Below are 110,384 nucleotides of genomic sequence, written 5' to 3'. Positions count from 1 at the left end.
GTCGAGCCAGACCTGGCCGCGGGAATCGGCTCGCTTGCCGGGGACCTTGGCGGTCACGTCCGCGCACGGGGCGCCGCCGCTGTGGCCGTCGCTCGCCACGCAGTCCAGCCCCGTCGTGCCGGTGTAGGCCGCCTTGTCCGGCACCTTGCCCGACGCCGTGAGCACCAGCTTCTGCCCCGCGGCCAGCGTTCCTTCGCGCCGCTGTGCGCTGAACGCACCCCCTGGTCGTCCGTGATCGGCAGCTCCGAGCCGAAGCCGCCCGCGTCGCAGCCGAGGAAGAGACCGGTGAGCGGCCGGGTGCCGGCAGCGGGCGGACAGCCCGGACCTCGAGCGCCGTGTACGCGCCCCGGCCGTCCAGCCGCAGCGCGCCGACGGGCTGGTCGCCCCAGCCGCCGGGCACCTTCCGGAACGACACGTGGGCGATCCGGCTCCCCCCTTCGTGTTCCTGCCGCGAATCTAGGACCGGCCAGAACGCCCGGGGAGACCGGAACGTTCCGCGAGCGCGGTACGGCAACCTTTCGCCCGGCCGGGGCGTTTCGGCCGCTCAGGGACCGCCGGGCCGGCGGCGCGCAGCGAGGCGGCCCCAAGCGGCCGCGGCGAGGATCGAGAGAACCAGCAGGATGACGCTGCCCACGACGTCGAGGACGTAGTGGTTCCCGGTGGCGAGCACGTCCGCCGCCATGAGCGTCGGGAACAGCCACGGCACGAGCGCCAGGCGCGGATGCGTGCCGCGGAGCACCGTCCACACGGCATACGCGCACCACAGGGACCAGCCCACGTGCATGCTGGGCATCGCCGTGTAGTGGCTGGGATGCGTCCAGCTCTCCTGGTGGAAGAGGTCGTACCGGGCCACGACGTCGACGGCACCGGGCAGCGCGGACCGCGGCGGCGCCATCGGCACCGCCCAGTAGACCGGCAGGACGAGGACCGTCATCGCCACCATCGTCCGGCGGACCTCGCGATAAAACCCGGCGTGCCGGGCGAACACCCACAGCAGGACGCCGGCCACCACCACGTAGTACAGCCGGTACAGGCCCACCGCGAGCACGCTCGGCACCGGATTCCCGGCCAGCCAGGCGTTGACGCTCAGCTCGATGTCGAGGTGCACCGCGTGTTCCGCGGCCTGGAGGGCCCCGGCGTGGGCATTCGCGGCCGCGAGGTCCTTGCCGGCAGCGGCGTCGAGCAACGCGAAGAGCGAGAACCAGAGCAGCAGGAGGACCAGCTCGACGAGCGCTCGCGGCCGCTCGTCCGCCGGCGGATGCACGCGGCCACCCTAGCCGACCACGGCGCCGCGCTTGCGGTGATCGGCGTCAGGGGACGAGAGCCGAGGCGGCGCACAGCGCGGCCCAGGTCGCGGCGAACGCGGCCACCTTCTTGCGCGCCGACCGATCGGGCAGCCCGGTGCCGAAGACGACGGCGTCCGCGGCGTCGGAGGCCACCCGCGCACCGAGCGCGATCCGGAGCGCCTTCCCCTCGGGCGCGAACAGCATCGCCAGGCCGATGGCGGCGTCGCGGGCACCGATGCCCGCGATCAAGGTCCGCACGTCCGCGCTCACACTGCCGGTGGAGGTGGTCAGCCCGCACGGTCCGGCCAGCACACGCGGCGCGGCGACGATGGTCACGCTGTAGGCGGCGGTCACCGCACCGAGAACACGGGTCAACACGGGCATCGGCGGCTTCTTCCGTCGGCGGATCTGGTGGCTTCCGCGTACCCGGGGCGGTGCGCGTCAAACCCCGGCGCTGGTGCACCCCGCCGACCTCGCCCGTGCCGGGTGACGACCCGTTGTCCCCCGGCCGCCATCGTGGGCTTCGCCGCCGCCCGTTCCCGGAGGAGTCAGCATGGTGCGAGCTTCGCTCACCGATTTCCCGGCCCACCGGTTCCGCAAGCCCCGGCGGCACCGGGGCGCGGCCGGGGATCGGCCTGTGCGACGCCCCTTCCGGGGACTCGCCGACCGGTTCGGCGCCGGCGCGCACCCGCCGCCGGTCCCGTGGCCGCCCGAGGGCGAGCCCGGGGCCGGTGGCACCCCGCTCCCGCGGGCGCTCGTGGTGCTGCTCGGCGCCGCCGCCGCGGTGGTCGTGCTGGCCGGGGTGCAGGCCGTCGCCTGGTTCGCCGGTCCGGTCTTCCTCGCCCTCGTCGTCGTCATCACCCTCGATCCCGTGCGGACGTGGTTGCTGCGCAAGGGATGGCCGCGCTGGCTGACCGTGACCGTCCTGGTCGTCACCGTCTACCTGGTCCTGCTCGCCTTCTTCCTCGTCATGGTCGTGTCCGTCGCGCAGCTGTCGACGCTGCTGCCCGGCTACACCGGGCGGGTCGACGAACTGCTGCACGACGGACTGGCCGTGCTCGGCCGGTTCGGCGTCGGCGAACCCGAACTGCGGGCCGTGTTGTCGTCACTGGACGCGGGGAAACTGGTGGGGCTGGCCGGTTCCCTGCTCGCCGGCGTCGGCGGGCTGGTCACCAACCTCGCGTTCCTGTTCGCCCTGCTCCTCTTCCTGAGCGCCGAGACGGCCTGGGCGGGACAGCGGCTCGGCCGGATCGCGCGGGACCGGCCGTGGATTTCCGCGGCACTGCGCGGCTTCGCCACCGGCACGCGGCGGTACCTGCTCGTGACGACCGTGTTCGGCGGGCTGGTGGCGGCGCTCGACACCGCCGCGCTCGCGCTGCTCGGCGTGCCCGGCGCGGTCCTGTGGGGCCTGCTCGCCTTCGTCACCAACTACATCCCCAACGTGGGCTTCGTGATCGGGGTGGCGCCACCCGCGGTGATCGCGCTCCTCGACGGCGGCTGGCGCAGCCTGCTCGTCGTGCTCGTCGTCTACGCCGCGCTGAACTTCGTGGTGCAGTCGCTGATCCAGCCCCGGTTCGTCGCCGGCTCGGTCGGTCTGTCCACTTTGGTCACGGTGCTGGCGCTGGTGTTCTGGACCTGGCTGCTGGGCCCGCTCGGCGCGGTCCTCGCCGTCCCCGCGACGCTGCTGGCCAAGGCCCTGCTGGTCGACGTCGACCCGCGGGCCCGCTGGGCCGACGCGCTGCTGTCCGCGCCCCGCCGCGACGAAGGCTGACCGGCTCAGGTCAGGCCGTGCTGCCGCGCGACCACCACCGCCGAACGCCGGTTGTTCACCCCGAGCTTGCCGTAGATCGCCCGCACGTGCGTCTTCACCGTGTTGACCGACACGGTCAGGTCGGACGCGATCTCGTCCAGCGAACGCTGGGACGGCAGCCGCTGCAGCACCACCTGCTCGCGGTCGGTCAGGCCGCTGGGCGGCGCGTGCGGGACGAGCCGGCCGCGGACCGCCTGGGCGAACCGGTCCAGCGAGCCGAACCCGCCGGAGTGGTCGATCAGCAGGTCACCGACCCGGGGCTCGGCGAGGGCGAACGGCCGCACCAGGCCGTTGGGGCGGGCGAGGGCGAGCGCCCGGTCGAGGGCGTGCAGCGCCTTGGTCCGCCGGTGGGAGCGCAGCGCGAGCGCGGTCTCGGCGAGGCACCGGTCGACCGGGGTGGCGGGCAACAGCGCGGCCGACGGCGCGGTGTCCCGCAACACCGCTTCCGCCGTGTCCGTTTCCCCGGCGGCGAGGTGGGCGCGGACGCGCAGGACCGCCAGTTCGCCGCTGCCGGGCAGCCGTTCGTGGCCCCAGGCGAGCACTTCCGCCGCGTGCAGCGCCTCGCCGAGGGCGAGCGCCGCGTGGTACTCCGCGACCGCGCACACGGCGACGACCTCACGGGGCAGGTCGAGCGCGGCCAGCCGGCGCCGGGCCGCGCGCATGACCTGCGAACCCGACGGCCGGTCGCCGCTGTCGAACCGCACCATGCCCTCGAAGAACTCGCGCAGCGGCACCAGCAGCGGCACGGTGCCGGGCACCTCCGCCGCCGTCGCCTGGGCCAGTTCCCGGGCCGCGGCCACCGGTTCGGCGCGCATCAGGTCGTCGTAGGCGAGCAGCAGGTGGCACTCGGCCACGCCGGGGGTCCGGCGCCTGCCCCGCCGCCGGGCGACGGCGAGGGCGCCCGTGCAGGCCCGCCGCATCGCCGGGTGATCGCCCCCGAACGCGGTGGCGGCGGCCAGCGCGAGCCTGCTGTGCAGCACGAGGTGGTCGAGCCGCTCGGTGTGGGCCAGGCGCAGGGCCTCCTGCGCTTGGGTGACGGCGTGCCGGCGGGCGCCGCGGTGCAGTGACCGCCACGCGCGGTCGAGCTTCACCCACGCGTCGAGCTCCCGGTCCGCCCGGCCGTCCGCCGACGGCACGGGCCGGCCCGTCAGGACGGCCAGGTGCCGGACGGCGAGCGGCCAGCGGCCGTCGTCGGGCGCCGCCGTGGCGAGGTCGGCGGCCGCGTCGGCGAGCTGCCCGCGCTGGATGTTCTCCAGCGCCGAGGCCAGCCGCAGCGACGGGCTCGCGGCGACCGTGGCGGCCCCCAGGTAGGTGAGCGCGACCCGCACCGGTTCCCCGTCCCCGGCGAGCACCTGCCGCACGGCGTGATCCCTCGCCAGTGCGAGGACCCGCCGCCGGTCCCGGCCGGCCACGGCGTGCCGGAGCGCTTCCCCGAACCGGCCCCGCCCGGCGTACCAGCGGGCCGCGGCGCCGTGCAGCCGCAGCATCCGGTCCGGATCCCGCCGCGCCAGTTCGGCGCGCAGGAAACCCCGCAGCAACGGCGGAAGCCGGTAGGTTTCGGCCGGCGTGCGCACGACGAGGGCCATCCTCCGCTCGACCTCGTCCAGGATCGCCCCGGCGGCCGGGCGGCCCGAGAGGCGGACCGCCAGCGCCGCGCCGACCGTGTCGCACACGCTGATGCACAGCAGCAGATCCGAGGTCTCCGCGGGCAGCCGCGAGAGCACTTCGTCGGCGAAGAACTTCGCCACCGCGCGCTCGTCGCCGGAGACGGAGGCGACGAGCGCGTCGGCGTCTTCCGCTTCGCGCACCGACACCGCGGCCCAGCCGAGGGCGGCGGCCCAGCCCGCCGTGCGCTCGGTGAGCTCGCGGACGCGGTCGTCGCCGACGGCGGCGCCGGTGGCGCGCAGCAGGCCGGCCGTTTCCCGCGTGGTGAACCGGAGTTCGGTCCCCTCCACGCGGGACAGCGCGCCTTCGACGTGCAGCCGGGCCAGCCGCAGCCGCGGCTCGACCCGCGTGGCGAGCACCAGCCGCAACCCGGGTGGCAGGTGCCGCGCGAGGGCCGCCAGCGCGTCCAGCGCCTCCGGGCGCGAGATCTCCTGGAAGTCGTCCAGGACCAGGCGGACCGGCTGGTCCAGACCGCTCAGTGCGTCGTCCAGATCGGCCAGGAAAGCCCGCCGCCGCCCGGGTGGCGGCGGGCCGAGGCGGTGCACCCGGTGCGCACCCGGCACCGCCGGGCAGCGGCGCAGCGCGGCGAGGATCGCCGCCCACAACCGGGTTTCGTCGTTGTCATCTTCGTCGAGGGACACCCAGGCGACGTCGCGGCCGTCGCCGGCCCAGGCGGCCAGCGCCGTGGTCTTGCCGGCGCCGGCCGGGGCGCGCACCACCGTGACGGGCCGGGTGGCCGCGCGGTCGAGCAGGGCGTCGAGCCGGGGACGGGGCACGAAGGTACCCGGCAGGCGCGGCACCGCCGCCTTGACGCCGGGAACGGGCCGGAACGGGGTCGTCGTTCGAACAACGGGCACGTCAACCTCTCGGCTGTCGGGAGAATTCGCCCCGGTTCCGCGGTCGACGCCGGACGGAGGCCACGACTGTACTGATCACCGGCGCGCGACCGCGGCGCCGGGGTCACCAGATCTCGTAGGTGGCTTCGTCGCCGTGCACGATGACGGCCCAGATCACCAGGACGTCGAGGGCGATCACGATGGCGCCCCAGAACGGGTACGCGGACAGGAAAGCCAGCTGCGCCAGTGCGTTGAACCCGGCCAGCGCGACCGTGACGACCCGCGCCCACTGCGCGCCGGTGAACAGCGCGATCCCGGTCAGCACGACCAGGATGCCGACGATCAGGTGCAGCCAGCCCCAGCCGGCCAGTGAGAAGACGAGCAGGCCGGACGGGCCGATGACGTAGTAGTCGCGGTCGAACAGCGCGACCACGCCCTCGACCACGTTGAACAGTCCGGCCAGGACGGTGATCGCCCCGGCGAACCAGATCCAGCCGACCCGCCGCGACCGGGCGACCGCCCGCTCCGGCGGGACGGGTGCCCGGGCGCCGGTGGTTCCGGACCGGGGGTGCATGGGTTCGGTCATGATGACCCTTCCTCGTTCGTGGACGGGCTGCGGACCCGGGCGATCATGGTCGGTCGCGCGTCCGCCGGGCCTCGCCCGCCCCAGGTGAGATCAGGTGGCCCGGTCCGCGGCTCACACGGCGTGGGCGATGACCCGCGGCGGCCCCGGCGCGAGGGTGCGGCAGACCACTGTTCCCGGACCGAGGAGGAAGTCGTGTCCACCTTGACCGTGTGGCGGTTCCCGACCGTCGAAGGCGCCGAAAACGCCCTGGATCTGCTCCGGCAGCTGCAGAAGCAGCAGCTGATCTCGATCGCCGACGCCGCGTACGTGACCTGGCCCGAAGGCCGGAAGAAGCCGAAGACGAAGGACCTCGGCGCGCTGACCGGCGCCGGCACGCTGGGCGGGGCCTTCTGGGGCCTGCTGTTCGGCCTCATCTTCCTGGTCCCGTTGCTGGGCATGGCCGTCGGCGCGGCGATCGGGGCGCTGACCGGGTCGCTGAGCCACGTCGGGATCGACGAAAGCTTCATCGAGACCGTCCGCGCGCAGGTCACGCCCGGGACGTCCGCGCTGTTCGTGATGTCCGACGGCACCGTGCTGGACCGGGTCGTCGAGCCGTTCAAGGAAACCGGGGCCGCGCTGCTGAGCACCAACCTGTCCGATGAGGAGGAGGCCCGGCTCCGGGGTGCGTTCGCCGAAACCCCGCACCTGCAACCGCGGTGACTCAGGCGGGCCGGACCGCGGCGACGCCCCCGAGCGCCGCCGCGGCCACCCGCGGGAGGTCCGGCCGGCCGCGGCGCACTCCCCCGAGAGCGCCCCGCGGCCGGCTCGACGGGATGGCGGAACGCGGCGCCGGGGACGCGGCGGCCGCCACCGGGGAGATCCCCGTGACACACCCGCCGGGGCGCCACCGTCCGCTCGTCGTCCGTTCCGCCATCACCGCACCTCCACGGCCCCCACCCTGGTGCGCACCCCCGGCGCGGGTCGTCACCCGTGGTGGATGACTCCCCGCTTCACCCCCGGCGGGCGACGCCCCGGGGAGTCCCGCGGCCGACGATCCGTCCCATGACTCTCACCGACAAGGAGATCGCGGCACCCGACGTGCGGATCGCCCGGGCCCGCGCGGCCCGCGGCACCGTGCCCGCGGCGAGCCACGCGCAGTTCCCCGGCCTGCTCCGGCGCGCCGATCCGCTCACCCTGCTGGCCCGCCAGGACGCCGATCGGGTGCCGGAACTGCTCCCGTTGCGCTACAGCCGGATGGCCGCGTCGCCGCTGGCGTACTTTCGCGGCGCCGTGCTGCCGGCGGCGGCCGACCTGGCCACCACCCCGCGGACCGGGTTCACCGTGCAGGCCTGCGGAGACGCCCAGCTGGCCAACTTCGGCCTGTTCGCCGTGCAGGGCAGGCGGTTGGTCTTCGACTTCGCCGACTTCGACGAAACCCTGCCCGCGCCATGGGAATGGGACGTCAAACGGCTCGCCGCGAGCTTCGAGGTCACCGGCCGGGAGAACGAGCACCCGGCGGGCCAGTGCCGTCGCACGGTGCTCGCCGCGGTCGAGTCCTACCGCCTGGCGATGCACGGCTTCGCGCGCCGCACGCCGCTCGACATCTTCTTCGCCCCGGCCGACGCCCGGACGCTGCGGGTGGTCGCGGCCCACCGGCTGGGCCCGGCCCGGCGCCGGGCCCCCGGGGCGCGCCGGTTCACCGAAATCCGCGACGGGCACCTGCGGCTGGCCGCGTGCCCGCCGTCGGTCGTGCCGGCCGGTCACCTCGCCGGCGACGGCGACCCGGCGACGCTGACCGACCGGCTCGGTGCCGTGCTCGCGCGGTACCGGCGCACGCTCGGCCCCGCGCGGCGGGCGCTGCTGGACCGCTACCGGCTCGCCGACGCGGCGCGCGCGGTGACCGGGCCGGGCGGGGCAGGCACGCGGTGCTGGGTGGCGATGCTCGTCCGGACCGGCACCGGTGACCCGCTTTTCCTGCAGCTGAAGGAGGCCCGGCCGTCCGTGCTGGAGGAGTACGCCGGCGGCGCCGCACCGGGCGGCCCCGGACGGCGGGTGGTGACCGGGCAGCGGCTGATCCAGGCCACCGGCGACGTCTTCCTCGGCTGGGCGCGCGCCGCGGAGTTCGACGGCCGCACCGGCGACTTCCACGTCCGCCGGCTGCGCGACGACCACGACGCCGGTGACGTCACCACGATGACCCCGGACGTCCTGCGCGCCCACGCCCGGCTGTGCGGGTGGACGCTGGCCCGCGCGCACGCCCGGACCGGTGACCCGCTCGCGATCGCCGCCTACCTCGGCTCCGGGCCCGCGTTCGCCGAGGCCGTCCGGGAGTTCGCGGTGGCCTGCGCCGACCAGAACGAACGCGACCACGCCGCGCTGCGCCAGGCGATCCGGTCGGGGCACGTCACGGCGGCGGCCGGGTCGTGAGGACGCCGGCCGCGCCGTCACGGGGACGCGCGCTGCACCACCAGAGGCAGTTCGCGGACCCGGTGGACGGACACCACGTGCATCCCGAGCGCCTCGAGCCGCCGCAGGATTTCCGGGAGGCGCCGGGGATCGGCCACCGTGCCGAACACGATCGTTTCCGGCGGGACCGGCACGACGACCACGTCCCGGAAATCGGTGGCCCCGGTGGCCGCCCGGTCCGGAATGGCACCGCTGCCCCGGAAGACGTACTGCGTGCCCGCCGTCAGGTCGAGGACGCCACCCCGGGTCACCGGGCCCGCCGCCCTCGCCGGGACCGGCCGGCCGCGTACCAGGAGTGCGCGACCATCGCCGCGTCGAGCAGCATCATCGCCGCCGACCAGCCCCGCGCCGGCAGGAACACCAGCCGCGCGACCAGGTCCGCCCCGGCGCGGACGCCGGTGCGCAGCTCGGCGGCCGGGCTCAGCGCGGCGAGCGCGACGACCAGCCACAGCAGCACCGAACCGACGCTGATCCGGCCGGTCCGCAGCACGTCGAGCACCACGGCCTCCCCCGGCCCGAGCCAGCAGAACTGCGCGCCCGCGAATCGCCGCCGGCCGCTTTCCGATGAATTCCCGCGTATTTTCACCCGCCACACGATTCTGCTCCCGGCCGTTGTTCTCCTCGCCCGCAGGGGGTGAGCCGGGGCTTTTGCGTGGCAGGATCCGCGGGCTCGCCCGAAACCGATCACGAAGGAGAATTACCGATGCGCCAGTGCCGCGACGTCCCGGCCCGAAGACGAATTCCGAGAACGAAGATCACCGTTCCCGGCCCGCCGGCGGATCTCGTGTCTCGGCCGCGCCTGCTCACCGTCCTCGACGGCGCGAGCGAAGCGGCCCTGGTGTTCGTCGGTGCTCCCGCCGGGTTCGGCAAGACCGTGCTCCTCGCCGAATGGGCGCGGCAGCGGGGCCGGGGCGCGGTCGCCTGGCTGTCCGCGGACGCCGAGGACAACGACGACCACCTCTTCTGGTCCGCCGTCCTGGAAACCCTCGGCGGGCTCCCCGGCGGCACTCCGCTGCGGCTGCTGGCGGTCCCCGGGGCCCCGAGCACCGACCTCGGCTTCCTGAGCACGGTCGCCGACGCCCTCGACGCCCTGCCCGAGCCCGTGGTGCTCGTCGTCGACAGCGCGCAGGAGATCACCGCGCCCGAACCGTGGCACGGGCTGCAGGCGCTGGTCCGCCACCAGCCGGCCGGGCTGTGCCTGGCCGTTTCGAGCCGGCGGGAACCACCCCTGCCGCTGGGCCGGGCGCGGCTCGCGGACCGGCTCGTCGAAGTCGGCGCCGCCCGGCTGCGGTTCACCGCGGAGGAGGCGGAGGCGCTGCTCGCCACGGCCGACCGGGCGATTCCGCGGGATCAGGTCACCCGGCTGGTGGCCGGCACCGGGGGCTGGCCGGCCGGGCTGCGGCTCGCCGCGGCGTCCGCCGCCCGGCACGGGAGCCTGCGTGACTTCGAGACCGGGCGCGACGACGCCGTGCTCGCCTACCTGACCGACGAAGCCCTCGCCCCGCTCACCCCGGCACAGCGGGAACTGCTGCGCACGATCAGCATCTGCGACGAGGTTCCGGCCGGGCTGGCGACGGCGCTCGGCGGCCGGCCGGACGCGGAGGCGATGCTGCGCGAACTCGGCGAGCCCGCCACCGGGCTGGTCGACACCGCCGGCACGCCACCGCACCACCGCGTGACGCCGCTGCTGCGCACCTACCTGCGCGCCGAGCAGGAGCGGCGGGCCCCGGACCGGGCCCGGGCGCTGCACGCGACCGCGGCCCGCTGGTTCGCCGGGCACCACCGGCCCGCGCCGGCGTTGCTGCACAGCGTCCGGTCCGGGAACCCCGCCCGGGTCGGCGAGCTCCTGCGCGAGCACGCCGTGACCCTGTTCGTCGCGGGCGAGCACGACGTCCTGCGGCAGGCCCTCGCGCTGCTCGAGGACCGGCGGATCGCGGCAGGCGCCCCGGCCGCGCTGATCTCGGCCGCGCTGTGCCTGGAGGCGGCCGAAACCTCGGCGGCCCGGCTGTACCTGGCCCGCGCCGAGGCGTCGTGGCCGGACCGGGCGGCGCCGGAGCTGACCGTGCTGCGCCGGTTGACCCACGCCCGGCTCGCGCAGCTCGACCGCACCCCGGCCCAGGCGCTCCGCGTCGCCGAGCAGGCCGACGAGGAGCCGTTCGCCGGGAGCGAGCTCCGCGGGCTCGCGGCCGTGCACCGGGCCGGCGTCCTCATCGCCCGCGACCAGCGCGAGCCGGCCCGGGAGGCGCTGGTGGCGGTCCTCGGCACCGCCGAGCAGGTGCACCAGGACTTCACCGTCGCCCGGTGCCTCACCGTGCTGGCCGAGCTGGCCTGCCACGACGGCGACTACCGGGCGATGGACACCCTGGCCCGCCGGGCCGGCAGCCGCCTGCCGCACCAGGAGTCCCCGCGGTCGCTGCAGGGCGCCCAAGCCCACGCCCTGATGGCGTACGGGGCCCTGTTGCGCGGTGAACCCGCCGACTGCGTCGAACACGCGAAGCGGATCGGGCAGCTGCTCGGCGACGCCCCGGCGCGGGCGGCCCGCGACCTGCGGATGTTCGCCGAAACCCTGCGCGGGGCCGCCGAGTTCGAGCTCGGCAGCTGGCACGCGGGCCTGCGGCGGATGCGCCGGGCCCGCACCCGTCCCGGGACCGGGCGCGGCTGCCCCGCCGGGTACGCCGCCCTGTGCGCCGTGCTGGAGCAGCGCGCGGCCCTGCGGCTGGGTGCGGCGGGCCAGGCCCGGGAGACCGTCCGCTGGGCCCTGCCGCTCCTCACCGGTTCGGGCGAGCTGCTCCTGATGCGCGCCCGGACGCAGCTGCGGCTCGGCCGCCACCACGCGGCGAGCACCGTGCTGCGGTCACTGGCCGACGACCCGCCCCCGCTGGAACTGGCCTGGGCCCCGATCGAGGCGTCGCTGCTCGGCGTGCAGGCCGCGCTGGCGGCCGGGGCGCGCGACCGGGCCGCCCGGCTGCTCGACGACGCGGTCCGCGCCGCCGAACCCGCCGGCGTCCGGTTCCCGTTCGTCTTCGCCCCGCCCGAACTGGTCGGCTTCCTCACCAGCCGGCTGGGCCGCCTCGGCGCCGGGGAACGGTTCGCCGGCGAGGTCCTCGCCCTGCGGCGCCGGCTGCGCACCCCGCCGATGCCGGCCCCGCTGACCGAACGCGAACGCAGCGTCCTGCGCCTGCTGCCGACGCAGCGGTCGATCGACGAGATCGCCCAGGACCTGACCGTCTCCCCCAACACCGTCAAGACCCACGTCCGCGGGATCTACGCGAAGCTCGACGTCCGCAGCCGGCGCGAAGCGGTCACGATCGCGCAGGAACGGGGACTGCTCGACGCCGAAGTCGCCGACTTCACGGTCTGAACCCCTCGCCCCACCCGGAGCGGGTGAGGCGGGCGCACCCGGGATCGGTGTCGAGTGGGCCGGGCACGCGCGAGCGTGCCTGGCCCCGATCCCGGAGACGAGGAGATGTCATGGCCCTGGCGAGCGCGGAGTACCCGTTCCTGAGCCTGATGTGGACGATGCTGGTGTTCTTCTGCTGGATCGCCTGGTTCTGGCTGCTGTTCGTGATCCTGGGCGACCTGTACCGCCGGGCCGACGTCTCCGGCTGGGGCAAGGCGGGCTGGACGGTACTGGTGATCGTGCTGCCGTTCGTCGGCGTGCTGCTCTACCTCTGCACGCAGGGCCGGAACATCCTCGACCGGCAGCGCGCCCGCGAAGTGGCCACCCAGCGGCGGTTCGACGACTACGTGCGTTCGGTGTCCACATCGGACAACACCGGTGCGGCGCAGATCGCCGAAGCCCGGCGGCTGCTGGACCAAGGCGTCATCGACGACGCGGAGTTCCAGGCCCTCAAGCGGAAGGCCCTCGCGCGTTGACCGCGGCCCGGCGGTGGCGGTTCGTCCACCTGGCCGTGCTGCGGCCCCTGCTCACGGTCATCGCGCTGGTCTGCCTCTACTACCTGCTCCCGGTCGACCAGGTCCTGCGGCCGTGGACGGCGGTCACCTTCACCGCCGGTCTCGCCGTGCTGGTGCTGCTGGTGGTCGGCGAGGTGCGGATGATCCTGCGCTCGCCGTTCCCGGCGTGGCAGGGCGTCCAGGCGCTCGCCCTCATCGTGCCGCTGTTCCTGCTGCTGTTCGCCGACGCCTACTACGTGCTCGCCCAGGACCGGCCGGGGTCCTTCGGTGCGGTGCTGACCCGCACCGACGCCCTGTACTTCACGGTCACGGTGTTCGCCACGGTCGGCTTCGGCGACATCACCCCGGTGTCCACCGCCGCCCGGGTGCTGGTGACCGTGCAGATGGCCGCGGACCTGGTGGTGCTGGGCGTGGTGCTGCGGGTGATCCTGACCGCGGTGCGGCACCGGCGCGCGTCCACAGTGGACGAATCAGTCGGACGGCAGCCGCACCGCCGCGGCCAGCCCGGCCAGCGCCACGACGCCCAGGGTGGTGAGGGCGAGGGCGAAGGACCGCCCGCCGAGGTGCGGCGTCCCGGCCAGGACCGAGCCGGCCAGCGCCGTCCCCACCGACGAGCCGAGGTTCGACACACTGCGGGACACACCCGAAATGTCGCCCTGGGCGGAGTCCGGGAAGCGCGACTGCACGAGGTTCACCGACGCCGTCAGCATGACCCCGACCCCGGCGCCGAGCAGGAACAGGCCCGGCACCGCGCCCGCCACCCCGGAATCCGCCCGGACCAGCAGCAGCACGAGGGCCAGCCCCGCGACGGTGACGGCGAACCCGGCGCGGACGAGACCGCGCTGGGAGTGCCGCCGCGCGAGCCGGCCCGCCGCCGCCGAGGCACCCAGGATGCCGGCGGTGGCCGGGGTGAGCATCAGCCCGGTCTCGATCGCGTCGTACCCGCGGACCTCCTGCAGGAAGACCGCGACGACGAAGAACGCCCCCTGCAGGACCAGCCACTGCACGTGCTGGGTGGTCAGCCCGAGCCAGGTGACGCGGTCGCGGAAGAGCCCCGACGGCACCAGCGCCGCCCGGCCGGCCCGTTCCCGCGAGCGGACGTGCGCGAAGAACACCACGAGGAAGGCGGCGCCGATGCCGGCGAACAGCCAGAGCGGTGAAATCCCGCCGGCCGGCAGCAGGACCACGGCACCGACGGCGAAGTCCGCGCGGGAGACGAGCCAGCCGTAGGTGCCCGTCTGCAGCACGCCGAAGACGACGAAGAACAGGCCGGCCGCCGAGAGGACCGCGCCGGCGACGTCGAACTCCTCCTCGCGCGGCGGTGCGGGCGGCTCGGTGACCCGCACCGTCAGCAGGACGATCAGGGCGACCAGGAGGACCTGCAGCAGGAAGGACGCCCGCCAGCCCAGCCACGTGGTGACCAGGCCGCCGACGAGCGGGCCGGCCGCGGCGCCGAGCGCGCCGGCCCCGCTGACCACGCCGAAGGCCCGCGCCCGCGCTTCGAGGCCGGGGCTGGCGACGGTGATCAGGATGTAGATCGGCGGGATCATGAGCGCCGAGCCGACGCCCTCCAGCACCGAGTAGCCGAGGAGCAGCAGCGCCGGGCCGTGCGCGGCCGAAGCCAGCAGGGCACCGGAGCCGTACACGGCGAGCCCGGCGAGGAAGCAGCGCTTGCGGCCCAGCAGGTCGCTCAGTTTGCTGCCGGGCACCATGAGCGACGCCATGGTGAGGGTGAACACCGTGATCGCCGTCTGCACGCCGAGCACGGTCGTCCCGAGGTCCGCGGCGATGGCGCTGACGGCGACGGTCATGGTCGTCGCGGCGTAGCTCGCGACGAACTGGGCGAGGGCCAGGGGCAGCACGAGCATCGGCGGGCCTTCCTCGTCGGGTGCCGCACACGGTGGCGCGGCCGGGGCCGGGCTGCCTCACCCCGCGGGGGTGAGGCACCGGCCCGGCCGGGCGCCCGCTTGCTCGGCGAGCAGGGGCTCGCTTCCGCGGCTTTCGCGGTGCTCCGGCGGCCAGCGGCCCGACCGCTGGCCACTCCCGCGACCCCGGCGCCCGCAGCGGGGCCACGGCTGCCGCCCACTCGGCGAGCAGGGGGCCGCCTCCGCGACTTCCGCGGCCTGACGGTCAGCAGCCCGCCCGCCAACCACCTCCGCGACCCCGGCACTCCCGACCCGGCCACCTCACCCCGCCGGGATGAGGCAGCGGCCGTCCCGGCCCGGGACGGTGCCCGGTGAGGGGATCCGGTGCCGATGGAGGAGCCATGACCGAAACCACGATCGCCGAGCACGGGCTGATCGGAGATCTGCAGACCGCCGCGCTGGTGACGACCGACGGGTCGATCGACTGGTTCTGCTGCCCCCGCTTCGATTCGCCGTCGGTCTTCGGCGCTCTGCTCGACGACGAGCGCGGTGGCCGGTTCCGGATCCGCCCGGCCGGTGCCTGCGCCAGTGCCCAGATGTACCACCCGGACACCGCGGTGCTGATCACCCGGTTCTCCGGCCCCGACGGCATCGGCGAGGTGGTCGACTTCATGCCGCCGTGCGACGGCCCGGCCACCACCCGGCACCGGATCGCCCGGCTCGTGCGCTGCGTCCGCGGCCGGATGACGTTCGACGTCGTGGTCGCGCCCCGCTTCGACTACGGCCGCCGTCCGCACCAGGCGATGCTCGTCGCGAACGGGGCCGTGTTCATCGCGCGTGACACCTCCCTCGTGCTGCACGCGGTCCGTGAGCCCGGCGACGAGCACCTCGCCGAAACCCGCATCGAAGGCGGTGACGTGCACCTGCGGCTCACCCTGGACGCCGGCCAGGTGCGCGGGGTCGTGCTCGAAACCGACTCCGCGGAGCCGCCGCGCGAGATCCGCGTCGCCGACTTCGAAGCCCTCTTCCAGTCCACTGTGGACTGGTGGCGCGGGTGGCTGGCCCGCTCCACCTACCGCGGCCGCTGGCGGGAGATCGTGCTCCGGTCGGCGATCACGCTCAAGCTGCTCACCTACGAGCCGACCGGCGGGCTGGTCGCCGCGCCCACCCTCGGGCTGCCCGAGGAACTCGGCGGCGAGCGGAACTGGGACTACCGCTACACCTGGGTCCGGGACGCGTCCTTCTCGGTGTCGGCGTTGCTGGCCCTCGGGTTCGCGGAGGAGGCCGCCCGGTTCGGGAACTGGCTCGGCGACCGCATCCGCGAAGGCCGGGGCGGGACCAGCGGGCCGCTCGCCGTGCTGTACCGCGTGGACGGCACGACGGACCTGCGGGAAGAAAGCCTCGCGCACTGGTCCGGGTACCGCGGGTCGGCGCCGGTCCGGATCGGCAACGACGCGGCCGGGCAGCTGCAGCTCGACATCTACGGCGAAGCCCTCGACAGCGTCTTCGCCGCCGACCGCGCCGGGTTCGAACTTCCCCACCAGGGCTGGGAAGCCCTGCGCGCGGCCCTCGAATGGCTCGGCGAACACTGGGACCAGCCCGAGGAAGGCATCTGGGAGACCCGCGGCGGCCGCAAGCGCTTCACCTACGGCCGGCTGATGAGCTGGGTCGCCTTCGACCGCGGCATCCGGTTGGCCGGCACCCACGGCAGGCCGGCCCCGGTCGAGGACTGGACCTGGCAGCGCGACAGCATCCACGGCCAGATCATCGACCGCGGCTGGCACCGCACGCGAAACGCGTTCGTCCAGCACGACACCGGAGACGAGCTCGACGCGGCCCTGCTTCGCATGCCGCGCACCGGATTCCTCCCGGCCACGGACCCGCTGTGGCTCTCGACGCTCGACGCGATCAAGACCGGCCTGGTGACCGACAGCCTGGTCTACCGGTACGACCCGGCCGCGTCCCCGGACGGCCTCGCCGGCGCCGAAGGCACGTTTTCGCTGTGCAGCTTCGCCTACGTCGACGCTCTGGCCCGGGCGGGCCGCCTGGAGGAGGCGCGCACGGCGTTCGAGAAGATGCTGACCTACGCCAACCACGTCGGGCTGTACGCGGAGGAGATCGCCCCGACCGGCGAGCAGCTCGGCAACTTCCCGCAGGCGTTCACGCACCTGGCCCTGATCGACGCCGCCGTCACCCTCGACGCCGTCCTCGGCTGAGGCGGCCGGGTCTCCCCCGCCACGGGTGACCCGGCCGCGCGCCGCGCGGAACACGATGAGGCACCCGTCGAGGCGAGCCCCGGGAGGCCGAAGCCATGACCACCACCAACCGACCACGCCGGTCCACGGAACCAGCCGGGCCGCCACCCCCGGAGGGGGCCGGCCGCGCGAAACCACCGGCCGCGGCGTGGATTTCCTGGGTCGCGCTCGCGCTCATGACGACCGGATCCGTCGCGAGCCTGCGTCCCTCGCCGACGATGGCGGTCTACGGGCTCGCGGCCGTCTTCCTCTACGTCGTCCCGGCGATCGTCTTCCTCCTGCCGACGTCGCTGGTCTCCGCCGAACTGGCTTCCGGCTGGCCGGGCGGTGTCTACAACTGGGTCGCGCTCGGCATCTCGAAGCCGCTGGGGTTCCTGGCGGTCTGGTGCCAGTTCGCGATGACGATCTTCTACTACCCCAGCCTGCTCGGGTACGTCGCCAGCACGCTCGCGTACGTCTTCGACCCGGACCTGGCGAACAACGGGTGGTGGACGGCCGCGGTGATCGTCGTGGCGTACTGGTCCGGCGTCTGGATCTCCTCCCGCGGCACGAAAGGCGTGGCCGGGCTGGCCGGCGGCGGGCTCGTCATCGGGACGCTGCTGCCCGGCGCGCTCCTCGTAATCCTCGGCATCGTGTTCCTCGGCCAGGGGCACCCGTCCGCGGCCCCGATGTCGGCGAGCCACCTGCTGCCGGCGTGGGCCGGGCTGGCGAGCCTGGTCCTGATCGTGAACAACTTCCTGTCCTACTCGGGGATGGAGATGAACGCGGTGCACGTGTCGTCGCTGCGCAAGCCGGGCAAGGAGTTCCCGCGGGCGATGTTCCTGGCGATGGGGCTGGTGCTGCTCATCTTCATCCTGCCCGCGCTCGCCATCAGCTGGGTGATCCCGGCCGACCAGCTCTCGCTGACGGCCGGGGTGATGCAGGCCTTCGACGCCGTGTTCGCCGGCTTCGGCATCCAGTGGCTGACCCCGCTGATCGGGATCATGCTCGTCCTGGCTTCCCTCGGCGGGATGCTAACCTGGCTGGCCGGCCCGTCGAAGGGCCTGCTGCTCATCGCCCGCCAGGAGGGGTACCTGCCGCCGTTCCTGCAGCGGCTCAACGGCCGGGGCGTGCAGCAGAACATCCTGGTCGCCCAGGGCGCCGTCACCACGCTGATCGCGCTGCTCTACGCGTTCATCCCGGACGTGTCGAGCGCGTACTGGATCTTCTCGGTGATCACCACGCAGGTGTACCTGATCATGTACCTGCTGATGTTCGTCGCGGCGGTCCGCCTGCGGCGGAAGTACCCCGATCACCCGCGCGGGTTCCGCGCGCCGCTGCTGCTCGGCCTGTGCGGCATCGGGTTCTGCGCGTCGCTGGCCGCGCTGCTGGTCGGGTTCGTCCCGCCGTCGCAGTTCGGTTCCGGCAGCCCGTGGGTGTACCTGGGGATCGTCGCCGGCGGCGCGCTCGGCCTCGGCCTGCTGGTGCCGTTCCTGTTCTACCGCCTGCGGAAACCGTCGTGGCGGCAACCGGAGGTGAGCTCGTCATGACCACTGTGGACGAACGATCGACCCGGTCGCAGCGGACGGCCGTCTACGTCCTGGTGGCGGTGGTGCTGGGCGGGTTGCTGGTGGCGGGCTACCTGGCCCACCGGTCCGCGGTCTGCACCGACCTGAACGCCGCGCTCACCCGCGCGGCGAGCGACACCGCCGGTGGCCCGGGAGCGCGGCCGCTCCTGCGGCCGGTGCTGCGGTACGCCGGTCCCTGCCCGGTGGGCGGGTGAGCGCGGTGGACCTGCGGACCCGGATCGACGCCCTGATGCCACGGGCGCGGGAGGAACTCGCGGAGCTCGTCGCGCTGCGGTCGGTGGCGGACCCGCGGCAGTTCCCGCCCGACGAGTGCCACCGCGCGGCCGTCTGGGTCGCCGACGCGTTCGCCGAGGCCGGCTTCCGCACGAGCCTCGCCGACACGCCGGACGGCAGCCAGGCCGTGGTCGGCACCCGGCGCTGCGGCCGGGCGGACGCGCCGGCCGTGCTGCTCTACGCGCACTACGACGTCCAGCCACCGCTGGCCGACGCCGAGTGGCGGACGCCGCCGTTCCGGCTGACCGAAGTGGACGGACGCTGGTACGGGCGCGGCGCGGCCGACTGCAAGGGCAACATCCTCATGCACCTCACAGCGTTGCGCGCCCTCGGCGACGACGTGCCGGTCGACCTCAAGCTGGTCGTCGAAGGCGCGGAGGAGCAGGGCACCGGCGGGCTGGAGGCGTTCGTCCCGGACCACGCGGACCTCCTGCGGGCCGACGCGATCCTGGTGGCCGACACCGGGAACGCGGCGGTCGGCCACCCGGCCGTCACGGTCAGCCTGCGCGGCCTGGTCAACGTCGTCGTCTCGGTCGAGGCGCTGCCGTCCGAACTGCACTCGGGCATGTTCGGCGGTCCCGCCCCGGACGCGCTGGCGGTGCTGGTGCGGGTGCTGGCCTCCCTCCGCGACGACGAGGGCGGCACGACGGTCCACGGCCTGCCCGGCGACGGCCGCTGGTCCGGTGCCCGGTACCCGGCCGACCGGTTCCGGGCGGACGCGGGCCTGCCGCCCGGCGCCGTCCTGCTGGGCGGCGGCGAAGTCGCGGACGCGCTGTGGGCCCGCCCGGCGCTGACGGTGCTGGGCATCGACTGCCCGCCGGTGGTCGGCTCGACGGCGGCACTGGTCCCGCGCGCCCGGGCCCGGCTGAACCTGCGCATCCCGCCGGGCGTCGACCCGCACCACGCGGCCTGCGCCCTCACCGAGCACCTGCAGGCGGCCGCTCCGTGGGGCGTGGAGGTCTCGGTCGAGGTCGAGGCGATCGGCCACCCGTTCCTCGCCACCACCGACGGCCCGGCGTACGCGACGATGACCCGCGCGATGGAGACCGTGTACGGCCGCCCGGTGAGCCGGCTCGGCCAAGGCGGCTCGATCCCGCTGTGCACCGTCCTCGCCGAGACCTACCCCGACGCCGAAATCCTCCTCATCGGCGTCGAGGAACCCCAGGCCCTCATCCACGCACCGAACGAATCCGTGGCACCGCGGGAAATCGCGGCCATGGCCCTGGCGGAAGCCCTGTTCCTCCAGGACTTCGGCCGGGCGTCCCGCGGTGCCTGATCAAGAGGCGGACACGGAATAGCTGTTCGACGTGAAGTTCAGCCCGCCCGAGGAGGAGGTGATTTCGAACCCGAACTGGACCTCGCCCAGTGTCACGTCCCCGAACCAGCCGCGGGTCCGGATCCAGTTCAGCACCGCGAGGACGTCGACCGTGCCCGCGTTCGTGTCCGACGTCCGCAGGAAGGAGAAGACCTCGTTCGACCCGTTCGACCCCCGGTAGACGTCCCAGGTGTGGCCGCCGGCGCTCACCGTCGTCTGCTTGGTGCCGATCGGCCCGACCGCGCCCTGCTTGTTCATCCACAGCATGATTTCGTAGGCGTTGTTGTTCGCCCAGATGTCATAGGCGGTCTCGTACGCGCCGCTGCCGGGCCGGCTGACGTTGAAACTGCTGGAAACCTGGCGCAGGGAACCGATCGTCCGCCCGACGTTCTTCGCCGAGTGCGGGTACGATTTGACACCGCCGGTGTTCGGGTGGTTCGCCCACACCCCCCAATTGCTGGAGGAGTTGGCCCAGATCGTCTGGGGACCGGCGCCACCGCCCCAGACGTCGTTGCGGACCGTGTAACCGCCGTTGGACCACGTCGCCCACTTGTCCGAAGACGACCAGGTGGCGGCTTCGGCCACGCCGGCGGTGCCGGCCACCACGGCGGCCGCGGTGAGCGAAACGAGCAGGGAACGCACGACTTTGTGCATCGGTTCATCCTTTCCCGGAAATCGAACGGGAGGCAGGACGACTATTGCAGCCGCGTTGCGCGCCGGTCAAGATCCGGTGCGCCGATCACCCGCATTCGATCGATTCGGACAATGGCATCGATGATTTCAACGGCCCGGATCGTCGATGTGGTCGAACCAATCGGATTATTACTTTTCGGAAAGCGTTTCCCGCGCTTCGGCGTCCCCGGCGAGCAGCAGGTAGGCCGCGGCCGTCCAGGTGTAGGCGCGGTCCCGCAGGCCGTCGCCGGTCAGCGCGTCGAAGTTCTCGGCGAACCCGGATTTCTCGCACACCGCGCGGAACCGCGCGCTGACCCGGTCGGCGAGGTCCACCGCCCCGGCGCGGCGCAGGCCGTCCTCGACCAGCACCGTGACCGGCGCCCACACCGGCCCGCGCCAGTAGCCGTCCGCCTCGTAGCACGGCGACCCGGGGCGCTCGGTGGCCAGCCCGATGTCGGTGAGGTGCTCCTCGATCCCCGCCACGACCACGTCCCGAACCGCCGGCGGCAGGTGCTCGCCGAGCACGATCGGCATGAGTTCGAGCAGGCTCTCCCCGCCCTGGGCCGCGCCGGTCGCCACCGAGCGGCTGACGAACTTCGTGCCGTCCCAGAGCTCGTCCAGCAGCGCTGCCAGCATGCCATCGGCTTCGGCGCGCCACCGCCCGGCCGCTTCGGCGTCGCCGAGCCCGGCGGCCAGCACGGCCAGCTCCCGCAGCTGCAGCACCAGGAACGCCGCCAGATCGGGGGTCTGCACCAGCCGTTCCCCGGCGAACGGGGTCGCGTTGTCCCAGCCGCTGTCGTTGCCGTGTTCGTAGTGGGCGACCGGCCGGCCGGGCACGCGGCGGTGGTCGAGCCAGAACGTCGTCCACGCCGCCAGCCGTCGGTAGGCGCGCCCGGCCTCCGGCAGGCCGCCGGGCAGGCGGCCGCGCAGGCGGCTCAGGGCCCAGCCGTGGATGGGCGGCTTGACGAAGTTGCGCAGCACCTCGGCGTGGGTGACCGAGTCGGGCAGCGCGCCCCGGTCGTCCTGGTGGTCGAAGACGACCTGGAACTGGTGCCAGGCCAGCTCGGGGCGGCCGCCGGCGAGGGCGAGCGCGTTGAAGCAGTGGTCCCAGCTCCACACCTTGTCCATCCAGTGCTTCGACATCAGCACGGCCGGACGGCCGACGAACCCCGACGGCGCCACGATGGCCGACCACAGCACGTAGCAGGCGAGCTCGGCCGCCGGCGTCCGCTCGCCACGCCAGGGCGCCACCGAATCGGCGAACCCGGCGAACGCGGCCCCGGCGGCGGCGACCACGCCGTCGAACGCCGTCGACGGCACGTACGGTTCCCGGGCCCCGGGGAGTTCCTCGATCACCACCTCCCAGCTGCCGTCCCCCAGCACGACGGCCCGCTCGGCCGAGCCGAGCGCTTCGGCGCCGACGTGCCGGAGGTGTCCGGAAAGGACGGTGACGCGGTAGCGGTGGCCCGTTTCGTAGGAGGTGAAGACGGCGGAACCGTCGACCGGGTCGGCGAAGAAGTACGTGCCGGCGAACGGGGTCAGCGTGGGCTCGGCCGCGCGGATCCGCAGCCCGAGGCCGCGTCCGGCGATCCGGAGCGCGTCCGGTCCCGCGTACGCGGCGGTGATCCGCCGGTCCCCGGCCCCCCAGGTGAGCGCGGACGGCGTGGCGGCGGCCGGGACCGCCGCCCGCTCCCCGCCGCTTTCCGGAACCAGCGCCAGGACGGCGTGCATGCCGTGGCGGTGGGACACCAGGTGCAGGTCGTCCGCGTAGGTGGCTTCGGCCACCACCGGGGACACGTCGAACCACGATCCCGGGTGGCTGAAGGGGATTTCCCGCAGCGAAAACTCGCCCGTGGGCACAGAAGCGTCCTTTCCGAGGGGGTCAGTCCTTGACGGCGCCCGCGGTGACGCCGGCGGCGACGAACCGCTGCGCGAGCACGAGGAGCACCGCGGCGGGCACGGAGGCCACCACCGCCGTCGCCATGATGGAGTTCCACTCCTGGTTGTTGTTGCCGATGTAGCGGTAGATGCCCAGGGTCAGCGGCCGCAGCGGGCCACCGCCGTCGAGCGTCGCCGCGAAGACGAAGTCCGACCAGGCCCACAGGAACGAGAACAGCCCCGCCGTGACGACCCCGTTGCGGCTCGCGGGCAGGACCACCGACCAGAACGTGCGCAGCGCGCCGGCGCCGTCGACGGTGGCCGCCTGGACGAGCTCGTCCGGCACCGAAGCCATGAACGACGTCAGGATGAGCACGGCGAACGGCACCGCGATCGTCGAGTCGGCGAGCACCAGCCCCCACGCGGTGTTGGTGATGCCCAGCGACACGTAGATGCCGTAGAAGCCCAGCGCCATGATGATGCCGGGGATCATCTGGGCGACCAGGAGCACGAAACCCAGCGCCCGGCGGCCGCGCGGGCGGAGCTTGGCCAGCGCGTACGCCGACGGCGCCGCCAGCGCCAGCGTCAGCACGACGGTCCCCAGCGCGACCAGCAGGCTGGTGGCGAAGTACGGGAGCTGCTCGTGCAGGACCCGTTCGTACCCCTCGAACGTCGGCGCGGCGGGGAACCAGTCGGGCGGCGACTTGCGCATCCGCCCGGCCGGTGTCAGCGACACGTTGACCATCCAGTAGACGGGGAACAGCATCACGGCGGTGAGGACCAGGCCCACCGCGGTGCGCCAGTGCCGGATCACGCCGCCTCCTGCCGGTGCTGCGCGCGGATGTAGAGCAGGCCGGCGACCAGGGCCAGCAGGATGAGGACGTTGCCGACGGCCGCGCTGGGCCCGAACCGCGGCAGCAGGCTGCCGAACCCGAGCTGGTAGGACCAGGTGGCCAGGGTGGTCGACGAGCCGCCGGGCCCGCCCCTGGTCATGATCCAGATGACGTCGAACACCTTCAGCGTGTAGACCAGCCCCAGCAGCAGCGTGATCGCCGAAACCGGGCGCAGGAGCGGGAACGTGACGTGCCGGAACCGCTGCCACGCCCCGGCGCCGTCGAGCGACGCCGCTTCGTACACCTCGGCGGGGATGTTCTGCAGGCCGCTGTGCAGCACGACGAGGTTGAACGGCACGCCGATCCAGATGTTGGCGATGATCACCGAGACCAGCGACCACGACGGCGAGGTCAGCCAGTCGATCCGGCCGGCGCCGAACCAGGCCAGCACGGCGTTGACCACCCCGGACTCGCTGTTGAGCAGCCACGCCCACGTCGACCCGGAGACGATCAGGGGCAGCAGCCAGGGCACCAGGAACAGCGCCCGCAGCGTCGGGCCCAGGCGGAAGTGACGGGCGAAGAACACCGCCAGCGCCAGGCCGATGCCGTACTGGAACAGCAGGGACGCGGCCGTGAAGACGAGCGTGTCGAGCAGGGCCGTGCGGAAGGTCGGGTCGGCGAACACGCCGGCGTAGTTGTCGAACCACACCAGCGGCGCCCCGCCGTGGACGAAGGTGCGGACGGTGTAGCTGCGCAGGCTGAGGTCGATGTTCGTGACCAGCGGATAGCCGTAGCAGAGCACGAGGTAGGCGACGAGCGGCGCGAGGAACGCCCACGCGAGCAGCTGCGGCCGCCGCCGTCGCACCCGGCCGGGCGCTCGCGCGGCCGCGCGGACGGTGACCGGTTCGCGGATGTCCTGCACGAGCGGGCCTACTTCGCCGACGCGGCGGTCGCCTGCGCGGCCGCGAGCGCGGCGTCCGGGGCCTTCGCGCCGGTGAGCGCGGCCTGCACGGCACCCCAGAGCGGTTCCGAGATCCGCGGGTACCGGGTGCCGAGGTTGTCGCCGGTGCGGCCCTTCGCGACCTTCACGGCGTCGACCCACACCTTCAACTCGGGCTGGGCGGCGACCTGCTTGTCCTGCACCGAAGGCACGGCGGACACGTAGGTCAGCGCGGTGTCGGAGTCGAGGACGTTGGCCGGGCTGGTCAGGCAGGAGGCGATCTTGCCCGCGGTCTTTTCGGTGTCCGGGCTGCTCTGCGCGGGCACGGTGACGAACTCGCCGCCGGTCGGCGCCGGGGCCGCGCCCCCGGCACGGGCCGGGATCGCGAGGACACCGTAGCCGAACCCGGCCTTCTTCGCGTTCTGCAGCTGCCAGGTGCCGTTCTCGGCGAAGGCGTAGTCGCCGGTCGCGAACTCCTGCCAGCTGGTCGTCTGCGTGTTCCCGACCACGGAGTTCGGCGCGTACCCCTTGTCCAGCCAGGACTTCCACTGGGCGAGGGCCGCGGTGGCGGCGGGCGAGGCCAGGTCGGTCAGGTTCGCTCCCGCACCCCAGAACCACGGCAGGAACTGGAAACTGCCCTCCTCGGTGCCGATGGCGGAGAACGTGATGCCCTTCTTGCCGGCGGCGTGCACCTTGGCCAGGGCGGCGTCGAGCGACGCCCAGTCCCGCACGGACGCGGGGTCGACACCGGCCGCGGTCAGCACGTCCTTGTTGTAGTAGAGGGCGAGGGTGTTCGCCCCGATCGGGACGCCGTACGCCTGGCCCTTGACGTCGCCGGCGGCGAGCAGGTTGGGGGCGACCTGCGCGGTGTCGAGGCCGCTGTCCGCATTGGACTTGAGCACGCCCCCCTCGGCCAGTGTCGAGACCACGGGGTTGTCGACGACGAGGACGTTCGGCGCGGTGCCCTGCTGGGCGGCGAGCAGCACCTTGTTGGTCAGGTCGGTCGTGTCGAACGCCTGCCGCGCGATCTTGACCCCGGCGTCGGCACCGCACTTGTCGACGACCTTCGCCCAGGCGGAGCTCGCGTCGAACTGCGGGTACGGGTCCCAGACCGTGAAGGGTCCGGCGGCGGCGGGGGCCGTCCCGGAGGAGCACGCCGCCAGTGTCGTCGCGGCGACGGCCGCCGACAGCAGCCGGATGATCGGGTGACGCTGCATGGGAGGACCTTCCCGTTCGTCGTCGAACCGGTTCGATGACCGAGGCCGCGTCACCGTAAACCCCGCGGCGGCTCCTGCGCAATACTGCGTGTACTACGATCGAACCGGTTCTGGACGATGGTCGGGAGTGGCATGAACATCGGGGAGATCGCGCGGCGCGCGGGGGTGTCGCGCAGCACCGTGTCGTACGCGCTCAGCGGCAAACGCCCGGTGTCGGCGGCCACCGTGCAGCGCATCAACGACGTCATCGCCGAGCTCGGCTACCGGCCCAACGCGAGCGCGAGGGCGCTGGCCGAGGGCCGGACGCGCACGCTGGGCCTGGTCGTGCCGCCGGCCAGCCGCCGGCTGACCGACGTCCAGCTGGGGTTCGTGGGTAGCGTCGTCGACGCGGCCGCGGCCCACGACCTCGACGTCCTGCTCTCCCCCAGCGGCGGCGACCACGACCGGTCGTTCGAGCGCATCGTGACCGGCCGGCGCGTCGACGGCGTGATCCTGATGGAGATCCTCCTCGAGGACCCGCGGGTCGAGCGGCTGAGCCAGGCGAGCCTGCCGTTCGTGACGATCGGCCACGTCGAGCACCCCGGGGCGTCCTGGTGGGTCGACGTCGACTACGGCGGGCTGATCACGCGCTGCGTCCACCACCTCGCCGACCTCGGCCACGAGGAGGTCGTGCTGATCAACCGGTCGGCGGAGCTGGTCGCGGCGGGCTACGGCCCGGCCCTCCGGTCGGCAACGGGGTTCCTGGCGGCGACGGCGGCGCGCGGCCTGCGGGCGCGCACGGTGTGCTGCGCGGACGAGGCGGCGGCGGGACTGGCCTGTTTCGAGCAGATCCGGACCCAGTGGCCGGCGGTGACGGCGGCGGTGACGATCAACGAAGCGGCCCTGCCGGGAGTGCAGCGCGCGTTGCACCGGGCGGGGTTGGAGGTGCCCCGCGACTTTTCGTTGACGGGCGTGATCGCAGAGCGCCTGGCGGAGGACTTCCACCCCCCGCTCACGGCGGCCGACGTCCCGGCAACGGACTTGGGCAGGCTCGCGGTGGACCTGCTGCTGGCGCAGATCGCGGACCGGGACGCGGCGCCGCGGCACGCGCTGCTGGAGCCGCCGATCTCCCTGCGGTCCAGCACCGGGGCGCGACCGCGGCGCTAGCGGACGGGCCGGCCAGGACCCGGCGCCCCGGCACGACCGGCCCGGAACCGGCACACAACCCGGCGTCGATTCCCACCACCGGCCGAACCGCTTCCGCTGTTCGGCCGGTGCCGTCCGCACTACACCTGCCCTAAGGTGAACATGATCGAACCGGTTCGATCGCTCGTTGCGGAGAGGCTCGGATGTCCCCCATCGATCAGCTGATCGTCACCGTTCTCGGCGCCCGCCGGGCGCGCGCCCGGGAACCGCGGCCCACCCCGGCCCGCAAGCCGCGGCCGGTCAGTGATCCGCGGCCGCCGAAGCCGGACCGGCCCGAGCGGCCCTGAAGCCCTTCACAACCCGAACACCCGGAGGTCGATCGAGTCGCCCAGCAGGCGGTCCCCGGCCGCGTTCGGGTGGTAGCAGTCGGTTCGCCGGTCCGCGCGGATCACCGTCGGGTCGGCCGGGTCGCGCAGCACCGCGTCGAAGTCGAGCACCGCGTCGAACGTGCCCGAAGTGCGGATCCACGCGTTGACCGCCAGCCGGGCCTGCTCCTTCGGGCCGCCCGCCGCGTTGCACATCGGCAGGATGGTCGCGCCGACGATCCGGCGGCCCGCCGCGTGCACCCGCCCGGCGATGGTCCGCATCGCGCCGATGACCTGCGCGGCCGGTGCCGGGGGCGCGTAGTCGCCGCCGCCGAGGTCGTTCGTCCCCTCCAGCAGGAGGACGTACCGCACGCCGGGCAGGGAGAGCACGTCCCGGTCGAGCCGGGCCGGCGCCGGCGGCCCGCAGCACTGGCCGGTCGGGTCGTACGGGTTCGGCTGCACGCTGACGGTGTTGCCGCTGATCCCGGCGTTCGCCACCGACAGCCGCCGCGACGGCGGGCGCGTCGCGATGCGCTCGGCGAGCACGTCGGTCCACCGGGGGCCGCCGCCGAACGCGTTGTAGCCGTCGGTGATCGAGTCGCCGAGCGCGACGATCGTGCCGCGGGCGGCGGACGCCGCACTGATCGCGTCCGCCCACCACAACACGCCGGGCGCGAAGGCGCCGTAGGCCCGGCCCGACTCGTCCGCGCCGGCGTCACCCGGCCCGGCCGAGGCGAACGACCCCGGCGTGCTCGTCTCCGGCGGCGGGAACGTGTGGTCGTCGACCGGTGACCCGGGCGCGTACACGCTCACCGCGACGCGGTCGCCGCGCCGCACGGACAGCGGCAGGGGATCGGTCCAGGCGCTCGCGCCCGGCGGGATCGTCACCGCGTGCCGGAAACCGAAGGTCGCGCGGCGGTTCGAGCCCGGCGCCAGTGCCGGTGACCCGGGCGACGGCTGCCGCCCGACCCACACCGACCGCACCCGCAGCGGGCTGGCCCCGAACGGGTTGCCCAGCCGGACGCGCAGGGCCGTGCCGCTCGCGGTCACGGTGAGCACGTTGCGGACCGTGACGTCGGGCGAAACCCCGTGCACGCCTTGGAGCGACGACTCCGTCAGCGTGACCGGCCCCGGCGGGGCGGACGCCGCGTCCGCCACCGCCGGGCTCAGCAGCGACGCGGAAACGGCCAGGATGACTGCGGTCCGGCTGAAGCGCATCCGGGCATCCTTCCTCGTCGGGCGGATATCAGGACCACGGAGAGCTGACGAGCCAGCTCACGTCGTCGTTGTAGGCGTTGGCGTTGTCGAAGGTGTTCGAACCGCCGTTGGCGGCGATGTACACGATGTTGGCGTAGTGCCGCACGTACCGGTCGGGGAAGTTGAGCGACCGCAGCGACGCACCCTGCCCGTTGTGCCCGGCCTCCGGGCAGAAGGTCGCGTCCTGGGCGAACAGCGAGCTCCCGTCGTTGGCCTGCAGGTACAGCTCGTAGTTCTGGTGCCGCAGGTACTGGCCCGGCACGTTCTTCGACTCGAACGACACGCACGACGAGCTGCCGAGTCCGGTCCGGACGGTCCAGGACGCGTTGCCCTTTTCGGTGGCGGAGCTGCCGCTGCCGATCACCGCGGTGTCCACAGTGGACCCCGTGTGGTGGATGTAGCGGTCGGTGCAGCAGGCGGTGGTGGCGCGCAGCGAAACGGACGTGCCCGGCGTCAGCCCGGTGCCCGCGGAACTCGTGGCGTAGCCGGCCGCGGTGATGTTCGCCTGCACCGCGCTTTCCGTGGCGTCCGACGGATAACCGGACGTCATCACGCCTTCGTAGAAGGTGCCGCGGGCGCCGACGCTGTTGTCGCCGCCGATGCCGAGGATGATGGCGCCTTCCTTCTTCATCGGCCACGGGCCGTTGCCGGCGCCGTAGCCCCAGACCTTGATGTTGCCGAAGTAGATGGCCTCCATCGTGCCGTTGCCGTTGTCACGGCTGTTGCGTTCGGCATTGCCGTAGTCGAAGCAGCAACCACCGTTGTAATGCGTGCCGTCGAAGATCGCGTACATGCCTTCCGGCTGGTCACCGGTGGCGATGCCGTTGGTGTTGTTGTTGCGGTAGCCCGTACCGGGAGCCACGTAGACGCCGTAAGCCTTATGCCCGCCCACGGTGATCGGCGCCGCGGTGGCGTTGGCGAGGTTGTCGTACCCGCCCGCGGCCGGCCCCTGGAACCCGCCCGGCGGCGCCTGAGTGAGGCGGTTGTTCCGGCCCGACTGGTCGTAGATGACCGTGATCAGGCAGGTCGTCCCGGCGCAGAACGAATCCTGGGTCGCGGCGTTGGCCACCCCGCCGGCGCTCAGCACGCCGATGTCACGCGTGGCGCTGTCCGACGCGCGCCGGACCTGGTACAGCGGGCCGTTGTAGGCGCCGTACAACGCGCGAGTCGTCGAATGCGCGGCGACGCAAGGGGTGCCACCGGCCGCGTAGATGTCGCACGGGCCCTGCGTGGCCGCTTGGGACGTGCCGCCACCGGCCAGCAGACCGGCGACGAGCGTGCCGGCCGCGAGGACGGCGGAGGCGATGACGCGGGGAGTTCTCGGCTGTCGTGCCATGGGTGATCTCCTGGTGCGGTGCGGAAATCGTCGATTCGACAGGTGCGCGGGCCGGCGACGTTGCCAACCTCCTCCTCGATCACCGACACGCTGGGACGGCACAGGCGGAGCGATTGTGAGCGCTAACATAACGCCCGCGCCGACACAGTGCAATGGGAGATTTCCGCCGCGTAAAACTTTCGACGCTTTCGAAGTCCCGCGCGGACCCGTTGTCCCGCAAGAGGATTCGCCCGGCGTCAGGCGCCCTTCGCCTCGTCGTACCGCGCCTGGGCCGCCAGCACGGCGGGCACACCGGCTTCGAGCACCTCGATCAGCGCCAGCAGCCGCCGGGCCACCTCCTGCCCGGCGGGCGTGAGGCTGTACTCCACGTGCGGCGGGATCGTCGGGCGCGCGTCGCGGTGCACGAAGCCGTCGCGCTCGAGCGCCTGCAGCGTCTGGGCGAGCATCTTCTCGCTGACCCCCTGCACCCGGCGGCGCAGCGCGTTGAACCGGAAGACGCCGTCGTTCAGCGCGACGAGGGCGAGCACCCCCCACCGGCCGGTGACGTGTTCCAGCACGGCCCGGGACGCGCAGGCGGCACTGAAGACGTCGGCGATCAGCGCCTCGTGCTCGGCGTCGGACACGCCGTCACCTCGTTGTCCATCCACCCCTCGATACTACCCAAGAGTTTGCACGATGGATGTGACGGCACTAACAATGAGTTGGTACTTTCTAAAAGTTAGTACATCCTCCAGGAGCCAGGTACTTGAACCTTCAAGGAGTTCTCATGATCGTCGTCACCGGCGCCACCGGCCACCTCGGCAAGCTCGTCGTCGAAGGCCTGCTCGAGAAGCTGCCCGCCGACCAGGTCGTCGCCGCGGTCCGCACCCCGGAGAAGGCCGCCGGGCTGGCCGAACGCGGCGTCGAGGTGCGCCGCGCGGACTACACCGACCCCGAAAGCCTCGTCACCGCGTTCAAGGGCGCCGACAAGGTGCTGCTGGTTTCGAGCAGCGAGGTCGGCAAGCGGGTCGAGCAGCACGAGGCGGTCATCGAAGCGGCGAAGCAGGCCGGGGTGGGCCACCTCGTCTACACCAGCGCACCGCGCGCGACGACGTCGGCGCTGGTACTGGCCCCGGAGCACAAGGCGACCGAGGAACTCATCGAGGCGTCCGGCCTGACCGCCACCATCCTGCGCAACAACTGGTACCACGAGAACTACGCCGACACGATCAAGCAGGCCGCCGAGACCGGCAGCTTCGTCGGCAGCGCGGGTGACGGCCGGGTCGCCGGCGCCGCCCGCGCGGACTACGCCGCGGCCGCGGTCGCCGTGCTGACCGGCGAAGGGCACGAGGGCAAGGTCTACGAGCTCGCCGGGGACACCGCCTACTCGTACGCGGACCTGGCCGCCGAGGTCGGCAAGGCCACCGGCCGCGAGACCCGGTACGTCGACCTGCCGGCCGACGAGCACGCCAAGGCGCTCACCGAGGCGGGCCTGCCGGAACCGGTCGCCGGCTTCCTCGTCGCGCTGGACGCCAACACCAGGGACGGCCTGCTCGCCGAAACCACGGCCGATCTCCGCACGCTCATCGGCCGCCCGGCCACCCCGATCGGCGTGACCGTGGCCGAGGTCGCCGGGACGCGCTGAACCCGCTGCGGAGCCGCCCGGCCGCCGTCACAGGGGACGGCCGGGTGGCTTCCGCCGCGACACGCTGGTCTCCCGCAACGGCGGCTGCCACACCCGGGCTTCGGGGGCGTGGCCGTCGTCGCCGGGCTGGTCGAGCGGGTCGGTCCCGTTCTGCCAGCGAGCCCAGTGAGCCGCGCACATCCTCCGCCAGAGGGCCGGCTCGTCGCACTGGTACCGCCGGCAGGCCGGCACCCGCTCCTGGTGATCGCTCACGTATCGCTCCACTCGCCTTCAGACGTTCCGCGTTCAACTATCACAGCGACCGTGGCGTTGTCGATGCTTCCCCGGCGGGGAGAGACCGTTCCGCTCGCCGGGGTTAACCCTCCGCTAACCGGGAAAGCCGTCCTCCGACCGCCACCCGGACGACGGAGGGAATGCCGTGTTCCGCCACACGAAGCTGCTGCAGTTCGAAGCCAAGCCCGAAAAGCCCGACCCGGTCTACGCCCACAAGCTCCAGGAACTCATCGGCGGCGCCTTCGGCGAGATGACCGTCACCATGCAGTACCTGTTCCAGGGCTGGAACTGCCGCATCGAAGGCAAGTACAAGGACCTGATCATGGACACCGCGACCGAAGAGATCGGGCACGTCGAAATGCTCGCCACCATGGTCGCCCGCCTCCTCGAAGGCGCCCCGGCCACCACCACCGCCGAAGCCGTGAAAGACCCGGTCATGGCCGCGATGCTCGGCGGCATGGACGTCCAGCAGGCCATCGTCGCCGGCGGCGGTGCCCTGCCTGCCGACAGCAACGGCACCCCCTGGAACGGCAAGTACATCGTCGCCTCCGGCAACCTGCTGGCCGATTTCCGGGCCAACGCCGCCGCCGAAGCCCAAGGCCGCCTGCAGACCGCCCGGCTCTACAACATGACCGACGACCCCGGTGTCAAAGCCATGCTCAAGTTCAACCTCGCCCGCGACACCGTCCACCAGAAGCAGTGGCTCGGCGCCATCGAGGAGCTCAAAGCCGACGGCCTCGAAGACGAGATCGCCCCCAACGCCCTGCTCGACGAAGAGGACCAGACCCACAACAAGACGATCTGGCACCTGTCCGACGGCCCCGACGGCGCCAAGGGGGCCGGCTGGACCACCGGCGCCGGCCTCGAATACCTCATGGACCCCGAACCCCTCGGCGGCCCCGGCACCGCACCCAAGCCCGACCCCGCGCTGTACGGCACCTACGCCCCGCTGCAGGACGCGAAGGGCACCGCGAAGGGCAAGGCCAAGCAGGTCAAGAACAAGCTCACCTGACCCACCGGCACCGCCGGCCCGGGGCCGCCGCCACGGCGGCCCCGGGCGGAGAGGCGCGCGTCACGGATTCGGGAGACCGCAGGCCGGGTATCCGGGCGGAGTTCGCTCGCGCACCTGTGGAGGCCCTGTGCAGCCTTGGCCCGGTTCCCCCTACCCGCTCGGAGCCGATTACGACGGCGTCGGCACCAACTTCGCGCTCTTCTCCGAGGTCGCCGAGCGCGTCGACCTCTGCCTGTTCGCCCCGGACGGGACCGAGACCCGGATTCGGCTGCCGGAGGTCGACGGCTTCGTCCACCACGGCTACCTGACCGGCGTCGGCCCCGGTCAGGAGTACGGCTTCCGGGTCCACGGGCCGTACGACCCCGGCCGCGGCCTGCGGTGCAACCCGGCCAAGCTGCTGCTCGACCCGTACGCCAAGGCGGTGACCGGCCGGGTGGACTGGGACGAGTCGGTGTTCAGCTACCGCTTCGGCCGGCCCGAAGAGCGCAACGACGACGACTCGGCGGCGCACACGGTCCGCGCGGTCGTCGTCAACCCGTACTTCGACTGGGCCAACGACCGGCCGCCGGGCGTGCCGTACAACGAGACCGTCGTCTACGAAGCCCACGTCCGCGGGCTGACGAAGCTGCACCCGGACATCCCGGAGGAACTGCGGGGCACCTATTCCGGGCTGGCGCACCCGGTGATGATCGACTACCTCAAGACCCTCGGCGTCACCGCCGTCGAGCTGATGCCGGTGCACCAGTTCCTGCACGACCACGCCCTCACCGAGCGCGGCCTGGCCAACTACTGGGGCTACAACACGATCGCCTACTTCGCGCCCCACAACGAGTACGCCGCTTCGATCATGCCCGCGACGCCGGGCAGCGAGGTGCACGAGTTCAAGGCGATGGTGCGGACCCTGCACGAGGCCGGGATCGAGGTCATCCTCGACGTCGTCTACAACCACACGGCCGAGGGCAACCACCTCGGCCCGACGCTGTCCATGCGCGGCATCGACAACCAGGCGTACTACCGGCTGGTCGAGGACGACCCGCAGTACTACATGGACTACACGGGCACCGGCAACTCCCTCAACGTGCGGCAGCCCCACACCCTGCAGCTGATCATGGACTCGCTGCGGTACTGGGTCACCGAAATGCACGTCGACGGCTTCCGCTTCGACCTCGCCGCCACCCTGGCCCGCGAGTTCTACGACGTCGACCGGCTGGCCACCTTCTTCGACCTGGTGCAGCAGGACCCGGTGGTGAGCCAGGTGAAGCTGATCGCCGAGCCGTGGGACGTCGGCCCCGGCGGGTACCAGGTCGGCAACTTCCCGCCGCTGTGGACCGAGTGGAACGGCCGCTACCGCGACACCGTCCGCGACTTCTGGCGCGGCGAACCGGCGACGCTGGGCGAGTTCGCCTCGCGGATCACCGGCTCGTCGGACCTCTACCAGAGTGACGGGCGGCGGCCGTTCGCGTCGATCAACTTCGTCACCGCGCACGACGGCTTCACGCTGAACGACCTGGTCTCCTACAACGAAAAGCACAACGAGGCCAACGGCGAGGACGGCCGCGACGGCGCCGACGACAACCGGTCGTGGAACTGCGGTGCGGAAGGCCCGACCGAGGACGAGAAGGTCCTGGACCTGCGGGCACGCCAGCGCCGCAACCTGATCGCCACGCTGCTGCTGTCCCAGGGCGTGCCGATGATCCTGCACGGCGACGAGTTCGGCCGCACCCAGCAGGGCAACAACAACGCCTACTGCCAGGACAACGAGCTGTCCTGGGTGGACTGGTCGCAGCTGGAGCAGCACCGCGAGCTGTTCGAGTTCACCTCGGCCGTCGTCGACCTGCGGCGGCGGCACCCGGTGTTCCGCCGCCGCCGCTTCTTCGCCGGCCGCCCGATCCGCCGCGGCGACGAACTGCGCGACATCGCCTGGTTCACCCCGGCCGGCGAGGAGATGACGGACCGGGACTGGGAGGCCGGCTTCGGCCGCAGCATCATGGTCTTCCTCAACGGCACGGCGATCCCCGACCTCGACGCCCGCGGCGAGCGGGTCCTCGACGACTCGTTCCTGCTCTGCTTCAACGCCCACGACGACGACATCACGATGACCGTCCCCGACGACGAGTACGGCGCGGAATGGGCGATCGTCGTCGACTCGGCGACGGGCGAGGTGTTCCACCGGTCCATCGGCGGCGTGCTGGTCGGCGGCATGGCGGGCGAACAGCCGGTCACCCCGCGCACGGTGCCGGGCGGCGGCACGGTGGTGGTCGCCGGCCGCGCCCTGACCGTGCTGCTGCGAACCCGGGAGAGCGGAACCCGGTGACGCACCCGGGACGCCGGCGGCCCGTGACGAGCCGCCGGCGTCCGGGGTCAGCCGAGGCCCGGGCCCCGGGCCGGCTCCGGCCCCCGGGTGCTGTGCCCGGCGCGGGCGGTCAGCAGGCCGAGGGCGATCATGCCGACGCCGAGGCCGAGGTGCAGCCAGTTGTCCGCGGTGTTGACGGGCACGAAGTTCGCGTCGCTGCCGTGGTCGATCAGCAGGCCGTAGAGCCACAGGACCAGGTAGACGACGCCGCCGGCGACGAGGTACAGCCGGGCGCCGCGCGCGGTGCGGGCCGCGGCGAGGCCCACCACGCCGAACAGCAGGTGGACGATGTTGTGCAGGACCGAGACCATGAACACGCCGAGCAGCATGGCCATCGAGTCGTGGCCGGCGAAGCTCAGCCGGTCGTAGTCCGTCGTGATGCCCGGGACGAACCCGAGCACGCCGACCAGCAGGAAGACGACCGCAACGACCGCGGCGGCGACCTGCACGGGCGATTTCGTGCGGGTGTGGGTGGCGGTGGACATGGGGTTTCCTTTCCGCGGTCGGCGCCCCGCCGGTGGACGGAGCCAGACCGGGCGGCTACCCGGCGGTACCGCGGCTAACCACCCACGCCGTTACCCCGGACGGCTGGTCCCGCACCCGGTCCCGTCCGGCGCGTGTATCCGCGCCCGCGGGTGGGTACGCGCGCGGGACAAGCCCGTCCCCGGCAGCACCAGGTGGGAGTCCGATGACCGACACGGTGGCACGCCCGGCCCCGATCCCGCACCGCCCGGTGCACCGGGGGAAGCGCGGCGAGACGATCCTGAAGACCATCCGCACCACCGACCACAAGACGATCGGCGTGCTGTACCTGACGACGTCGTTCGGGTTCTTCCTGATCGGCGGCCTGACGGCGCTGCTGATGCGCGGCGAGCTGGCCCGGCCCGGCCTGCAGTTCCTGTCGCCGGAGCAGTACAACCAGCTGTTCACCATGCACGGCACGATCATGCTGCTGCTCTACGCCACGCCGAACCTGTTCGGGTTCGCCAACTTCGTGCTGCCGCTGCAGATCGGCTCGCCGGACGTGGCGTTCCCCCGGCTCAACGCGTTCTCCTACTGGCTGTACCTGTTCGGCGGGACGATCGTGCTCTCCGCCTACGCCACCCCCGGCGGCCCGCCCGACTTCGGCTGGACCGCCTACACGCCGCTGTCGGACGCCGTGCACAGCCCCGGCGTCGGCGGCGACCTGTGGATCACCGGGCTGATCGTGGCCGGCCTCGGCACGATCCTCGGCGCGGTCAACATGATCACCACCGTGGTGTGCCTGCGCTGTCCCGGGATGCTCATGTGGCGCATGCCGATCTTCACCTGGAACATCCTGTTCACGTCGATCCTGATCCTGCTCGCGTTCCCGATCCTGACCGCGGCGCTGTTCGCGCTGCTGGCCGACCGGCACCTCGGCGCGCACGTGTTCGACCCGGAGAACGGCGGCGCGATCCTGTGGCAGCACCTGTTCTGGTTCTTCGGCCACCCCGAGGTCTACGTGGTCGCGCTGCCCTACTTCGGGATCGTGACCGAGATCGTGCCGGTGTTCAGCCGGAAACCGCTGTTCGGCTACAAGCTGATGGTGTTCGCGACGATCGGGATCACCGGGCTCTCGGCGGTGGTGTGGGCGCACCACATGTTCGCCACCGGTGCCGTGCTGCTGCCGTTCTTCTCGATCATGACGTTCCTCATCGCGGTGCCGACCGGGATCAAGTTCTTCAACTGGATCGGCACGATGTGGCGGGGCCGGCTGACGTTCGAGTCGCCGATGCTGTGGTCGGTCGGCTTCATGGTGACGTTCCTGCTCGGCGGCCTGACCGGGGTCATCCTCGCGTCCCCGCCGCTGGACTTCCACGTCCACGACAGCTACTTCGTCGTCGCCCACTTCCACTACGTGCTGTTCGGCACGATCGTCTTCGCCACCTTCGCCGGCATCTACTTCTGGTTCCCCAAGATCACCGGCCGGATGCTCGACGAACGGCTGGCGAAGTGGCACTTCTGGACGACGTTCATCGGCTTCCACACGACGTTCCTCATCCAGCACTGGCTCGGCGACGCGGGCATGCCGCGCCGCTACGCCGACTACCTGTCGAGCGACGGGTTCACCTGGATGCACATGGTTTCCACGATCGGCGCGTTCCTGCTGGGCCTGTCGGTGCTGCCGTTCATCTGGAACGTCTTCAAGAGCTACCGCTACGGCGAACCCATCACCGTCGACGACCCCTGGGGCTACGGCAACTCGCTCGAATGGGCCACCACCAGCCCGCCGCCCCGGCACAACTTCCTGGAGCTGCCCCGCATCCGCTCGGAGCGCCCGGCGTTCGAGCTGCACTACCCGCAGATGGTGGCGCGGATGCGCGCCGAAGCCCACGTCACCCGCGGCCACCCCGATGGCAAGCCGTCGGGAGCGGAGATCGCGGCCGCGGCCACCCAGCCGAGCGAGCAGGGCGAGAGCGAGGATCCCCGCGGCCGCTGATCGCCGGCGTCAGAGGATGGGCGTCCCGCCGGTCACCGCGACCCGCGCCCCGGACACGTAACTGCCGTCGTCGGAGGCGAGCAGCACGTACACCGGCGCCAGTTCGGCCGGCTGGCCGGCGCGGCCCAGCGGCACCTGCTCGCCGAAGGACTTCACCGCCTCCTCCGGCATGGTCGACGGGATCAGCGGCGTCCAGATCGGCCCCGGCGCGACGCTGTTGGCCCGGATCCCCCGCGGTCCCAGCAGCTGGGCCAGCGCCGCGCACATGTTCGCGATGCCCGCCTTCGTCACGTCGTAGGGCAGCAGCTGCGGGGTCGGGTTGTCGGAGTTCACCGACGAGCTGCCGATGATCGACGCGCCCGGCTTCAGGTGCGGCACGGCCGCCTTGGCGAGGTGGAAGAACGCGCTCAGGTTGGTGGCGATCGTGTGGTCCCACTCCTCGTCCGGGATCTCTTCGAGGGTCTCGTGGGTCATCTGGAAGGCGGCGTTGTTGACCAGCACGTCGAGCCGCCCGAACTCCTCGACCGCCCGCGCGACGAGCGCCCGGCAGTGCGCCGGGTCGGCGACGTCGCCGGGCACGACGACGGCCTTGCGGCCGGCCTCCTCCACCCAGCGCCGCGTCTCTTCGGCGTCCTCGTGCTCGTCCAGGTAGGAGATCAGCACGTCGGCGCCTTCGCGCGCGTAGGCGATCGCGACCGCGCGGCCGATGCCGCTGTCCGCCCCGGTGATGAGCGCCGCCTTGCCGGTCAGCTTGCCGGAGCCGCGGTAGGTGTGCTCGCCGTGGTCGGGGCGCGGCGTCATCGCGGCGGTCGTCCCGGGCGGGTTCTGCTGCTGCGGGGGCTGCTGGGACACGGTGGCTCCTCAGGGTGCGGAAACGGCTCTCGGTCTCCGTGTTCCCGTCCGCGGGCGATTCAGTCTGTCATCTTGATGATGACCTCAGACTTGTCATCGTTTGGATGACATGCTAGAACAGAAGGGCGTGTTGACACCCACCGTCGAAGCCAGGAGGAGGACACCGATGTTGATGCGCACCGACCCGTTCCGCGAGCTGGACCGCTTCACCCAGCAGGTCTTCGGCACCGCGGGCACCTGGTCCAAGCCGGCCGCGATGCCGATGGACGCCTACCGCGCCGGTGACGAGTTCGTGGTCTGCTTCGACCTGCCCGGCGTCGCCGCGGACGCCATCGAGCTCGACATCGAGCGCAACGTGCTGACCGTCAAGGCCGAACGCCGCCCGCTGCCCGGCGGCGACGACGTGCAGATGCAGGTCTCCGAACGGCCCCTCGGGGTCTTCTCGCGCCAGCTGTTCCTCGGCGACACCCTCGACACCGACCACATCGCGGCCGACTACGAGGCTGGGGTGCTGACACTGCGCATCCCGATCGCCGAGAAGGCCAAGCCGCGGCGCATCGAGATCACCGGCAGCCAGTCCGACCGCCGGGAAATCCAGGCCTGACGACGGACGACCGGGCGCCCCGATCCGGCGTTACGGCGTCGGACCGGGGCGGGACACCGTCAGCGCCGGCCCTTCCCCGCGCCCCGAAAGCGATGTCGGGCCGAACCAGTCGAGGCACACGACCATCGCGTCGTCCTCGGCCTGGCTGCCGTGCCGCCGGGTCGACAGTTCCCGCAGCATCGAGCCGGGCACGTGGGCGGCCGGCAGCTCGGCCGTCGCCGTCACCGCCTCCGCCAGCTCGCGGTCGCCGTAGCGCTCGCCGTGCAGGCCGAGCGCGTTGTAGACGCCGTCGCTGACGAAGACGAACCGGTCGCCGTCGGCCGCCTGGAAGCCTTCGACCGTGTAGATCGTGCCGTCGAACGTGCCCAGCGGCAGCTGCTCGTCGAACAGGATCCGCTCGGCCTTGCCGTCCCGCAGCCGCCAGAGCCGGGGCGAGCCGGCGTCGACCACGGACACCGCACCGGTGGCGAGGTCGAACTCCAGCAGCAGCGCGGCCACGTGCTCGGCGCCGCGGAAGTGCGCGTACAGCGCCTGGTCGGCGAGCTCCGCCTGGGCGTCGAGCGGCACTCCGGCCCGCCGGGCGTTGCGCAGCGCGTTGATCGCGAGGTTGGTCAGCAGGGCCGCTTCGCTGCCCTCCCCCATGCCGTTGATCAGCGTCACGGCGAGCTTCTGCGCCGACGCCGACCAGTCGAAGCAGTCGCCGTAGATGGCGTAGGCGGGCTCGAGCTGGCCGCCGAGCGCGAACTCGGCCCGGGTGCAGGCGCGCCCGGGCAGCAGCTGCCACTGCATCTCCGCGGCCAGCGTCAGCCGCGAGGAGCGCCGCGCCTGGATGTAGAGATCGGTGTCCCGGTCGGCGACGAACAGCTCGTGGGCCACCGCTTCGGCGAACCGTTCGAGTTCGGCCCAGACCTGCGGTTCCGGCTCCTGCGGCAGGGTCACGGCCAGGACGCCGAGCCGATCGCCGCGGACGCTGACCGGCAGGTAGCCGGTGACGCGGTCGCCGTCGTGGGCGAACGTCGCCCCCTGCGCGAGGAACGCCGCGCCCGGGGTGGTGCCCTCGACCGGGATCGGCTCCGCCGTGTAGGGCTGCTCGCCCACCTGGCACAGCTCCGTCAGGGCGTAGTCGGCCATCAGCAGTTCGACCGACAGGGCGCCGAAGTGCTCGCCCAGGCCCGAGCGCAGCGCTCCGGGCAGGTCGTGCGGCGGTACGTCACGGAGGAGACGCTCCACCGCCAGTGATCTGTCCAACGCCTGCCTCCTGCTGCTCACGGGGTCCGCGCGCACCGGCGCCGGGGGTCGATCCTTCTCGAGTCTGCGCCGCTCCGGCGTGCCGGTCTACGGCGAGTCGCGTGAGCTGTGCTGCCGGTTCAGCATAGAGATGCCACAGTGGACGCCGTGGATCGATCCCGCGAGCAGGCCGCCCCGGACGGGACGGCTGCCGTGTCGAGCCTCGCCCGCCTCTTCGAGTCGGTGGTCGAGGGCGAGCGGGACGTGTCGCCGCGCCCGCTGTCGGTGTCGCAGCTGCGCGCGGTCGTCGCGCTGGACCGCCACGACGGCGTCAACCTGCGGGAACTCGCCGAACAGCTCGGTTCGACACCGCCGCTGGTGAGCCGGTTGTGCGACCGGCTGGAGGCGGTCGGCTTCCTCGAACGCCTGCCCAGCGCGCGCAGCCGGCGGGAGCTGACCCTGCGGCTGTCCGACCGCGGCCGCGCCTACCTGCAGGACCTGCGGGCGCGGCGCCGGGACCGCGTCGAGCTGCTGCTGACGAAGATGAGCCCGGCGGGCCGCACCGCACTGGCCGCCGGGCTGGCGGAGTACCAGGCGCTGGCCGAAGCGGCCGGGGACCCCCCGGATTTGCATCGCTGACACGACTGTTGTTATATGACAATACTTAGGTTGGCGTACAGCAGAGCGCGCCCCGAACACCGGAGGAGGGGTCGGTGCTGGGCACGGACGACAACCAGGTCCGCACAGTGTTGGCGCGCGTCCTGGAGGAGGACCGGACCGCCTTGGCCCGCGACTGGGCCGGCCCGGAAGCGGGCGACGGCGGCGGCCACGAACTGCGCCGCGAAGCCGTCGAGCTGCTGGAAGCGCTCCGGAACGCGCTCACCGGCACCCTCCCGGTGTCGCGGATCGTCGACCAGGACCCGGCGGTGCAGGACGCGCTGACCTCGCTCTCGGAACGCCGGGCCCGCGCGGGCGCCCAGCCGTCGGCCACGGCCATGGCGATCCTCGCCCTCAAGCGCACGATGCTGGGCGCGATCGAGCGGCACACCGACGACTCCGCGCTGCGCTACCGGGCCGCGCTGCTGGTCAACGAGCTGCTCGACAGCGCGGGCGTGCTGACCTTCGAGGTCTACTCCGCCGGCCGGGAACGGATCATCCGCGAGCAGCACAGCCAGATGCTCGAGCTGTCCACGCCCGTCGTGCGGCTGTGGCGGCACGTCCTCGCGGTGCCCCTGATCGGCACGCTCGACAGCGCCCGCACCCAGGTCGTGATGAACAGCCTCCTGGAGTCGATCCAGGCGAACGAGGCGCGGGTGGCGATCATCGACATCACCGGCGTCCCGACCGTCGACACCGCGGTCGCGCACCACCTGCTGCAGACCGTCAGCGCCGTCCGGCTGATGGGCGCGGAGTGCGTGATCAGCGGCATCCGTCCCTCGATCGCGCAGACCATCACCCAGCTGGGCATCGACCTCTCGCACATCGTCACCCGCGGTTCGCTGGCCGACGCGCTGGCGACCGCGATGCAGCTGCTCGGCGACAGCGCGCGCCCGGTGACCGGGTGAACGCCGGCCTGCCGATCCTGCGGCTGGGTGACATCCTGCTCAGCGGGCTGCTGAGCGACCTGGACGACAAGACGGCCCTCGCGTTCACCGACGAGCTGACCGCGCGGATCGCGAACGAAGGCATCCGCGGCGTCATCGTCGACATCTCCCGGCTGGAGATCATCGACTCGTTCGTCGCCCGCGTCCTCATGCAGCTGGCCGGCACCGGACGGCTGCTCGGCACGCAGATGATCGTGGCCGGCATGCGCCCGGCCGTCGCACTGACCCTGACCGAGCTCGGGCTGCAGCTCACCGGCGTCCGGACCGCGCTCAACGCGGAGCAGGCGATGGAGCTGCTGGGCTGGCGCCGTCCCGCCGAGGCCGCCGAAGAGGCGCCTCATGCTTCCTGACGAGCGGACCACGCCGTCCGGTGAGCACCCCGTCCGCGTGGAGGAGGACCTGCTCGCGGCCCGCCACGCCGTCCGGGCCGCCGCGGTCGCCGCCGGCTTCTCGATCGTCGACCAGACGAAGATCGTCACCGCGGCCAGCGAGCTCGTCCGCAACGCCTACATCCACGGCGGGGGCGGCACGATGACCGTGGAATCCGTGCTGGACAGCGCCGGGCGGCGGGGCATCCGGCTGCAGGTGCGCGACGAAGGGCCCGGGATCGCCGACGTCGAGCAGGCGATGACCGACGGCTTCAGCACCGGCGCGGGGCTCGGGCACGGCCTGGGCGGCACCCGCCGCCTGGTCGACGACTTCGACCTCGACACCGAGCCCGGCCGCGGCACCACCGTCACGGTCGTGCGCTGGAAACCATGACCGCCACCGCGACCGCACTGACGCGCCAGATCCGCGTCGACCACCCCAGCGCCGGGTACGCCGCCGCCCGCGTCGCGCGGGAAACCGCGCAGGACGCCGGGCTGCCTGCCGTGCTGGCCGACCGCGCCGCCGTCGTGGCCGCCGAACTGGCGGGCAACATCGACAAGCACACCGGCGGCGGCTCGGTGTTCGTGCAGCGGTCGCTCAGCGGGCGCGGGGTCGACGTGCTGGCCGCCGACGACGGCCCCGGCATGGCCGACCTCGACCACTGGCTGCTCGACGGCAACACGACCACCGCCACCCTCGGCGCCGGGCTGGGCGCGGTGAAGCGGATGGCGACCGAGTTCCGGATCACCTCCTCCCCCGCGGACGGCACGCTCGCCGCCGCCCGCCTGCTCGACCCCGCCTCACCGCCGCTGCGCGGCGCCACCGGGCACTTCCGCCTGGCACGCGAGGGCGAGGAGTACTGCGGGGACGCCGTCGCGCTGGCCGAGGTCACCGGCAGCCGGACCGCCGTCGTCGCCGACGGGCTCGGCCACGGGCCCGACGCCGCCGAAGCCGCGGAAGCCGCGTTGCGCGTGTTCACCGAGAACCCGGACCGCCCGCTGCCGCACCAGCTCACGAACATGCACCGCGCGCTCCGGGCGACCCGCGGCGCCGCGGTCGCGCTCGTGCGGATCGCCCCGCGGCGGCTCGAGTTCTGCGGGGTCGGCAACGTCGGCGGGGCGAGCGTCGGCGGCGGCCCGGCCCGGCTGCTGCTCAGCACCCCCGGCGTCGTCGGGTTCACGCTGCCGGCGGCGCCGGTCCGGCACCTGACGCTGGCCGACGACGACGTCGTGGTCCTGCACACCGACGGCGTCGGCTCCGGCTGGCGCGTCTCCGGCCGGGCCCCCGACCTGCTGCTGCTCGCCGCGGACCTCGCCCACCGGCACCGGAACCCGCGCGACGACGCGGCCATGCTCGCCCTGCGCGCGGACCGGTCCGCCTGATGCGCCCCGACCTGGCCCGGATCCGGCGGCGGATCCGCACCGCCTGCGTCCAGGCCGGCGTGCCCGCCGACGACCGGGGACGGCTGGTGCTCGCCGTCACCCTGCTCGCCGAACCCGCGCTGACCGCGGGCGAAACCGTCGACCTGGCGACGGCGGCTTCCGACCACCGGCTCGCCGTGACCGTGCGGCTGGACCACGCCGTGAGCCAGGGCAGCCGCGACGCCCTGCCGCTGCTGCCCGAGCGGGGCGACGGCGACACCCTCACCTGGCACCTCACCGGCGGCCGCCCCGCGGCCCCGGCCGACCCCGACGACGACCGGGCCACGCGCGAGGAGATGCTCGCGCTGGTCGCCCGCGCCGACACCCTGGACCGGGAGCAGCGCGACCTCAAGCACGAGCTCGCGGAGACCAACAGCGGCGTCCTCGCGATGTACGTGGAGCTGGAACAGCGGGACGAGCAGCTCCGCCGGGCGCACGCGGCCATCTTCCGCGAGCTGGAGGACGCGCTGCGCCCGCGGCCGCCGTCGGTGCCGGGCCTGGAGCTGGCCGTGCACTACTCCCCGACGGACCAGGACTCCCCGACCGGCGGCGACCTCTACGACTGGTTCGTCCTGCCCGACGGGCAGGTCCACGTGACGCTGGTCGACGCGGTCGGCCACGGCGTCACCTCGACCCGCCACGCCCTGACCGTCACCCACGCGATCCGCACCCTCGCCCTGCAGGGGCACCCGTTCCGGGACCTGATCGCCCACGCGTCCCACACCCTCTCCGCGATCGAGCCGGCCCTGATGGCGACGGTCCTGCTGGCCAGGGTGGATCCGGCGACCGGCCGCACCCGGTTCGCGAACGGCGGGCACCCGGAGCCGGTGGTGGTCACCGCGACGGGCCCGGCGCGGCTGCTGCCGGCCCCGGTCCCCGGCCGCGGCGTCGGCTTCCCCGATCCGGGCAGCCGCGAGCTCGTCGAAGTGGTCATCGAGCCCGGCGACACGGTGCTGCTGTACACCGACGGCCTGGTGGAGAGCCGCAAGGACATCGACGAAGGTCAGGCCCGCCTGCTGGCGCTGGCGCAGGCCCACCGCGACCGGTCGACGGCGGGCCTGCCCCGCGACCTGGTGACCCGGATGCACGACGTCGTCCTGCACGCCGACGACACGGTCGTCCTGGCCCTCCGCCGGACAGCCGTGGCGTAGGACGGCCGGCCACGGGTACTCGCGGCCCATGCCCACCAGCCGCGTGCGAACGTTGTCCACCGGTCGTCCTGCTGCGGTCCCCGGGTGTCCCGGTCCGGCGAAGGCGGTGACGGTCCGGCGCGGCCTCGCAGCGCTGGCCGCCGGGCTCATCGCCGTTGCCGCCACCGCGTGCGACCGGCCCGCGGCCTCGCCCGGGACGGCGCACGGCGTCCCCGTCGACGGGAAGCTCACCACGAAGGCTGGCGGCCTGGGGGTGGCCGAGTCGCCTACTGCGGCCCGTTGGTCAGCGAAAGGTTGAACGTGTAGCGCGACGCGCGGTAGACGTGCCACCCGTATTCGACCACGCGGCCGGTGTCGTCGTAGGTCGTGCGCTGCATCGTCAGCAACGCCGCCCCCGGCTCTTCGTTCAGCAGCTCCGCGTCCTCCTCGGTCGCCAGCCGGGCACCGATGTGCTGCTCGGCCGCGTGCAGCCGCACGCCCGCCGAGCGCAGGAGCTGGTAGAGGCCGCGCTCGCGCAGCTCGTCGTCGCCCGGGTCGAGCACGCCGTCGGGCACGTAGTTGTTCATCAGGGCGAGGGGCTCGCCGTCGGCCGACCGGATCCGCCGCAGCCGCCGCACGCGCGTCAGCCCGGGTGCTTCCAGCAGCTCGGCCACGTCGGCACCGGCGTCTTCGACGCGGTTGACCAGCACCGCCGACTCCGGCCTGCCGCCCAGCCCGGCGAGGTCGTCGAACAGGCTGCTCAGCCGCAGCGGCCGGGCGACCTTCGTGCGCACGACCTGCGTGCCGACCCCGCGCCGCCGGACGAGCAGTCCCTGGTTGACCAGCGTCTGGATGGCCTGGCGGATCGTCGGCCGGGACAGGTGCAGGCTCGCGGCTAGGTCGACTTCGTTGCCCAGCTTGGCGCCCGCCGGCAGCCTGCCGTCCTCGATCGCGGCGTGCAGCTGGCGGGACACCTGGAAGTACAGCGGTTCCGGGCTGTCCGGGTCCAGGACGATCTCGCGGCCGGGGTCCCAGGCCGCGAAGGTGACGTCCACCTTGCTCATCCCCGGAGCCTACCGCCCCCGCATCCACTGTAGGAATGACTTGTTGTCCATATGTCTTGACAAAGTTCCTCGACGCGGCGATCCTCGATGGCGAGGGCACGAACGCCCTCCCGGACTGCGAGCGGAGAGTGAAACCGTGACCGACGTGCTGCGGCGCATCGTCGACCGGCGCGTGCACGACCCGGGAGCGATCGCCGAGGCGGCCGCGAACCGCGTGCGGGCGAAATCGCCCTTCAACGACAAGGGCCGCACGATGATCGTCGCCGCGGACCACCCGGCCCGCGGGGCGAACGCGGTGGGCGGCCACCCGTCGGCGATGGCCGATCGGGGCGAGCTGCTCGAACGGCTGTGCCTCGCGCTGGAGCGGCCGGGCGTCACCGGCGTCCTGGCGACCGCGGACGTCATCGACGACCTGCTGCTGCTCGGCGTGCTCGACGGCAAGACGGTGCTCGGGTCGATGAACCGGACCGGACTGGCCGGATCGAGCTTCGAGATCGACGACCGCTTCGCCGGCTACGACGCCGAAACGATCGAGCGGATGCGGTTCGACGGCGGCAAGACGCTGACCCGCATCTGCCTGACCGATCCGGCCACGCCCGGCGTCCTGGAGAACACCGCCAAGGCGGTCGGCGAACTGGCGGACCGCAAGCTGATCGCCCTGGTCGAGCCGTTCCTGTCGACCTGGGTCGACGGGCGGCTCGAGAACGACCTCTCCCCCGGCGCCGTGATCAAGTCGATCACCATCGCCGCCGGCCTCGGCCACTCCTCGGCCTACACCTGGCTGAAGCTGCCGGTGGTGGACGAAATGGAGCGCGTGCTGGCGTCCTCGACCCTGCCCACCGTCCTGCTCGGCGGCGAGGTGAAGGACGCGGACGCGGCTTTCGCGGCCTGGCAACGGGCACTGGCCCTGCCGACCGTGCAGGGCCTGGTGGCCGGCCGCTCGCTGCTCTACCCCCACGACGGCGACGTCGCCAAGGCCGTCGACACCGCGGTGGGGCTGCTGTGAACCCGCAGCACCACCCCGACCCGAGCGCAACTACCGGCAGGAGCACCGTGCACACCATCGAACACTGGATCAACGGCACCGCCACGCCGGCGGGCTCGACCCGCACGGCACCGGTCCACGACCCGGCCACCGGACGGCAGCAGGCGGCGGTCCTGCTCGCCGAACCGTCCGATGTGGACACCGCGGTGGCGGCCGCCGGCAAGGCGTTCGAGCAGTGGGGCACCTCCTCGCTGTCCCAGCGCACCAAGGTGATGTTCGCCTTCCGCGAGCTGCTGGTGCGCCACGAGGACGAGCTCGCCCGGGTCATCTCCGCCGAACACGGCAAGGTGATCGAGGACGCCCGCGGCGAGATCGTCCGCGGCCGCGAGGTCGTCGAGTACGCGTGCGGCATCGCCGACGCGCTCAAGGGCAGCTTCTCCGACCAGGTCTCCCGGGACGTCGACGTGCACGACTTCCGGCAGCCGCTGGGCGTGGTCGCCGGGATCACGCCGTTCAACTTCCCGATCATGGTGCCGCTGTGGATGCACCCGATCGCCATCGCCACCGGCAACACGTTCGTCCTCAAGCCCAGCGAACGCGACCCGTCGGCGTCGAACTTCGTCGCCCGGCTGTACGCCGAAGCCGGCCTGCCCGACGGCGTCTTCAACGTCGTGCACGGCGACAAGGCCGCGGTCGACGCGCTCCTCGGCCACCCGGACGTCGCGGCGGTGTCGTTCGTCGGCTCGACCCCGATCGCCAAGTACGTGCACGAGCGCGCAACCGCGGCCGGCAAGCGCGTCCAGGCCCTCGGCGGCGCGAAGAACCACGCGGTGGTGCTGCCCGACGCCGACCTGGAGTACGCCGCCGACCACCTCACGGCCGCTGCCTTCGGCTCGGCAGGCCAGCGCTGCATGGCGATCTCGGTAGCCGTGGCCGTGGGCGCGGCCGGCGACAAGCTGGTCGAGATCCTCGAGCGCAAGGCCCGCGAAGTGAAGGTCGGCCCCGGCACCGACCCGGCGAGCGACATGGGCCCGGTGGTCACCGAGGCGGCCCGCGAGCGCGTGGAGCACGCCGTGGCCCGGGCCGCGGACCAGGGCGCCACGGTGGTGGTCGACGGCCGAGACCTGAAGGTGGCCGGCCACGAGGAAGGCTTCTTCGTCGGCCCGTCCCTGCTGGACCGCGTGACCACGGAGATGGCGGCGTACCGGGAGGAGATCTTCGGCCCGGTACTGGCGATCGTCCGCACCGAAACGCTCGACGAAGCAATCGCGATCATCAACGCCAACCCGTACGGCAACGGCACGGCAATCTTCACCGCCGGCGGCGAAGCGGCCCGCAGGTTCCAGCGCGAGGTGAAGATCGGCATGATCGGCGTCAACGTGCCGATCCCGGTCCCGATGTCGTACTACTCCTTCGGCGGCTGGAAGGACTCCCTCATCGGCGACAGCCCGATCCACGGCCCGGCAGGCGTGCGCTTCTACACCCGAGCCAAGGTGGTCACCACCCGCTGGCCCCACCCAACCACCACGGCGGCGGCGTTCACCTTCCCGACGTCCAGCTGAGGCACGGTCCCCGATCAGCCACGCGGGGCGCTCTGCCCACATCCGGCGAACGGCCGACATCGACTGCCGGAGATCCTCTGCCACCGCGGCAGACCGCCGGCATCGCACCGGTAACCCGCAGCTCCGGATCGTCGAGCAAAGGCGAGCATCCGGCTCGGGCCGGGAACCGCCAGTGTTGGTGGCCCCTGGCCATACGCCCGATTACGTAGCGCCACCTACGACTGACGTGACCTGAGGCCGTGGATCAACCGACGCCGGCACAGAAGTGGAACAGGCCATTGTGCCGCGTTGCCCCTGCGAAAACCATTGGTGACCGACTTGGCCGCTGATGTACTGATGGCCACCGTGAGTCCGCCGCGTGACGGAGGTAGTAGGTGTGAGTGGCTATAACTCGCTTGCCGAGGTGTACGAGTGGCTCCTCTCCGATGCAAAGCTGGCTCCGGCCGAGTTCGCTGCGTCGTTCGATGACGTCCTCAGTCTCCTGCCGTCGAACGCTCACGTCCTCGATTGTTCGTGCGGGACCGGGCAGTTGGCGGTGGGCCTCGCCGGTCGTGGCATGCACGTTGTCGCAACTGACGCCAGCGAAGCGATGGTTCGTCGGACTGCGGAGTTGTCTGAGGAGTTCGGGGCATCTGTCCGGACAATGCGGGCGGGCTGGCAAGAGTTGCTCGCTACACCATGCCGAGGGCGCGAGAGGCAGAGTTGCTGCTCTGGAGTCGATGGCACGGCTTCTGCGCCGTGGCGGGCGCTTGGTGCTCACCTCCCGCACTTGAAAACTCGGGAGGGTCAGAGGTTCCCGGCTCGACATCAGTGACCGGCTCGTCCGCCGGAACGGTCGCGATGCCGTCGTGGTCTACCGCTGGGACATTGCGCCGAACTGGGAGGACGAGCACCACATCGAGATTGCGATCGCGCAGGTTGATGCGGCTGGGTCGGTTCTTGCCCGCTCGGAACTGCTGCCGAGCTGGCCCTACCAATACGAAGAACTCGAAGTCGAGTTGCACCGGGTCGGACTCCGGACGGAATGACCACGTTCACACTTGAGGCCGAGAACTACCTGGTGGTGGCGAGCAAGGTATAGACAACAGGCTCAGTCCGCGGGCGGAACCGCGGCACCGACGAACCTGCTGCGATCACTGACCGTGCAACTGGCCGCTGACACGCCAGCTCGAACCCGCACTCTATCTCGCCGCCCAATCCACCCCGGCCGGCCGAACCCGCAGCTTGACAACCAGACAGGGACACCCCACAACCGGAACACCCCTCTCCGTTTTCCGGTACGGTGGCATCACCCCGCCGAAGGAGGCCGCCGTGGGATACCGAGGCCCGCTCCCGAAAACCGCCATCCACCGCTACAACACGTGCATGGGCGCGCTCCGGAAATCCCCACGCTGGGGCCCGCTGGTCCGCCGCCACCTGACCCAGATCACCTACACCGGCCGCCGGTCGGGACGCACCTTCAGCACACCAGTCGGCTACCGGCGCACCGGCGACGTGGTCACGATCGGCGTGATGATGCCCGACGCGAAGTCGTGGTGGCGCAACTTCACCGGCGAAGGCGGCCCGCTCACCCTCGAACTCGACGACACCGACCGCACCGGCCACGCGGTGGCGCGCCGCGACGAGAAGGGCCGGGTGACCGTGACCGTCCACCTCGGCGGGCCGGCCTAGGGCCGCCGGCGAAGGCAGCCGAGCAGCGTTGAGCGGAATCCCGACAACAACAGCCCGATCAGCCGGGCTGCGCCGCCATCCCGTGCCAGAGCAGGTCGGCGAGGCTCGCCGCGTCGCGGCGCCAGTCGCCGTCCGGGTCGAGCCACAGCAGGCCGCCCATGCCGCGCATCACCAGCACCGGGGTCAGGCCCGGGCGGACCGTCCCGGCCGCCACGTTGGCTTCGAGCATCTTCGCCACCGCGCCGAGCATTTCCTCGTAGGCGTCGACCGGCAGCTCGCCGCGGAACGCCGTCGCGGTCCGCAGCGCGTCCGCCAGCCCCTTCTTCGTCATCATGTAGTGGGCGACGTGGTCGGTCACCCACAGCCGCATCGCGTCGGCCGGGGCGTGCTTCTCCAGCAGCACCGGCACCACGTCCACGATGTGCCGGACTTCGCGCCGGTAGACCGCCAGGATCAGCGCCTCCGGGGTCGGGAAGTGGCGGTAGACGGTGCCGACACCGACCCCGGCCTGCTTCGCGATCGCGTTGAACGACACCTCGCCCGTGTCGGCCAGCGACGCGGCCGCCGCCGCGAGGATGCGCTCGTGGTTGCGCCGGGTGTCCGCGCGCCGGGGACTGACCGATCCCGTCGTCATCGCTGCTCCCCGTCGTCGTGCCGTCCCGCTGAATCTAGCCGAGAGCTGGAGCAACTCCAGCGTGCCTGCTTCGTTGCCAAGCGGATTGTAATCCGCTAGCCTCGCGTCCGAGTGAAGCGGATGAGTATCCGCTCCCCCGTGCTACCACCCACCACACCGCCCGGCTCTGCGGAAAGAGACCAGTGGACATCTCACTCGAAGTCAACGGCACCACCGAACACCTGGACGTCGATCCCGGCGTCACGCTCCTGGACGCGCTGCGCGAGCGCCTCGCCGTCACCGGCCCGAAGAAGGGCTGCGACCGCGGGCAGTGCGGCGCCTGCACCGTGCACGTCGGCGGCAAGCCCGTGCTGTCGTGCCTCACCCTGGCCGCCACCGTCCGCGAGCCGGTGACGACCGTCGAAGGACTGTCCACAGAGGACGGGCTGCACCCGGTGCAGCAGGCGTTCGTGGACCAGGACGCCCTGCAGTGCGGTTTCTGCACCGCCGGGCAGATCATGTCGGCGGTCGCCGCCGTCGAGCAGGACGTCGAAGACGTGCGGGAGTTCATGTCCGGCAACCTGTGCCGGTGTGCGGCCTACCCGAACATCGTCAAGGCGGTCGAGCAGGCGAGGCGGGCCGATGCGTCCCTTTGAGCTGACCGCACCCACCACCGTCGAAGCGGCGGTCGCCACCCCCGGCACCTTCCTGGCCGGCGGGACCACCTTGGTCGACCTGATGAAGCTCGACGTCCTGACGCCGCAGCACGTCCTGGACATCAACCAGGTGCCGCTGCGCGGCATCGACACGACCGACGGGCTGCGCTTCGGCGCCTTGGAGCGGATGGGCACCATCGCCGCGCACCCCGGCGTCTACCCCGCGATCTCGCGGGCCCTGCTGCTGAGCGCGTCCCAGCAGCTGCGGAACATGGCCAGCATCGGCGGGAACCTGCTGCAGCGCACGCGCTGTTCGTACTTCCGCGACACCACGATGCCGTGCAACAAGCGCGTTCCCGGCAGCGGCTGCTCCGCGCTCACCGGCGCGAACCGGATGCACGCGATCCTCGGCACCAGCGAGTCGTGCGTGGCCACGCACGCCAGCGACGTCGCCGTCGCCCTGGTCGCGCTGGACGCGCGCCTGCGGCTGACGGACGCGACCGGCAGCCGCGAGGTCGCGCTCCGCGACTTCTACGAGCTGCCCGGTGACACGCCGGCCGTGGAGAACGACCTGCGCCCCGGCGAACTGATCACCGAGGTGTTCGTGCCCCGGTTGGACTGGGCGGCGAACTCCACCTACGTCAAGGTGCGCGACCGGCAGTCCTACGAGTTCGCGCTGTGCTCGGCCGCCGTCGCGCTGGACGTCCGGGACGGCGTGGTCGCCGACGCCCGGGTCGCGGCCGGCGGCGTCGGCACGGTGCCGTGGCGGCTGACGGGCGTCGAAGCCGCCCTGCGGGGCGCCCCGGCGACCCAGGCGAGCTTCGAAACGGCCGCCGCCGCGGCGGTCGAAGGCGCGCGGCCGCTGGCCGAGAACGCGTTCAAAGTGCCGCTGCTGCAGCGGACCATCGTCCGAGCGCTGCTCGAACTGACCGAGGGGAGCTCCCGATGATCGCCCGGCTGGACGCGCCGCTGAAGGTCACCGGCCAGGCCAAGTACGGCGCCGACCACAACTTCCCCGGCATGGCCTACGGCTACGTCGTGCTCAGCACGATCGCCCACGGCGAAGTCGAAGCCATGGACTTCACCGCGGTCCGGGCCGCACCGGGCGTGCTCGCCGTGTACTCGCCGTTCGACCCGCTGCCCCTGCGCGCGCCGACCACGATGTTCGGCGAGGCCTGGGTTCCGTTGCAGGACAAGGAAGTCACCTACTACGGCCAGCCGATCGGCTTCGTGGTCGCGGAAACCTTCGAGCAGGCCCGCGACGCGGCGGCGCTGGTGGAGGTCGGCTACCGCCCCCTCCCGGCGCGGACGTCCCTGGCCGAAGGCCTGGCGGACGCCGAAGACGCTCCGCCGGCCCGCGACGGTGCCCCGCCGACGCTGGAGGTCCTCGAAGACGGTGTCGAGACCTTCGACGAGGCGCTGGCCGCGAGCCCGGTGGTCGTCGAAGCGACCTATTCGACCGCGACCCAGAACCACGCCGCGATGGAACCGCATTCCGCGGTCGCGGTGTGGGACGACGGCGAGCTGACCGTCTACAGCGGGAACCAGGCCTCGAACCTGCAGGCGGAGTACCTGGCCACGGCCCTGGACCTGCCGGCGGAAGCCGTCCACGCGGTGAACCCGTTCGTCGGCGGCGCGTTCGGCGGCAAGGCGATGGTGTCGACGCCGCTGTTCCTGGCCGCCGCGGCGGCCCGCGACCTCGGCCGCCCGGTGAAGGCCGCGCTGGCCAGGGAGCAGGTGTTCACCGCGACCGCCGGCCGGGCCGCGACGATCCAGAAGCTGACCCTCGGCGCCGAACGGGACGGCTCGCTCGTCGCCCTCCGGCACGACTCGTGGTGCAGCACGGACGCCGCCCGGTCGTTCGTCGAACCGACGTCGCACGGCACCTCGCGGGAGTGGTACACGACGCGGAACCTGGCCATCAGCCAGAAGATCGTGCCGCTGAACGTCCCGCCGACCACGTTCATGCGCGCGCCCGGCGAAGCGCCCGGCTCGTTCGCGCTGGAAAGCGCGATGGACGAGCTGGCGGTCGCGCTCGGCATGGACCCGGTCGAGCTGCGGATCAGGAACAACTCGATCGCCCCGCCGGGCAAGGATCTGCAGTGGGCGAGCAAGCACCTCGACGAGTGCTTCCGCATCGGCGCAGACCGCTTCGGCTGGGCGCACCGGCCGGCCGGCACGCGCACCGACGGCGACTGGCTCGTCGGCACGGGCGTGGCGGCCGCCATGTTCCCCGCCCTGCGGTTCCCGGCCACCGTCGGCATCACGCTCAACGCCGACGACACCGCCGTCGTCTCGACCAGCGGCGCGGACCCCGGCACCGGCCTGCTCACCGTGCTTTCGCTGGTGGGCGCGGAGTCGCTGGACATCCCGGCCGAGCGGATCACGCCGAAGCTCGGCGATTCGGCGTACCCGCCGGGCGGCCTTTCCGGCGGCTCGACGGCGACGGCGAGCGCGGGCACGGCCATCATGATCGCCGCCACCAAGGCGATCGACGAGCTGGTGGCGCTCGCGGCCGACCCCGGCGCGCCGTTCGAGGGCGCCGAGGTCACCTACGCCGACGGCCGCCTCTTCGCCGGCGGGCGGACGATGACGTTCGGCGAGCTGCTGCGGGCGGTGCGCCGCGAGTCGCTGGAGGTGACCGGCTCGTCGGCGCCCGGTGAGGAACTGACCAAGCACTCGTTCGCTTCGTGGGGCGCCCAGTTCTGCGAGGTCCGGGTGCACAAGTGGACGCGCGAGGCGCGGGTGTCCCGGATGCTCGGGGTGTTCGACGCGGGCCGGATCATCAACGACAAGACCGCGCGCAGCCAGCTGGTGGGCGGCATGATCTGGGGCGTTTCGGCCGCGCTGCACGAGGGCCTGGAAGTCGAGGCGAACGGCCGGTTCGCCAACGGCGACTTCGCGAGCTACCTGCTCCCGGTCAACGCCGACATCCCCGAGGTCGACGTGCAGTTCGTCGAGTACCCCGACACGCTGCACAACGCGGTCGGCGCGCGGGGCCTCGGCGAAATCGGCACGGTCGGCATGGCGGCGGCGGTCGCCAACGCCGTCCACAACGCCACCGGGATCCGGGTGCGGCACATCCCGATCACCATCGAGGACCTCCTCGAAGGCTGAGCACGCGGGCGGGGCGTGCCGGCGCCCCGCCCGCCCTTCAGCGGGAATTCACGAGGTCTTCGTCCGTTCGGCCGATGCGGGCCGGGCGCCGTTATCCATCCGCGACAACGAGAGGGACGGTCCGCCCATGACGGCGGCCCGTCCGCGGTCCTAGGCTGACGGCGCTCCCCTGATCGTCCACGAGAGGACCCCCGCATGACCGACCCCGTCGTCCCCACCACGTCCGGCGCGGTCCGCGGTCAGGTCACCCCCGCCGGCGTCGTGCGCTTCCGCGGCATTCCGTACGCCGCCGCGCCCGAGGGCGAGCTGCGGTTCGCCGAACCGGTTCCGGCGCCACCGTGGGAAGGCGTCCGCGACGCGCAGAGACCCGGGCCGACCGCCCCGCAACGCCGGCACGACGTGCCGGGGCTCGACCTGACCGCGCTGGCCGGCACCGGCTGGCGGCCGGGGCCGGAGTACCTGACGGTGGACGTGTGGACCCCGCAGCCGGGCGCCGCTTCGCTGCCGGTGCTGGTGTTCGTGCACGGCGGCGGGTTCATCGGCGGCGCCGGGTCGGCGGCGGTCCACGACGGCACGGCGTTCGCCCGCGCGGGCGCGGTGCTGGTGACCGTGCAGTACCGGCTGGGCGTCGACGGGTTCCTCCCCCTCGACGGCGGCACGACCAACCTCGGCCTGCGCGACCAGCTCGCGGCCCTGCACTGGGTCCGGGAGAACATCGCCGGGTTCGGCGGCGACCCCGCCAACGTCACGCTCTTCGGCGCGGCCTCCGGCGCCGTCAGCGTCGCCTGCCTGCTCGGATCGCCGCTCTCGCCGGGACTCTTCCACCGCGCGATCGTCCAAAGCGGACACCCGGACATGGTCCGCGACGGCGTCCAGGCCCGGCGGCTGGCCAAGGCCGTCGCGGACGAGCTGAAGGTGGAACCGACCGCGGAGGCGTTCCGCAAGGTGTCGACGGAGCAGCTGCTCGACGCGCAGGACGCGGTCCTGCGCCCGGGTGGCGCGCCCGACCTGCGCGACGCGCTCGGCTACGACCGCGGCTACGGCCTGAGCCCGTTCCTCCCGGTGGTCGGCGACGACGTCCTGCCGCAGCACCCGGGCAAGGCGATCAAGGCGGGCGCGGGCCGCGACGTCGACCTGATCGCCGGCAGCTGCAGCGAAGAGATGCGGTTCTACCTGGTGCCGACCGGAGCGCTGGAGGCGGTGACCGACGACCAGGCGGTGGCTTCGCTGGCGGTGTCCCACCCCGACCCGGCCGGCGTGCTGCACGCGTACGGCCTCGGGTCCGGCCGCACGGCGGGCGAGGTCCTGGTGGAGGCCCTGACCGACCTGGTCTTCCGCGACGGCGTCCGCATCCTCGCCGAGAACCACACCGGCCGGACGTTCCGGTACGAGTTCGAGTGGGGTTCGCCGCTGCTCGAGGGCCGCCTCGGCGCGTGCCACGGGCTCGAGCTGCCGTTCGTGTTCGACGCGCTCGACGCCGTCTCCGGCCCGCGCGGCCTGCTCGGCGAGAACCCGCCGCGCGAGCTGGCCACCGAGCTGAACGGCGCCTGGCACCGCTTCGCCACGACGGGCTCGCCCGGCTGGGCGGAGTACGACGGCGAAGACACGATGTTCCACGCGTACTGACCGCGCGCACCGCCTCGGCTCGTGCGTCCTCTCCGGACCCCGGCTCACCTGCACGTGCACGCCGTTGGATCACCAGGGTCACGAACCGGTCGCTCCCCTTGCTCCAGCGGGCTGGCTCCGCGCCGGGACGGTTGACGGGGCCCCCGCCGCGCTGCCAGGCTCAGGCCGCCCGGACGGCCGGATTGAATGGGGACCACCGATGCCCGAGGCGGGCTCTGCCGCACCGCCGCGCGCGTTCGTCCGCACGCTGCTGCGCAGCGGCACACCCGCGGAACCCGCCGAGCCCGTCCCCGACACCGGCGACCTCACCGCCGTCGGGGACGCGACCCTCGCCCGCGCCGCGCGCTACTGGGTCGCCATCCCCGTGGCCTACCGGATCGCGGCGTTCGTCAAGGTGTTCATCGGGTTCACCGCCGCGAACGGCGTGCTCGGGCTCGGGCCGGTGCTGGGCGCCACCGCCTTCGCCGTCGTGGTCAACACCGCCGCTTTGGCCTGGGTGCTGCGCTCGGGCGGGTTGCGCGCCCGGCTCACCGGCCGCGCCCTCGGCGTCGACCTCTCCGTCGGCGTGGCCCTCAACCTCGTGGTGGCGATGACCGCCCCGGCCGTGGTGCAGCCGTTCGCCGTCGACGTCTCCTGGACCTGGCTGGTCGGCTCGGTCGCCATGTGGGCGGGCACGTCGGGGCTGCCGGCGGCGCTGTGGCTGTTCGCGGCCGCCGTCCCGCTCCGGGCCGTCCTGACCCTGGCCGGCGGGCTCCCCCTGGGCAACCAGCTGGCCATGACGCGGTCGATCGGCTGCCTGGTGGCGCTGGCGGTGGCGATCGTGCTCGCCGTGGCGATCCTCATCATGCTCGGCGTCGGCACGCGGTTCGCGGTCGACATCGGACTCCGGCGCGGGCGCGAGGCCGAACGCCGCCGGACCCGGCGGGTCATGCACGACAGCGTGTTGCAGACGCTCGAAGCGCTGGCCATTTCCGCGCCCGGCGACGACGCGCACGCCGTCACGCGGCTGGCGGAGCTGCGTTCGGTCGCCAAGGCGGAAGCGGCCGAGCTGCGCCGCCACATCACCGAGCCGGTGCCGACGGGCCCGACGCGCAGCTTCGCGGTCGAACTCGCCGACGTCGCCACCGAACTGGCGCGCGACGGCCTGCGCACGCAGCTGGTCGCCGCGGACTTCGCCGACGACCACAAGGTCTCGCGGGACCGGCGCACCGCGCTCGTCGAAGCGGTCCGGGAGGCGTTGCGCAACACCGTGAAGCACTCGGGGACGAAGCAGGTCGTGCTGCGGGTGGAGGAGCGCGACGGCGGAATCGCGGTGGTGGCCCGGGACCAGGGCCAGGGCTTCGACGTCGGCGCCCGGCCGCCGGGCTTCGGCATCAGCCAGTCCATCGTGGCGCGCCTGGCCGAGGTGGGCGGGCACGGCACCGTGGATTCGCAGCCGGGCCGCGGCACCCGCGTCACGATGTGGGTGCCCGGCTGAGCCTGGCCGGATCCCGGTGGTTCCTGGCAATCCAGCCACTCCCCGCCGTCCGCGAAGATCGATAACGTCGCCGCGTGTCGAAAATCCTGCTCTCGGTCCACGTCCTGGCGGCGATCCTCGCCGTGGGCCCGGTCGCCGTCGCGGCCAGCATGTTCCCCGCCGCGGTCCGCCGGGGCGACGTCAAGTCGGCGACCCTGCTGCACCGCATCTGCCGCGTGTACGCCTACGCCGCCATCGCGGTCCCGGTGTTCGGCTTCGGCGTCGCCGGCACGATGCACGTCATGGGCGACCCGTGGCTGCTCGTGTCGATCGGCCTGACGGCGGTCGCCGCCGCGGTGCTCGCCCTGCTGATCCTGCCGCGCCAGAAGCGGCTGCTGGCCGACGAGTCCCCGGCGGACGTCCTGGGCCGGCTGGCCATGCTGACCGGGGTGTTCAACCTGCTGTGGGCGGTGGTGACGGTGCTGATGATCGTCCGGCCCGGGTCGTCGACGGGTGCCTAGACCGCGACCGCGAGCGGCACGCGCACCGCCACGAAGTCCGGCCGGTACCGCAGGGCGAACCCCAGCGACAGGTAGAGGCGGATCGCGGCGGTGTTGCCCGCCGCCGCGTGCATGATCGGCGTCTCGCCGCGCTCGCGGATGCCCGCGGCCACCGCGAGCACCAGCCGCGTCGCCAGGCCCTGCCCGCGGAACGCCGGGTCGGTGCAGACCGCGCTGATCTCGGTGTGGCCCGGCGGGTGCAGCCGCTCGCCGGCCATCGCGACGAGCGCCCCGCCGCGCCGGATGCCGAGGTAGGTGCCGAGCTCGACGGTCCGCTGCCGGAACGGGCCCGGCCGCGTCCGCTCGACGAGGTCCAGCATCTCGGGGACGTCCGCGGGGCCGAGCCGCACGGCTTCCGGATCCGGCGCCGCCGCGACCCCCTCGTCGACCAGCTGCACGCCGGGGATCTCGTCGAGGACCTCCCAGCCGGACGGCGGCCGCGCGGTGGCCGCGGCGATCACGACGGTCGCCCCCGGCCCGGCGAGCTCGGCGACGTCGAGCCAGTCCTGCTCGCCGGGGTCGCCGGGCAGCGCCAGGAACGGCGCGACGTCTTCCGGGTAGCGCAGCACGCGCCCGCGCCGTTCCGCGAAGTGGGCGTGCGGACCGGCCAGCGACGCCCAGGTGGGGTTGTCCAGCGGAGAAGCCATGGCTCCAGCATGCTGATCCGCACCGGGTGGCCGCCGCCACTCCCACATCCTGGGTAGGGTGCGCACGTGGGTTCCCAGGTCCCGGTGTGGATTCCGGTCGTCGTCGCGCTGCTCGGCCTCGCCGGGGTGATCCTGACCCAGGTCCTTTCGGGACGCCGCGAGAACCGGCGGATGACCGAAGACGCGGCGCGCGAGGAGCGCCGGTGGCAGCGCGAACGCGAGGCCAGGACGCACGAGACCCGCGCCGACGCCTACGCGCAGCTGATGGGCGTCCTCGAGGCGTTCGACGGCGTGCTGTTCCAGGCCCGCGCGGTCCGCGAGGCGGGCAAGCAGCTCGACGAGCACCAGCTCGCCGAGCTGCGCGAGGTCCGCAGTGAGGCCCAGCACGCGCTCGGGCCCGTCGTGCTGCACGCGCCGGAAGCCGTCCGGCAGCTGGTCAGCGACGCCACGCTGCCCCGGATGCGGCTGGCCGCGATGCTGCTGGAGCCGGACGGCGACACCACCAAGATGCGGCCGGCCTGGGACGCCGGCCAGCGCGGCTACCGCGTCATGCGGGCCCGGATGCGGGCCGACCTCGGCTTCGACGCGGAACCGGTGGACGAGCTCTACGGCCCTCAGCCCACCGTGGTCAGTTCCTCGTCCGAGAGCACCTCGGACCCGGCCGACACGACCAGCCTGCCGCCGCCGACCTTGTAACGGTAGTCGCCGTTCACCGCGACGAAGCCGTCCCCGGACGCCTCGGCCGGCAGCATGATGTGGGTGTCGCCGGAGGCCGCCTGCCCGCGGGCCTGGCCGTCGTAGAAGATCCGGCCGTCGGGCGTCCGGCAGATGGTGACGAGCGACTTCTCGGTCTGCGCGACGAGCAGCGCCGTGCCCTGGCCACCGGGCAGGTAGTGCGCGGCGTCCGCCGGGCACGGCTTCTCCGCCGTCGTCGTGGACGGCGTGACCGGCGGGACGGCGGCGTCCGCCGTGGTGACGACGGTCTTGGTGGTCGGCAGCGCGGGCGTCGTGTACTGCGGGAACGGCCCCGACGCGGCCGGCGCGGGCCGCGGGCGCGCGGCGAACAGCAGGACCCCGCCCACCGCGAGGGCGGCGACCAGCATCAGGGTCAGCAGCACCCACAGCGCCCGCGCGCGGGCCCGGCCGGGCGCCAGGCTCGCGCACGTCGCGCAGCGCCGGGCAGCGGGGTCGTTGTCCGCGCCGCACTGCGCACACGTCCAGGGAAAACCCGCCATCGGGCCTCCTTCGGCCCGGCGCCACGCCACGCCGGTTCCTCCATCGTCACCGACGGGGGCACCGGCTGCAACGCCTCGCGGCTAGCCCTGGACGACGTTGACCATCCACGGGATGCCGAACCGGTCGACGCAGGCGCCGAATTCGTCGCCCCACATCTGCTTTTCGAACGGAACCGTCACCGTGCCGCCGTCGCTCAGCTTGTCCCAGTAGCCGCGCAGGTCGTCGGCGTCGTCCCCGCTGAGGCTCACCGAGATGTTCGTGCCCGGGTTGTGCTCCATCCCGGCCGGGGTGTCCGACGCCATCAGCGTGAAGCCGTTCTCGGCCTCCAGCTGGGCGTGCATGACCTTGTCCGCATCCGCTCCTTCGGGTGACCCGAATTCACCGAACGTGTTCAGGGTCAGCGTGCCGCCGAAGACGCCCTTGTAGAACTCCATGGCCTGCCGCGCGTCGTCGCGGAAGCTCAGGTACGGGTTGAGACGAGAAGCCACGGCCAACTCCTTCGATCGGAAGAGAGCAGCATCTTCGCAGAGCTCACCGGCCGCGCCAATCGGCGGATTTTCAGAGGACGAACCGCCGCTGCGCGACGGGTTCGAGCGGCAGTGCGCCGTGCAACGCGGCCCGGGCGCGCAGCTCCAGGGCCCGGTCGAGCGGCCGGGACCCCGGTGCCGCGGTGTGGAACGTCCCGCGGTCGAACAGGTACACCAGCGCGAGCTTCCCCTCGCGCCGGCCGGCCGGCTCGGCGAACTCGACGGTCGCGCACCGCAGGGAGCCGCCGTACCCCGCCCTGGCCAGCCGGTCCGCGACGTCGACCAGGTCGCCGGTCAGCACGCGCAGGTCACGGTTGCGGCGCCAGCACCGGACCGTCGAGCGGCCGTGCAGGTCCTGCGTCACCAGCGGGTGCACCGGCAGCCGCGCCGACGTCGCGGCGATCAGCTCCGCCGCGGTGCGGGCCAGCGCGTCCCCGTCCACCTTGAAGTCGACCGTGCCACCGCCGGTGGGCGCCAGGCCGAGCGCGGCCCGCACCCGCGGGGCGGCCGCGGCGAGGGTGTAGAGGGACTGCAGGTGCGGGCGCGAAGTCCAGCACCGGACGAGCTTGCTGTCCAGCAGGGTCACGACGAAAGTTCCCATCCTCATCTCGGAGGCCGCCGGACCGGGCGCACTGGCAGTGTCCACTGTGGACGTCAGGCGCGGGGACGCGGGGCCGGAAGGGACAGCATGCGCCCGCGCCGCCGGGTTCCGGCGCAGAACCGGCCGGGCACGCGGCGAACGGCAGCACTTCGCCGCCGAACGGTCACACGCGGTCAGGTTCCACCGATCAGCGGTGTCCCTTTCGGCTTCGAGCGGTCCCGATCACCCTTCGCCCCCACGAAAGCCGCACGTTCCTCGCCAACCAGACATTTAGCGTTGCTAATAGATCTGTGTCAGAGCTAGCTTGGGCGCATGACCGAACTCGCCGACCGGCTGCTGGGCGCCGTCCAGGGGATCCGCCGGGTGGTGCGCCGCCGGGTCCGCGCCGGCGTGCCGGGCACCCCGCTGCCCGGCGCCCAGGTGGAACTGCTGCGCGTGGTGGCCGACCACCCCGGCATCGGCGTCGCCGCGGCCGCGCGCGAGCTGCACCTGGCGAACAACTCCGTCAGCACGCTGGTCAACCAGCTCGCCGACGCCGGGCTGCTGCACCGCGAGGCCGATCCCGCCGACCGGCGCGCGGCCCGGCTGGCCGTCACCGCCGCGGCCGCCGAGCGGATGGCGGCCTGGCGCCGGGCCCGCACCGGGCTCGTCGCCGACGCACTCGCCCGGCTGTCCGAAGAGGACACCGCCGCCATCGAACAGGCGCTGCCCTCGCTCGAAAAACTCGTGGGCATCCTGAAGGAGCAGCCATGACCGAACCCGCGGCGGTGCGCTGCACCGGCCTGCGCCACTCGTTCGGCTCGACCCGCGCCGTGGACGGCGTCGACCTGCAGATCCACCCCGGCGAGGTGTTCGGCCTGCTCGGCCCGAACGGCGCCGGCAAGACCACCACGCTGCGGATGATCACCACGCTGCTGCCGGCCGGCCCGGACCGGATCACGGTCTTCGGCGTCGACGTCGCCCGCCGCCGGATGGCCGTGCGGCGGCTGATCGGGTACGTCCCGCAGCAGCTGTCCGCCGACGGCGCGCTGACCGGCCGCGAGAACGTGGCGCTGTTCGCGCGGCTGTTCGACGTGCCGCGCGCCGGGCGGCGCGAGCAGGTGCACCGCGCGCTGGACCTGGTCGGGCTGGCCGGCGACGCCGACCGCACGGCGAAGACGTACTCCGGTGGCATGATCCGCCGGCTCGAACTCGCCCAGGCCCTGGTCAGCTCGCCGCGGCTGCTCGTGCTCGACGAACCGACGATCGGGCTGGACCCGGTCGCCCGGTCGGCGGTGTGGGACCGCATCGGCTCGATCCGCGAGGCGACCGGCATGACCGTGCTCGTCACGACCCATTACATGGACGAAGCCGAGCAGCACTGCGACCGCGTCGCCCTGATGCACGCCGGCCGGATCCGCGCGCTGGGCACCCCGGCCGAGCTCGAGGCCGGCCTCGGCCCTGAGTCCACTTTGGACGAGGTGTTCCGGTCGGTGACCGGCGACCGCCTCGACAGCGACGAAAGAGGGATCCGCGGTGTCCGTGCCACTCGCCGTACCGCCCGCCGTCTCGGCTGACCCCGGCCCGCTGCGCCGGCTGCGCGTGCTCGCCGCCCGCGTCGGCGCGATGTGCCTGGTGGAGCTACAGAAACTGCGCCGCGACCAGACCGAGCTGCTCACCAGGGCGATCCAGCCCGCACTGTGGCTGCTGATCTTCGGGGAGACGTTCACCCGGCTGCGCGCGATCCCGACCGGCCCGATCCCGTACCTCGACTACCTGGCACCGGGCATCCTCGCGCAGTCGGCGCTGTTCATCGCGATCTTCTACGGCATCCAGATCATCTGGGAACGCGACGCGGGTGTCCTCGCCAAGCTGCTGGTGACCCCGACCCCGCGCGCGGCCCTCGTCGCGGGGAAGGCGTTCGCCGCCGGCGTCCGCGCGCTCGTCCAGGCCCTGATGGTGCTGGTGCTGGCCGCGATCCTCGGCGTCGGGCTGACCGCGAACCCGCTGAAGCTGCTCGCCATGGCCGTCGCCCTCGTGCTCGGTTCGGCGTTCTTCTGCTGCCTGTCGATCGTGATCGCCGGGATCGTGCTGTCGCGGGAACGGCTGATGGGCATCGGGCAGGCGATCACGATGCCGCTGTTCTTCGGCTCGAACGCGCTGTACCCGGTGGACCTGATGCCGCCGTGGCTGAAGGTGCTCAGCCACGTCAATCCGCTGAGCTACCAGGTCGACGCGCTGCGCGGCCTGCTGATCGGCACCCCCGCGCACCTCGGGACCGACTTCGCCGTGCTGGCCGTGGCGACGGTGGCGGCCGTTTCGGTCGCCTCCGCTCTGCTCGGGAGGTTGGCCCGGTGAGGCCCATGTCTCACCGAACGGAAGCTTTATCGCCGGATGCCTAATCTCGATTCCGTGAACCGTCGTGTTGGCGTGGTCCCTTTTGCCGGGTTGTGTGTGCTCGCCGGAATTCTGGTGGCCGGGACGGCGGCGCCCGTCGCCCTCGGCGCGGGCCTGCTGTCGAATCAGGTCAGCGATTCGGTGGACGCCATTTCCGCCCAGCTCGCCGCGGCCGACCCGCCGTTGGTCACGACGGTGACCGACCGCGACGGCACGCCGATCGCCACGCTCTACGCGCAGTACCGCCTCCCGGTCGCCGCGGCCGGGATCGCGACCACGGTGAAGGCGGCGATCGTCGCGGTCGAGGACCGCCGGTTCTACACCGAAGGCGGCGTCGACCTGCAGGGGATGCTGCGCGCGGCGGTGAACGACAGCACCGGCGGCGCCCTGCAGGGCGCGTCGACGATCACCCAGCAGGACGTCAAGAACTACCTGATCAACGTCGTCGACCGGAACGACCCCGCGGCCCAGCAGGCCGACCGCGAGGACTCGCTCGCCCGCAAGCTGCGGGAGGCGAAAATGGCCGTCCAGCTGAACGAAACGAAGAGCAAGGACGACATTCTCGCCGATTACCTCAACGTCGTGGAATTCAGCGGAACCGTGTACGGCGTCGGCGCCGCGGCAAAAGCGTATTTCGGGACGACAGCGGACAAACTGACCGTGCCGCAGGCGGCCCTGCTCGCCGGAATGGTGAACAACCCCAGCACCTACAACCCGTACGCGCACCCGGACAAGGCGCTGCAGCGCCGCAACCTCGTCATCGACGACATGGTCACCAACGGCTCCATCCCCGCCTCGTACGCGGCGACGGCGAAGGCCGCCCCGCTCGGGCTGCTGCCGAACGGCCCGGTCACGCCGTCCGGCACGTGCCTCGGCGCGGCGCCGGACGCGGGCTTCTTCTGCGCCTACGCGGAAAGCTACCTCGTGCACGCCGGGTTCACCGCCGACCAGCTGGCCACCGGCGGGTACACGATCAAGACCACGCTCGACCCGCGCGTCTCGCAGGTGGCCAAGGACGCCGTCGACGCGAACGTGCCGACCACGCAGGACGGCGTCGCCAACACCTTCGCCGTCGTCCAGCCGGGCCAGGACGGCCACCAGGTGCTGGCCATGGTCGCCAACCGCGACTACGGCACCGACCCGGCGCGGGGCCAGACGTCGACCGACATCGTCGCCGACGCGAGCAACGAGTTCGGCGCGGGCTCGTCGTTCAAGATCTTCACCTCGGCCGCGGCGCTCGTCACCGGCAAGGCGGGCCTGGACACGCCGCTGCCCAACCCGGACAGCCAGTGCTTCCCGGTGCCGGACGCGCACGCGTCCTGCTACACCGTCCACAACGACGGCCACTACGCGGACCCGATCAGCCTGGCCGACGGGCTGGCGACGTCGCCGAACGTGGCGTTCGTCGGGCTCGAAAGCCAGGTCGGGATGCCCGCCGTGCTGGACATGGCGTACAAGCTCGGCCTGCGCACCACCCTCGCGACGAACGACGCCGGTCACGCACCGGACCCGAAGTCGGGCAACCCGCAGTACCGCCTGCCGCAGTCGGAGTACTTCGAGAACCTGCTGTCGTTCACCCTCGGCAACAGCCCGGCGAGCCCCTTGGAGATGGCGAACGTCTCGGCGACGCTGATGAGCGGCGGGGTCTGGTGCCCGCCGAACCCGATCCTGTCGGTGACCGACCGGAACGGAACCACGGTGCCGGTCCCGCAGCAGGCGTGCGAGCGCGTGATCCCGGCAGGGGTGGCGGACACGCTGGAGGCGGGGCTGAGCAAGGACACCACGAGCGGCACGTCGGCCGAAGCGGCCCGCGCGGCGGGCTGGACCCGCCCCGACATCGGCAAGACGGGCACGACGCAGCAGAGCGAATCGGTCGCGTTCGTCGGCGGCGTCGACGGCTACGCGGTGTCCTCGATGGTCTTCGCCGACGGGCCGCACCCGCGCGAGATCTGCCCGGGCACCCCGGTGCACCTGGGCAACTGCGGCCACGGCGCGTTCGGCGGCACGGTCGCGGCACCGCCGTACTTCCACGCGATGAGCCAGTTGCTGGCCGGGGTCCCGGACCAGCCGATTCCCGCGGCGGACCCGGCGTACCTGCAGGCCCGGTCGTGACCTACCGCGGTTCGAGGAAGACGAGCGGGATCTCCCGCTCGGTCTTCGTCTGGTACTGCGCGTAGTTCTTGAAGTCGGCGGTGATCTTCGGCCACAGCTGCGCCCGCTCGCCCGCGTCGGCGACCCGGGCACGCATCGGCTGCTTCGGGCCGCCCTTGATCGAGACCTCGACGTCGGGGTTGTCCCGCAGGTTGAGGAACCACGCGGGGTGCACGTCGTCACCACCGCGCGAAGCCACGACGACGTAGGTGCCACCGTCCTGGTGCGGCGAGGTCAGCAGCACGGTCCGCGGCTGCCCGCTCTTCCGCCCGACGGTGGTGAGCTCGAGGACGGGCATGGCGACCTGCCACCCGACCCGGCCCCCGGTCAGCTTGATCAGGCCGCGGTGCACGGCATTCATCGTCTTGAGGGCGAGGTCGCTCGGCATGCGCCCAATCTAGCGCCGGGTTCGCCGAAACCGCCCCACCGGCCCCCGGCGATGTGCGAGGCTGCCGGGCGAACGAAGGACCGAAAGAGAGAAGACCGATGCTGATCTGGGGCTGGCGCACGCGGATCTACGTGCTGGCGATGACGACCTTCCTGTGCGGCCGCTGCGGCAACCCCGCCTCCCACGCGGTGCGCAAGGCGGTCACGAAGTTCACGCTGTTCTTCATCCCGCTGTTCCCGATCAGCGTCAAGTACACGGCGCAGTGCACGTTCTGCGGGATCGAAAACCGGATCCCCAAGGAGGACGCGGTCCGCCTGCAGGCGCAGGAGGAGCAGAACCAGGCCCAGCCGCAGGCCGCGCCGGGGTACCCGCAGCAGGGCCTTCCGCAGGGCCTCCCGCAGCAGGGCGTCCAGCACCCTTCGGGGTATCCGCAGCACCCCTCGCAGCCGCAGGGGTTCCCGCAACCGGGTCAGCAGGGCCAGTTCCCGCAGCAGGGTCAGTAGGTTTCCGGCGTCGGCTCGGCGGGTCACCCGCTGAGCCGCCTCAGCCGCCGTCCGGCCACCACACCCCCACCGGCGCATACCCCGGCGTCCGCCGGGCGATCACCACGGCTCCCTCGGCGAACCGCGAGTAAACCGCCCCGAGCAGCGCGAGATCGACCGCAACCCCGACCCCGCGCGGCCATTCCCGCCGGTCCGCCCACTCCCGCAGCTCCCGCTCGGCCGCCCCGGCGAGCACCACGGCGTCGTCGACCCCGGCACCGTCCCCACCGGCCAGCAACCCCGCCGAAGCACGGGCCGCCGCCACCGCCTGCGCACCCAGCCGGCCGAGGGCGGCCCGTGCGTCCGGCGGCACGCGCCCCGGCACCTCCGCGACTTCCCGCGCAAGACCACCCATCCGAGTGAGATCCGCGGCGGTGTGCACGGCGGCGACAACCGCCTTCACCTCCGCCTCCCGCGGCGCGTGCAGGGCCAGCAGCGCACACGCCTGGTCCTCGCACGCGGCCCCGAGCGCGGCCGCCGCGTCGACCTGCTCGTGCACGCGTCCGCCCAGCGTGCGGTCACTTTCCAGGACCGAGCGCGTGGCCTCTTCGAGCGCGCTCGCCACGAGTGCGCACAGGTCCGCCAGCCGGTGGGCGAGCGTCACCAGTTCCTTTTGAAACGCGGTCGGCATGGCGGCAGGAAACCAGCCCGGCCGGGTGTCGGCATCTCGTCCCCCGGCCCGGAATTGTCGGACCCCCGTGCTCTCCTCGACGGCAAGAGCGGTGCACCCCGCACCCGGAGCAGAAGGAGAGACCGATGGCAGGCGAAACGACGGTCACGGTGGTCGGCAACCTGACGAACGACCCCGAACTGCGGTTCACCCCGGCCGGCGCGGCGGTCGCGAACTTCACGGTCGCCAGCACCCCACGGCTGTACGACCGCGAATCCGGCACCTGGCGCGACGGCGACGCGATGTTCCTGCGCTGCAGCCTGTGGCGGCAGTACGCGGAGAACGTCGCGGAGTCGCTGGCGCGCGGAACCCGCGTCGTCGTCCACGGCCGGCTGAGACAGCGGTCGTACGACACGAAGGAGGGCGAGAAGCGCACGGTGACGGAGCTGGAGGTCGAGGAGATCGGGCCGGCCCTGCGCTACGCGACGGCGAAGGTGATCAAGGCCGCCCGGGCGACGGGCAGCGAAGGAAGCAGCGCGTGGACCCCGGAACCGGTGGCGGTGGGCGACCCGCCGTTCTGAGCCCATCCGTTCGCGGCCGTCCTCCGAACGCCCGTCGACGGGGTTTCGACCCACCCTGGACCGCCGGCGGTGACGATGAAGGAACGCTCCGGCCGGGCTCCACCCGATGTCGAAAACCCGTCTTCCGGTTCGACGCAAGGGCAGGACGAGGCCGAACCACGAGCGGGAGGGACCGAGATGAACGGGAACGAGAAGACCGGCTCACCGGCGGCGCACCCCGTGGTCAACCACCGGAAGCGGGCGATGCTGCGAGCGGTCGGCGCCGGCCGCGCCCTGGTGTCCTGCAGCAGCGAACCCGACCTGTTCATCGACGGCCTCTCCTGCGGCGACCAGTTCGCGGCCCACGAGCTGGCCCACCAGGGCCTGGTCCGCGCGGCCCGCCCGGGCCGCCCGGGCGAGCTGGTCCCGGCCGTCCTGACGGCGGCAGGCCAGGCGATCATCACGGCCGACGAACGCCCGGCCGCCTGACCCGGCAACGGGCCCGGTGTTTGACAACTCCACAAAGCAAAGGCGCCCACCCGGCCGGGCCCGCCCACCCCGGACAGCGCCCGGCCGCGCGCAGGACGATCACGGAGTGGCCCACCAGCAACCACACCGCCCGGCCCGCCCGGCCCGCCCAGCCCACCCGGCCAGCAGGACCACCACCGGGTGGCCGCCCGGCGGCCAGGCCCTCACCGGCCCCGCCCACCTCGGCAGCCCTTCCAGAACCGGCGAGAAGCCATCCCAACCCGGCGCTGCCCGAGCCGGGCACGGCGCACCACCCACCCCGGCCAAGCGCCTCGGCCCCGCTCGGCCACAGCATCCGCGCCACCAGCCGGCCACACCCCACCCGGCAGCCACGCCGCCGTGACCCCGCCCACCCACGCACCACCCGGATCGCGACTACCGTGGCGGACATGAGCAACACCGAGGCCGCCCCGGCCGAGCTGGCCTGTGGCGACCGGCCCGCGGCCGCCGACCCCGACCGCCCGGCCGTCGAGGTCCTCACCCCGCGCGAGGTCCCGCTGGGCGGCCCCCGCGCGATGCGCGTCCGCCGGACCCTCCCCCAGCGGTCGCGCTCCCTGATCGGCGCGTGGTGCTTCGCCGACCACTACGGCCCGGACGAGGTCACCGGGCCCGGCGCGATGGACGTCGCCCCGCACCCGCACACCGGCCTGCAGACGGTGAGCTGGCTGTTCGACGGCGAGATCGAGCACCGCGACAGCCTGGGCACGCACGCGCTGGTCCGGCCCGGCGAGCTGAACCTGATGACCGGCGGCCACGGCATCTGCCACTCGGAGGTCTCGACAGCGGCCACGAAGACCCTCCACGGCGTCCAGCTCTGGGTGGCCCTGCCCGAGCGCCACCGGCACACCGCACGGGCCTTCGACCACTACGTGCCGTCGGTGAACCGGATCGAGGGCGCGGAGATCCGGGTGTTCCTCGGCTCGCTGGCCGGGCGCACGTCCCCGATCCCGACGTTCACCCCGCTGCTGGGCGCCGAGGTCGTGCTGGGCCCGGACGCCCACATGTCCCTCGGCGTGGACCCCGGCTTCGAGCACGGCATCCTGGTGGACAGCGGCGACGTCGTCGTGGCCGGCACCCGTGTCCGCGCGGCGGAACTGGGGTACGTCGGCACCGGCGTGCGCTCCCTGACCCTGAGCAACCGCGGTACCGCCCCGGCCCGGTTCCTCATCCTGGGCGGCACTCCGTTCGCCGAAGAAATCCTGATGTGGTGGAACTTCGTCGGCCGCACCCACGAGGAGATCGCCGCGTTCCGCGAAGCGTGGCAGGCCGGTTCGGACCAGTTCGGCAGCGTCACGGGCTACCCGGGCGAACGCCTGCCCGCCCCGGCCCTGCCGGCGGTCCGCATCAAGCCCCGCCGCAACCCGGCCTCAGGCCAGGAATCCGCCCACGGCTGAGGCGAACGCGGGTGCGTCGTCCAGCCACGGGTAGTGCGCGGCCCCGGGCAGCACGACGACCCGGCCGTCCGGGAACAGCCCGGCGAGGCGGCCGGCGACCGCCGGGCTGGCGATCCAGTCCAGTTCACCGGCCACCACCAGCACGGAACGGTGACGGCACCGAGCGCGGCGCGGGTCGTCCCGGGCTCGAAAGCGCCCGCGGAGTTGTAGATCCGCGCGGCCGCGCCGTTGCGCTGGCCGCGTTCCCCGGCGTGGTGCCGCTGGGCCGCGGAGTCCCAGCGGCCGTAGTACAGCGGCGCGACGGCGGACCAGTCGGCGGCCGTCGCCGTCTTCGCGGCGATCGCCTCATAGGCGGTGGATGCGGCGGCGAACCAGGGTGCGCCGGCCCGGCGAGCCACGATCCGCCGTCGTTCGGCGGCGGGCAGCTCGAAGCCGACGGCCCGCGGGCTGGGCGCGATCAGCGCGAGCCGGCGCAGCCGCTCCGGGTACCGGGCCGCGTAGTGGAGGGCCAGGCTCGCGCCGGCCGAGTGCCCGAGCAGGTCGAACCGGTCGAGGCCGAGGTGCTTGCGCAGCGCCTCGACGTCCTCGACCTGGCGGTCGCACCGGTAGCTCGCCGGGTCGTGGGGCTCCTCGGAGTCGCCGGTGCCCCGCAGGTCCAGCACGGCGATGCGGCGCCGGTCGGTCACCTCGCCGAGGTCGCCGAGGTAGCGGCCGGCTCGCATCGGGCCGCCGGGCAGGCACACCACCGGCGGCGCGGCACCGGAGCCGTGCAGGTGGACGGCGAGCCCGGTGCCGTCCGGGGCGGGGAAGATCGGCACGCCCCGACCCTGGCAGCCCGCGGCCGGGGAAACAACCGGCGGGTCACCGATCCCGGGCGAGATAAGCGTCCAAGGTCGCCATCCGGTGGGCCCGGGCGAACTGTTCGACCTCCGCCGGATCGGCCCCGCCCTCGATCAGGGCGAGCAGTCGATCGTGTTCCCCGACCGACACCGGGGCGCGCCCCGGCACCGACGCGAACGTGCTGTCGCGGACCGCGGCCAGGCGGGTCCAGCAGCGCTGCACCAGGTCCACCAGGTTCGGGTTGGGGCAGGCGCTGAACAGCACCTCGTGGAACTCGGCGTTCAGCGCGGTGAACGCCAGCGGGTCGAACTCGGCGAGGCTGCGGCGCATCCGGTCGTTGAGCTCGCGGGCCCGGCCCAGTGCCTCGGCCGTGAGCAGCGGCGCGGCGAGGCCGGTGGCCGCGCCCTCGACGATGGCCACGGTCTGCATCGCGTGCTGGTAGGCCGTGGGGTCGATGGCCACGACCCGGGCACCGACGTTCCGCTCGAACTCGATCAGCTCCTCGGCCTCCAGCCGGCGCAGCGCCTCGCGGACCGGCACCGCGCTGACGTCGAGCTCGCGGCCGATCTGGTCGAGCACCAGCCGGTAGCCCGGGCCGTAGCGGCCGTCGAGGATCCTGGCTTTGATCGTCTCGTAGGCCAGCTGGGACTTCGTGACCGGTCTTCCCGACGACGCGCTGATCATGTAGGAAACCATATATGGTTCCGTCGACGGACGACGCTCAGGAGGCCGCGCCGATGCCGATCCCCCCGCCTGCCCCGACCGCGGCCGACCTGATCGTCGACGGGCTGCGGGCCCACGGCGTGGACACCGTCTTCGGCCTGCCGGGGGTCCAGACCTACGACCTGTTCGACAGTCTCGCCCGCACCGGCGGCGAGATCCGCGTGGTCGGCGGACGGCACGAACAGACCGTGGCCTACATGGCGTTCGGGTACGCCCAGGCGACCGGCCGCACCGGCGTTTACACCGTCGTGCCGGGTCCCGGCGTCCTCAACGCGTCGGCCGCGATGCTCTCGGCGCACGGGGCGAGCGCCCCGGTGCTGTGCCTGACGAGCGAGATCCCGCGCGCGTACCTCGGCCGCGGGCTCGGGCACCTGCACGAGATGCCGGACCAGCTGGCGACCCTGCGCACGATCACGAAGTGGTCGGCGCTGGTCGAGCACCCGGCGGAGGTCCCCGACGCCGTGGCGACGGCGTTCCGGGAGGCGGCAGGCGGGCGACCGCGGCCGGTGGCCCTGGCGGTGCCGTGGGACGTGCTGGGGCTGCGCGCGCCCGCCGAGGCGGCCGGCCCGCTGCCGCTGCCGCGCCCGGCCGTCGACCCGGTCGCCGTCGGGAAGGCCGCCGAGCTCCTGGCCGGCGCGAAGCACCCGATGATCATGGTGGGCGGCGGCGCCCGGCACGCCGCCGCCGAGGTCCGGGCGCTGGCCGAGCGGCTGCAGGCGCCGGTGGTGCCGTTCCGCGGCGGACGCGGCATCGTGGGCGACGACCACCCGCTCGGCTTCACCTGCGTGTCCGGCTTCGAGCGGTGGGCCGAGACCGACGTCGTGATCGGCATCGGGTCGCGGCTGGAACTGTCCTGGTTCCGCTGGCCGGACAAGCCCGCCGGCCAGAAGACGATCCTGCTCGACATCGACCCGCGGCAGGCGACGCGGCTCGAGGCGGACGTCGCGATCGTCGCCGACGCGGCCGACGCCACGGCCGCGCTGACCGCGGCCGCCGGTCCACAACGGACGGATCGGACGGCGGAGTTCACCGCGCTGAAGGCGGCGGTGGCGGAGCGGTTCGCCGACGTCGGGCCGGAACTGGACTACCTCCGCGCGATCCGGGACGTGCTGCCGCGCGACGGCTTCTTCGTCGAAGAGATCTGCCAGGTCGGCTTCGCTTCGTACTTCGGGTTCGAGGTGTACGCCCCGCGCACGTTCATCACCTGCGGGCACCAGGGCACGCTCGGCTTCGGCTACCCGACGGCGCTGGGCGTACAGGCGGCCTTCCCGGAACGTCCCGTGGTTTCGGTGGCCGGGGACGGCGGCTTCATGTTCGCCGCCCAGGAACTCGCCACCGCTGTCCAATATGGACTCAACGTGGTGGCGGTCGTGTTCGACAACGGGTCCTACGGGAACGTCCACCTCGACCAGGAGCGCCTCTTCGAGGGCCGCGCGCTGGGCGGGCGGCTGCGGAACCCGGATTTCGCCCGCCTCGCCGAGACGTTCGGCGCGCTCGGCCTGACCGCGCGCACCCCGGACGACCTGCGCGGCGCGCTGGAGAAGGCGTTCGCGGCGGGCCGGCCGTCGCTGGTGCACGTCCCGTGCGAGCTGGGGGCCGGCGCGTCGCCGTGGAAGTACCTGATGCCGAAGTCGGACCGCAGCCAGGAAACCGGTCCTGTCGCGAACCTGTGACACGCCGATGACGCCGGGAAGACATCCGCTGAGCACCTTGGCCGCATGCGAAGTCGATCTCTGCCGATCGGTACCCTGCTCGTCCTGGCCGCCTCGCTGGTTCTCGCCGCCCCGGCGCAGGCCATCCTCGGCGGTACCGAGTCGACCCGGGCCTACTCGTTCATGGGCTCGTTCCAGCCGTCCTTCCCGCGGCCGCCCCGCCCGGACGGGCACGGGTGCGGGGTGGAGGTCCTGGCGCCCCAGTGGGTGCTGACCGCCAGTCACTGCGCGGGCCGGAACCCGACCGGGGCCCGGGCCGGCATCCCGAAGGGCTGGCGGGTCCGGGTCGGTTCGCTCGACACGACGTCCGGCGGCGAGGTCGCCGAGGTCGACCACTACTACCGGCTCGCGACCAGCGCCGACGACGGCGGGTTCTGGGGCCGGGACCTCGCCGTGCTGCACCTGCGGACCCCGGTCCGGGCCCGGCCGGTGCCGATCGCGACGGCCACGCCGGCGGCAGGCACCCCGGTCCGCATCCTCGGCTGGGGCATGAGCTGCGCGGACAGCACGAACCCGGTCTGCTTCCCGACCCGGCTCCGCGAGGCCGACACCGTCGTGCAGCCGGTTTCGGTTTGCCCGGTGGCCGCTCCCGGAGAGCTCTGCGTCGGCAGCAGCGACGGCCGCGTCGCCGCGGGCAACATGGACTCCGGCGGTCCGGCGCTGGTCCGCGACGGCGACCGGTGGGCGCTGGCCGGGGTGGTCAGCGGTCCGGCCGGGGACCAGGCTCCGACGTTGTACACCGACGTCACCCGCCACGCGGACTGGATCCGCGGCATCGTCAGCGGTACTGCCGTGCCGCCCGACGACGTCATCCCGGACGTCGAGGGAGCGGTGGACCTGACCAGCTGCGTCGGCTCGGTGGTCAGCACGCCGGCGTCGAGGCCGCACGATCCGGCCCTGCTGCTGACGAACGGGCACTGCGTCCCGGGGCCACGGCCGGCACCGGGGACGGCCGTGGTAGATCGGCCCGCCGACTTCCCGGCACCGATCGCCGACCGGCAGGGCTACCCGCAGGTGACAGCCCGCGCGAACCGCCTGCTGTACGCCACCATGACCGGCACCGACATCGCGCTCTACCGCCTGGACAAGACGTACGCGCAACTGCGGACGGCGAAGGTCTTCCGGCTGACGTCCACCCCGGTCCACGCCGGGGACACGCTGACCCTCGCCTACCCGAGCACCCGGCTGAAGTGCACCGCCGAAGCTGTGGTCCCGCACCTGCGGGAAGGCGGGTACGAGCAGGACGCGTCGATCCGCTACGCGACCGGCCCGGACTGCACGCCGTGGCACGGCACGTCCGGCTCGGCCCTGCTGGCGCCCGACGGCACCACGGTGGCCGGGATCCACAACACCCACAACGACTCCGGCGAGCAGTGCACGGAGAACAACCCGTGCGAGGTCGACTCGGCCGGGGCCGTGACGTCGGTGCCCGGGCGTGGCTACGGCCAGCAGGTGGCGGGGATCACGGCGTGCTTGAAGGGGTCGGAGCTCGACCTCGCCCGGCCCGGCTGCACGCTCACGAAGGCGGTGTCCTGACGAGCCGTTCGAGCGCGGCGAAGATCCGGTCGACATCGGCGGCGGTCGTCCGCCAGTTGCTGAAGGCGGCGCGCAGCGCGGGCCGGCCGTCGTGGACGGTCGGCGTGAGGAACGTGGTCCCGTCTTCGGCGATGGCGCGGACGAGGGCGTCGATCCGCTCCTGGCCGGCGTCCCCGGCCGGGGCGAAGCAGACGACGTTGAGCCGCACCGGCGCGAGCAGCTGCCAGCTTGGCGAGCGGTCGATCCGCGCGCCCAGGTCCCGGGCCAGGGAGACACAGCGCTCGACGATCTCGCGGTGCCCGGCGCGGCCGTAGGCGACGAGCGAGAACCAGGCGGGCAGGGCCCGCAGCCGCCGGGAGTTCTCCGGCGTGAGATGCAGGAAGTCGGGGGTGTCGCCGATTTCGCCGAGGTAGGCGGCGTTGTTGCTGAAGACCCGCAGCTGCAGGTCGCGGCGGCGGGTGAACTGGACGGCCGAGTCGTAGGGCACGTTGAGCCACTTGTGCAGGTCCACGACCACCGAGTCGGCCTGGCCGAGGCCGGCGGTGAGCGCCGCGTGCTCCGGCGCGAGCGCGGCGAACCCGCCGAACGCGGCGTCGACGTGCAGCCAGAAGTCGTGCCGCTGCTTGAGCGCGGCGATCGCCCGCAGGTCGTCGAAATCGACCGTGTTGACGGTCCCCGCGTTGGCGACGACGATCGCCGGGCCGTCGAGCGTCTCGAGCACTTCGGCGAGTTTCGCGACATCGACGGCTTCGCGGCCCGGGAGCGTCGGCACCTGCCGCAGGGACGAACGCCCCATCCCGAGAAACGACAACGCTTTCAGGATGCTGGAGTGCGGCGAGCCGGAGAGCACGGTGACGGGCCCGAGCGCGGCGGCACCGTCGGCGGAGACCGTCACGCCGGCTCGTTCGCCGAGCCACTCGCGGGCGATGGCCAGGCCGGTCACGGTGGACATGGTGGCGCCGGTGACGAACGCACCGGAGAACTCCGGGCCCAGCCCGAAGAGTTCGGCCAGCCAGCCGACGGTCTCGCGTTCGAGGTCTTGGGCGGAGGAGTCCATCCCGCTGGCCGGGTTCTGGTCGTAGGCGGCGGTGAGCCAGTCACCGGCCAGCGACGCGGGCGTGGCCCCACCGGTCACGAACCCGAGGTACCGCGGCCCGGCACTGGCGGCGAACCCGGGCTCCCACCGCCGCGAGAACTCCTCGAGCGCACCCCGAGCTCCGACACCACCATCCGGAAGCGGCGCGGCAACCGCCGCCCCAGGCGGAACGGCCGCGGCCCGTTCACCCAGCCCGGCGAGCGCGGCACCGGCGAGTTTGCTTGCGGCATCAAGAAGATCGGGCAGGGAGTGCAGGTCATCGGCCAACCTCGGGTCCATCCACCGAACGCTAGGCGCCCCCGCAACCGCTGTCGCGGTCCAATCCCGCAAAACTGGCCCGCTCGCCCCGCCCGGCCCAACGTGATGCCCGCCCAATCACACGAGATGCCCCCGCAATCACGCATGTCGCCCCTCCAGACACGCGAGTCGCCCCGCCAAGCACACGAACCGACCCACCAGGCACCCCAACCGACCCACCAAGCACGCGAACCGACCGCCCGGATACGCGAACCGAACCTCCAGGCACGCGAACCGACCCTCCACGTACGCGAACCGGCGATCCACGTGCGCGGACCGCCGGTTCAGCAGCTCAGCGACTCGGCAGCTCAGCGACCGCCGTCCCGGCTCACCCGCCGCAACCGCCGCACGCGGCCCTCCGCCGGGTCGAACGTCACCCGCCTCAACGGGCCCGCCAGCAGTACCACCACCGCCTCCGCCGACAGCGCCGCCAGCAGCATCGCCGCCACGAACTGGGCTGCTCCCGATGTTGCCGTCGCCAGTACCGCAAAGCTCGCCAGTACCACCGCCAATGGGGCCAGCAGGCCCGTCAGCACCGGTACCCACGGCACGCGGTCACCGTCGGGGCGGCGGGCGGACACCACCGCCGCCCCGGCGCAGGTGACCGCCGCGACCAGCAAGCAGCCGCCGACGGTGTCGCTCAACCGGTGCCAGCCCAGTGCCACCGCGGCCGCCGCCACCCAGGCGACGCCGAATCCGCCCGCCACCAGCGTCGCCGACCGGAACCGGCGGGGCAGGACGATCGCGAGGGCCACCAGCACCGCCATCGCCGCGCTCACGTGCCCGCTCGGGAAGCTGTTGTGGCTCGCCACGCCCAGGCGGTCATCCGTGCTCGGGCGGTCCAGCACGTACAGCTTGAGCAGCTGCGCCACCACCAGGGGCGCCGCCAGCAGCAGGAGGGCCGTCACGCCGAGGGCGAACCGCCGCCGGGCCAGGGAAATCACCAGCAGCAGCACCGCCACCCCGCCGAGCACGACCACCAGGTCGGCTTCGCGCAGCGGGGCCGCCCAGCCCACCGCCGCCGTCGACTGGGCGCTGTGGACGACGCCGTTCTCGACGCCGCGGCCCGCCTGGGTGCGGACGAACAACAGGTAGGCCGCGACGAACGCCAGGGCGAACCCGGCCGCGGCCGCCGCCAGGACCGCCGTGCGGGACGCGGCCCGGGTCACGAGCGCGGGGCCGGCCGGACGGGTCGCGGAGGGTGCGTCGGTAAGGATCACTGCCATGTCCCCGAGTCTCCGTCGCGCATTTCGGGATCCCGTCAGTGCGATGTCATGGTTTTGCTACAAGATCCGCCCGGGTCGCCACGACGTGCGCTTTTCCGAATAATGGCGCCGTGGCCGAGGTACTGGTGGTAGAGGACGACGCGGCGGTGCGGGAGGGCCTGCAGCTGGCCCTGCGCCGGCAGGGACACGTGGTGCGCACCGCGGAATCCGGCGAGCTCGGCATCGAGGCGCTCGTGCAGCACCGGCCCGACCTCGTCGTGCTCGACCTGATGCTGCCCGGCATGGACGGCTTCGAGACGTGCCGCCGGATGCGGGCCTCGGGCCCGGTCCCGATCATCATGCTCACCGCGCGCAGTGACGACTTCGACATCGTCGCCGGGCTCGAAGCCGGCGCCGACGACTACGTCGCCAAGCCGGTCGAGCCGCGGGTGCTGGACGCGCGGATCCGGGCCGTCCTGCGCCGGGCGGTCGGCGAACGGCCCGGTGAGCCGGCGGGGGCCGAGGAACGGCACGGCGACCTCGTCATCGACCGGGCCGCGCTCGAGGTCACCAAGCGCGGCGCGCCGGTGTCGCTGACCCCGACCGAGCTGAAGCTGCTGCTGGAACTGTCGCGCACGCCCGGGCAGGTGTACAGCCGCCAGCAGATCCTCTCCGCCGTGTGGGACCACGACTACCTCGGGGACTCCCGGCTCGTCGACGCCTGCGTGCAGCGGCTGCGCGCGAAGATCGAGGACGTCCCCGCGAAGCCGGAGCACGTGCAGACGGTCCGGGGGTTCGGTTACCGGTTCGGCCGGTCGTGACGGCTCCGCCGATCCGGACGTGGCTCGCCGGGCTGCGGCCCCGGCTGGTCGCCGCCTTCGCCGTGATCATGATCCTCGGCGCCACCGCCGCCGCGGGCGCCAGCTACGTCTCCGCGCGCCGGGCGATCCTGGAGGGCATCCAGGACCAGACCATGCTGAAGCTGCGCGACCAGGTCACCGCGTACCTGCCGACCGTGTCGGTGCCGCCGTCCCTGGGCACGCTCGACGCCTTCGCGACGGCCCTCAAACCCACCAAGGCCCTCGTCGTCTACCACGACCTGCACTCGTCGGCGGGGCTCACGCTCGACGAGGTGCCTGCCGGGTTGCGCCACGCCGTGGCCGTCACCACGAACATCCAGTTCCAGCGCGTCGACGAGGGCGGCACCCCGGTGTTCTTCGTCGGCGTTCCGGTGCAGACCGCCAGTGGCCGTCCGAGCGGCCTGGAGGTCTACGCGCAGGTGATCCTGTCCGACCAGCAGGACGCCATCGGCGAGCTGGCCCGCAACGCCTGGCTGTACTCCGCGCTCGCGCTGCCGTTCGCGGTCGCGGTGGCGCTGCTGGCCGCGCGGCAGGTGCTGCGGCCGGTCCGCGCGCTGAACACCGCGGCGAGCCAGCTCGGTCGCGGGCGGCTGGACGTGCGGCTGCGGGCGAAGGGGTCCGACGAGCTCGCGCAGCTGGTCACCACGTTCAACCACACCGCCGCGGAGCTGGAGCGCACGGTCGGCACGCTGCGCGCCATGGAGGCCGACGCGCGGCGGTTCGTCGCGGACGTCTCGCACGAGCTGCGGACGCCGCTGGCGGCGATGAACGCGGTCACCGACGTCCTCGACGAGGACGCCGAGCAGCTGCCGCCGGACACCGCGGTCGCGGCGCGGCTGGTGTCGGCCGAGACGCGGCGGCTGACCCGGCTGGTGCAGGACCTGATCGAGATCTCCCGGTTCGACGCCGGGCGGGCGGAGCTGCGCCGGGAGGAGCTGGACGTCGCCGCGGCGGTCGCCGACAGCCTCGCCGCGCGCGGCTGGGAGGCCGGCGCCGACCTCGCCCTGGACCTGCCGCCGGGGATCACCGCGCGGCTCGACCGGCGGCGGCTCGACATCGTTGTGGCGAACCTGGTCGGCAACGCGCTGCGGCACGGCGCGCCGCCGGTCGAGGTGGTGCTGCGGGCGGAGTCCGGTGACGTCGTGCTGACCGTCACCGACCACGGGCCCGGGATCTCCGCCGACGTCCTGCCCCGGGTCTTCGACCGCTTCACCAAGGCCGACACCGCCCGCGCCCGGTCCGAAGGCAGCGGCCTCGGGCTGTCCATCGCGCGGGAGAACGCCCGGCTGCACGGCGGCGACATCGTCGCGGCCGACACCGGCGCCGGTGCCCGGTTCGAGCTGCGCCTGCCCCGGGAGGCGTGGTGAAGAAACTCCTGGTCCTGGCGGTGCTGCTGCTGGTGAGCGCGTGCGGGATCAAGCCGACGCCGGTGCTCGGCGCGGGGCCGGCGCCGACGCTGCGCAACCCGGTGGACGACGGGCCGGGCATGGACGTGACCCTCTACTTCGTCCGCGACGGCCGGGTGGCTCCGGTGACGCGGCCGGGCGGCTTCCCGGTGACCGTCCAGTCGACCTTGGCGATGCTGCTGGCCGGGCCGACCTCCCAGGAGGAGGCCGACGGGTACACGACCGCGCTCCCGCAGCGGCCCGGAGGGCTCACGGTGTCCGCCGGGCCACCGGCGACGATCGACGTCTCGTTCCCGCTGCGGCTGGTCACCGGCGCCGGCATCAACCAGCTGGTCTGCACCGCGTTCGCCGCCCTGGTGCTGCAGGGCGGGAACTCCGTCGACGGCACCATCGCCCTGGCCGGGCCGGACGTCCGGCTGCCCTACCAGACGTGCCAGGCGTGAGCGGCATGTCGACATGGCGTCAGGCGGGGTAGGGCCGCGCCGCCCGGGCTTCGGTCAGCGACCGGGCCCACCATTCGAGCTGGTCGAGCAGCGCCTTCGCCGCGACGCCCGCCGCGTCGTCGATCGGCACGCCGTCGTCGCCGAAACGCGCGTGGGCGCCGTGGAAGCTGACGGTCTCGCGGATGGTCACCGCGTGGAGCTCCGCGAAGACCGGGCGCAGGTGCTCGACGGCACGCAGGCCACCGGAAATCCCGCCGTAGGACACGAAAGCGACCGGTTTGGCCCGCCACTCCGGCCGGTGCCAGTCGATGGCGTTCTTCAAGGGCGCGGGATAGCTGTGGTTGTACTCCGGGGTGACGACGACGAACGCGTCGGCCGCTTCGAGTCGCGGGGCCACCTTCGCCACCTCGGCGGCGACCGCCGGGCTCGGCTGGGTGCCGAACGCGGGCATCACCAGCGGCAGGCCGGGCTCGGCGAGATCGACGACGTCGACCGCGAAACCGCCGTGGCGGTCCGCGACGGCGGCCAGCCAGCCCGCCACCACCGGGCCGAACCGTCCTTCCCGGACACTTCCCACGATCACCGCGACCCGCACCGGCGCTTCCGACACACTTCCTCCTCGGCACAGCGGAACATTGCCGCGTCCCAGGATGAAAGTTCAAGCTCCCTTGAAGTCAAGGCGGCGGCTGTGGTTGGCTTCCGGCCATGACGAACGTCGCGGCCCGGCCGCTGCCCGACCTGACGGTCGGCGAACTTTCCCGGCGCAGCGGGGTTCCCGCGTCGGCCCTGCGCTTCTACGAGGACGAAGGGCTGATCCACAGCCGCCGCACCGCGGGCAACCAGCGGCGCTACCGCCGCGACACGCTGCGGCGCGTGACGTTCATTCGGATGTCCCAGCGGGTCGGCATGCCGCTGTCGAAGATCCGGGAGGTGCTCGCCCTGCTGTCGGACGACCGGACGCCCACCCGTACCGACTGGGCGCGGATTTCCCGCTGCTGGCAGGAGGACCTGAACGCGCGGATCCGCCAGCTGGAGCAGCTGCGCGACCAGCTGGTCAACTGCATCGGCTGCGGCTGCATGTCCCTGGCCAGCTGCAAGCTCGCCAACCCGGACGACCAGCTCGGCGTCGCGGGGCCGGGTCCGCAGCGGCTGGCCGACCACCGCGGCGACGGTTACGAGGTCTGCTGAGCTACCGGCGCTCCAGCAGCCCGCGGACGTACATCGCCTGCCCGGCGTGCTGGATGTCGTCGTCGAGCACGCTGATCAGGCGCACGCCGAGCGACACCGGCGGGTCCCACGCCTCGTCGACGATCCGGTCGAGGTCGGCGTCGGCGAGGCCGGAGACGTACCGGACGGTCCGCTCGTGCACGGCGTCGTAGTAGCCGGTCAGCAGGTCCGGCTTGGCGACCCGGACCGCTTCGACGTCGGCCGGGCGGTGGCCGTAGCCGGTGTCGCCGGCCGGAAAGGGCAGGCCGAACCGCGAAAGCCAGTCCTCGCCGGTCCACGCCTGCTCGGTCCCGGCCACGTCGGCGACGTGGTCGTCCTGGACCCGGGTCAGGTGCCACACCAGCCAGGCGATCGAGTTGGCTTCGTCGTCCAGCCGGGCGCGGAGCTGCTCGGCGGTCAGCCCTTCGACCGCCGCGTGCACCGTCCCCTGGACCCGGTTGAAGCCGTCGACGAGCAGTTCGGCCACGTTCATCCAGCTGCCTCCCGTTGCTGACCGCGTTTCCCGGCGGGCTACCCGATCATGCCCGCCGGGAAACGGTGCCCGCTAGCGCGGCAGCAGCTGGTCGAAGAACGAGCGGTAGCGGCGCAGCGCGATCCGCAGCTCCTCGGTGGCCGGTTCGCCCTGCTGCCACTGGCCTTCCAGCTCGCTCTTGTGCTCGGCGAAGGTGGTGGCCAGTGCGCTGATCACGGCGGCGACGAGCTCGTCGGCCTGCTGGACGGCCTGCTTCGGGTCGTCGACGAAGCCGGTCTGGACGTGCTGCCAGCGGTCGCGGAACCCGGTGACCTTCTCCTCGTCGATCAGCGGCGGCGTCTCCACGTCCCCGCCGGACGCGGCGGGCGTCTCAACGTCCCCGCCCGAGCCGGCGGCCGCGGTGTCGGCGGTGTCGGTGGTGTCCTGCCGCCCGGCCGAAGCGGAGGCCAGGTCGGCGGTGCTCAGGTTCTGGTCGGCGTCGTGGCCGACCGTGCCCGGCTCGCGGAAGTCCGCCCGGTCCTGGCCGGGTACGTCCGTGGTGTCGTCCCGGAAGCCGTCGCTCTCGCGAACGTCCGCACGGCCGGTGAGGTCCTGGTCGTCCTCGGCGTCGTGGCGCGTCAGGTGCTCGGTCATGGTCAACGTCCTCCGTTCCACTCGGTCCGCGGGTTCGCGGACGCCTGGCGTTCGGTTTCGCGGTGGTCCGTTTCGTGGCGGTCCGCGTCTGCACGGTCGGTCTCGTGCCGGCCGGTTTCCTGCCGCTCGGCGTGGTCGTGGTCGTGCACGCCGTGGTCGTGGCCGTTGCGGCGCTCGTGGTGGTCGTGGTGGCGCTCGTCGTCGGCGCCGTCGGTCAGCAGGTCCTCGAAAACGGTGCGGTAGCGCACCATCGCGTCGCGCAGGTCCTCAGTGGACGCTCCGTCGCGCTTCTGCTGCGTGGTGTGCGCGGCCCGGTAGTGCTCCAGGGTTTTGGCGTGCCGCACGGAAAGGTCGGCCACCTGCTGCTCGTAGCCTTCCGTGGGGTACCCGCGTTCGGCCATCAGCGAGTTCAGGAGCTGCTCGGCTTCGGCGACCGCCGCGGACGGCTGGTCGACGAACTTTTCCTGCACCTGCGCCCATTCCCGGGCGTAGCGCTCGCGCGCCGACGCCGAAAGCGGGCGGATGTCGAGTTCCTTGTGCCGGCGCTCCCGCTCGGCGAGTTCGCGCTGCGCGGCCCGGGGGCTCTCCTTCTCCGCCACCGTGCGGTCGTACTCGGGACCGAACCGCTGCTGCAGCCGTTTTCGCTGCATTTCCTGCGTCACCAGCCAGATCACGGCGCCGAGCACCGCGAGGGCCACGACGACGATCAACACGATCAGCCATGTGGGCATCGCTCAAACTCCTTCAAGGATGTCAAGCCCCCGATGCGTCCGGTGTTCCCGGATCGCCCCGTCCGAAAACCGTCCATACGCCGCTGACCTCGCGATTCGGCCGACCGGCGGCGTGGATACGGCCGGATGCCACGCGGCGCCACGCGGTGTGACGACACCGACACGAGCATCCTTAACACTGCTATCAGCAGAGTGTTATCGTTGATAACAGAAGCGGCGGGCAGGGCGCCGCCCCGATCGAAAGAAGGAACCGATGAGCACCACCGACACCCGCGTCGCGATCGTCACCGGCGGCTCCCGCGGCATCGGCCGCCAGGTCGCCGAGCGCCTGGCCGCCGACGGCATGGCGGTCGTGGTCAACTACGCGGGCAACGAAAAGGAGGCCACGGCCACCGTCGACGCCATCACCGCGAACGGCGGGCGGGCGATCGCGGCCCGTGCCGACGTGGCCGACCCGGCCGCGGTCGCGGAGCTGTTCGACACCGCGGAGCGCACCTACGGCGGCGTGGACGTCGTCGCCCACCTGGCCGGCGTGCTGAACCCGCCGACGCCGATCGCCGACACCGACTTCGACGTCCTCGACCGGGTGCACCGCACCAACATCCGCGGCACGTTCGCGGTGGCCCAGCAGGCCGCGCGGCGGGTGCGCGACGGCGGCGCGGTGATCACCACCTCGACGTCGGTGCTCGGGCTGAACCTGCCCGGCTACGGCATCTACAACGCGACGAAGGGCGCGGTCGAGGCGATCACCATGATCCTGGCGCGCGAGCTGCGCGGCCGCGACATCACCGTGAACACCGTCGCGCCCGGCCCGACCGCGACCGCGCTGTTCCTCGACGGCAAGGACGAGGAGACGATCCAGCGGATGGCCAAGCAGCCGCCGCTGGAGCGGCTCGGCGAGCCGGAGGACATCGCCGAGGTCGTCGCGTTCCTCGCCGGCCCGGCGCGCTGGGTGAACGGCCAGGTGCTGCGCGCCAACGGCGGCATCGTCTAACGGGTGAACCGGCTGACGATCACGTGGTCCTTCGCCGGCCCGCGCACCGCCCACTCCTGCCGCCAGCGCCCGGCGCCGGTCACGCGGTACTCCCCGCGGTAGTGGTCGGCGCGGCAGGGGTGGTCCGCTATCCAATGGCCTTCGCGCAGGTCGAGGTCGTGGAAGAAGCCGCCGTGGTCGAAGTGCACGGCCGCACGGCCGGGGCCGGCCGGGCGGTAGTGCAGGGTCCGGGTGACCGGGCCGGTGTGGCCGCCGAGCCGCAGCTCGCCCTCCTCGTGGTAGACGAGCACACCCCCGGCTTCGGTGAAGGTGGCGGTCCCGGTGACCGACCCGGCCGGGTCGCCGTCCGCGGTGCGGATTTCCCGGTCCAGGTGCCATTCGCCGCCGAAATACGCGGCGAGGTCGGGCACGGGCAGGTACTCCACCCCTGCAGTCTGCCACCCCGCGGCGGGGCGGGCCGGAACTGTCGGACCCCCGCTCTATAGTCGGCCGGGTGGCAGAGACCGACCTCGCACCCGCGTCCGACGCGCTGGAGACCCTCCGGCGCGTGTTCGGCTACGACAGCTTCCGCGGCGACCAGGCGGCGATCGTCGAGCACGTGATCGCCGGCGGCGACGCGCTCGTGCTGATGCCCACCGGCGGCGGGAAGTCGTTGTGCTACCAGATTCCCGCGCTCGTGCGGCCCGGCGTCGGCGTGGTCGTCTCGCCGCTGATCGCGCTGATGCAGGACCAGGTGGACGCGCTGCGCAACGCCGGTGTCCGCGCCGGTTTCCTCAACTCCACCCAGGACTACGCGGCCCGGCAGGAGGTGGAGTCGGCGTTCCTGAACGGCGAGCTCGACCTGCTCTACCTGGCGCCGGAACGGCTTTCGGTCGAATCCACCGTGCGGCTGCTCGACCGCGGCAAGATCTCGCTGTTCGCGATCGACGAGGCGCACTGCGTCGCCCAGTGGGGCCACGACTTCCGGCCCGACTACCTCCAGCTCTCCGCGCTGCACGAGCGGTGGCCGGACGTGCCGCGGATCGCGCTGACGGCGACCGCGACCGAAGCGACGCACAAGGAGATCGCGGCGCGGCTGAACCTGGACGAGGCCCGCCACTTCGTCGCGAGCTTCGACCGGCCGAACATCCAGTACCGGATCGTCGGCAAGAACTCGCCGCAACGGCAGCTGCTCGAACTGCTGCAGACCGAACACAAGGGTGACGCGGGAATCGTCTACTGCCTGTCCCGGAACTCGGTGGAGAAGACCGCGGAGTTCCTGGTGCAGAACGGGATCCCGGCGGTGCCGTACCACGCGGGGCTCGACGCGCGCACCCGCGCGAAGCACCAGTCGCGGTTCCTGCGGGAAGACGGGCTGATCGTGGTCGCGACGATCGCGTTCGGGATGGGCATCGACAAACCGGACGTCCGGTTCGTCGCGCACCTCGACCTGCCGAAGTCGGTCGAGGGCTACTACCAGGAGACCGGCCGGGCGGGCCGCGACGGGCTGCCGTCCACCGCCTGGCTCGCGTACGGGCTGCAGGACGTGGTGCAGCAGCGCAAGATGATCGACACGTCCGAGGGCGACGAGGCGCACCGCCGCCGGCTGGGCGCGCACCTGAACGCGATGCTCGCGCTGTGCGAGACGGTCGAGTGCCGCCGGGTGCAGATCCTCAACTACTTCGGGCAGCAGGCCGGCCCCTGCGGCAACTGCGACACGTGCCTGAACCCGCCGGAGAAGTGGGACGGCACGATCCCGGCGCAGAAGCTGCTGTCGACCGTCGTGCGGCTGCGCAACGAACGGCGGCAGAAGTTCGGCGCCGGCCAGGTCGTCGACATCCTGCTCGGCAAAGCCACGCCCAAGGTCACCCAGTTCCAGCACGACACGCTCAAGACGTTCGGCATCGGCACCGAGCTGCGCGAACCCGAGTGGCGCGCGGTGGTGCGGCAGCTGCTCGCCCAGGGCCTGCTCGCCGTCGAAGGCGACTACGGCTCGCTCGTGCTCACCGAAAGCAGCGCGGAGGTGCTCGGCGGCGACCGTCAGGTGCTGCTGCGCCGCGAGCCCGAGCGGGCCGCCGCCGCGAAGGTCCGCAGCACGCGGAAGGCCGCCGCCTCCGCGGAGATGCCCGCGGAGGCGGCACCGCTGTTCGAACGCCTGCGTGCGTGGCGGGCCGCCGTCGCGAAGGAGCAGGGCGTGCCCGCGTACGTGGTGTTCCACGACGCGACCCTGCGCCAGATCGCCACGCAGCGGCCGTCGTCGCTGGCGGAGCTGGGCACGGTCAGCGGGGTTGGCGAGAACAAGCTCGCCAAGTACGGCGAAGGCGTCCTCGAGGCGCTGACGGCCGGGTGACCTAGCGGGCGGCCGGTCCGGCGGGTCCCGCCGGGCCCGGCTGCCCGGTCACCGAGTTCACCTTGCGGACCGCGCCGGCGATCTGCTGGTGGTACTTGCCCTTGGTCTTGTCGTCGACGAACTTCGCGGCCTTGCCGACGGCCTGGTTCACCTTCTCGGGGTTCTTCTTGGCGTACGCACGAGCCGCGCCGGCCGCGCCGGCCAGCATGGTCAGCCTCTTCAGCAGGGCCACGGTGGTCCTCCCTCATCGGTTCCGGTCATCCTGACAACGCGGACGAACCACCCGGAGGTTCCCCGTGTGACGAGACCCAAACCCCGGCCGGCCCGGGAAATTGCCGCGCGCAGCGTCGTCCGGCGGCTCTAGGCTCGCGATCATGCGCGACCTGGCCGCCCTGCCGAAGGCCCACCTGCACGTCCACCTGGAGAGCACGATCCGCCCGGCCACGCTCCGTGAGCTCGGCGAAGCGAACGGGGTCGACGTCCCGGGCGAGCCTCCGGTGTTCGACGGCTTCCGCGCCTTCGCCGACTACAACGCCCTCGTCCGTTCGTGTCTGCAACAGCCGGAGGACTTCGAGCGCATCGCCCGCGAGTACGTCGAGGACGAAACCGCCCAGGGCACGCGCTACGCCGAGATCACGTTCACCGCCGCGTCGCACGGGGAACGCCTCGGCGACCTGGAAATGCCGCTGGTGTCCGTCCTCAACGGACTGTCGCAGGGCCGCGGGCTCGACTGGCGGCTGGTGCTCGACCACTCCCGGCGTCGTTCGGTCGAACGCGCCGAGCGCACCCTCGACCTCGCCCTCGAGTACGACGAGGTCTTCGCGATCGGCATGGCGGGCGAGGAAAACCACTCGCTCCGGCCCTTCGCAACGCTCTTCGAGAAGGCCCGCGCGGCCGGGATCCACCTGCTGCACCACATGGGCGAAGACGCCGGGCCCGACAGCATCCGAGAAGCCCTCGAAGTGGGCCGCACCGAACGGCTCGGCCACGGCATCCGCGTCCTCGACGACCCGTCGCTGGTCGCCGAAGTCCGCGACCGGGGCCTCGCCCTGGAGGTGTGCCCGTCGTCGAACGTGACGCTGGGGCTGGTCCCGTCCCTGCCCGAGCACCCGCTCCCCCGCCTGCTCGGCGCGGGCCTGACCGTCACGCTCAACACCGACGTCCCGTCGGTCACCGGCGCGAACCTGGCCGGGGAGTACGCCCGCGTGCAACAGGCTTTCGGCTACGACGACGCCACGATGGCGGACTTCGCTCGCGCGAGCGTCACCGCGTCCTTCGCGCCCGAAGCGACCAAGGCGGCCATGCTGAGGGGCATCGACGCGTGGCTCACACCGGCAGCAGCCGGGTGACCAGCGTGCCGAGCTGGTGCACGGTGCGGCACTCGTGCATCGCCACGACGCCGGCGTACTCCAGCGCGGCCGAGTCCCCCGTGGACCACAGCGACCGGCGCTCCGGGTTGAGCCAGTGGACGTGCCGGGCGCGGGCCTTGATCTCGCGCACGGCGTCGAGGTTGGGGTCGCCGCCGTTCGTGCGGGCATCGCCGAGGATCAGCACCGAGGTGCGCGGGCCGACCGCGTCGAGCCAGTTCGCCGTGAACTGGCGCAGGGAGCCGCCGTAGTCGCTGTGGCCGTCCCAGCGCACCAGGGCGGCTTCGGCCAGCATGCGCGCGCCGAGGTGCTCGGGGTCGGCCGCACCGGCGGTGACCAGGTGGGTGACCTCGTCGGTGCTGTCGACGAAGGCGAACACCCGGATCTTGCTGAACTGGTCGCGCAGCGCCTGCACCAGCAGCATGGTGAAGTTCGCGAACCCGGCGACCGAGCCGGAAAGGTCGCACAGCAGCACGATCTCGGGCCGGCCCGGCCGGCGGTGGCGGTAGGCGGGCCGCAGCGGCACCCCGCCGGTCGACAGCGATCGCCGCAGCGTGCGGCGCAGGTCGATCTGCCCGCGGGTGGTGCGCTTGCGGCGGGCGGCCAGGCGCGTGGCCAGCTTGCGGGACAGCGGCTGGATCGTCCGGCGCAGCTCGGCGAGCTGGGTGCGGCTCGCGATGAGGAAGTCGACCCGGTCCGGCGCGGGCGCGATGGCGTGCTTGGCGACGCGCTCGCGGCCGCGGGCCTCGGCCGCGCGGCGGCGCGCCTCCGCGCGGACCTGCCCGCGGAAGCCCTCGACGCGGCGGCGGATCTCGTCGCGGTCGAGCCGGTCGGTGAACTCGCCGCGCGCACCGCCGCCGCGGACCGCGGCCAGCACGCGCGCGATCAGCGTCTGCGGCTGGAGCCGCTCCAGGGTCTGGTGGGCGGAGAAGCCACCGCCGGGCCCGGACGCCGAGCCGTACTGCCCCAGCATTTCGACGGCGAGCCCGGCCAGCTGCCCGAGTGCCTGCTGGTCGCCCTCGGCGAGCGCGGCCGCCAGCTCCTCCCGCAGCTCTTCCAGCGTCAGCGGCCGGTCTTCGCGGGCACGCTCGGGCGCGCCGATCCCGGCCGGGAAGTACAGGTCGAACGCGGCGTCGAAAACCGCACGCTGCCCGCCGCGGCGGACCAGGGCCGCGGCCAGGCCCTCGCGGACGAGCGCGCGGTCGTCGAGGCCGAGGACTTCCAGCGCGGCCGCGGCGTCGACGGTCTCGCTCGGGCCCGCCGGGATGCCCTGATCCCGCAGCGCCTTGACGAACCCCGCGAGCCGCTCCGGCACGCCGCCGGTCACGACGCGTCCAGGACCTGTTCGAGCTTCAAGCCGGCGCCCGCCTTCGCGATGTCGTCCTGGTGCTTGAGCACCACACCGAGGCTCTCCCGCACGACCTGCTCGTCCAGCGTCGACGCGCCGAGCGCGAGCAGGGTGCGCGCCCAGTCGACGGTCTCCGCGACCGACGGCAGTTTGCGCAGGTCCATCGCCCGCAGCGCGGCGATCACCCGGACGACGGAATCGGCGAGCGCGGCGTCGATGCCCGGGACCTTGAGCCGGACGATGTCGCGTTCGAGGTCCTCGTCCGGGAAGCCGATGTGCAGGAACAGGCACCGGCGGCGCAGCGCCTCGGACAGCTCGCGCGTCGCGTTGGAGGTCAGCACGGCGAACGGCGCGCGCGTGGCGGTGATCGTGCCGAGCTCGGGCACGGTCACCTGGAAGTCGCCGAGCACCTCCAGCAGCAGGCCCTCGACCTCCATGTCGGCCTTGTCGGTCTCGTCGATCAGCAGCACGGTCGGCTCGTCGGAGGAGATCGCGGTGAGCAGCGGGCGGCGCAGCAGGAACTCCTCGCCGAAGATGTCGGTGCGGGCCTGTTCCCAGGTCTCGTCGCGGCCGGCGGTGATCCGCAGCAGCTGCTTGGCGTGGTTCCACTCGTACAGCGCGCGGGCCTCGTCGATGCCCTCGTAGCACTGCAGGCGCACCAGCCGCGACCCGCTGACCTGGGCGACGGCCTTGGCGAGCTCGGTCTTCCCGACCCCGGCCGGCCCTTCGACCAGCAACGGCTTGCCGAGCCGGTCGGCGAGGAACACCGTGGTCGCGACCGCCGTCGAGGCCAGGTAGCCCGCCCCGGCCAGCTTCGCCGACACGTCGTCGACGGAGGTGAAGAATCCGGTGCCCACCACGTGCCTCCTAAGCGGTCGCTCACCAGGAGCGTACCCGACGAGCCCGCTCGGCAATCCGGCCGAAGCAGGCCGCCCCCTTCGAGCGGCACGTACCCGTCCCTACGGGCTGGCCGGCCGCGTCCGAGGCCGGATGGCCGGCGAACAGCGCAGTAGCATCGGCCGCGTGACCTACGCTGCGGCTTCCGGCCGATACGACTCGATCCCCTACCGGCGCTGCGGGCGTTCCGGGCTGAAGCTGCCGGCGATCTCTCTCGGCCTGTGGCACAACTTCGGCCACGACCGCCCGCTGCAGACCCAGCGCGACATCACCCGCCGCGCCTTCGACCTGGGCATCACGCACTTCGACCTGGCCAACAACTACGGCCCGCCCTACGGCTCGGCGGAGGAGAACTTCGGCAGGCTGCTGGCCACCGACTTCCGGCCGTACCGCGACGAGCTGGTGATCTCGACCAAGGCCGGCTACGACATGTGGCCCGGCCCGTACGGCGAATGGGGTTCGCGCAAGTACCTGCTGTCCTCACTGGACCAGTCCCTCGGCCGGCTCGGCCTGGACTACGTCGACATCTTCTATTCCCACCGCTTCGACCCCGAAACGCCTCTGGAAGAGACCGTCGGGGCCCTCGACGCGGCCGTCCGCGCGGGGAAAGCGCTGTATGTCGGGATTTCGTCGTACAACTCGGAGCGGACGGCCGAAGCGGCGCGGCTCCTGCGCGAGCTGGGCACGCCGCTGCTGATCCACCAGCCGTCGTACTCGATGCTCAACCGCTGGATCGAGGAGGACGGCCTCCTCGACACGCTCGAACAGGCGGGAGCGGGCTGCATCGCGTTCTCCCCGCTGGCGCAGGGGCTGCTGACCGACCGGTACCTGAAGGGCGTCCCGTCGGATTCCCGGGCCGCGCAGGGCAAGTCCCTCGACCCGGACACCCTGGACGAGAACCGCCTGGGCCGAGTCCGGGCCTTGAACGACATCGCGGCCCGGCGCGGCCAGTCGCTGGCCCAGCTGGCGCTGGCGTGGGCGTTGCGCGACCACCGGGTGACGTCGGTGCTGATCGGGGCGAGCAGCGTCGGTCAGCTCGAGGACAACGTGGGCGCGCTCGGCAATCTCGAGTTTTCGTCGGAGGAGCTGACGGAGATCGACGGCCACGCGACCGACGCGGACATCAACCTCTGGAAGCGTTCCTCGGACGCCTGAGCCCGCTGAGAGCGGCCCGCTGCCGGGATCACCGGCGGCGGGCCGTCTCCTCCGCTGGGTGGGTGGGCCGACTGAGTTTCCCGCCAGCCGCGAGAGCCCGAGTTTCGCCACCAGCCACGGGCGGCCCGAGCTTCCCTACCGGCCGCGAGCCCTCTGAGCTTTCCCACCGGCCGCGGGGGCGCCCCCCGTTTTCCACGCTACCGGTGGGCACCGACATTTTCGGCCGGCTGCACCCCCTGTGCCTCCGCCGACAGGTCCTGCCACTCCGCCCACGTCGCCAGCCGGTCCGCGTAGACCTGCTGGATCATCGGGTAGAACCCCTGACCGAAAAGCACCCTCAGGGGCGGGTTGGCCGCGTCGACGACCTTCAGCAGCGCCCGGGCCGCGGCCGCCGGGTCGCCGGCCGGCTGGCCGCCCGCGATCTCGGCCAGCCGGCGGCGGAGTCCGTCGTAGGCGGGGTTGGGCTCGGCGACGTGGCCGTTGGCGAGCGGGTCCGGGTTCTTGCCGTCGCGGGTGGCGTAGCCGCCCGGCTCGACGATCGTCACCTTGATGCCGAAGCCGGCGACCTCCCTCGCCAGGGTTTCGTTCAGCGCCTCGATCGCCCACCGGGACGCCTGGTAGGCGCCGCCGAGTGGCATCGCGATGATCCCCGCCGCCGACGACAGCTGGACGAAGTGGCCGGCGCCCTGGTCGCGCAGGATGGGCAACGCCGCCTGGATGACCCACACCGGGCCGAACACGTTCGTCTCGAGCTGGCCGCGCAGCTCCGGCTCGGTCAGCTCCTCGATCGCTCCGATCTGGGCGTAGCCGGCGTTGTTCACGATCACGTCCAGGCGGCCGAAGTGCTCGGCAGCCCGCTTCACGTTCTCGAAGACGGCGTCCTTGTCGGTCACGTCCATCTCCAAAGGAAGCACCGCGTCGCCGTAGGTGGCGACGAGCGAGCCGAAGCTCGCCGTGGACCGCGCCGTGGCGGCCACCCGGTCGCCTCGGGACAGAGCCGCCTCGACAAAGCAGCGGCCCAAGCCGCGCGACGAGCCCGTCACGAACCAAACCTTGCTCATGCGCTCTTCCGTTCTCTGCACGTTTTCTGCAATGCCTGTGGGCATCCGGTCGCCCACAGGACACCGGGAGCCGGGCTCTTGTGACAGCCTGACGTTTGACCAAATGAGAAATCTGGTCATAGGATAGGCCCATGCCTCCTGCCGAAGACCGCGCCGAGCGGGCCGAGCGCATCCTCGACGCCGCCGCCGACCTCCTCCTGCGCGCCGGGTACCGGCGGACCACCATCGAGGACGTCGCCGAGCGGGCCGTCGTCGGCAAAGGCACCGTCTACCTGCACTGGAAGAACCGCGAGGAGCTGTTCCTCGCCGTCCTGCTCCGGGAGTCCGTGCGGGCGCTCGAAGACCTCGTCGCGGCGCTCGCGGCCGATCCGCTCGCCACGCGGCTTTCGCGGCTGACCGAGCTCCACTACGGCAACGTGCTGGGGCGCCCGCTGCTGCGGGCCGGGTACGCCGACGACGCCGAGACGCTCGGCAAGCTGCTGCCGAAGCTGCACGGCAAGCTCGACCCGCGGCACGCCGAGTCCTTCGTCGAGTACCTGGACCTGCTGGCCGCCAACGACCTGCTGCGCACCGACCGGCCGGTCCGCGAACTCGTCGTCGCCTACCAGGCCGTGCTGCACGGCTTCCTCGGCGGCAGCCCGCCCCCCGCGCCCGCCCTGATCGCCGACACCGTCGCGCACGCCTTCGAGCCGCTCGCCGTGTCGACCCGGCAGCTGCGCGCCGTCGCTCCGCGCGCGCTGGCGCTGTTCACCGAATCCGTGGCGCTCGACCGCAAACAGCTCGAACGCGCGTACTGATACTGGAGGGACCCATGCGCACCGGAATCCTGATCGACGAACTCGGCGTCGGCTTCGACGCCATGACGGCTCAAGCCCGCGAAGCGGCGAAGCTCGGCTACGACACGCTGTGGCTGGCGCAGCGCGGCGGCTGGGACGCGCTCACCGCATTGCCCGCGCTCGGCGCCGCCGCACCCGGCGTGGAGCTGGGCACGTGCGTCGTCCCGACGTACCCGCGGCACCCGATCACCATGGCCGCACAGGCCCTGACCGCGCAGGCGGCCACCGGCGCGCCCGTGCACCTGGGGATCGGGCTGAGCCACAAGTACATCATCGAGAACGAGTTCGGCTATTCCTACGACCGTCCGATGCGGCACCTCAGGGAGTACCTGGAGGCGCTGAACCCGTTGCTGCGAGGGGAAAAGGCGGACGTCCACGGCGAAACGCTGACGGCCGTCGGCGGCCTGAACACCCCGGGCGCCCGGCGGCCCGCCGTGCTGCTCGGCTCGGTGAGCCCGCAGTCGACGCGCCTCGCGGGCGAGCTGGCCGACGGCGTGATCACGACGTGGGCGGGCCCGCGGGCGACCGCCGAGTTCGTCGTACCGACGCTGGGCGGCGCGTCCCGCGTGGTCTCGGGCCAGCTGATCTGCGTGACGTCCGAAGTGGACGAACGCCGCACGTGGATCGAGAAGACTTACGGCGGCGCGGCGAACGTCCCGGCGTACCGCGCGATCCTCGACCGCGAGGGCCACGACCGGATCTCGGACACCGCCATCATCGGCGACGAGAAAACCGTGCTCCGCCAGGTGAAATCCCTCGAAGACGCGGGCGCGACGGAACTGCTGGTGATGCCGATCGGCCCGGCGGAGGAGCAAGCCCGGACGCGCGAACTGCTGGCCACGTGAACCGCCGCCGGGCCGACGCCCCGCACCCCGGCCCGGACGCCTGAGCTCACCCGCCCTCGGGGGCGCCCCCCGTTTTCCACGCTACCGGGCAGCACCGACAATTCCGCGCCGCCCGGCGGCCCGCTAACGCGGCGCCGGCAGGTGAGCCGCTTCCGGGAACAGGTTCAGCGCCCGCAGCGCCGCGCCCAGCTCCACGATGTCCGCCGGGTCCGTCAGTGACCGGCCCAGTTCCTCCGTGATGCGCTTCAGCCGGTGCCGGATCGTGTTGGGGTGGCAGAACATCCGCTCCGACGTCAGCTTCGCCGATCCCTGGCAGTCGAACCACGCCCGCAGCGTCAGCAGCAGCACGTTGCGTTCGTCGCCCGGGAGGTCGAGCACCGGCTGGAGCACGTGGTGGGCCAGCTGGACCGACGCCTCCGGCGCGCTGGCCACCAGCCCGGCCAGCGGTGACTCGGTGAACTGGACCAGTCCCGGCGTTCCCGGCGTCATGCTCGACAACGCCACCCGCGCGAGGTGCAGCGCGCGGGCGGTGTTGCCGAGGCCGGTGAACACCGGGCTCATCCCGACCCGGCCCAGCGGGTGCTCGCGGACCAGCGCCACGATCGCCGGGGCCGCGGCGGGGTCCCGCAGGGACACCACCCCGACCTGCAGGTCCGGCGTGAGCCGCCAGGCCGAGGCGTGGTGCAGGGCGCGCAGGCGGGCCTCGACCTGCGGCAGCGGCTCCTGGCCCAGCCGCGGGGTCTCCGCCGCGACGACGACGAACGTGCCGTCGAGGGACAGGTCGAGCACGCGGGCGATGTCCCACAGCGTGCCCTCGGTCGCCGCGCCGCCCGCGAACAGGGCCTCGACGAGCGCCGACCGCCGGTTCTGGTGGGCCACCATGACTTCCGCGGTCGTGTCGCGGTAGGACGTCGTGAGCGCTTCGGCGAGGTCGTCGATCAGCGCCCAGATCGCCGTTGTCGCGGCGACCAGTGCCGCCAGGTCCTGGGCCGCGGCGGTCAGCTCCACGAACCGGTGCCAGACCTCGGTCAGCCCGATCCGGTAGGCCCGCAGCAGCTCCGGCAGCGGCGCACCCTGCAGGGCCCGCGCCCGGCCGGTCGCGCGGGCCTGGGACAGGTCCGGGACGTCGGAGCCGCGCAGCGTGCGCATCACGTGCTCGAGGTTGGCGCGCACCGAGTTCCGCAGCTCCGCGTGCGTGACGAACCGGGCGTCGGCGTAGACCGGCATTTCGGCGCGGATCTGGCGCACCGTGCTCTCGATCAGCTCGGGCAGCTTCCCCTCGACCTCGGCGGCGAGGACGGCGACGCGCGGCGCGCGCCCGTCGGACAGAAGCGCCTGGTAGTGCATGGTGCCTCCCGGTCCCCGACCTCTTCGTCGAGGCCTGAGACCGACATCTAACCCGAACGGTGGCACCACGTTCGGGTGAACTTGCTACAGAAACCGCGAATGCGGAGGTTCTTCTGTGGAACCTCCGCATCCGCGTCAGGCCATCTTGGCGGCCGCGCTCTTGATCGCCTCCCGGATCCGGAAGTAGGTGCCGCAGCGGCAGACGTTCTGGATCGCGTCGATGTCGGCGTCGGTCGGGTTCTTCGTCTTCTTCAGCAGCGCCACCGCCGCCATGATCTGCCCCGGCTGGCAGTAGCCGCACTGGGCCACGTCCTGCTCCAGCCAGGCTTCCTGGACCGGGTGCAGCTCGTCGCCGTCGGCCAGTCCCTCGATCGTGGTGACCTCGCGCCCGGCGCACTCCGACACCGGCGTGACGCAGGGGTTGAACGCCTCGCCGTCGAGGTGGCTGGTGCAGGCCTTGCAGACGTTGATGCCGCAGCCGTACTTCGGCCCGCGGACCTTGAGCTTGTCGCGCAGCGCCCACAGCATCGGCAGGTCGGCGGGCGCGTCGACGGTGACGGTCTTCCCGTTCACCACGAAGGTGTAGTTCGGCATGGTTCTCCTCAGCGCGGGAACGGGTCGAAGTCGACCGGGAACGTGATCGGGAAGCTGCGGGGCTTGATCCCGGTCGCCCGGGCGTAGGCGTTGGCGATCGCGCCGACCGGCGCCGGCAGGCCGAGCTCACCCGCACCGCCGATGTCGTCCCCGGTCGCGGGCATGACGTGCACGGTCACGTCCGCCGGCGAGTTCTTCTGCCGCGCGTAGTGGAACTGCGAGTAGCTGCCCTCCAGCGGCAGGCCCTTGTCGATGTGCAGGCCCGCGGTGAGCGTCGTCGAAATCGCGTCGGTCAGCCCGCCGAGCATCTGCGCCTGGATCCCCCGCGGGTTCACCGGCTTGCCGACGTCGACCGCGATGGTGGCCTTCGTGACGCGCGGGTACTTCGGGTCCCGGGCGTCGAGCTCGACCAGGCAGGCGGTGTAGGACTTGTACTCGCCGTGCACGGCGATGCCCTGCGCGAACCCGGCGGGCATCTTCTTGCCCCATTCGCCGAGCTCGGCGACCTTGTCGAGCACCGCACGCTGCCGCTGTTCCTTGATGAATTCCCGGCGGAAGGCCACCGGGTCCTTGCCGAGTTTCGCCGCGATCTCGTCGACCATGATCTCCTCGGCGCCGCGGGTGTTCGCGGAGTAGACCGACCGCCACGCCGAGGTGTGGAACTTCAGCGGCACCTCGTTGAGCAGCTGCGTGGTGACACCGAAGTTGTACGGCGACTTGACGGTCAGCAGGAACACCGTCTGCGCGAAGCTGAGGTTGCCGCCGACCGGCAGCTTCGCCGCGAACGCGGTGAGGATCTCGCCGAGCCCGTGGCTCCAGTCGGTTTCGACGCTCGCGACGCGGTGCTCGAACGTCAGCACCTGCCCGAGCGCGAAGGTCGCGCGGATCCGGTGGTAGCTCGCCGCGCGCCCGCGGCCGTGGCGCATGTCGTCGATCCGGCTCCACATCAGCCGGACGGGCTTCTTCATCGCCTTCGAGATGTGCGCGGCTTCGAGGGCCGCGTCGAAGAACAGCCGCCGCCCGAAGGACCCGCCGCCCTGCTGGACGTGCACGGTGACCTTGTTCTCCGGCAGCCCCAGCTCCTGCGCGATGGTCTGCTTCGCCACGATCGGCGACTTCAGCCCGGCCCAGATGGTCGCGCTGTCCTCACGGACGTCGGCGACCGCGGAGTTCGACTCCATCGGCGCGTGGCTGGCGAACGCGAAGTCGAACTCGCCGTCGACGTACTGCGTCAGCAGCGGTGGCACCACGAACGGGAGCGCGGCGGCCCGCAGTTTCTTCTTGATGGTCTCGTTGTTCTCGCCGTCCACCGTGCCCGGGCCCCAGGTGACGTCGAGGGCGTTCTTGCCGTCGAGGGCCTGGCCGAACGTCTCGGCCATCACCGCAACCCCGGTCGGCACCACGGCGATGTCGATGACCCCCGGCATGGCCCGGACCGCGGCTTCGTTGTTGACCTTCCGCACCGTGCCGTTGATGGTCGGCGGGCGCCGCACCATCACCGGGTTGGCGCCGGGGACGTCGAGGTCGAGCGTGTAGACCTGCTTGCCGGTGACCATCGCGCGGGCGTCCTTGCGCGAGGTCGGCGTCCCGACGAGCGTGTGCGCCGACTCGGCCTTCGGCTGGATCGCCCCGACGCTCAGGCCCGAGCGGGACGCGGGCCCGGCGAGGACGCCGTAGGAGGCGCTGCGGCCGTCGGGCGCCCACACCGCACCGTCGCGTGTGGACAGTCGCGACGCGTCGGTCCCCCACTGCGCGGCGGCCGCGGCGACCATCCTGGCGCGGGCGGTCGCCGCCGTGCCGCGGACCGGGTCGTAGAGCGAGCGCATCGTGTTCGACCCGCCGGTCAGCTGGTTGAACAGCAGCTCGGTGCGGGCGTCCGACAGCACGACGTCGACGCGGTCGAGCGGCAGGTCCAGCTCTTCGGCGACGAGCATCGCGGTCGCCGTCGTGATGCCCTGGCCGACCTCCGCGCGCGGCAGCTGCAGCCGCGCCCGGCCGTCCGAAGTCATCTCGAGCACGAGCATCCCGGCGGTCGGCGCGCACGACAGCGTCAGCACGTCACCGAGGTCGAGGATCTCCGCCGGCTGCGGCAGGGTCGGGACGACGGCCTCGGCGCGGTCCGGGGCCACCGCGTCGGCGGTGAGTTTCGTGGCGACGGTGAGGGTGGGCGCGGCGACCAGGTAGGTCAGGAAACGGCGGCGGCCGACCTGCCCTGGCTCGGGCTGTTCGGTGGTGGGACTGGCCATCGGGGATCCCTTGCTGGGTGGTGGCGGGTGCGCGCCACGCTAAGGAGCCCTTGGCCGGTCGTCAACGCGGAGTAGTCGAGTTCGCCCATCTCTGTGACGAGATGACAGCGGAAGCCGCCGAATGTGTGCGCCGCCACAGTGCCGGACGGCGCAACGGGCTGGTTCAGCCGGCCCCGCGGGCGCGCCGGGCCTGGATCAGGTCTTCGCGGGCGCGGGCCACCCGGGACCGGACCGTGCCGACCGGGCAGCCGCAGACGTCGGCGGCCTCGGCGTAGGACAGCCCGAGGATCTGGGTCAGGACGAGCACCTCACGGCGTTCGGGCTCCAGCCCGTCGAGCAGCAGGCCGAGTTCGACGAGGTCCTCGAAGCCGGCCGCGGGGTCGCGGGTGCGCTCGGCGGCGGTTTCCCAGTCGGTGTCGGCGATCTTGGGCCGCGCGCCGGCCGCCCGGATCTGGTCGACGACCACCCGGCGCGCGATGGCCAGCAGCCACGTCCGCGACGACGAGCGTCCCGCGAAGCGGCGAAGACTGCCGAAGGCGCGAAGGTAGGTCTCCTGTGTCAGATCGTCGGCCGCGCCGGCGTCGGTGAGGTGCGCGAGGAAGCGCCAGACGTCGGCCTGGGTGGCGCGGACCCACTCCTCCAGCGCGCGGCGGTCGCCCCGGCCGGCGGACAGGGCGAGAGCCGTGACGCGGTCGTCGTCCTCACGGTGGGTCATGATCCGGAACTTAGCAGTGACGGGGAACTCCGCGGATCCGCCGTCCGACTACTGGACCATGGAGTGCGAGGAATGCCGTGAAGTGCTGTCGGCCCGCCTGGACGGCGAGGCCGAGCCGGCGTCGCCCGACGAACACCTGACGTCCTGCGCAGCCTGCCGGGAGTGGTTCGCCGGTGCGGAACGGCTGCGGCGCGCGATGCTGCTGCGCCCGGCGCCGCCGGTGCCGGACCTGACCGCGGCGATCCTCGAGCGCACGCCCGCGCCGTCCGGCGAGGGCTGGGGGCTGCGGATCGCGTTGACTGTGGTGGCGATCGCCCAGCTGGGGCTGGCGTTCGCGGAGCTGCTCGGGACCGCACACGGCGGCATCCACCTCGGCCACGAAAGCGGCGCCTGGAATCTGGCGGTGGGCATCGGCCTGCTGACGGCCGCGCTGCGCCCCGCGACGGCGGGCGGCCAGCTGCCGCTGCTGACCGGGTTCGTCGGCGTGCTCCTGGTGTGGTCGGCGGGCGACCTGGCGGCAGGTCAGGTGACGCTGTCCCGGCTGGCCACCCACCTGCTCGTGGTGCTGGGGCTCGCGTTGCTGTACGCGGTACACCGCGGAGAGCGCGACCGGGGCACCCCGCTCCCGGCGGCGACGGCGGACGGCGGCGAGTCGACGCCCGGGTCCACTGTGGACACAGCGGTGGCGCCGCGGCCTCGGGCGCGCGGTTTCCGGCGCCAGGCCCACGGCCGTCACGCAGCCTGAGCGGCGCCGGGTAGGCCGTTATACGCCGGTCACTCGACCTGCTTGACCGCCCACTCCGCCCACTCGCGCTGCATGGCCGAAAACCGCTTCCCCCACTCCAGCACGAGCCGCCCGTACAGCGACTGGTTGTCCTCACCCCAGTCGATCGTGCCCTCCAGCTCCTCGAGCCGCGCTTCGCGCTCGCGCCCCGCCTCGCCCAGTGTCGCGAGGTAACCGCGTGCCTGCTCCGGGGCGACCGAGCCGAGGAAGTACACCCGCAGGAGACCGGCGCTGCGCGGCGGCCCGCCCGGCTCGACTTCGATCAGCCAGTGCCGCAGCTCTTCGAGCCCGGCCTCGGTGATCGCGTACTCCTTGCGCCCGCGCGGCCCCTCGGCGTGGACGCGGATCATGCCCGCGGCCTCCAGCTTGCCGAGCTCGCCGTAGAGCTGGCTCTGCGTCGCCGGCCAGACGTTGGCCATCGCCCGCTCGAACCGTTTCAGCAGGTCGTAGCCGCTTCCGGGCTCGTCGGCCAGCATCCCCAGCACCGCGTGTCGAAGGCTCATGCCCCCATTCTGACATTCCACTATTGACATGTCCAACCGGCACGTTCTAGCTTCGACATGTCAGAGTTGGAACGTCCGGAAGGACAGCCGTGAACTACCTGAAGAGCCTGTTCCCGTGGATCGCGTTCGCCGTGGTCGCGACCCAGTTCGACTGGCGCTGGTCCGGGCTGACCGGCCTGGTGATCTCCGCCGCGCTGCTCCTGCTCGCCCGCCGCGACGGCCGCAAGGCGGACACGCTGATCATCGAGTGGAGCGGGTTCGCCTTCTTCACGCTGCTCACCGCCGTCGCGTTCAGCTTCCCCGCGTCACCGCTGAAGACCTACACCGGCGCCCTCACCGACGCGTGGCTGGCGCTCACCGCCTGGGGATCCCTGGCCATCGGGCAGCCGTTCACCCTCGGCATCGCCCGCACGTCGACCCCGGCGGCGCTCTGGGACAACCCGCTCTTCAAGCGCGTCAACGTGGTCATCACGCTGGTCTGGGCGGCGAGCTTCACCGTCGGCGGGATCGCCGGCATCGCCCTGCTGAACTTCGCGCCGCACGCCACCTTCGCGCTGATCGCCCTCAAGGTGCTGTGCTTCGCCGTCCCCGTCGCCTTCACCATCCGCTACCCGCGCATCGTCCGGGCCCGGGCCGCCGCGTGACCACCTCGGACTTCCACCTCACCGGCGCCTACGCGCCCGTCCACGACGAGCTGACCGCGTTCGACCTGCCGGTGACCGGCGCGCTGCCGCCCGAGCTGACCGGCTGGTACCTGCGCAACGGCCCGAACCCCCGCGGGGACAGCAAGCACTGGTTCACCGGCGACGGCATGGTCCACGGCGTCCGCCTCGAACGCGGCCGCGCCGCCTGGTACCGCAACCGCTGGGTGCGGACCGAGAGCTTCGACGACCCGGACCTCAAGCTGTACAACGAAGACGGCACGCGGAACCTGCACAGCAGCGTCGCCAACACGCACGTCGTGAACCACGCCGGCCGCACGCTCGCGCTCGTCGAGTCGTCGCTGCCGTACGAGATCACGACGGATCTGGAAACCGTGGGCGTGTACGACTTCGGCGGCGAGCTGGCCGACGCGATGACCGCGCACCCCAAGATCTGCCCGGCTACGGGCGAGCTGCACTTCTTCGGCTACGGCAGCATCACCGCGCCGCACGTGGGCTACTACCGCGCCGACGCGGCCGGGAAGCTCGTCGTCCGGCAGCCGATCGACGTGCCGGGGCTGACGATGATGCACGACTTCGGGCTCACCGCGGAGCACGTCGTGTTCTACGACCTGCCGGTGGTGTTCGACCGGGCGTCGGTCGGCCGGGGCATGCCCTACCGCTGGGACACCGGCTACGGCGCCCGGCTCGGCGTGCTGCGGCGCGACCGGCCCGAAGCCGGCGTGCGCTGGCTGGAGATCGAGCCGTGCTACGTCTTCCACACGCTCAACGCGTTCGACACGCCGGACGGCCGGATCGTCGTGCACGTGATGCGCTACGACCACCAGTGGTGGGCGGGCCACGAGGACCCGCCGGCGTCGCTGTGGCGCTGGACGATCGACCTCGCGGCCGGCACGGTCACCGAGGACCGGCTGGACGACCGGCCGGGCGAGTTCCCCCGCATCGACGACCGGCTCACCGGGTCGGACGCGCGCTTCGGGCACGTCACCGGCCACGACGTCCTGCGCCGCTACGACCTGCACGCGGGCACGGCCACCGAGCACGTCTTCGCGCCCGGGCGCGTCCCCGGCGAGGCCGTGTTCGTTCCCGCCGAACGCGGCGAAGGCTGGCTGCTCACCTACGTCCACGACGCGGCGGAGGAGCGCAGCGACCTCGTCGTGCTCGACGCCGGGAACCTCGCCGCGGCGCCCGTCGCCACGGTCCACCTCCCGCAGCGGGTGCCCGCGGGCTTCCACGGGAACTGGCTGCCGGACGCTTAGGCGAACTTGGTCTTCGGCCGGTCCTGCCGGACGCCGTCGACGTAGACGTCCACCTTCTCGTCGAGGAACGCCACCAGGCCGGCGACGCGGGTGCTCTCGGGCAGCGGCGTCGGGTAGCTCCACGCGAGGTCTTCCCGCCCGGCCACGTCGAAGTGCTCGGCGGCCCCCTTGTACGGGCAGTGCGTCACCACTTCGGTCTTGGCCAGCAGGTCCATCCGGACGTCCACCCGCGGCAGGTAGTAGCGGGTCGGCAGGCCGGTCTCGAACAGCAGGTGCGGGCGCACCGAGTCAGCGACCGTGACACCGCCGACCTCGATCCGCACGTGCCGGGAGCTGGGCAGGACGTCGACCCGGACGCCGGGGTCGCGCGGGTGGGTGAAGATCTGCTCGTCCTCTTCGAACCAGTCGAACGCGCCGAACTCGAACCGGACGTGGTCCCGAAGCTCCTCGATGGGCGAATCCGGGTACTCCAGCGCGCCGTCCACCGCCTCAGCCGCGGCACCCTTTATCGTCGACAGAACAGCTTCTCCGCGGCTCGGCGAGTGCGCCGTCCGGCCGGAGGGGGTGAGAACACCGCTCACGACGTCCGCGCGCGGGATGTAATACGTGGGGTAGTAGGGAACTTCCCACACCAGGAGGGGGTGCACCGTGTCCGCGACGACCTGCCCGCCGAGGAACACCCGTACCCGCTTCGCGCCGTGTGCCACGCGGACCCGGCCGCGTACCGGAGTGCTCATACCGCGGTCAACCGGTCCCGGAGCGGGCGTATTCCGGCGGGACCGGGGCGGGGACGGCTAGCGTGACGGGCAGGACGAGGACGACAGGAGGCGGGCACGGGTGGCCGGCGTAGAAGTTCCCACGGTCGGTACCCCCGCCGGGATGCGCAAGATCAACCAGCGGGCGGTGCTCGACCTGCTGCGCCGCGGCGGGCCGGCGACCCGGCCGCAGGTGGCGAAGGACACCGGGCTGTCGAAGCCGACGGTCAGCCAGGCGCTGCTGGCGCTGGAGGCGGCCGGCCTGGCGCGGCCGACCGGGCAGACGTCGACCGGCACCGGCCGCTCGGCGGTGCTGTACGAGGCCGACCCGACCGCGGGGTACGTGCTGGGGGTCGACATCGGCCGCGAGCACATCCGGGTGGCGGTGTCGGACCTCGGGCGCGCGCTGGTGGCGCGCCGCGACGAGCGCAACACGGCCCGCTCGGGCGCGGCCCTGGTGACGGCGGTCGGGAAGATCGCGGCCTCGGCGGTCGCGGAGGCCGGTCTTTCGGCGGCCGACATCGTTGTCCGGGTGGTCGGCTCCCCCGGCGTCGCGGATCCGGAGAAGCGGTGCTTCCGGCACGCGCCGAACCTGCCGGGCTGGGGCCGCGCGGGCCTGATCGACGACCTCGAAGCGGCACTAGGTCCGGACCTGATGGTGGAGAACGACGCGAACCTGACGGCGGTCGGCGAGTGGGAGAGCGGCGCGGCCCGCGGCGCCTCGGTGTTCGGCTGCATCACGATCGGCACGGGCGTCGGCATGGGCATGATGGTCGACGGCCGGGTGTTCCGCGGCGCGACGGGCGCGGCGGGCGAGATCGGCTACCTCCCGTACGGCCGCACCCGCGCGGCGGACGAGCCGGCCACCCCACCGGCCCGCGGCCACCTGGAGGAGGCGACGGCGGCCCAGTCGGTGGTCCAGGGGGCGCGCGACCTCGGCCTGGGCACGGCCAAATCGGCCCGCGAGGTGTTTCGCCTGGCCCGCGAAGGCGACGAGCTGGCCCGCCGCGCGGTGGAGACGGAGGCGGACCGCCTGGCGTACACGGTGGCCTCGGTGGCAGCGGTGATCGACCCGGAACTGATCGTCCTGGGCGGCGGCATGGGCACGGCGGCGGACCTGCTGCTGGAGCCGATCGACCGGGCACTGCGCGCGTTCACGCCGTTGGTGCCGAAGGTGGTCCAGGGCGAGCTGGGCGAGGCCGCGGTCCTGACGGGGGCGATCAGCGTGGGTCTGAGGGCGGCGGAGGGTCTGGTGTTCGAGCGGCGGGTGGGTGCGGCTTAGGCCGATGACGATCCCTTGCGCAGGACTTCCCCGCCACGTTCGCAAAGCTGCCGGCCCACGTGCCGCCCGGCGACCACCGGACACTTGCGGAATGGGCGCTCGCGGATGTGCGCTGCCGCAGGTCGAGCGGTTCGCCTGGCAAGTGACCTAAGCCGCCCGCCAGGCCTCGCCGCCGGTCGAAAGGCGCCAAGGGGTCAAGCGCAGCACCGTGATCTTCGGGTCGCGGTGGTCCTCGCCGCCCAGGATCTTCGGGTCGTAGCCCAGTGGCTCCGGCGTCGACGCGAACAAATCCCACAGGTACCTGCGCGTCTGCTCGTCGTCCGCGAACTCCGCGTGGCACTCCGCCACCGCCACCTCGTGCTGCGGGTCCCAGTACGAGCACGACACGTACGGCGAGGCCGCCAGGTGCGCCAGCTTCACCGGCGTCGGGCGGGTGAACAGCCAGCCCGTCAGGCCGTCGGGGCCCAGCTCCCAGATCGGGTGGACGATCCGGGACCGCGGGCGGCCCCGCCGGTCCACCGTCACCAAGGTGCACCACACGATCCGGTGCGCCACGCGGACGAACCCCTCGGCCAGCTCGGCCGGCACTCTGCTAGATTCCACAACCATGGTTGTGCATCCTAGCAGCCTCGACCTGTCCTTGACGGCCCTCTTCGCGGGCTGGGCGATGACCGACGAGGTCCAGCGGCGGCTCGCCGCGCGGGGCTTCGGCGAGCTGCGGTTCAACGACGGCGTCGTGATCCAGCACGTCCTGGCCGCGCCGCTGTCCATCACGGCGCTGGCCGAACGGATGGGCGTTACTCAGCAGGCCGCGTCGAAAGCGGTCGCGGACCTCGAGCGCCGGGGGCTGCTGCGGCGCGAACCGGACCCGGCGGACGCGCGCACGAAGCTGCTTCACCTGACCGCGCACGCGCTGGCCGCCGTCGAGGCGACCCGCGAGTTGCGGCAGCACCTTCAAGACGAAGTGGTCGCGGAGTACGGCGCCGAACGCGTCGAGGCCGCCCGGGAACTGCTGGCCTCGGTCATCGGCCGCTTCGGCGGTGCTGACGCCGTTCGCGCGCGGCGGGTGCGGCCGCCTCGATGATTACTTCGCGCGTAATCGACACGTGCCGCGCGGGGCCGCAGGATCGGCGGCATGAGCGAAACCAACCGCACGATCGTCGTCACCTGCCTCGAAGACCTCTTCGTGCGCAAAGACTTCGACGCCGCGAAGGCCGCGCTGCACCCGGACTTCGTCACCCACAGCCCCGGCCTGCCCTCCGGCCGGGAGGCGTTCACCGACGCCGTGCGCAACTCCCCGCTGGCCGGGGCGGCAGCGCAGATCCAGCACGTCGTCGCGGAGGACGACCTCGTCGTCGTGCACCTGCGCGTGGGCGACACCGCCGTCGTCGACATCCTCCGCGTCGAGGACGGCCTGCTGGTCGAGCACTGGGACGTCAAGCAACCGGTCTGATCACGCAGGTCCCCGACGCCGTGGCCAGCAGCTTGCCCTCGGCGTCGCGGATCTCGCCTTCGGCGAAGGCGATCCGCGAGCCCTCCTTCACCACCCGGCCCGTCGCCCGGATCTCCCCGCGGCCCGCGTGGATCGCGCGCAGGTAGCTCACCTTGAGCTCCACCGACGCGTACCCGACCCCGGCCGGCAGCGTCGTGTGGACCGCGCAGCCGATCACCGAGTCCAGCATCGTCGCCGCCACGCCCCCGTGGACCATGCCGATCGGGTTGTACAGGGACTCGTCGGGCTCGGCGACGGCGACGACCTCGCCCACCGCGATGCGGTCCCAGCGCATCCCGAAGTGGGCGGCGATCGGGGCCGGCGGGACGCGGCCCTCGGCGATCGCCGTCAGGTACTCGAGGCCGGACATCGTGGCCCCGAGCCGGGCGGACTCCAGCGGGTCCTGCCAGGTGATGGTCTTCGAACGGACCTGGGCTTCGACGTCGGTCATCCGGGCTCCTCGACTATGACAACTGTCTTAAGCCTCGCCCGCGGGACGGCGAGCGTCAAGCGCGGCGTGACCCACACCACCGGTGGTCCGCCCGCGCCGCGGGTGGAATCATCCGGGGGTGAGCACCGACCGCAAGCTGATCGACCCGGAACGCGTCGCGGCGGCGGTCGAGGGGCTCGGCGACCGCGCCGTCATCGACGAATGGGCCCGGCGCTTCTCCGTGGTCGCCGACCCGTCCCGGCTCGCGCTGCTGGTCTCCATCCACTACGCCCGCGAGATCAGCGTCACGGATCTGGCCGCGGCCACCGGCATGACGGACACCGCGGTGTCACAGGCTTTGCGGCTGCTGCGGGCGCACGGGCTGGTCACCCCGCAACGCACCGGCCGGGTAGTGCGATACCGGCTGGCGGACGCGACGGTCCACGAACTCATCCATCGGGTGCGCCCACACCCCGAACAGCCCGCGAACGACGCCGAACACCGGTAGCGTGCGGGCATGACGGGATTGCCCGAGACCATCACCGCCTGCCTGTTCGACCTCGACGGAGTGCTGACCGGGACGGCGATCCTCCACCGCGAAGCGTGGAAACGGACATTCGACGAATTCCTCCGCGCCCGCGACGGCGCCGGCTTCGCGGAGTTCACCGACCACGACTACGCGGCCTTTGTGGACGGCCGCCCGCGCGCCGACGGCGTGCGGGAGTTCCTGCGGTCACGGGGGATCGTGCTGCCCGAGGGCGAACCGGACGACCCGGTGGACGCCCCGACCGTCAACGGCGTCGGCAACCGCAAGAACGAGCTGGTCCTCAAGATCATCGACGAACGCGGCGTGAACCCCTACCCGGGCTCGGTGCGCTACCTCGAAGCAGTGAAGGCCGCCGGGCTGCGGATCGGCGTCGTGACGTCGTCGGCGAACGGCGCGAAGGTCCTCGACGGCGCCGACCTGAGCAAGTACGTCGAAGCGCGCATCGACGGCATCGTCATCCGCGAACAGCACCTCAAGGGCAAGCCGGCCCCGGACTCGTTCCTGGCCGGCGCGGCGGCGCTCGGCGTCGAGCCCGCGCACGCGGCCGTCTTCGAGGACGCCCAGTCCGGCGTCCAGGCCGGGAAGGCCGGCGGCTTCGGGTACGTGGTCGGCGTGAACCGGGCGGACCAGGCCGCGGAACTGCGGGCCCACGGGGCCGACATCGTCGTGGACGACCTCGCCGACCTGCTGGAGGACCGATGACCGAACCGCGCGGCTACGAATGCTCGCCGTGGGAACTGCGGTGGCGCGGCATGGACGTCGACGCCCTGCAGCGCACCGAATCGGCGTTCGCGGTGTCCAACGGCCACATCGGCCTGCGCGGCACCCTCGAGGAGGCCGAGCCGCGCGGGCTGCCCGGCACCTACCTCAACGGCTTCTACGAACAGCACGAACTCCCCTACGCCGAGGCGGGCTACGGCTACCCCGAAGAGGGCCAGACCGTCGTCAACGTGACCGACGGCAAGATCATCCGGCTGCTCGTCGAGGACGAACCGCTCGACATGCGCTACGGCGCGGCCACCGCGCACGACCGGGTGCTGGACTTCCGCAAGGGCACGCTCAGCCGGACCACCGAGTGGTCGTCGCCGACCGGGCGGCGGGTCCGCGTGCGCACCGAACGGCTGGTGTCCTTCACCCAGCGCGCGATCGCCGCGATCCGGTACGAGGTCGAGCCGCTCGACGAGGACCTGCAGCTGGTCGTCCAGTCCGATCTGCTGGCCAACGAGCCGATCGAGTCCGACACCAGCGACCCGCGGGTGGCCGCCGCGCTGGAGTCGCCGCTGGTCGGCGAGTTCCACCGCGCGTCGGACTACAACGCCGTGCTGGTGCACCAGACCCGCCGCTCCGGGCTGCGGATGGCCGCGGCGATGGACCACAAGATCGAGGTGGACGACGGGATCCGCGCCCGCATCCACTCCGAAGAGGACCTCGCCCGGCTGACCGTCGCGGTCGACGTGCCGAAGGGCGGGCGGCTGCGCATCACCAAGTTCCTCGCCTACGGCTGGTCCGCGCAGCGGTCGGTGCCCGCGCTGCGGTCGCAGGTCGAGGCGGCGCTGGCCGGCGCCCGGCAGACGGGCTGGAAGGGCCTGCTCACCGAGCAGCGCGAGTTCCTCGACGACTACTGGCGGACGTCGGACATCGAGATCGAGGGCGACCCCGAGCTGCAGCAGGCCGTGCGGTTCGCCCTGTTCCACATCCTGCAGGCCGGGGCCCGCGGGGAAAGCCGGGCGATCGCCGGCAAGGGGCTGACCGGGCCCGGCTACGACGGGCACGCCTTCTGGGACACCGAATCCTTCGTGCTGCCGGTGCTCACCTACACCATCCCGGACGCGGCGCGCGACGCCCTGCGCTGGCGGCACTCCACAATGGACAAAGCGCGGGAACGCGCGCACCAGCTGGGGTTGCGCGGCGCGGCGTTCCCGTGGCGGTCGATCAACGGCGCCGAGTGCTCGGCGTACTGGCCGGCCGGCACGGCGGCGTTCCACGTCAGCGCGGACATCGCCGACGCCGTCCTGCGCTACCTCAACGCGACCGGCGACGACGAGTTCGAACGCGACTACGGCACCGAGCTGCTGCTGGAAACCGCGCGGCTGTGGGCGTCGCTGGGCCACCACGACCGGCACGGCACGTTCCGCATCGACGGCGTCACCGGGCCGGACGAGTACTCCGCGGTGGCGGACAACAACGTCTACACGAACCTGATGGCCCGGCGGAACCTGCAGGCGGCGGCGGAGTCGTGCGAGCGGCACCCGGAGGTCGCGGCGCGGTTCGGCGTCGACACCGTCGAGCTGGACTCCTGGCGCGCGGCCGCCGCGGCGATGTACCTGCCCTACGAAGAAGAACTCGGCGTGCACCCGCAGTCGGAAGGCTTCCTCGACCACGACGAGTGGGACTACGAGAACACCGATGCGGCGCACTACCCGCTGCTGCTGCACTACCCGTACTTCGACCTGTACCGCAAGCAGGTGGTGAAGCAGGCGGACCTGGTGCTGGCGCTGCACCTGTGCGGCGACTCGTTCAGCCCGGAGGAGAAGGCCCGAAACTTCGCCTACTACGAAGCACGGACCGTGCGGGATTCCTCGCTGTCGGCGGGCACGCAGGCGGTCATCGCGGCCGAGGTGGGCCACCTGGAGCTGGCGTACGACTACCTCGCCGAAGCCGCGCTGACCGACCTGCACGACGTGCACAACAACGTCCGCAACGGCCTGCACATGGCGTCGCTGGCCGGGGCGTGGCAGGGCGCGGTGGCCGGGTTCGGCGGCCTCCGCGACCACGGCGGGGCGCTGGCGTTCGCCCCGCGGCTGCCCCCGCAGCTCGGGCGGATCACCTTCCGCCTGATGTTCCGCGGCACCCGGTTCCAGGTCGAGATCGACCCCGACCAGGTCACCTACCACGTGGTGGCCGGCGAGCCCCTGCAGGTGCTGCACCACGGCGAGCGCATCACCGTCACGGCCGAGCCGCAGCGGTACCCGATCCCGAAGATCGACGCGGGCCCGACGCCGAAGCAGCCCCCGGGCCGGGCGCCGATGCGGCGTGACTCGGAGGCGGTGCGTCAGTACGCCGAGCCGGCCAATCCCATCACTGTGGAAGGTCGCTGACGACGTCGTCCCGTGCGGGCGGGGCCGGGACTTCCTCGGTCCCGCCCGGGTTGACGTCCGGGTCGGGGGCGGTCGGCACGTCGTGCGTCAGCTGCCCGGGGGTCGGGAGCTTCGGGAGCTCGTCGTCTTCGTCGTCACGGCCGTGGATGCGCTGCTGCTCGCTCATGCCTTCCGGAATACCCGGTTTTCGCGCACGGGGCCAGCGGTCAGGCCGCCCTCTTCGCCGCCGCCCTCGCCTTGTCCTGAAGGCTGAGCAGCAGGCCGTCGCGGGTCGACCAGGGGCAGATCGTCACCTTGCCGCCGGCCACCGCCAGCAGGGCTTCCGCGACGATCGCGCCGGCCAGGGCCTGGTGGGCGCGGCTGCGCGAGATGCCGGGCAGCTCGGCCCGCTTCGACGGCGGCAGCGCGGCGAGCCGCGGGATCCACGCGCGGAGGTCGTCGAGCCGCAGTTCCTTGCACTTGCCGGGCCGGGCGCCGGCGAGCCGCGCGAGCTGCTGCAGCACCTTCGAGCACCCGACGACCCGCGGATCGTCGACGTCGGCGGCGCCGAGGGTGGTGGTCACGACGTCGAGCGCGTGCGCACGCAGCGCCTTGACCTGCTTGTTCGACACGCGCTCGGACGGCAGCCAGTCCCGCGTCATCGACCGGGCGCCCAGCGGGAGCGAACGCGCGAAGGTGGCCTTCTCGCCGCGGCCGGCGGCCAGTTCGACGGTCCCGCCGCCGATGTCGAGCACCAGCATCGGCCCGTCGTCACCGGCGTACCAGCGGCGGGCGGCGAGGTAGGTCAGCTCGGCCTCGCAGCGGCCGGAGAGGAACCGCAGCTCGACCCCGGTCTCGCCGGCGACGTGCCGGACGACGTCGGCCGCGTTGGCCGCGTCGCGGATCGAGGAGGTGGCGAGCGGGTAGACGTCGCTGACGCCGTGGTGGTAGGCGGTGGTCATGCCGGCGGCGACGGCGGCCGTGACGGCCTCGATGCCGCGGTCGGAGAGCCGGCCACGGACGTCGAGCTCACGGTCGAGGCGCAGCCGCGTCTGGTGGTTGACGAGCGGTTCCCGCGGTGAGCCGTCGACCGGCACCACCACGAGCCGGGCGCTGAACGAGCCGACGTCCAGCACCCCCACCGCGGGCTCTTCGATTTTCCGCACAGCTCGGCGCACCTCACTTCCGTCCGGTGAATATCCCCAGTTCGCCGGTTTGAAACCAGCAATGATGTCGGATCTCACGGCCTTCCGCCGGGCTTTTCCGGTATTGAGGCCCTCCGGACGTGCCTTTCTGACGCGAAGGTCACAGTGAAGTGGCCCGATTGAGTGAATCGTTGTGCGCCCGGACACGATTCGGTAACGCCCGCGGCCGGGTGGCGATTCAGGAGACATCGGAACCGGTGTGGAGCAGGGGAACGTGATGGAGCGACGCTC

The 110,384-nt window shown here is 72.7% G+C and carries 116 protein-coding genes and 1 pseudogene (2 of these 117 only partly in view); 65 read left to right on the top strand and 52 right to left on the bottom strand.

What is annotated here, in order from left to right; genetic code table 11:
- The 3 genes from OO60_RS46970 to OO60_RS30500 form a co-directional block, all read right to left on the bottom strand.
- A protein-coding gene (locus tag OO60_RS46970; protein ID WP_004562577.1) for an SdrD B-like domain-containing protein crosses the window boundary here: on the bottom strand, nt 1-165 show its beginning. Its footprint begins 255 nt before the window's first position; the window shows 165 of its 420 coding nt (coding positions 1-165); the start codon lies at nt 163-165; its stop codon lies off the left edge, out of view.
- A gap of 379 nt (nt 166-544) precedes the next feature.
- Nucleotides 545-1,264 (bottom strand): phosphatase PAP2 family protein, encoded by a 720-nt coding sequence (locus OO60_RS30505; RefSeq protein WP_004562578.1) that lies wholly within the window; start codon nt 1,262-1,264, stop codon nt 545-547.
- A gap of 46 nt (nt 1,265-1,310) precedes the next feature.
- On the bottom strand, nt 1,311-1,670 hold the full coding sequence (locus OO60_RS30500; protein ID WP_004562579.1) for a hypothetical protein: 360 nt from the start codon (nt 1,668-1,670) through the stop codon (nt 1,311-1,313).
- Nucleotides 1,671-1,839: 169 nt separating this feature from the next.
- On the opposite strand from OO60_RS30500, the gene OO60_RS30495 reads away from it, so the two are divergent.
- Nucleotides 1,840-3,057: an AI-2E family transporter gene (locus tag OO60_RS30495; protein WP_033262621.1), complete on the top strand. Its 1,218-nt coding sequence runs from the start codon at nt 1,840-1,842 to the stop codon at nt 3,055-3,057.
- A 5-nt stretch (nt 3,058-3,062) separates the two neighbouring features.
- On the opposite strand, the gene OO60_RS30490 is transcribed toward OO60_RS30495, so the two are convergent.
- The gene (locus OO60_RS30490; protein WP_033262620.1) at nt 3,063-5,618 is read right to left on the bottom strand and encodes a winged helix-turn-helix domain-containing protein; all 2,556 of its coding nucleotides are present in this window, start codon (nt 5,616-5,618) and stop codon (nt 3,063-3,065) included.
- A gap of 103 nt (nt 5,619-5,721) precedes the next feature.
- Nucleotides 5,722-6,183, bottom strand: coding sequence for a DUF7144 family membrane protein (locus OO60_RS30485; protein ID WP_003101654.1), 462 nt, complete (start codon nt 6,181-6,183; stop codon nt 5,722-5,724).
- Nucleotides 6,184-6,375: 192 nt separating this feature from the next.
- Between OO60_RS30485 and OO60_RS30480 the strand changes: the two genes are divergently transcribed.
- Nucleotides 6,376-6,882 carry a DUF1269 domain-containing protein gene (locus OO60_RS30480; protein WP_003101657.1) on the top strand — a complete coding sequence of 169 codons (507 nt, stop codon included), beginning with the start codon at nt 6,376-6,378 and terminating at the stop codon, nt 6,880-6,882.
- Between the two features lies 1 nt (nt 6,883).
- On the opposite strand, the gene OO60_RS46630 is transcribed toward OO60_RS30480, so the two are convergent.
- Complete coding sequence (locus OO60_RS46630; RefSeq protein WP_156081334.1) at nt 6,884-7,096, bottom strand: hypothetical protein; 213 nt, start codon at nt 7,094-7,096, stop codon at nt 6,884-6,886.
- Nucleotides 7,097-7,224: 128 nt separating this feature from the next.
- Between OO60_RS46630 and OO60_RS30475 the strand changes: the two genes are divergently transcribed.
- A complete protein-coding gene (locus OO60_RS30475; protein ID WP_033262619.1) occupies nt 7,225-8,589 on the top strand; it encodes a DUF2252 domain-containing protein in 1,365 nt (454 codons plus the stop codon).
- Between the two features lie 17 nt (nt 8,590-8,606).
- Here OO60_RS30475 and OO60_RS30470 read toward each other — a convergent pair whose 3' ends face one another.
- The gene (locus OO60_RS30470; RefSeq protein WP_209441412.1) at nt 8,607-8,879 is read right to left on the bottom strand and encodes a hypothetical protein; all 273 of its coding nucleotides are present in this window, start codon (nt 8,877-8,879) and stop codon (nt 8,607-8,609) included.
- The gene (locus OO60_RS30465) at nt 8,876-9,127 is read right to left on the bottom strand and encodes a hypothetical protein (protein WP_244885601.1); all 252 of its coding nucleotides are present in this window, start codon (nt 9,125-9,127) and stop codon (nt 8,876-8,878) included. Before OO60_RS30465 ends, OO60_RS30470 begins: the two co-directional genes overlap by 4 nt.
- 204 nt (nt 9,128-9,331) lie before the next feature.
- Here OO60_RS30465 and OO60_RS30460 point away from each other — a divergent pair, with 204 nt between their 5' ends.
- The 3 genes and pseudogenes from OO60_RS30460 to OO60_RS47930 form a co-directional block, all read left to right on the top strand.
- On the top strand, nt 9,332-11,989 hold the full coding sequence (locus tag OO60_RS30460) for a LuxR C-terminal-related transcriptional regulator (protein ID WP_033262617.1): 2,658 nt from the start codon (nt 9,332-9,334) through the stop codon (nt 11,987-11,989).
- A gap of 110 nt (nt 11,990-12,099) precedes the next feature.
- Complete coding sequence (locus OO60_RS30455; protein WP_033262616.1) at nt 12,100-12,504, top strand: SHOCT domain-containing protein; 405 nt, start codon at nt 12,100-12,102, stop codon at nt 12,502-12,504.
- 179 nt (nt 12,505-12,683) lie between these two features.
- Nucleotides 12,684-12,923 (top strand): annotated as a pseudogene (locus OO60_RS47930) (ion channel); the annotation flags it as partial.
- 90 nt (nt 12,924-13,013) lie between these two features.
- Here OO60_RS47930 and OO60_RS30445 read toward each other — a convergent pair.
- Nucleotides 13,014-14,411, bottom strand: coding sequence for an MFS transporter (locus OO60_RS30445; protein ID WP_033262614.1), 1,398 nt, complete (start codon nt 14,409-14,411; stop codon nt 13,014-13,016).
- A 398-nt stretch (nt 14,412-14,809) separates the two neighbouring features.
- Here OO60_RS30445 and OO60_RS30440 point away from each other — a divergent pair, with 398 nt between their 5' ends.
- The 4 genes from OO60_RS30440 to OO60_RS30425 all read left to right on the top strand — a co-directional run bounded on the left by OO60_RS30440 (nt 14,810) and on the right by OO60_RS30425 (nt 19,780).
- The gene (locus OO60_RS30440; RefSeq protein ID WP_004558708.1) at nt 14,810-16,624 is read left to right on the top strand and encodes a glycoside hydrolase family 15 protein; all 1,815 of its coding nucleotides are present in this window, start codon (nt 14,810-14,812) and stop codon (nt 16,622-16,624) included.
- A gap of 95 nt (nt 16,625-16,719) precedes the next feature.
- A complete protein-coding gene (gene gadC, locus OO60_RS30435; protein WP_033262613.1) occupies nt 16,720-18,192 on the top strand; it encodes a glutamate/gamma-aminobutyrate antiporter GadC in 1,473 nt (490 codons plus the stop codon).
- Nucleotides 18,189-18,425 carry a hypothetical protein gene (locus tag OO60_RS30430; RefSeq protein ID WP_004558710.1) on the top strand — a complete coding sequence of 79 codons (237 nt, stop codon included), beginning with the start codon at nt 18,189-18,191 and terminating at the stop codon, nt 18,423-18,425. Before gadC ends, OO60_RS30430 begins: the two co-directional genes overlap by 4 nt.
- Entirely contained in the window at nt 18,422-19,780 is a 1,359-nt protein-coding gene (locus OO60_RS30425) for a dipeptidase (protein ID WP_081911277.1), read from the top strand. The genes OO60_RS30430 and OO60_RS30425 overlap by 4 nt, the downstream gene beginning before the upstream one ends.
- On the opposite strand, the gene OO60_RS30420 is transcribed toward OO60_RS30425, so the two are convergent.
- From OO60_RS30420 to OO60_RS30400, 5 genes are all read right to left on the bottom strand, one after another.
- Nucleotides 19,781-20,473 carry a glycoside hydrolase family 12 protein gene (locus OO60_RS30420; protein WP_003056408.1) on the bottom strand — a complete coding sequence of 231 codons (693 nt, stop codon included), beginning with the start codon at nt 20,471-20,473 and terminating at the stop codon, nt 19,781-19,783.
- 168 nt (nt 20,474-20,641) lie between these two features.
- Entirely contained in the window at nt 20,642-22,351 is a 1,710-nt protein-coding gene (locus OO60_RS30415; RefSeq protein ID WP_033262612.1) for an amylo-alpha-1,6-glucosidase, read from the bottom strand.
- Between the two features lie 22 nt (nt 22,352-22,373).
- Nucleotides 22,374-23,183: a carbohydrate ABC transporter permease gene (locus tag OO60_RS30410; RefSeq protein WP_003056401.1), complete on the bottom strand. Its 810-nt coding sequence runs from the start codon at nt 23,181-23,183 to the stop codon at nt 22,374-22,376.
- Nucleotides 23,180-24,124, bottom strand: coding sequence for a carbohydrate ABC transporter permease (locus OO60_RS30405; protein WP_033262611.1), 945 nt, complete (start codon nt 24,122-24,124; stop codon nt 23,180-23,182). Before OO60_RS30405 ends, OO60_RS30410 begins: the two co-directional genes overlap by 4 nt.
- A gap of 8 nt (nt 24,125-24,132) precedes the next feature.
- On the bottom strand, nt 24,133-25,359 hold the full coding sequence (locus tag OO60_RS30400; protein ID WP_003056398.1) for a sugar ABC transporter substrate-binding protein: 1,227 nt from the start codon (nt 25,357-25,359) through the stop codon (nt 24,133-24,135).
- 81 nt (nt 25,360-25,440) lie between these two features.
- On the opposite strand from OO60_RS30400, the gene OO60_RS30395 reads away from it, so the two are divergent.
- Both OO60_RS30395 and OO60_RS46625 read left to right on the top strand, forming a co-directional pair.
- Entirely contained in the window at nt 25,441-26,505 is a 1,065-nt protein-coding gene (locus OO60_RS30395) for a LacI family DNA-binding transcriptional regulator (RefSeq protein ID WP_338059614.1), read from the top strand.
- Nucleotides 26,506-26,687: 182 nt separating this feature from the next.
- Nucleotides 26,688-26,831: a hypothetical protein gene (locus OO60_RS46625; RefSeq protein ID WP_156081333.1), complete on the top strand. Its 144-nt coding sequence runs from the start codon at nt 26,688-26,690 to the stop codon at nt 26,829-26,831.
- A gap of 6 nt (nt 26,832-26,837) precedes the next feature.
- On the opposite strand, the gene OO60_RS30390 is transcribed toward OO60_RS46625, so the two are convergent.
- The 3 genes from OO60_RS30390 to OO60_RS30380 form a co-directional block, all read right to left on the bottom strand.
- Nucleotides 26,838-28,067 carry a GDSL-type esterase/lipase family protein gene (locus OO60_RS30390; protein ID WP_003088801.1) on the bottom strand — a complete coding sequence of 410 codons (1,230 nt, stop codon included), beginning with the start codon at nt 28,065-28,067 and terminating at the stop codon, nt 26,838-26,840.
- 28 nt (nt 28,068-28,095) lie between these two features.
- Nucleotides 28,096-29,442, bottom strand: a complete 1,347-nt coding sequence (locus tag OO60_RS30385) for an alpha-L-arabinofuranosidase B (RefSeq protein WP_033262610.1) — start codon at nt 29,440-29,442, stop codon at nt 28,096-28,098.
- A gap of 236 nt (nt 29,443-29,678) precedes the next feature.
- On the bottom strand, nt 29,679-30,065 hold the full coding sequence (locus OO60_RS30380) for a winged helix-turn-helix transcriptional regulator (protein ID WP_003088796.1): 387 nt from the start codon (nt 30,063-30,065) through the stop codon (nt 29,679-29,681).
- A gap of 143 nt (nt 30,066-30,208) precedes the next feature.
- Between OO60_RS30380 and OO60_RS30375 the strand changes: the two genes are divergently transcribed.
- Complete coding sequence (locus tag OO60_RS30375; protein WP_003088793.1) at nt 30,209-31,066, top strand: SDR family oxidoreductase; 858 nt, start codon at nt 30,209-30,211, stop codon at nt 31,064-31,066.
- A gap of 27 nt (nt 31,067-31,093) precedes the next feature.
- Here OO60_RS30375 and OO60_RS30370 read toward each other — a convergent pair whose 3' ends face one another.
- Nucleotides 31,094-31,318 carry a hypothetical protein gene (locus OO60_RS30370; RefSeq protein ID WP_240490708.1) on the bottom strand — a complete coding sequence of 75 codons (225 nt, stop codon included), beginning with the start codon at nt 31,316-31,318 and terminating at the stop codon, nt 31,094-31,096.
- A gap of 166 nt (nt 31,319-31,484) precedes the next feature.
- Here OO60_RS30370 and OO60_RS30365 point away from each other — a divergent pair, with 166 nt between their 5' ends.
- Nucleotides 31,485-32,351, top strand: a complete 867-nt coding sequence (locus tag OO60_RS30365; RefSeq protein ID WP_003088788.1) for a manganese catalase — start codon at nt 31,485-31,487, stop codon at nt 32,349-32,351.
- A 127-nt stretch (nt 32,352-32,478) separates the two neighbouring features.
- Nucleotides 32,479-34,665, top strand: coding sequence for a glycogen debranching protein GlgX (gene glgX / locus OO60_RS30360; protein ID WP_003088785.1), 2,187 nt, complete (start codon nt 32,479-32,481; stop codon nt 34,663-34,665).
- Nucleotides 34,666-34,712: 47 nt separating this feature from the next.
- Here glgX and OO60_RS30355 read toward each other — a convergent pair whose 3' ends face one another.
- Entirely contained in the window at nt 34,713-35,189 is a 477-nt protein-coding gene (locus OO60_RS30355; RefSeq protein ID WP_033262609.1) for a DUF4383 domain-containing protein, read from the bottom strand.
- A 203-nt stretch (nt 35,190-35,392) separates the two neighbouring features.
- Between OO60_RS30355 and ctaD the strand changes: the two genes are divergently transcribed.
- Nucleotides 35,393-37,165 (top strand): aa3-type cytochrome oxidase subunit I, encoded by a 1,773-nt coding sequence (ctaD, locus tag OO60_RS30350; RefSeq protein ID WP_033262608.1) that lies wholly within the window; start codon nt 35,393-35,395, stop codon nt 37,163-37,165.
- Between the two features lie 9 nt (nt 37,166-37,174).
- Here the strand turns inward: ctaD and OO60_RS30345 are convergent, their stop codons facing one another.
- Nucleotides 37,175-38,017 (bottom strand): SDR family oxidoreductase, encoded by an 843-nt coding sequence (locus OO60_RS30345; protein WP_033262607.1) that lies wholly within the window; start codon nt 38,015-38,017, stop codon nt 37,175-37,177.
- 166 nt (nt 38,018-38,183) lie between these two features.
- Between OO60_RS30345 and OO60_RS30340 the strand changes: the two genes are divergently transcribed.
- Complete coding sequence (locus OO60_RS30340; RefSeq protein WP_033262606.1) at nt 38,184-38,621, top strand: Hsp20/alpha crystallin family protein; 438 nt, start codon at nt 38,184-38,186, stop codon at nt 38,619-38,621.
- A 30-nt stretch (nt 38,622-38,651) separates the two neighbouring features.
- Here the strand turns inward: OO60_RS30340 and OO60_RS30335 are convergent, their stop codons facing one another.
- Nucleotides 38,652-39,869 carry a PP2C family protein-serine/threonine phosphatase gene (locus OO60_RS30335; RefSeq protein WP_033262605.1) on the bottom strand — a complete coding sequence of 406 codons (1,218 nt, stop codon included), beginning with the start codon at nt 39,867-39,869 and terminating at the stop codon, nt 38,652-38,654.
- 147 nt (nt 39,870-40,016) lie between these two features.
- Between OO60_RS30335 and OO60_RS30330 the strand changes: the two genes are divergently transcribed.
- From OO60_RS30330 to OO60_RS30305, 6 genes are all read left to right on the top strand, one after another.
- Nucleotides 40,017-40,487, top strand: a complete 471-nt coding sequence (locus tag OO60_RS30330) for a MarR family transcriptional regulator (RefSeq protein ID WP_425304656.1) — start codon at nt 40,017-40,019, stop codon at nt 40,485-40,487.
- A 74-nt stretch (nt 40,488-40,561) separates the two neighbouring features.
- Nucleotides 40,562-41,413, top strand: a complete 852-nt coding sequence (locus tag OO60_RS30325) for an STAS domain-containing protein (protein WP_033262603.1) — start codon at nt 40,562-40,564, stop codon at nt 41,411-41,413.
- On the top strand, nt 41,410-41,802 hold the full coding sequence (locus tag OO60_RS30320; RefSeq protein ID WP_033262602.1) for an STAS domain-containing protein: 393 nt from the start codon (nt 41,410-41,412) through the stop codon (nt 41,800-41,802). Before OO60_RS30325 ends, OO60_RS30320 begins: the two co-directional genes overlap by 4 nt.
- Complete coding sequence (locus OO60_RS30315; RefSeq protein ID WP_033262601.1) at nt 41,792-42,214, top strand: anti-sigma regulatory factor; 423 nt, start codon at nt 41,792-41,794, stop codon at nt 42,212-42,214. The genes OO60_RS30320 and OO60_RS30315 overlap by 11 nt, the downstream gene beginning before the upstream one ends.
- Complete coding sequence (locus tag OO60_RS30310; protein ID WP_033262600.1) at nt 42,211-43,203, top strand: ATP-binding protein; 993 nt, start codon at nt 42,211-42,213, stop codon at nt 43,201-43,203. The genes OO60_RS30315 and OO60_RS30310 overlap by 4 nt, the downstream gene beginning before the upstream one ends.
- Nucleotides 43,203-44,393: a PP2C family protein-serine/threonine phosphatase gene (locus OO60_RS30305; RefSeq protein ID WP_033262599.1), complete on the top strand. Its 1,191-nt coding sequence runs from the start codon at nt 43,203-43,205 to the stop codon at nt 44,391-44,393. Before OO60_RS30310 ends, OO60_RS30305 begins: the two co-directional genes overlap by 1 nt.
- A 266-nt stretch (nt 44,394-44,659) precedes the next feature.
- Here the strand turns inward: OO60_RS30305 and OO60_RS30300 are convergent, their stop codons facing one another.
- On the bottom strand, nt 44,660-45,436 hold the full coding sequence (locus OO60_RS30300; protein WP_033262598.1) for a GntR family transcriptional regulator: 777 nt from the start codon (nt 45,434-45,436) through the stop codon (nt 44,660-44,662).
- Between the two features lie 136 nt (nt 45,437-45,572).
- Here OO60_RS30300 and OO60_RS30295 point away from each other — a divergent pair, with 136 nt between their 5' ends.
- The 5 genes from OO60_RS30295 to OO60_RS30280 all read left to right on the top strand — a co-directional run bounded on the left by OO60_RS30295 (nt 45,573) and on the right by OO60_RS30280 (nt 49,654).
- Nucleotides 45,573-46,442: a Cgl0159 family (beta/alpha)8-fold protein gene (locus OO60_RS30295; protein ID WP_033262597.1), complete on the top strand. Its 870-nt coding sequence runs from the start codon at nt 45,573-45,575 to the stop codon at nt 46,440-46,442.
- 47 nt (nt 46,443-46,489) lie between these two features.
- Entirely contained in the window at nt 46,490-47,983 is a 1,494-nt protein-coding gene (locus tag OO60_RS30290) for a CoA-acylating methylmalonate-semialdehyde dehydrogenase (protein WP_033262596.1), read from the top strand.
- Between the two features lie 358 nt (nt 47,984-48,341).
- Nucleotides 48,342-48,797 (top strand): class I SAM-dependent methyltransferase, encoded by a 456-nt coding sequence (locus OO60_RS48245; protein ID WP_342341984.1) that lies wholly within the window; start codon nt 48,342-48,344, stop codon nt 48,795-48,797.
- Between the two features lie 34 nt (nt 48,798-48,831).
- Nucleotides 48,832-49,011, top strand: coding sequence for a hypothetical protein (locus OO60_RS47920; protein WP_244885600.1), 180 nt, complete (start codon nt 48,832-48,834; stop codon nt 49,009-49,011).
- A gap of 283 nt (nt 49,012-49,294) precedes the next feature.
- Complete coding sequence (locus tag OO60_RS30280) at nt 49,295-49,654, top strand: hypothetical protein (RefSeq protein WP_033262595.1); 360 nt, start codon at nt 49,295-49,297, stop codon at nt 49,652-49,654.
- Nucleotides 49,655-49,712: 58 nt separating this feature from the next.
- Here OO60_RS30280 and OO60_RS30275 read toward each other — a convergent pair whose 3' ends face one another.
- Complete coding sequence (locus OO60_RS30275) at nt 49,713-50,288, bottom strand: TetR/AcrR family transcriptional regulator (RefSeq protein WP_033262594.1); 576 nt, start codon at nt 50,286-50,288, stop codon at nt 49,713-49,715.
- A 182-nt stretch (nt 50,289-50,470) separates the two neighbouring features.
- Here OO60_RS30275 and OO60_RS30270 point away from each other — a divergent pair, with 182 nt between their 5' ends.
- The 6 genes from OO60_RS30270 (at nt 50,471) to OO60_RS30245 (ending at nt 57,643) form a co-directional block, all read left to right on the top strand.
- A complete protein-coding gene (locus OO60_RS30270; RefSeq protein ID WP_033262593.1) occupies nt 50,471-50,923 on the top strand; it encodes a (2Fe-2S)-binding protein in 453 nt (150 codons plus the stop codon).
- The gene (locus OO60_RS30265) at nt 50,910-51,872 is read left to right on the top strand and encodes an FAD binding domain-containing protein (protein ID WP_033262592.1); all 963 of its coding nucleotides are present in this window, start codon (nt 50,910-50,912) and stop codon (nt 51,870-51,872) included. Before OO60_RS30270 ends, OO60_RS30265 begins: the two co-directional genes overlap by 14 nt.
- A complete protein-coding gene (locus OO60_RS30260) occupies nt 51,869-54,040 on the top strand; it encodes a xanthine dehydrogenase family protein molybdopterin-binding subunit (RefSeq protein WP_033262591.1) in 2,172 nt (723 codons plus the stop codon). The genes OO60_RS30265 and OO60_RS30260 overlap by 4 nt, the downstream gene beginning before the upstream one ends.
- A 195-nt stretch (nt 54,041-54,235) precedes the next feature.
- Nucleotides 54,236-55,666 (top strand): carboxylesterase/lipase family protein, encoded by a 1,431-nt coding sequence (locus tag OO60_RS30255; RefSeq protein WP_004558376.1) that lies wholly within the window; start codon nt 54,236-54,238, stop codon nt 55,664-55,666.
- A 199-nt stretch (nt 55,667-55,865) separates the two neighbouring features.
- Nucleotides 55,866-57,143, top strand: coding sequence for a sensor histidine kinase (locus tag OO60_RS30250; protein ID WP_004558377.1), 1,278 nt, complete (start codon nt 55,866-55,868; stop codon nt 57,141-57,143).
- A gap of 74 nt (nt 57,144-57,217) precedes the next feature.
- Nucleotides 57,218-57,643, top strand: coding sequence for a hypothetical protein (locus tag OO60_RS30245; RefSeq protein ID WP_004558378.1), 426 nt, complete (start codon nt 57,218-57,220; stop codon nt 57,641-57,643).
- On the opposite strand, the gene OO60_RS46965 is transcribed toward OO60_RS30245, so the two are convergent.
- On the bottom strand, nt 57,640-58,329 hold the full coding sequence (locus tag OO60_RS46965) for a GNAT family N-acetyltransferase (protein ID WP_004558379.1): 690 nt from the start codon (nt 58,327-58,329) through the stop codon (nt 57,640-57,642). The two genes, OO60_RS30245 and OO60_RS46965, sit on opposite strands and share 4 nt — an antisense overlap.
- A 66-nt stretch (nt 58,330-58,395) precedes the next feature.
- Between OO60_RS46965 and OO60_RS46960 the strand changes: the two genes are divergently transcribed.
- Complete coding sequence (locus tag OO60_RS46960) at nt 58,396-59,025, top strand: hypothetical protein (protein ID WP_004558380.1); 630 nt, start codon at nt 58,396-58,398, stop codon at nt 59,023-59,025.
- On the opposite strand, the gene OO60_RS30230 is transcribed toward OO60_RS46960, so the two are convergent.
- The 3 genes from OO60_RS30230 to pspAB all read right to left on the bottom strand — a co-directional run bounded on the left by OO60_RS30230 (nt 58,944) and on the right by pspAB (nt 60,693).
- Nucleotides 58,944-59,564 carry a hypothetical protein gene (locus OO60_RS30230; RefSeq protein ID WP_033262590.1) on the bottom strand — a complete coding sequence of 207 codons (621 nt, stop codon included), beginning with the start codon at nt 59,562-59,564 and terminating at the stop codon, nt 58,944-58,946. The two genes, OO60_RS46960 and OO60_RS30230, sit on opposite strands and share 82 nt — an antisense overlap.
- Before the next feature lie 81 nt (nt 59,565-59,645).
- Nucleotides 59,646-60,053, bottom strand: a complete 408-nt coding sequence (locus OO60_RS30225) for a VOC family protein (RefSeq protein ID WP_033262589.1) — start codon at nt 60,051-60,053, stop codon at nt 59,646-59,648.
- A 70-nt stretch (nt 60,054-60,123) separates the two neighbouring features.
- The gene (gene pspAB, locus OO60_RS30220; RefSeq protein ID WP_244885599.1) at nt 60,124-60,693 is read right to left on the bottom strand and encodes a PspA-associated protein PspAB; all 570 of its coding nucleotides are present in this window, start codon (nt 60,691-60,693) and stop codon (nt 60,124-60,126) included.
- A gap of 312 nt (nt 60,694-61,005) precedes the next feature.
- On the opposite strand from pspAB, the gene OO60_RS30215 reads away from it, so the two are divergent.
- The 4 genes from OO60_RS30215 to OO60_RS30200 are packed head-to-tail and all read left to right on the top strand — an operon-like array spanning nt 61,006 to nt 65,181.
- On the top strand, nt 61,006-61,446 hold the full coding sequence (locus OO60_RS30215; protein ID WP_033262587.1) for a MarR family transcriptional regulator: 441 nt from the start codon (nt 61,006-61,008) through the stop codon (nt 61,444-61,446).
- Nucleotides 61,443-62,249: an ABC transporter ATP-binding protein gene (locus tag OO60_RS30210; RefSeq protein WP_003101953.1), complete on the top strand. Its 807-nt coding sequence runs from the start codon at nt 61,443-61,445 to the stop codon at nt 62,247-62,249. Before OO60_RS30215 ends, OO60_RS30210 begins: the two co-directional genes overlap by 4 nt.
- Entirely contained in the window at nt 62,209-63,030 is an 822-nt protein-coding gene (locus OO60_RS30205) for an ABC transporter permease (protein ID WP_003101951.1), read from the top strand. The genes OO60_RS30210 and OO60_RS30205 overlap by 41 nt, the downstream gene beginning before the upstream one ends.
- Nucleotides 63,031-63,066: 36 nt before the next feature.
- Entirely contained in the window at nt 63,067-65,181 is a 2,115-nt protein-coding gene (locus OO60_RS30200; protein ID WP_051767808.1) for a transglycosylase domain-containing protein, read from the top strand.
- A 1-nt stretch (nt 65,182) separates the two neighbouring features.
- Here OO60_RS30200 and OO60_RS30195 read toward each other — a convergent pair whose 3' ends face one another.
- Nucleotides 65,183-65,608 (bottom strand): nitroreductase/quinone reductase family protein, encoded by a 426-nt coding sequence (locus tag OO60_RS30195; RefSeq protein WP_003101946.1) that lies wholly within the window; start codon nt 65,606-65,608, stop codon nt 65,183-65,185.
- Between the two features lie 98 nt (nt 65,609-65,706).
- Between OO60_RS30195 and OO60_RS30190 the strand changes: the two genes are divergently transcribed.
- Complete coding sequence (locus OO60_RS30190; RefSeq protein ID WP_003101944.1) at nt 65,707-66,111, top strand: zinc ribbon domain-containing protein; 405 nt, start codon at nt 65,707-65,709, stop codon at nt 66,109-66,111.
- Between the two features lie 40 nt (nt 66,112-66,151).
- Here OO60_RS30190 and OO60_RS45985 read toward each other — a convergent pair whose 3' ends face one another.
- Nucleotides 66,152-66,781, bottom strand: a complete 630-nt coding sequence (locus tag OO60_RS45985) for a PhoU domain-containing protein (RefSeq protein ID WP_033262585.1) — start codon at nt 66,779-66,781, stop codon at nt 66,152-66,154.
- Between the two features lie 125 nt (nt 66,782-66,906).
- Here OO60_RS45985 and OO60_RS30180 point away from each other — a divergent pair, with 125 nt between their 5' ends.
- From OO60_RS30180 to OO60_RS30170, 3 genes are all read left to right on the top strand, one after another.
- The gene (locus OO60_RS30180; protein WP_003101938.1) at nt 66,907-67,341 is read left to right on the top strand and encodes a single-stranded DNA-binding protein; all 435 of its coding nucleotides are present in this window, start codon (nt 66,907-66,909) and stop codon (nt 67,339-67,341) included.
- A 177-nt stretch (nt 67,342-67,518) separates the two neighbouring features.
- Nucleotides 67,519-67,809, top strand: coding sequence for a hypothetical protein (locus OO60_RS30175; RefSeq protein WP_003101936.1), 291 nt, complete (start codon nt 67,519-67,521; stop codon nt 67,807-67,809).
- Between the two features lie 428 nt (nt 67,810-68,237).
- Entirely contained in the window at nt 68,238-69,242 is a 1,005-nt protein-coding gene (locus tag OO60_RS30170; protein ID WP_003101932.1) for a pirin family protein, read from the top strand.
- On the opposite strand, the gene OO60_RS44695 is transcribed toward OO60_RS30170, so the two are convergent.
- Nucleotides 69,146-70,060, bottom strand: a complete 915-nt coding sequence (locus OO60_RS44695) for an alpha/beta fold hydrolase (RefSeq protein ID WP_003101928.1) — start codon at nt 70,058-70,060, stop codon at nt 69,146-69,148. The two genes, OO60_RS30170 and OO60_RS44695, sit on opposite strands and share 97 nt — an antisense overlap.
- Nucleotides 70,061-70,103: 43 nt before the next feature.
- The gene (locus tag OO60_RS30160; RefSeq protein WP_003101924.1) at nt 70,104-70,778 is read right to left on the bottom strand and encodes a GntR family transcriptional regulator; all 675 of its coding nucleotides are present in this window, start codon (nt 70,776-70,778) and stop codon (nt 70,104-70,106) included.
- Nucleotides 70,779-70,819: 41 nt separating this feature from the next.
- Between OO60_RS30160 and OO60_RS30155 the strand changes: the two genes are divergently transcribed.
- Both OO60_RS30155 and OO60_RS45980 read left to right on the top strand, forming a co-directional pair.
- The gene (locus tag OO60_RS30155; protein WP_033262671.1) at nt 70,820-72,478 is read left to right on the top strand and encodes a thiamine pyrophosphate-dependent enzyme; all 1,659 of its coding nucleotides are present in this window, start codon (nt 70,820-70,822) and stop codon (nt 72,476-72,478) included.
- A gap of 45 nt (nt 72,479-72,523) precedes the next feature.
- Entirely contained in the window at nt 72,524-74,053 is a 1,530-nt protein-coding gene (locus OO60_RS45980; protein WP_003101921.1) for a S1 family serine peptidase, read from the top strand.
- Here the strand turns inward: OO60_RS45980 and OO60_RS30145 are convergent.
- Both OO60_RS30145 and OO60_RS30140 read right to left on the bottom strand, forming a co-directional pair.
- A complete protein-coding gene (locus tag OO60_RS30145; protein WP_033262584.1) occupies nt 74,034-75,428 on the bottom strand; it encodes a pyridoxal phosphate-dependent decarboxylase family protein in 1,395 nt (464 codons plus the stop codon). The genes OO60_RS45980 and OO60_RS30145 overlap by 20 nt on opposite strands.
- 326 nt (nt 75,429-75,754) lie before the next feature.
- Nucleotides 75,755-76,666 (bottom strand): phosphatase PAP2 family protein, encoded by a 912-nt coding sequence (locus tag OO60_RS30140; protein ID WP_003101916.1) that lies wholly within the window; start codon nt 76,664-76,666, stop codon nt 75,755-75,757.
- Nucleotides 76,667-76,782: 116 nt separating this feature from the next.
- On the opposite strand from OO60_RS30140, the gene OO60_RS30135 reads away from it, so the two are divergent.
- The 3 genes from OO60_RS30135 to OO60_RS30125 are packed head-to-tail and all read left to right on the top strand — an operon-like array spanning nt 76,783 to nt 79,360.
- Complete coding sequence (locus OO60_RS30135) at nt 76,783-77,472, top strand: response regulator transcription factor (protein ID WP_003101913.1); 690 nt, start codon at nt 76,783-76,785, stop codon at nt 77,470-77,472.
- The gene (locus OO60_RS30130) at nt 77,469-78,878 is read left to right on the top strand and encodes a sensor histidine kinase (RefSeq protein ID WP_003101909.1); all 1,410 of its coding nucleotides are present in this window, start codon (nt 77,469-77,471) and stop codon (nt 78,876-78,878) included. Before OO60_RS30135 ends, OO60_RS30130 begins: the two co-directional genes overlap by 4 nt.
- The gene (locus OO60_RS30125) at nt 78,875-79,360 is read left to right on the top strand and encodes a hypothetical protein (RefSeq protein ID WP_003101906.1); all 486 of its coding nucleotides are present in this window, start codon (nt 78,875-78,877) and stop codon (nt 79,358-79,360) included. Before OO60_RS30130 ends, OO60_RS30125 begins: the two co-directional genes overlap by 4 nt.
- A gap of 19 nt (nt 79,361-79,379) precedes the next feature.
- Here the strand turns inward: OO60_RS30125 and OO60_RS30120 are convergent, their stop codons facing one another.
- Nucleotides 79,380-79,970 (bottom strand): NADPH-dependent FMN reductase, encoded by a 591-nt coding sequence (locus OO60_RS30120; RefSeq protein ID WP_003101903.1) that lies wholly within the window; start codon nt 79,968-79,970, stop codon nt 79,380-79,382.
- Nucleotides 79,971-80,065: 95 nt separating this feature from the next.
- On the opposite strand from OO60_RS30120, the gene soxR reads away from it, so the two are divergent.
- Nucleotides 80,066-80,548 (top strand): redox-sensitive transcriptional activator SoxR, encoded by a 483-nt coding sequence (gene soxR, locus OO60_RS30115; protein WP_003101900.1) that lies wholly within the window; start codon nt 80,066-80,068, stop codon nt 80,546-80,548.
- 1 nt (nt 80,549) lies between these two features.
- On the opposite strand, the gene OO60_RS30110 is transcribed toward soxR, so the two are convergent.
- The 3 genes from OO60_RS30110 to OO60_RS30100 form a co-directional block, all read right to left on the bottom strand.
- On the bottom strand, nt 80,550-81,059 hold the full coding sequence (locus OO60_RS30110; protein ID WP_003101897.1) for a mycothiol transferase: 510 nt from the start codon (nt 81,057-81,059) through the stop codon (nt 80,550-80,552).
- Nucleotides 81,060-81,131: 72 nt separating this feature from the next.
- Nucleotides 81,132-81,692 (bottom strand): hypothetical protein, encoded by a 561-nt coding sequence (locus tag OO60_RS30105; protein ID WP_003101892.1) that lies wholly within the window; start codon nt 81,690-81,692, stop codon nt 81,132-81,134.
- A gap of 2 nt (nt 81,693-81,694) precedes the next feature.
- On the bottom strand, nt 81,695-82,423 hold the full coding sequence (locus OO60_RS30100; protein WP_003101883.1) for a hypothetical protein: 729 nt from the start codon (nt 82,421-82,423) through the stop codon (nt 81,695-81,697).
- A 253-nt stretch (nt 82,424-82,676) separates the two neighbouring features.
- On the opposite strand from OO60_RS30100, the gene OO60_RS30095 reads away from it, so the two are divergent.
- Nucleotides 82,677-83,417 (top strand): SDR family oxidoreductase, encoded by a 741-nt coding sequence (locus OO60_RS30095; RefSeq protein ID WP_003101882.1) that lies wholly within the window; start codon nt 82,677-82,679, stop codon nt 83,415-83,417.
- On the opposite strand, the gene OO60_RS30090 is transcribed toward OO60_RS30095, so the two are convergent.
- Nucleotides 83,414-83,842: a DUF6314 family protein gene (locus tag OO60_RS30090; protein WP_003101880.1), complete on the bottom strand. Its 429-nt coding sequence runs from the start codon at nt 83,840-83,842 to the stop codon at nt 83,414-83,416. The genes OO60_RS30095 and OO60_RS30090 overlap by 4 nt on opposite strands.
- Nucleotides 83,843-83,910: 68 nt before the next feature.
- Between OO60_RS30090 and recQ the strand changes: the two genes are divergently transcribed.
- The gene (recQ, locus tag OO60_RS30085; RefSeq protein WP_003101878.1) at nt 83,911-85,746 is read left to right on the top strand and encodes a DNA helicase RecQ; all 1,836 of its coding nucleotides are present in this window, start codon (nt 83,911-83,913) and stop codon (nt 85,744-85,746) included.
- 1 nt (nt 85,747) lies between these two features.
- Here recQ and OO60_RS30080 read toward each other — a convergent pair whose 3' ends face one another.
- Nucleotides 85,748-85,978, bottom strand: coding sequence for an antitoxin (locus tag OO60_RS30080; protein WP_003101877.1), 231 nt, complete (start codon nt 85,976-85,978; stop codon nt 85,748-85,750).
- Nucleotides 85,979-86,120: 142 nt separating this feature from the next.
- Between OO60_RS30080 and add the strand changes: the two genes are divergently transcribed.
- The gene (gene add, locus OO60_RS30075; protein ID WP_003101872.1) at nt 86,121-87,095 is read left to right on the top strand and encodes an adenosine deaminase; all 975 of its coding nucleotides are present in this window, start codon (nt 86,121-86,123) and stop codon (nt 87,093-87,095) included.
- On the opposite strand, the gene OO60_RS30070 is transcribed toward add, so the two are convergent.
- Both OO60_RS30070 and OO60_RS30065 read right to left on the bottom strand, forming a co-directional pair.
- A complete protein-coding gene (locus OO60_RS30070; protein ID WP_033262581.1) occupies nt 87,073-88,440 on the bottom strand; it encodes a vWA domain-containing protein in 1,368 nt (455 codons plus the stop codon). The two genes, add and OO60_RS30070, sit on opposite strands and share 23 nt — an antisense overlap.
- The gene (locus tag OO60_RS30065) at nt 88,437-89,318 is read right to left on the bottom strand and encodes an AAA family ATPase (RefSeq protein ID WP_003056024.1); all 882 of its coding nucleotides are present in this window, start codon (nt 89,316-89,318) and stop codon (nt 88,437-88,439) included. The genes OO60_RS30070 and OO60_RS30065 overlap by 4 nt, the downstream gene beginning before the upstream one ends.
- A 133-nt stretch (nt 89,319-89,451) precedes the next feature.
- On the opposite strand from OO60_RS30065, the gene mgrA reads away from it, so the two are divergent.
- Nucleotides 89,452-90,513: an L-glyceraldehyde 3-phosphate reductase gene (gene mgrA / locus OO60_RS30060; RefSeq protein WP_205624085.1), complete on the top strand. Its 1,062-nt coding sequence runs from the start codon at nt 89,452-89,454 to the stop codon at nt 90,511-90,513.
- A gap of 197 nt (nt 90,514-90,710) precedes the next feature.
- On the opposite strand, the gene OO60_RS30055 is transcribed toward mgrA, so the two are convergent.
- On the bottom strand, nt 90,711-91,574 hold the full coding sequence (locus tag OO60_RS30055) for an SDR family NAD(P)-dependent oxidoreductase (RefSeq protein ID WP_003056018.1): 864 nt from the start codon (nt 91,572-91,574) through the stop codon (nt 90,711-90,713).
- A gap of 131 nt (nt 91,575-91,705) precedes the next feature.
- Here OO60_RS30055 and OO60_RS30050 point away from each other — a divergent pair, with 131 nt between their 5' ends.
- Together OO60_RS30050 and OO60_RS30045 are read left to right on the top strand one after the other, a co-directional pair.
- A complete protein-coding gene (locus OO60_RS30050; RefSeq protein WP_003056015.1) occupies nt 91,706-92,371 on the top strand; it encodes a TetR/AcrR family transcriptional regulator in 666 nt (221 codons plus the stop codon).
- Between the two features lie 14 nt (nt 92,372-92,385).
- Nucleotides 92,386-93,255: a TIGR03564 family F420-dependent LLM class oxidoreductase gene (locus OO60_RS30045; protein WP_003056013.1), complete on the top strand. Its 870-nt coding sequence runs from the start codon at nt 92,386-92,388 to the stop codon at nt 93,253-93,255.
- 123 nt (nt 93,256-93,378) lie between these two features.
- On the opposite strand, the gene OO60_RS30040 is transcribed toward OO60_RS30045, so the two are convergent.
- The 4 genes from OO60_RS30040 to sigC all read right to left on the bottom strand — a co-directional run bounded on the left by OO60_RS30040 (nt 93,379) and on the right by sigC (nt 98,157).
- Nucleotides 93,379-94,602, bottom strand: a complete 1,224-nt coding sequence (locus OO60_RS30040) for a PucR family transcriptional regulator (protein WP_003056011.1) — start codon at nt 94,600-94,602, stop codon at nt 93,379-93,381.
- A gap of 135 nt (nt 94,603-94,737) precedes the next feature.
- Complete coding sequence (locus OO60_RS30035) at nt 94,738-95,196, bottom strand: (2Fe-2S)-binding protein (protein ID WP_003056009.1); 459 nt, start codon at nt 95,194-95,196, stop codon at nt 94,738-94,740.
- Between the two features lie 8 nt (nt 95,197-95,204).
- The gene (locus OO60_RS30030) at nt 95,205-97,442 is read right to left on the bottom strand and encodes a xanthine dehydrogenase family protein molybdopterin-binding subunit (protein ID WP_003056005.1); all 2,238 of its coding nucleotides are present in this window, start codon (nt 97,440-97,442) and stop codon (nt 95,205-95,207) included.
- Between the two features lie 163 nt (nt 97,443-97,605).
- On the bottom strand, nt 97,606-98,157 hold the full coding sequence (gene sigC, locus OO60_RS30025) for an RNA polymerase sigma factor SigC (RefSeq protein WP_003056003.1): 552 nt from the start codon (nt 98,155-98,157) through the stop codon (nt 97,606-97,608).
- Between the two features lie 16 nt (nt 98,158-98,173).
- Between sigC and OO60_RS30020 the strand changes: the two genes are divergently transcribed.
- A complete protein-coding gene (locus OO60_RS30020) occupies nt 98,174-98,902 on the top strand; it encodes a hypothetical protein (protein WP_240490563.1) in 729 nt (242 codons plus the stop codon).
- 29 nt (nt 98,903-98,931) lie between these two features.
- Here OO60_RS30020 and OO60_RS30015 read toward each other — a convergent pair whose 3' ends face one another.
- Nucleotides 98,932-99,444, bottom strand: coding sequence for a PadR family transcriptional regulator (locus OO60_RS30015; protein ID WP_081655689.1), 513 nt, complete (start codon nt 99,442-99,444; stop codon nt 98,932-98,934).
- 89 nt (nt 99,445-99,533) lie between these two features.
- Here OO60_RS30015 and OO60_RS30010 point away from each other — a divergent pair, with 89 nt between their 5' ends.
- Both OO60_RS30010 and OO60_RS30005 read left to right on the top strand, forming a co-directional pair.
- Nucleotides 99,534-100,088, top strand: a complete 555-nt coding sequence (locus tag OO60_RS30010) for a hypothetical protein (RefSeq protein ID WP_003055994.1) — start codon at nt 99,534-99,536, stop codon at nt 100,086-100,088.
- Nucleotides 100,085-101,365 (top strand): carotenoid oxygenase family protein, encoded by a 1,281-nt coding sequence (locus tag OO60_RS30005; protein WP_003055991.1) that lies wholly within the window; start codon nt 100,085-100,087, stop codon nt 101,363-101,365. Before OO60_RS30010 ends, OO60_RS30005 begins: the two co-directional genes overlap by 4 nt.
- Here OO60_RS30005 and OO60_RS30000 read toward each other — a convergent pair.
- On the bottom strand, nt 101,362-102,102 hold the full coding sequence (locus tag OO60_RS30000; RefSeq protein ID WP_205624084.1) for a DUF427 domain-containing protein: 741 nt from the start codon (nt 102,100-102,102) through the stop codon (nt 101,362-101,364). The two genes, OO60_RS30005 and OO60_RS30000, sit on opposite strands and share 4 nt — an antisense overlap.
- A gap of 100 nt (nt 102,103-102,202) precedes the next feature.
- Between OO60_RS30000 and OO60_RS29995 the strand changes: the two genes are divergently transcribed.
- Nucleotides 102,203-103,402, top strand: a complete 1,200-nt coding sequence (locus OO60_RS29995; protein WP_033262579.1) for an ROK family transcriptional regulator — start codon at nt 102,203-102,205, stop codon at nt 103,400-103,402.
- A gap of 147 nt (nt 103,403-103,549) precedes the next feature.
- On the opposite strand, the gene OO60_RS29990 is transcribed toward OO60_RS29995, so the two are convergent.
- Nucleotides 103,550-104,011: a pyridoxamine 5'-phosphate oxidase family protein gene (locus OO60_RS29990; RefSeq protein WP_033262578.1), complete on the bottom strand. Its 462-nt coding sequence runs from the start codon at nt 104,009-104,011 to the stop codon at nt 103,550-103,552.
- Here OO60_RS29990 and OO60_RS29985 point away from each other — a divergent pair.
- Together OO60_RS29985 and OO60_RS29980 are read left to right on the top strand one after the other, a co-directional pair.
- Complete coding sequence (locus OO60_RS29985) at nt 104,010-104,486, top strand: MarR family winged helix-turn-helix transcriptional regulator (RefSeq protein ID WP_033262577.1); 477 nt, start codon at nt 104,010-104,012, stop codon at nt 104,484-104,486. The genes OO60_RS29990 and OO60_RS29985 overlap by 2 nt on opposite strands.
- Before the next feature lie 51 nt (nt 104,487-104,537).
- Nucleotides 104,538-104,855 (top strand): nuclear transport factor 2 family protein, encoded by a 318-nt coding sequence (locus OO60_RS29980; protein ID WP_003055976.1) that lies wholly within the window; start codon nt 104,538-104,540, stop codon nt 104,853-104,855.
- Here the strand turns inward: OO60_RS29980 and OO60_RS29975 are convergent.
- Nucleotides 104,839-105,345: a PaaI family thioesterase gene (locus OO60_RS29975; RefSeq protein WP_003055972.1), complete on the bottom strand. Its 507-nt coding sequence runs from the start codon at nt 105,343-105,345 to the stop codon at nt 104,839-104,841. The genes OO60_RS29980 and OO60_RS29975 overlap by 17 nt on opposite strands.
- Before the next feature lie 118 nt (nt 105,346-105,463).
- Here OO60_RS29975 and OO60_RS29970 point away from each other — a divergent pair, with 118 nt between their 5' ends.
- From OO60_RS29970 to OO60_RS29960, 3 genes are read left to right on the top strand one after another with little or no spacing between them, the layout of a single operon-like run.
- Nucleotides 105,464-105,832 carry an ArsR/SmtB family transcription factor gene (locus OO60_RS29970; RefSeq protein WP_003055969.1) on the top strand — a complete coding sequence of 123 codons (369 nt, stop codon included), beginning with the start codon at nt 105,464-105,466 and terminating at the stop codon, nt 105,830-105,832.
- 9 nt (nt 105,833-105,841) lie between these two features.
- Nucleotides 105,842-106,573, top strand: coding sequence for an HAD family hydrolase (locus tag OO60_RS29965; RefSeq protein WP_033262576.1), 732 nt, complete (start codon nt 105,842-105,844; stop codon nt 106,571-106,573).
- Nucleotides 106,570-108,969 carry a glycoside hydrolase family 65 protein gene (locus tag OO60_RS29960; RefSeq protein WP_003055964.1) on the top strand — a complete coding sequence of 800 codons (2,400 nt, stop codon included), beginning with the start codon at nt 106,570-106,572 and terminating at the stop codon, nt 108,967-108,969. The genes OO60_RS29965 and OO60_RS29960 overlap by 4 nt, the downstream gene beginning before the upstream one ends.
- Here the strand turns inward: OO60_RS29960 and OO60_RS29955 are convergent.
- Together OO60_RS29955 and OO60_RS29950 are read right to left on the bottom strand one after the other, a co-directional pair.
- Nucleotides 108,950-109,135 (bottom strand): hypothetical protein, encoded by a 186-nt coding sequence (locus tag OO60_RS29955; protein WP_003055961.1) that lies wholly within the window; start codon nt 109,133-109,135, stop codon nt 108,950-108,952. The genes OO60_RS29960 and OO60_RS29955 overlap by 20 nt on opposite strands.
- 40 nt (nt 109,136-109,175) lie before the next feature.
- A complete protein-coding gene (locus OO60_RS29950; protein WP_003055957.1) occupies nt 109,176-110,114 on the bottom strand; it encodes a Ppx/GppA phosphatase family protein in 939 nt (312 codons plus the stop codon).
- 256 nt (nt 110,115-110,370) lie between these two features.
- On the opposite strand from OO60_RS29950, the gene OO60_RS29945 reads away from it, so the two are divergent.
- Nucleotides 110,371-110,384, top strand: the 5' end (the start) of a protein-coding gene (locus OO60_RS29945) for a class F sortase (RefSeq protein WP_033262669.1). Its footprint extends 571 nt past the window's final position; only the first 14 of its 585 coding nucleotides appear in the window; it begins with the start codon at nt 110,371-110,373; its stop codon lies beyond the right edge, outside the window.

It is taken from the genome of Amycolatopsis vancoresmycina (genome assembly GCF_000716785.1).
Taxonomy (GTDB): Bacteria; Actinomycetota; Actinomycetes; order Mycobacteriales; family Pseudonocardiaceae; genus Amycolatopsis; species Amycolatopsis vancoresmycina.
The sequence above is the reverse complement of the archived record's forward strand: the minus strand, read 5'-3'. Positions and strand labels throughout refer to the sequence as shown.

Bases quoted from the DNA above. Each gene is read 5' to 3' on its own strand.
- OO60_RS30275 (WP_033262594.1), bottom strand. From the start codon at position 50,288: ATGACGACGGGATCGGTCAGTCCCCGGCGCGCGGACACCCGGCGCAAC.
- OO60_RS30500 (WP_004562579.1), bottom strand. From the start codon at position 1,670: ATGCCCGTGTTGACCCGTGTTCTCGGTGCGGTGACCGCCGCCTACAGC.
- OO60_RS30095 (WP_003101882.1), top strand. From the start codon at position 82,677: ATGAGCACCACCGACACCCGCGTCGCGATCGTCACCGGCGGCTCCCGC.
- OO60_RS30400 (WP_003056398.1), bottom strand. From the start codon at position 25,359: ATGCAGCGTCACCCGATCATCCGGCTGCTGTCGGCGGCCGTCGCCGCG.
- OO60_RS45980 (WP_003101921.1), top strand. From the start codon at position 72,524: ATGCGAAGTCGATCTCTGCCGATCGGTACCCTGCTCGTCCTGGCCGCC.
- pspAB (WP_244885599.1), bottom strand. From the start codon at position 60,693: ATGGGAACTTTCGTCGTGACCCTGCTGGACAGCAAGCTCGTCCGGTGC.
- OO60_RS30160 (WP_003101924.1), bottom strand. From the start codon at position 70,778: ATGGTTTCCTACATGATCAGCGCGTCGTCGGGAAGACCGGTCACGAAG.
- OO60_RS30170 (WP_003101932.1), top strand. From the start codon at position 68,238: ATGAGCAACACCGAGGCCGCCCCGGCCGAGCTGGCCTGTGGCGACCGG.
- OO60_RS29990 (WP_033262578.1), bottom strand. From the start codon at position 104,011: ATGGTTGTGGAATCTAGCAGAGTGCCGGCCGAGCTGGCCGAGGGGTTC.
- OO60_RS30045 (WP_003056013.1), top strand. From the start codon at position 92,386: ATGCGCACCGGAATCCTGATCGACGAACTCGGCGTCGGCTTCGACGCC.
- OO60_RS30315 (WP_033262601.1), top strand. From the start codon at position 41,792: ATGCTTCCTGACGAGCGGACCACGCCGTCCGGTGAGCACCCCGTCCGC.
- OO60_RS30035 (WP_003056009.1), bottom strand. From the start codon at position 95,196: ATGCCGAACTACACCTTCGTGGTGAACGGGAAGACCGTCACCGTCGAC.
- OO60_RS30030 (WP_003056005.1), bottom strand. From the start codon at position 97,442: ATGGCCAGTCCCACCACCGAACAGCCCGAGCCAGGGCAGGTCGGCCGC.
- sigC (WP_003056003.1), bottom strand. From the start codon at position 98,157: ATGACCCACCGTGAGGACGACGACCGCGTCACGGCTCTCGCCCTGTCC.
- OO60_RS30230 (WP_033262590.1), bottom strand. From the start codon at position 59,564: ATGGCGGGTTTTCCCTGGACGTGTGCGCAGTGCGGCGCGGACAACGAC.
- OO60_RS30180 (WP_003101938.1), top strand. From the start codon at position 66,907: ATGGCAGGCGAAACGACGGTCACGGTGGTCGGCAACCTGACGAACGAC.
- OO60_RS30305 (WP_033262599.1), top strand. From the start codon at position 43,203: ATGCGCCCCGACCTGGCCCGGATCCGGCGGCGGATCCGCACCGCCTGC.
- OO60_RS30055 (WP_003056018.1), bottom strand. From the start codon at position 91,574: ATGAGCAAGGTTTGGTTCGTGACGGGCTCGTCGCGCGGCTTGGGCCGC.
- OO60_RS30200 (WP_051767808.1), top strand. From the start codon at position 63,067: ATGCCTAATCTCGATTCCGTGAACCGTCGTGTTGGCGTGGTCCCTTTT.
- OO60_RS30255 (WP_004558376.1), top strand. From the start codon at position 54,236: ATGACCGACCCCGTCGTCCCCACCACGTCCGGCGCGGTCCGCGGTCAG.
- OO60_RS30110 (WP_003101897.1), bottom strand. From the start codon at position 81,059: ATGAACGTGGCCGAACTGCTCGTCGACGGCTTCAACCGGGTCCAGGGG.
- OO60_RS46965 (WP_004558379.1), bottom strand. From the start codon at position 58,329: ATGGCTTCTCCGCTGGACAACCCCACCTGGGCGTCGCTGGCCGGTCCG.
- OO60_RS30000 (WP_205624084.1), bottom strand. From the start codon at position 102,102: ATGAGCACTCCGGTACGCGGCCGGGTCCGCGTGGCACACGGCGCGAAG.
- gadC (WP_033262613.1), top strand. From the start codon at position 16,720: ATGACCACCACCAACCGACCACGCCGGTCCACGGAACCAGCCGGGCCG.
- OO60_RS30195 (WP_003101946.1), bottom strand. From the start codon at position 65,608: ATGCCGAGCGACCTCGCCCTCAAGACGATGAATGCCGTGCACCGCGGC.
- OO60_RS30375 (WP_003088793.1), top strand. From the start codon at position 30,209: ATGATCGTCGTCACCGGCGCCACCGGCCACCTCGGCAAGCTCGTCGTC.
- OO60_RS30300 (WP_033262598.1), bottom strand. From the start codon at position 45,436: ATGAGCAAGGTGGACGTCACCTTCGCGGCCTGGGACCCCGGCCGCGAG.
- OO60_RS30250 (WP_004558377.1), top strand. From the start codon at position 55,866: ATGCCCGAGGCGGGCTCTGCCGCACCGCCGCGCGCGTTCGTCCGCACG.
- OO60_RS30445 (WP_033262614.1), bottom strand. From the start codon at position 14,411: ATGCTCGTGCTGCCCCTGGCCCTCGCCCAGTTCGTCGCGAGCTACGCC.
- OO60_RS30495 (WP_033262621.1), top strand. From the start codon at position 1,840: ATGGTGCGAGCTTCGCTCACCGATTTCCCGGCCCACCGGTTCCGCAAG.
- OO60_RS30050 (WP_003056015.1), top strand. From the start codon at position 91,706: ATGCCTCCTGCCGAAGACCGCGCCGAGCGGGCCGAGCGCATCCTCGAC.
- OO60_RS46625 (WP_156081333.1), top strand. From the start codon at position 26,688: ATGTCCCCCATCGATCAGCTGATCGTCACCGTTCTCGGCGCCCGCCGG.
- OO60_RS30155 (WP_033262671.1), top strand. From the start codon at position 70,820: ATGCCGATCCCCCCGCCTGCCCCGACCGCGGCCGACCTGATCGTCGAC.
- OO60_RS30145 (WP_033262584.1), bottom strand. From the start codon at position 75,428: ATGGACCCGAGGTTGGCCGATGACCTGCACTCCCTGCCCGATCTTCTT.
- mgrA (WP_205624085.1), top strand. From the start codon at position 89,452: ATGGCCGGCGAACAGCGCAGTAGCATCGGCCGCGTGACCTACGCTGCG.
- OO60_RS30100 (WP_003101883.1), bottom strand. From the start codon at position 82,423: ATGCCCACATGGCTGATCGTGTTGATCGTCGTCGTGGCCCTCGCGGTG.
- OO60_RS30105 (WP_003101892.1), bottom strand. From the start codon at position 81,692: ATGACCGAGCACCTGACGCGCCACGACGCCGAGGACGACCAGGACCTC.
- OO60_RS30210 (WP_003101953.1), top strand. From the start codon at position 61,443: ATGACCGAACCCGCGGCGGTGCGCTGCACCGGCCTGCGCCACTCGTTC.
- OO60_RS30015 (WP_081655689.1), bottom strand. From the start codon at position 99,444: ATGAGCCTTCGACACGCGGTGCTGGGGATGCTGGCCGACGAGCCCGGA.
- OO60_RS30260 (WP_033262591.1), top strand. From the start codon at position 51,869: ATGATCGCCCGGCTGGACGCGCCGCTGAAGGTCACCGGCCAGGCCAAG.
- soxR (WP_003101900.1), top strand. From the start codon at position 80,066: ATGACGAACGTCGCGGCCCGGCCGCTGCCCGACCTGACGGTCGGCGAA.
- add (WP_003101872.1), top strand. From the start codon at position 86,121: ATGCGCGACCTGGCCGCCCTGCCGAAGGCCCACCTGCACGTCCACCTG.
- OO60_RS30460 (WP_033262617.1), top strand. From the start codon at position 9,332: ATGCGCCAGTGCCGCGACGTCCCGGCCCGAAGACGAATTCCGAGAACG.
- OO60_RS30430 (WP_004558710.1), top strand. From the start codon at position 18,189: ATGACCACTGTGGACGAACGATCGACCCGGTCGCAGCGGACGGCCGTC.
- OO60_RS30265 (WP_033262592.1), top strand. From the start codon at position 50,910: ATGCGTCCCTTTGAGCTGACCGCACCCACCACCGTCGAAGCGGCGGTC.
- OO60_RS30420 (WP_003056408.1), bottom strand. From the start codon at position 20,473: ATGCACAAAGTCGTGCGTTCCCTGCTCGTTTCGCTCACCGCGGCCGCC.
- OO60_RS29985 (WP_033262577.1), top strand. From the start codon at position 104,010: ATGGTTGTGCATCCTAGCAGCCTCGACCTGTCCTTGACGGCCCTCTTC.
- OO60_RS30175 (WP_003101936.1), top strand. From the start codon at position 67,519: ATGAACGGGAACGAGAAGACCGGCTCACCGGCGGCGCACCCCGTGGTC.
- OO60_RS45985 (WP_033262585.1), bottom strand. From the start codon at position 66,781: ATGCCGACCGCGTTTCAAAAGGAACTGGTGACGCTCGCCCACCGGCTG.
- OO60_RS30385 (WP_033262610.1), bottom strand. From the start codon at position 29,442: ATGGCACGACAGCCGAGAACTCCCCGCGTCATCGCCTCCGCCGTCCTC.
- OO60_RS30040 (WP_003056011.1), bottom strand. From the start codon at position 94,602: ATGCACTACCAGGCGCTTCTGTCCGACGGGCGCGCGCCGCGCGTCGCC.
- OO60_RS30390 (WP_003088801.1), bottom strand. From the start codon at position 28,067: ATGCGCTTCAGCCGGACCGCAGTCATCCTGGCCGTTTCCGCGTCGCTG.
- OO60_RS30310 (WP_033262600.1), top strand. From the start codon at position 42,211: ATGACCGCCACCGCGACCGCACTGACGCGCCAGATCCGCGTCGACCAC.
- OO60_RS29965 (WP_033262576.1), top strand. From the start codon at position 105,842: ATGACGGGATTGCCCGAGACCATCACCGCCTGCCTGTTCGACCTCGAC.
- OO60_RS30215 (WP_033262587.1), top strand. From the start codon at position 61,006: ATGACCGAACTCGCCGACCGGCTGCTGGGCGCCGTCCAGGGGATCCGC.
- OO60_RS46630 (WP_156081334.1), bottom strand. From the start codon at position 7,096: ATGGCGGAACGGACGACGAGCGGACGGTGGCGCCCCGGCGGGTGTGTC.
- OO60_RS29960 (WP_003055964.1), top strand. From the start codon at position 106,570: ATGACCGAACCGCGCGGCTACGAATGCTCGCCGTGGGAACTGCGGTGG.
- OO60_RS30340 (WP_033262606.1), top strand. From the start codon at position 38,184: ATGTTGATGCGCACCGACCCGTTCCGCGAGCTGGACCGCTTCACCCAG.
- OO60_RS30475 (WP_033262619.1), top strand. From the start codon at position 7,225: ATGACTCTCACCGACAAGGAGATCGCGGCACCCGACGTGCGGATCGCC.
- OO60_RS29980 (WP_003055976.1), top strand. From the start codon at position 104,538: ATGAGCGAAACCAACCGCACGATCGTCGTCACCTGCCTCGAAGACCTC.
- OO60_RS30355 (WP_033262609.1), bottom strand. From the start codon at position 35,189: ATGTCCACCGCCACCCACACCCGCACGAAATCGCCCGTGCAGGTCGCC.
- OO60_RS30190 (WP_003101944.1), top strand. From the start codon at position 65,707: ATGCTGATCTGGGGCTGGCGCACGCGGATCTACGTGCTGGCGATGACG.
- OO60_RS30455 (WP_033262616.1), top strand. From the start codon at position 12,100: ATGGCCCTGGCGAGCGCGGAGTACCCGTTCCTGAGCCTGATGTGGACG.
- ctaD (WP_033262608.1), top strand. From the start codon at position 35,393: ATGACCGACACGGTGGCACGCCCGGCCCCGATCCCGCACCGCCCGGTG.
- OO60_RS30440 (WP_004558708.1), top strand. From the start codon at position 14,810: ATGACCGAAACCACGATCGCCGAGCACGGGCTGATCGGAGATCTGCAG.
- OO60_RS29955 (WP_003055961.1), bottom strand. From the start codon at position 109,135: ATGAGCGAGCAGCAGCGCATCCACGGCCGTGACGACGAAGACGACGAG.
- OO60_RS30485 (WP_003101654.1), bottom strand. From the start codon at position 6,183: ATGACCGAACCCATGCACCCCCGGTCCGGAACCACCGGCGCCCGGGCA.
- OO60_RS29975 (WP_003055972.1), bottom strand. From the start codon at position 105,345: ATGACCGACGTCGAAGCCCAGGTCCGTTCGAAGACCATCACCTGGCAG.